Source organism: Kitasatospora sp. NPDC088134 (assembly GCF_044741705.1).
GTDB lineage: Bacteria > Actinomycetota > Actinomycetes > Streptomycetales > Streptomycetaceae > Kitasatospora.
Window position 1 is genome coordinate 1 of sequence record NZ_JBIUTD010000003.1, and the last position, 115,048, is coordinate 115,048.

Here is a 115,048-nt window from a genome sequence, read left to right on the forward strand (position 1 = left end):
GGCCCTGTCTTCATGCACGGCGGGCGACAAGATCGCCCGACCGAGTTTCCTCAGTCGAACCCGTGTCCACCGTGATCGATACAACAACGGCTTCTCACCACAGGCCAGAGATCACTCAACCGGGCCCACGCCCGACTTCGGTACCCCGTCGAGCGAGGCGTGGCGGCCCTCAAGCGGTGGAGGATTTTCCGTCACGCCCGCTGCAGTCCGGACTGGATGACGTCAGCAGCCAAGGCTGTCCTCACCCTGGAACTGCACCGCTGAAAAGGCTCACTGACGGAAATCAAAGCGTACGGGGTGGCTCAGCAGGCTCGCGGCACCGTCGAGATCCGCCAAGCGCTCGGCCACTACGGCTGAGGCCAGATGTAGTGGCAGTGCCGCGGAGAACTTCAATCCCTTAACGGCACGTGGGTCCACGCTGGGGAGCGCAATGCGGTTGGCGGCTCCAGCAGTGGCCTTGCGCCACATGGCTGGAGTGAGGTCCTCACGCAGCCTGAGCCAGGCGTCCGTCGGGCGTTGGGTCTGATCGGCGAGCCCGGACAGGGTCGTGGTGAGAGTGGCGTTCGCGCGATAGCCGCCCCAGGTCCACCACCGGACATCGCCGCCGACACGAGTGATCAAGGTGCCCCCTGGATGGACGCTGCCCGCCGCTGTATCTTCGCGCATCCCAGCAAGTTGTGCGGTGGCACGGCGGGTCAGGCGGACGGGTGGCTCTTCGCCGAGTAGGGCGGACCGCATGGCTCGGGTGAGGGCGAAGGAGAGACCGCCGATGCCAGAACTGTTCCACTTCGCCACCCCACCGCCATCTGCGGGTTCGACGAATGTACGGCGACGGATCCAGTCGATGTGGGTGACCTGCCAGCTGCGACCAGCGAGCAGCAGCCGGCGCGGACCGGCGCGCTCCTCAGTAAGCACGGTCGGATCGATCCGCCCGATTTCGCTACGTCCCAGGAGGACGGTGAACTGCGGCGGCGCGGTGAATGCTGCGGTGAGACCCATGAAGTGGCGTCGGCCGAACTTCTTCTCCGCCTCCGGGCCGATGAACAGCAGGCCGCTGTCCTCGTTGAGGAAGCCACAATCGACGAGGTGGCGCAGGATCGGCTCGGCGGAGCCATCGAAAGGCGTGAGGCCGTTCCACTCCGCCGACCAGAGCCTGTCGCCGATCTTGTGGTTCTGCAGGCACATCGCAAGCAGTTGCTGCGCCACCAAATGCCGGGGATTCGGGGGCGGTTCGACCGGCTCGACCCAGCCGCGGCCCCAGAGCGCGAGAAGCCCGGAGGCCTGCAGGAGCGATGATTCAGACGTCGTGAGGAAGAGACAGTTGCGGCTGCTCCCCGCGCGCCTTCCCGTCCTGCCGATCCGCTGGAGGAAGGAGGCGACCGTGGACGGGGAGTCGATCTGGATTACCCGGTCCAGGTCGCCGACGTCAATGCCGAGTTCCAGTGTGGAGGTGGACACGATGACGCAGTCGCGGGCTTCTGCGAAGGCCAGCTCGGAACGGCGTCGCTCGTCCACCGAGAGCGAAGCGTGTGAGAGGAAGGTGCTGATTCCCCGCTCACGCAGGGCTGCCCCCAGGAGTTCCACCTGCCGTCGGGAGTCGCAGAACACTAGGCGCTTTTCGCCCCGGTGCAGGACGGCGATGACCTTTGCGGCGTTGTCGAGCGAGCCCACGTAGTCGAGTTCGACCTCGCCGGGCGGCCGGCTGGCGGCAATGCTGGATGCTGCGGTCCCGACTACGGGAACGTCCAGTGCGATGACCTGCCCGGGGCGCATGCCGGCACCTGAGCCCTGTAGCCAGGTGAGCAGCGCATCAGGGTTGCCGACTGTCGCCGACAGGCCGATGCGCTGGATCGGGTGGCCGGTGATTCGCGACAGTCGCTCCAGTACTGCGAGCAGATGCCAGCCGCGATCGTCCCCGGCGAAGGCATGTACCTCGTCGACCACTACGGCGCGGACATTCCCAAGCAGGTGTCCATGGTCCGTGGTGAAGCCGATCAGCATGGCCTCGAGGGACTCCGGCGTGGTGAGCAGGATGTCGGGCGGGTCGGTACGGATCCGGCGGCGCCGACTCTCTGCGGTGTCACCGTGCCAGAGCTCTGCCCGACGACCGAGCCACTGCGCGTAGGTGTCGACCCGGGTGACCAGGTTGTTCAGCAATGCCTTGAGCGGGCACAGATATAGCACGGACAGGGCGTTCCAGCGCTGCTGCTCCATGGCCGAGAGCAGCGGAAAACAGGCTGCCTCTGTCTTTCCGCCCGCAGTGGGGGCAAGCAGAACAGCGTCATCGCCGTCCAACAGAGGGACGATTGCCGCACGTTGCAGCGGCCGTAGGTCGGGCCATCCGAGGGTGTTGGCGATGTGGTGCAACAGGACAGGATGCAGGCGGTCCAGGACATCCGGCCAAGGGGGACTGGACTGCCCGCCCTCAAGTCGCCCACTCATGAGAGGTCCAGGTCGATGTCGTCTGCTGTGGTAGCGAGGTTGCGCTCGGTCTCTGACAACTCGTTCGAGGAGATGGTCAGTTTGTAGTGCGTGCGAGGGTCGAAGTCCGAAAACTGGTCCACTCGGTCCAGGACGTCACCGACCAGCTTCTTGAGGAAAAGCCGCGGCGCGACCCCGACCTTCCCACCGAGCGACCCTGCCACGGCTTGGGCGAGGTCGGTCACGTAGACGTCGTCGATCAGTGCCTTGATCCGCTCCGGGGACTGCGCTCCCTCGGCATAGAGATCACGGATGGTGCGGCCCAATTCACCGAGGCTCTCCAGTGTGAAGCCCCGCAAACGCAGCTGTACGGCGCGTGGGTTGTCGAAGCGAGGGTCGGTGGTGAAGTCGGTGGCCAATCGCTGAGCCAGTGGTGCGAGCCGCTGGACGCCCTGCTGGCCATCGAAGAAGGCGGGTGTACCGGTGATCACTAGGTAGAGGCCCGGGAACCGCCCCGAGTGCACCTCATCGATCAGTTGGCGCAGGGCATTCAGGGCCTTGTCACGCGCGTCGGAACGTACTCGCTGCAGGGTCTCCACTTCGTCCAGGACCAGGAACAGCCCCGGCTGGCCGCCATCCCGCAACACGGTGAGTAGGCCCTGCAGAAAGCCCAGAGCGCCGAAATGGTCCAGATCCCCGCGCACGCCGGCAGAACGGCGCGCGGCGGCGGCGACGTGAGGTTGGCCGCCCAACCAGGCGAGGACGGCCGACGCGGTGGCATCGTCCCCTGCACTCTGTGCCGCGCGGTAGCCGCGCAGAGCCGTGGCGAAGGAGGGCGCGTGCCGTGACACCTCGGCGAGCCGTACTGTCAGCAGTTCCTCGACTGCGCTGGACAGTTCCGCCTCGTCGGCCCCAGAGGCGAGCACGTCCTCCTCCAGGGCGAAGAACCAGGCATCGACCACCGGCCGCAGCGCGCTGGGCGGGAAACTGGAAGTGGCCAGGCGTTCGGTGAGCCTGCGGTAGACGGTCTCCAGCCGATGAAGTGGAGTCTCGGTCTCGGATACCTGGATCTCGGCTACCGCGAAGTTGCGTCGCTTCGCACGCTCTCCGAGCCAGCGAGTGAAGAATGTCTTGCCCGAGCCGTATTCACCGCGCACGGCCTTGAACATGGATGCCCCGGCCGCGACGGCGTCCAGTTCCGAGTCCAGCGCGGCCTCGAACCGATCCAGCCCGACGGCAAGCACGTCGAGCCCGCTCTCCGGGACGGCTCCCCGCCGCAGCGCGTCTATCACCGCGCGCCGCCGGGCGGCACTGACGGGTGAGGTGGTGGAGGCGGGGGCGTCAGGTTCGGTCACCTGGACAGTTTCCCATTGGTCTGCGAGCCCCTTTGCCGTCTGTGAGGAGTCGGATCTCCGGGACGCCCCGGGACTTGCGTGAACGACGGCGGACGGAGTGTAGTTGTGCCACAGTTCGATCACCGATGGGTGACTCAGTGGTGGGGACGAGGAGATCGTGGCGCTCGACAATCCGAAGCTGCGCGTGGTGCTGGAGGACATCAGCTCGGGCAAGCTTCAGCTGCCGGAGTTCCAACGGAACTGGAAGTGGGATGACGAGCGGATCCGGGCCTTGCTGGCCACGATCACCCTCGGTTACCCGCTCGGCGTGGTGATGACCTTGGAGACCGGGGGCGTGCCGCAGTTCAAGGCACGGACCTTGTCCGGAGCTGAGCACGGCGGCGGGGTGACCCCGGCGAAGCTGCTCCTCGATGGCCAACAGCGGCTGACCTCCCTGTACCAGGCATTGCGGCAAGGCGCTCCGGTCGACACCGAGGACGCCAGGGGCACGCCGATGAAGCGCTGGTACTACATCAACATCGAAGCAGCCCTGAAGGGAGTCATCGACCGCGAGGAGGCCGTGATCTCCTTGCCCGAGAACCGGGTGCTTCGCCGTGATTTCGGCCGCCAGACCGAACTGGATCTCAGTACCCGTCAACTCGAGTGCTCGGCAGGGATGTTCCCCGTCAACCTTGCCTTCGACGAAACAGAGAAGTTCGCCTGGCAGATGCAGTACATCGAGATGCATGGCCAGGAGGCCTTGACGCTGTGGCCTCAGTTCGCACAACGGGTTCTCAATCACATCACCGGATTCGATATTCCGATGATCGTGCTCCCATCGGAAACGCCACAGGATGCGGTCTGTTCGGTGTTCGAGCGGGTGAACACCGGAGGTGTACCGCTTGATGTCTTCGAGTTGCTCACAGCCACGTACGCCGGCGACCGGAGGTACCGGGAGGAGCACGGCGAAGACTTCCACCTCGGCAACGTGTGGACTGCCACCAAGCAGGAGCTCACCGCGGCACACCCGGTGCTCGGCACCCTGGAGGGCCGCCAGGACAGCGGAATTACCAGCAGTGACTTCCTGCAGGCAATCAGTCTGGTGCGCACCTATGAGCGCAAGCAGGAGGGCAAGGCGGCCGCGGTCTCGTGCAAGCGCCGGGACCTTCTCAGCCTTCCGCTGGCCGACTTCCGCCGATTGGCCCCCGCCGTCGTCGAGGGTTTCGACTGGGTCGGCAGGTTCCTGGCCAAGCAGTTCGTCTTCCACCACGGAGACCTTCCCTACCGCACACAGCTGGTGCCGCTGGCTGCGGTGCATGCACTGCTGAGCCGGACCGGTGGGCTCGATGAGCGCAGCGAGGCGCTGATCACCCGTTGGTACTGGTGCGGGGTGATGGGAGAGATGTACGGCAGCGGGACGGAGAGCCGGATGCCCCGCGATGTCGAGCAGTTGCTGGCCGCGATCGACGATCCGGACGCGCAGGAGCCCGACACCATTGCGGAGGCCAACTTCCAGGCTTCGCGAATCGACCGGCTCGCCAGCCGCAGCAGCGCTGCCTACAAGGGTGTCTACGCGTTGCTCGGCAAGCGTGGTGTGTACGACTGGTACTTCACCGAGGAGCCGATGACCGGCGAGACCATGGTCAGCCAGTACGTGGACATCCGTCAGATCTTCCCCAAGGGATGGTTTGCGAAGAACGGCGGCAATGACGGCCGGTCGACATCGATCGTCAACAAGATGCTCATGTCCTACCGGGCAGGTAGCAGTGCCACCGGAGCTCCGTCCAGCTACCTCCAGGTGCTGGCACGCGAGGCCGGTCTCGACGAGGTCTGGTTCGACGACCGGATCATCAGCCACCTCATCGATCCCAAGCTGCTCCGTGCCGACGACTTCGATGCGTTTTATGAGGACCGTCGAACCCGGCTGTTGGGACTGATCGAGGATGCGATGGGAAAACCTGTCGCCGGTCGGGAGACCAGCGGCACCCGGGCCGAAGGGGCGAGCGTCGATGCCCACTGACCAAGATCTCCAGAACCTTCAGGGCAAGACCTTGACGGTGGAGAAGCTGCTCGGACTGTTCCAGGCCACTGCACGAGACCAGGCCGTGGTGATGCAGGTCCGCGCGGCCCTGGCTGCTGTCAGTCTGACTACCGTCCCCTCATTTGCGACGGCGAACCTGTTCGCGGAGGTGGCAGTCGTACCGCTGACGGCCCCAGCGGCATCCGGAGGCGGCGACGACGAGGACGCCACGACATCGGTCCTGCAGGAACAGCAGCTCCACCCGCCGATGGTGGTCGGCGCGCTGCCCGCCTCGCGTGCCGGTCTCGATTCCGTCGAGCCGGGCACGCCGCTGATACAGGCGACCATGCGGATGATGACCAGGCGGGTGGGTCAGCTCCCCGTCGTGGACGGCTTCGCCAAGTTGTGCGGTGTGGTTACTTGGGAATCGATTGCGGCGATGCGGGCCCGTGGCGTGCAGGGCACCGTGGTGGAGGATGCCTTCGAACGGGGCGAGGTCCCTGAGGTCGGATGGCAGGACAAGCTGCTGCCGGCGATGGATCGTGTCCGCGAGCACGGCTACGTCATGGTGCGTAGCCCGCTCGGGGAGTTCTCCGGCATCATCACGCGTGCGGATCTCGCCGAGCGCTTCGGGATATTCGCGGCCCCCTTCTACGTCATCGGCGAGATCGAGCGTACCCTCCGGGACGGGGTACATCGCCGGTTCACCGATGAGGACGTCAAGCAGTCCACGGCACGTGCAAACGCCATTGACCAGCTCACCATGGGGGCCTACTGGCATTTCTTCAAGTCGCCGGGCATCTGGGAGCAACTGGGCTGGCCGGAAGTGCCGATGGAGCAATTCCTAGCCGACCTGAATGCGGTGGTCGACATCCGGAACGCGGTCATGCACTTCGATCCGACGCCCCTGGCGCCGAGGAAGATGCGCAGGCTTGAGGAGTTCGCCGGGCTGCTGCGTGCCCTCCACTTTTGACCACGGAGGGCACGCGGGGCGCGGGCTGCTACAACCCGAACTGGGTTCGCAGCAGCCCGCGGTCCAGGCGCAGCGTGCGGCCGTCCGGGAGGGTGGCCAGGACCTGGACGCTGTCGAAGTTGAGAATCTGACGCAGCGTCGCAGCAAACCCATCGGCGCGGACCGGGAGGATTCCGACTCGCTGGGCCAGGGCCGTCACAGGGAGAGTCCCGTTGGCGTCCAACAGTGCGGTGAGCGCAGCCTCGATCCGGGCAGGGTCCTGCTTGCGGGCCAGGCCCTTGCACTGAGCATCGAAGATCTCCGATGAGAGCAGGGCCGCCAGCAGCGGATCACTTGCAGGGCCGGAGGGGGACGCGGCTGCCGGTGTGTCGGCCGACGAGTCGGGGTCGGTAGACGTGACGGCATCCAGGTCGAAGAGGGACGGAGTGTCAGAAGTCTCCGCCTTCGGCTTGCGCTTCGGACGCGCAGGGACGGGCGGCTCGTGAGGAGACTGCGCGGCGACAGACAGCTCGGCCGACACTTCGCCCGCCGACCACCAGCGCGGATGCGGATCGTCGAGTTCGCGCCAATCCTTGGGCGGGGTGGCGCCGAACGGGAGCAGAGCCAGCACCGGGATCGCAAACTCGGCCAGAGACGCGCCCCCGTGGTATCCGGCATGGCGCGAGGAGTAGTACTTCTCGGTGTCCCACAGGGCCACGATCCGGTTCCCGGTGTCCGGCGAGACCACCCGCGGGCCGGCCAGCTCCACCTCGCCTGCCTGCAGGGGCTCACCGGCTGCACGATGGCGGTTGGACACGGATCCGGGCGTTCCCAGCCGGGTGCCGCCATGTTCCACGACGTGCCCATGGTCACTGGTGATGAGCACCGCTCGGCCTTGGGACGCTGCCACGTCAAGGAGGGTCCGCAGCATGCCGATCTCCCGTACTCCCCATGAAGGATCGCTGCTGGGCTGCTCCTTGTCGAGGCGGTCGTCGATCGTGTTGATGACGACAGCGATATGCGTTTTTCCGTCGTACAGAGCATCGGTCAGCTCTGGACCGAAGACGGCGCCGCCCCCTTGGCCGTCCAGGTCTCCCTTGTGGAACACGGCGACGGGTTGCTTTCCCCAGAAGCGGTGCTCGGGGAACACCCGCTTCTCGACATTCTGGTCGCCGCGCATCAGCCGACCGGCGAACAACGAGGTACGGGATACGGCGGTGAGTGTCGGGAGGGCGGCCGCCATGGCGCGTCGACGCGGTCGGTCGGTCGAGGCCGGGGTAGCGGCACCTGCAGCGGGCAGTGGGTCGAACTCGGACCAGCGTTCCCGGAGCTCGTCCCCGAGCTCGGCCGCGATGGGTGCGCTCATCCCGTCCAGCACGACCAGCAGGACCAGCTTTTCGGCGGACTTGACGACGGGGGCGACGATGCGACTCAGGAAGCTCTCGACCGTCAGCATGGAGCCCGGATCGGTGCCGGCCGCAGTCCAGTGCTTGAGGAGGTCGGCGAACGAGCCGTCGTGGTCGTGGCGGCGTGTCCGCACGTCATGCGCGATGCGGTCGTAAGCGGCGCTGAGTGCGAGGTCAGAATCCCCCCCGGTTCGGACGTGTTCAAGGGCCAGGTCGACCCACGCTGTCTCGGCCATGTGCTGGTCGAGATACGAAGCGACGGTAGCGGTAGCGTCCGGAGGTGTGCCGCCCGGCCCGGCGTTTTCGGTCCGTGCCGGTGTGCCCAACCACCGCACGAGTCGAAGAGCCATTTGTGCGCGTGTGATCCGGGTCTGCACCTCGGGCTCGTCTGCGAGATGGTGCTGTGCCAGCCGCCTGAGGGCACCTTCCGCCGCATCAGTGCCCTCGGCCAGCGCGGTTCCCACGGCCGCGAAGCGTGCCTCCAGGCCCGCCCGAAGGATCCGGCTGTGAGCAGCCGCGCTCTCGGCGCCGAATTGGCGGACCAGCGCTTCGGCCCGGGACAGGACCGTGTCCAGCACACGACGCGCAGCCACCGCATCGGCACCGGAACGCGCGCGGGTCGCCGCGATCAACTGGCCGACATAGCCCTCCGCCGCCAGCCCGTAAGCGGCAGCGAAGCCGTCGAGAGCCTGAGCGCCTGATGCTTCGTGCTGCTTGACCCAATCCTCGTCGAGGAACCGCTCGGCTCGTCCACGAGCCCGGAACACTTCGTTCTCCGCGACATCTGCGCTGTGCACCCACAGAGCCGCGCAGACCAATCCGTAGGCGGCGGCATCGGTCCCGTGGCCCGCGTCCACCAGGGCAAAGAGCAGTTCGCCGGCCTGTCCGGCCGGGCCGCTGACGAGGAATGCCCGCAGCCCCTGGTGCTCGGCGGGCCGCAGCGTCGAGAACCTGGCCGGTCCACCGGGTGTGGCTGCCCAGTCGAGCAGTGCAGTGACGCCGACGTTGCCGCCCGCCAGTCCGAGGCGGCGACCGGCGAGCTGCGTGAGCGCGTCGTCCCGACTGAGGAGTCGGCTACCGGGCCGGGCCCAGCCGCCCGGCGGGGTGGCGTCGATCAATGCCTCGGCGGCCCACGTCTCGGCTCGCAGCTTGTTTTCGACGTTCTCCAGATCCACGCCGAAGAGCTGTGCCACTACCGTCCAGGGCTCTATCACCTGCACTCGCTGCCGGTACGCGAGCGAGAGCAGATCCTCGCCCAGTTCGCTCTCCTCACGGTCCGTCAGGATCACCAGAAGCTCGGCTTCGGTCGGGTGGGAGGAGTCCTGGTGGTCGAGGGCCAGCTCGTAGACCGCGAGAGGCGAGGGGGCAGCCACGACCCGTACAAGCCGGGTGGCCGCGACCGGCCCGGCGGTCTCCACGGAGAGGGTGGCCGGGCCCTCCCAGTGCGGCTCGGCGCGCACCAGGAGCAGGGAGCGACGGTCCGGCCCCAGAGAGCGGTGCTTGCCGGGGACCAGCAACCCGCTGAGGTGCTGGGCGAGCATGGATGGACTCAGCCGGACCGCACTGCTCAGCTGGGGTCCGGTGTTCTGACCGGAGGCGGGGGTGATCACTCCACCACCTGCCAGCTGAACTCGACCATGGTGTCGGGTTCGCGAGCAGCCAGTTCGCCCAGCTCGGCACGCAGCTCAGCGAGCATGCGGGCAGCGGTGGTCCGCCTTCCGCCGGAGCGGCGTGGTGCGCGCTGTGTCGAGTCCGAGGGCGGGGAGAGCGTTGGAGCTTCGGTGGGCAGCGCAGGGTGGCTGGTGGTGGTCCCCAGGTCCACCGAGGCCGCACTGACCGGCGGTTCGACGGGCTCGGGCGGCAGCGTCGGGGCCGGTGCGGGAGCCGCGGCGCGTGCGGCGGCCTGTGCGCGCCGCATCACGTTCACGACCTCCTTCTGGGCCCTGTCGAGCGCTGCGGCAAGAGGCGCCGTCAGCTCGTCCGCCCGCGCGGCTCCGCGCAGTGACTCGAGTACCGCCTGTCCCTCGGGCCCGTTGGAAGCCCCGAGTTCCAGCATCTCCCAGCCGGTCTGGGCGAGCGCGGCGGTGATCCGGTGCGCCGACTTGACGGAGGTGCCGTATCGGCGGGCCGGTACGCCGCCCAGGTCGAAGGAGGCCAGGGTGGTGACGACCTGCTTGGCACTGTTCGTGCCGTTACCGGCGGTGATCAGCGCGTCCAGCAGTTCCGCCGAACGGCGGGCCAGGAACAGCCGACCGCTGCTGTCGTCCTCGTCGAGCCCGAGCATGCGGGCGTGCTTCAGAAGCTGGGCGACCAGGTTGTCCGCCGCCGCCTGCTGCTGCCGAGCGAAGTCGGTGATCTGCTTGGCGAAGTGGCTGACGATCCTTCCGCGCCGCAGGGTCGGAGCCTTCTCTCCGACGATGTCCATGAACCGGGCGCGGGCCTCGTCCCAGTCCTCCTGCTCGGGCTTGGTCTGCTCGCGCAGCGAATAGTCGGAGCGGATCGCCGAAGGATCGGCGGGGGGCGGATCCACCGGTCCGCCCTGCCGGGTCCAGACGCGGTCGGCCTGCTCGGCGAAGGCGGCGATGACGAGGTTGGCGACGAAGGGGTCGAGGCCGTACGCGTCGGGCTCGTCGATCCAGTCGGTGAGCTTGACCACCGAGAGATCCCCGGTGACGCCCATGGACGCAGCCGTCCTGTTGAAGTGTTCCACCCAGTGGCGACCGAGCTGGAAGTACGCCTCATGCTGCACTCCCAGCTTGAGCGGCCCCGCGATGCGGCGCATCAGGTCCCGGTCCTTGGCAACCACCTCGACCCGGTCTTCACCACTGTCCACGGCCTGCCGGACGTACCCGAAGACGGTCTTCATGTCGGAAGCCCTGACCGGGAGGTGCTCGCCGTCTGGGTCGAAGTCAGGGTGCGCCGGGTACTGCACGTCCAACAGCTGTCGGGCGACGTGCCGGGCCGCGTCGTGCAGCGACTGGCCAATGGAGGTGGTCAGCGTGATGTCCGGGATCGGCATCAGGTGCTCGTCGTAGCCGGGCTGTACGTCGGTCTCGGACTTGGCGTTCAGCCCGTAGGCCTGGCGAAGCGCCTTCTTGACGGTCTGGATCAGCGTTTCGCGCTGGCCTTCGAGAAGCCCCTTGGCACGCTGCCGGTTGTCAGGATTCAGGTGCGCCGCGTACTGGGTATCGAAGCGCTTGGGGTCATCGAGGGCGGAGTCGATGGTGACCAGGCGCTGAAAGTCGCCGTAGCGGCCGGCACTGAAGTGGCTCGGGATCCAGCAGACCGTGTTCGGACGGTTGTTCTGGGTGCGGAACTCGCGGACGCGGTTGGCGTCCTCTGCGGGACCGTAGGCGCCCTCGTCGTACGGCATGTCGAAGACGAGCTTCCACGCCGAATCGGTGGACGGCCTGAACTCGTGGTCCTCGAGGTCGTTGCGGTCGGCGATGTTGCCGAAGGCCACCTCGACCGAGCGGGCCGACCCGCGCCAGGTGAACGGCAGCTCGTCACCGGTGAGTCGGCCCTCGGACGACACGCCGAGCTCCTCCCACAGGAGCTTCCTCATCAGCGCGCGCCGGGTGCCGGGGCGGTTGTTGACGTTGGCATTGGCGATCACGGAATCCACGTCCACGCCGACGAGTTCAAGCCGGACGCCCGGGGTGGAGTCGGTGCCGGTGGGCTTGATCTCCGCGAAGCGGGTAGCCCACTCGGCGACCTTGCTCTTCGCCATGCCGATCTCGCCGCCGGGGATGGGCGAGGTGATCGAGCCATGGTTCAGCGCCGTCAGACGACGCAGCGTCAGGTCGCGCAGCGCGGGGACACTCGGCGCCAGGGCAGACAACAGGAGGGTGCAGATCAGGCGGTTGTCGCCGCGGAAGGCATTGAGGCGCTGGCGCAGCTGCGGGTCGGTGATGGCGGCGGGGTCGGCGTCCGCTGCGACGACGTCGTCCTCGGTGAGGCTGTAGGTCTCGAGGAGGTACGGGCGGAGCTTGTTCTTGTAGAGCTTGTCGGCAGCCTTGAACTCGGCCTTCAACTTGGCGACAAAGGGCTCGTCACCGCCGGCGGCGATCACCTGGTAGAGATCGCCGATGGGGATCAGTTGCTCGAGGCGGGCATCGTTACGGTGATCGGCGAGCAGCTGGCCCATCAGCTTGAGGCCGGTACGGGAACGCTGAAGCGCGCCGGAGATGTGGACCAGGGTGTCCATGAAGGCGGGGGAGAAGGGATACGTCAGACGGAATGACGCCTCGTCTGCGCCTGTCGTCCCCTCTTCGGAGCCGAGCAGGATGTCCCAGACCTGCGGGGAGACCCTCTTGGCCTTGGCGAAGGCCGCGTCGATACGGGCTTCGGCCGCAGCATCGATGGGCTGGAGCAGTCGCTTGTTGGCGATGACAGGGAGGTTGCGGTCCTCGAGCGTGATCAGGTCGAAGCGACCGGACGCCAGATTGAGCGTGTCCTGGATCGCGGCTTCGGCGGATCCGGAGACCTCCTCGCCGACGAGCTCGCGCAGATCGCGCTGACGGGCGATGAACGAGATCACCGGAATCGCGCGGCGGGCGTCACCGCCCTCGATGAAGTTGGTGATCTTGCCGGCCTCGCGGGCGACGAACTTGCTGTCGTGGATCGAGTTGGCCAGCCAGAGGATCAGCTCGTCGAGGAAGAGGATCACGCCGTCATAGCCGAGAGCCTTGGCGTGCTCGGCGATGATGCCGAGACCGCGGTCGAGGGAGATGAAGCCGTACTCGTCCTCGGCCGCATTGCTGAAGAACCCAGGGAACCAGCTGATCAGCGCATCGTGCACCAGCTTGGCACGGAGCTCGGCGGGGGTAGTGGGGGTGACGATGTTGATCGGAGCCGCTTGGTCGGCGTCGTCATCGTCGCGAACGATCTGCTCGGCATGAATGGCTGCGTCGAGCTTCTCGGTCGTCCAGGCGAACGCGTCGCCCCACTCGTCGTCTACTACTGCCTCGTCCCCGGACTCTGCGAGCTTGGAGATGAACAGGTCGTCGCCGACGTTGCGACGGGTGGCCTGAATGTTCTCCATGAGGGAGTCGGTGCGGTAGACCTGCGGGGTCGGCGCTTCGGGGTGCAGAGCCTTGACATGGGCGACGTACCCGCCGAGGACCCGCTGCTCCAGGGACTTCGCACCGAGCATGTGGTACGGCACGAGCAGAAACCGCTTACGGGCGTGCTGTGCCGTACCGCCGCCCAGCCAGTCGGCGTTGCGGGCGAGGAGGTCGGTGAATTCCTCACGGGCGCGGGCCGCCCGGTCACCTCGGAGGAGGGCATGCAGAACGGCCATGAAGTGCGACTTACCGGAACCGAAAGAGCCGTGCAGGTAAGCGGCCTTTGAGGTTTGGCTCTCGAGAGCGGCGCGGATGAGCCCCGTGGCCTCGTCGAAGTTCTCCACCAGACGGTCGGTGATGACGTAGTCCCGCAGGGCGGCAGCTGCGCCCTCCTCGGTGACGGCCTCGGCGAGCTTGAGGACGAAGTCCGAGGTGGAGATGCGGGGCTTGATGTCGATGACCTCCCGCAGCAGCGGGGGCTGCGGCGGGGTGCCGGAGGAGGACTGACGGTTGGTGGCCACGGGGGTCTCGCTTCTGCGTTCCTGGGAGTGAGGGGTGGTCAGTTGTCGGAGTCGGAGGCTGACTCGGGGAGCGTGTCAGGAGCCGGTGTGGCCGCCTTCTTGGACTTCCGGGCAGTAGCTGCACGCCCACGGGCGGGCGGCGCCGGGCACCAGGAGCGGAGGTCGTCGTCGGTGATGCCGAACTCGCCCTGGAGGTTGGTGCGGAACCCCTCGAAGAAGCTGGCCGGACTACCCGAGTACATCGCGTCAAACTCGTTGTGCCACTGCGTCAGCCACGGCTGGAGCTCAAGCAGGCCGGCGAGCAGCGGGAGGAGCTCGTCTCGCTCCGCTCCGTTCTGGTAGCGCTCGGTGATGTGCACAGCGAGGGCCTGCGCCTGCTCACGGTGATCCCAGCCGGCCCAGCCGAGGAGGGTGGGGGAGAGGTAAGAGATGAAGCGTTCCTTGGGCACGTCGAGCTTGCCGCGAGCCTTCCAGTACGACGGCTTGAGGAAGTCGGCGGAGGTGTACTTCGGCGGGACGGGGATCGCGTCGCGGATCTTCCTCTTCGAGGGCTCGTCAGGCGCGGCATCCTCGTGACGCTGCTCTGTCCATACCTCTTCCCACTGCATTCGCTTGGTCCGACCGGTGGGCTTGTAGCGAAGGGCGGGAAGGAAGGGGACATGCTCATCCAAGAGGAGTGTGAAGATGGTATCGGTGAGGTCCTTTTGGGGCGAGTAGAGGGCGGCAACGGAGACGAAGTCCTCGTCCTGAGTCAGCTCGCTAACAAGCGAGGAGACCGATTGGATCTGGGGCTGCTCAATGCCGTTCTCGTCGTATGCGTACCAGAGGTGGCGCGCCTCGGTGCGTTCGAGCAGCCAGGCGCGCAGAGCCTGCTCCTCGAGCTTGTCCCAGCCGTCGGTCTGCCACCGGCGCTTGTACTCCGGGCGCTCGATGAGGCCGATCGCGCGGGAAGTCTCGATGGCGGCAATGCGGGCCTCGACGATTGCTCTGTACTCGTCGGACCAGTGACCGGGAAGGGCGGTGATGGGCGTGGAGTTATGGCGCGAGAACCACTCGCTGGATGTTTCACCAGCTGCGATGCTACGTGCGAGCACAATCTCGAAGGCCCGCTCCCCGACGGCGAGAGGTGGGACATCGGCGGGGTCAGTGAGGCGGAGGTCGCCACTAGGGATGAGGTTATAGAGGGAGTAGACTTGCCAGTCCAACTCTTCCTGTAGGGCGATCATGCGGGCACGGGTCAACTCCCATTCCGCGCGGCCGGCGCGAAGTTCGGGGCGAGTTAGATTGCCTTGGACCTGAATCAACGCTGCCGGAGCGGTGCCTGCGAGGCGCTGGGCAAGGGTGTCGATTCTGAAAGCGATATCGGTGGGATAATCGGGAGGAAGTGGAAAGTCCTCGAGTTTTGTCCCGGTGAATTCGTAACGTTCCTCCCAGGCTTCGTCCTGATGGCCCCGCCCAAGCCCGCTGCCCCCCTTGCCCTGACTTACCTGCTTGAGCCAGAAGCATGCCGTAGAGCTGTTGAGCAGCCCAAGCAATTGAAGATGTTCATCATCGCTCGAATCTGCTCGCAGCTTGATTACCGGCGCGGAGCGATTAAATACCTTGCCGCCCCGATCGAAAGCAAAATGATTATGTGTTGCCACGAATGCAAAGGCGATCGACCGAGGTGTTCGGTATCGATCCGCGAAGAACATGGAGTACTCGAACCACTGTAGGCCCCGAGCTAGCTGAGTTTTGCCGAAAGCCACGCGCTCCCGGAGCAAGGCTCGATTCGGCCATAGGGCGCGTTCGGTAGCCGTTGAAGCCTGCGCTGCAAGGGTAGCCTCAGAATAAGGCCACAATGACATCGTGGGGTCACATACAGTAAAATCGCGCACTGCTGTTCCCTCGACCAGCGCCCGCTGGTGGCCAGCTTCGACGCCGCGTCGGCGTAGAAACCCTGCGCCAGTAGTGTAGGCATCGTCTTCTCGTGTTACTGCTCCGGCGCCGATGTCGGCGACGACATTGACAAGAGTTGACTTCCTGCTCTCCTCGATCGCGCCCATTACCTCGGAAGCGCCACCACCACTCAGTGACCATGGATGTGCGGCAAGGGAGGAGCGCTCAATGTCGGCGACACTAATCCACTCTGACTCCCCGCCGGGTTGCTCGATTTGGTCCAGGATTGCGCGCCAGACAACCCCTTGTGCCGGATCAGTTGGAGTGGATGGCTCGCCCTGAACGCTTTGTACGGCGCGGAGCATTGGGCTCCGTAGGGCGCCAGCCCGACGTCGGCCGATAATAATGACCGTCGGTGTGCCGTGACCGGGAATATAAGCCCCCGAAGTGTCGATAAGCTCTGTCAGTTCGACCTTGTGGGCGAAATATTCCTGAATGAGCTTCTTTCCAAACTCTCGTTTCATAAACGAGTTAGAGGTGATCTGGCCAACGTGGCCGTATCCTCGCGCGCCTGTGCCGCCGGTCATGGCAAGTTGAAAGAATCGCTCAGCAAATGGAACCGACAATGCGTAGGAGCCGGCGCAAGATTTATAGATGCCTCGGTAGGCTTTATTGAGCGTATTGTCTTTAACGGTGATATAAGGCGGGTTCCCTACTACAACATGGTAGCTACCCTCCTCTAGGATCCCCTTGTGCTCCTGTACGTCCTCCGTCGCGTACGCGAACTCCGCCAGTGGGTCACCCGAGTTCTCACCCAGAAGCGGAAGTTCCAGCTGCCGGTGTTTGAGAAGTGAGTCGCCTACTGCCAGATGAATCGGCCAGTCGTACTTGCCGGCTTCCGCCAGGGTCCGAATCTCCGCCGCTGACATGCCCGCGACCAGCAGCCGGAAGCGCGCGATGGCCACCGCGAACGGGTTGATGTCCACTCCGTGCACTGAGTCCATGGCCGCCCGGACCCGCTCGTGCGCATCCTTGCCCGGCCGGCCCTTCGTCCACAGGCCGAACAGTCGCCAGAACGTCCCCAGTACGAAGTGGCCGGATCCACATGTCGGGTCGATCATGCGGATGCCCTCGTACCCGAACTCGAGCACGGCCTTGTCCAGTGTCCGATCGAGGATGAACTCCTCCACGAACTCCGGGGTTTGCAGCAGCGCGTACGTCTTCCTCGCCGACTCCGACAGGTCCTGGTACAGGTCACCGAGGAACCGCGTGTCCCACCCGCTCGGCACGCCGTTCGCGTCCACGACAAGCGGGTCGGCGAAGTCGTGCGCCAGCGAGCCGTCCTCACCGCGCAGTCGCCAGAACGCCACCAGCTCCTTCGCCCCGTCATGCGAGATCGGCACCTGGAACAGCGCGTTGTGTTTCTGGTCGAATAGCAGTCGCCCCGCCTGCCCAGCGCCGATCTCCCCGAACGCAGCCAGGAGCCAGTCACGGTGGGTCCGTGCCGCGTCCGTAGCGAGGAACTCCTCCTGCCGCTCCTCCGCCAGCGCGAAGCGCTCCCGTTCGGGGGCCGCCAGATACGGTTCAGCGATCAGCCCGTTGTCCTCGCAGAACCGCACGAAGACCGTACCCAGCACCCATGCGACAGCAGCCTGCGTGGCTCGCTCGCCGCTCCACTCGGTCCAGGTGCTCGCCGTACGCCCGACCTCCCGCGCTTTGTCGTACTCCGCACGCAGTCGGTCCCGTACCTCCGGCACCGCTGGGATCTGTTTCTTCAGGTCAGCCTCGACAAGCTTCACCTGCTTGATCAGGTCTGCCAACAGCGCCTTGCGGTCGATCACTGCGAGTCTCCAGTCCCGTTCACGTTCGCCGTCACCGGTGTGGCCGGCACCTTCTATTTGTTCACCCAAGCGTCGTTGAGCTTGACCCATTCGTTAAGGCCTGCCTGATATGGCACCACCGTCGCCCCGAAGTGCGGCGGTGCCGTGGCGTCCGACTGCGGACACAGCAGCCAGAGGCCGCGTCGGCCCTGCCGCGCCCGTTCGGCGAGCCGGTGTAGGACGCCCATTGCGTCGTACCGGGCGAAGACCGCCGCGTCGGTCACCAGCAACGGGCCCCTGTCTCCTGTTCGCACCAGCTCCGTGAGGCGTGCCTCGGCCGTGCCCCAAGCGGTGACCGCGTACTCGCCGAACTTCATCCGCGCAGTCGTTCCGGCCGGCGCGATGTCCGCACGCAGGATTGTCTCCCAGGTCGGTCTGGGACGAGGGTCCACCTGCTCATGCAGCGCGACCAGGAAGAAGCTCGCCGCCGACACCGGCTCGACGCCGTACTCCCGCACGAGTGCTTCCCGCGCTGCGCCTGCCACCTCTGTACGGACGGTCAGCACTCTGAACCCATCGCGCTCCCGAGCGTCCGCGAGCTGCTGGTCGGCGCGGGCCTGCAAGCGCTCCTCAGGATTGTCGGAGTAAAGCTGCGTCGTCGCCGGCCTGGACGAGCTGCGACCGGAGCCGCGCCCGGGGACCACGGTCATGAACGTCGCCCCGGTGGTCCTGCCGTCCATGGGGCGAGGGATGTAGCGCTCCTGGCGGCTTCCTTCGCGAACGCCCAGCACGAGGTCGAATCCAGCCTCCGCCAGCGCCCGTGACAGCGCGCCGCCCTCCGGTAGCTCCGCTGTCAACTCCGGGAAGCGTGCCCGTACATGCCTGTGGACGTCCGCCGCGGTGAGCCCCGGCTGTAGTTCGGCCGGCAGATCTGGTACCCATCGCACCACGCCGGCCTGGGTAATCCGCAGAGCACGCACCAGGGACAGGTCGCGCGGATAGATCTCCAGACGAGGTGTCGCCGCCGCCCGCTGAGAAGCAGCAGCTGCCAACATCACCATCCGGCGCTCGTCCCACTCAGGCACATTGCCGCTCGGTTGGGCGACGGCTGACAGTTCTGTCAGTACTGTCCCCGAAGTCGGCAGTGTCTCCGAGCGGGCCAGTCGGTCGGCGACCTTGCCGAGTCGTGCCGCGTAGTCCAAGAGCCCGGGGGCGGACGGGGTATCGGGCGCGTCGACGGCCTCGCGGTATTCCAGCGCCAGCAGCCCCGCGCCAAGGACGTCATCGGCCGCGTCCCGGTTCGCCAGGTGAGCAATCGCCTTGTCGTCCCGCTTCAGCTGGTCGATCTCCACCGCGACCCGGACCGCTGCGAGCGCCAGGGCCCGGCGATGCCGCTTGTCCTGCAGTTGGGTGCCGCGCCGTACGGCGAGAGCATCCGCGATCTCCACCGCAGAAGCGACTCGCCCCAGGCTGGCGAGTAGCTCGATGACCTCGGCCCGGAGCTGCTCGATCGCCGGGTGCTTGGCCCAGCGGCGGCGCTGCTCGGAGACGATCTGCGCGACCCGGCCCTGGGTGATGCCGACCTGCTGGTAGAAGTCGCTCTGCCGAGGCCACGCATGACCACCGGGCAATTCGCCGTTCTCGCCTGGCAGGCGCAGCAGCAGGCGCACCGTGTCTACCGTGTTGCGATTACTGCCTTGCTTGTTCAGCTCGGGGACGAACAGCGTCGCCAGAATGTCCAGGCTGAAGCGACGCAGGGTCGGCGCCGAGAACGCCGAGGGATCGGCTCCGGATGTGACGGCGAGCCGCGCGACCTCCGCCTCCAACTCGCTGAGCTCAGCGCCCGCAGCCTCCCGCCCCTCCGCGCCCAGCGGTGCGGCCGGCTGCTGGGCAAGGGCGAGACGCCACTGCTTCATCCGGTCCTGCAGCTCACGGCGGGTCTTGGCACCCAGGCCCGGCTTGTTCACCAAACCACGTTGGCTGAGGTCGAGCAGATCCTGCACGGTCGTCAGACCGAGGCCGTGAACGAAGGAGACCGCAGCCGGGCTGAGGCCGGAAAGGTCGAGCAGGGTCCCGGAGGTGACCTGCGCTGCGAGCGCGTTGCGATGATCCGAGACGCTCTCCGGCTCGGCCTCCGTGACCGCTCTCTCGGCAGAGGTGTCCCCTTCGGCGACAGTCTGCTGCTCCGGACCGGTCGGGGCAGACGGGTCGGCGTGGCGAGTGCGGCTGGAAGGCCGGACTTCATCCAGTGCCAGAAAGATTCGCTTCCACGCGTCCCGCATCGGCTTCAGGTCGCTGAATCGCTTGGCGACGTCCCGATGGAGCGCCTGCGCGAAGAACGCGATCAGCGCATCCCGGATCTGCGGGTCGAAGGCGTCGGCTGCCACCCGGGCGGTCGGGAAGGCGACCGGATCGGTCTGTCTGGGCAGGGCACGGCCGTCGCCCCAGACGGGCAGCTCGGCAGACGCCATCTCGTGCAGAGTCACAGCGACGGCATAGCGCTCCGCGTGTGCGTCGTAGACACTGCGAGTCAGCGTGCCGATGAAAGGGTCGAGATAGCCCTCTGTCCCGGCCTCGACCTCCTTGACGTCAAGATTGGCCAGCGAGAAGTCGATCAGCACCAGCTCGCGAGTGCGATTGGGACGCACCCGGATTGCGATGTTGTCCGGCTTGATGTCGCGATGCCAGACACCCTCGCCCTCCAGGAAGTCCACCGCGCCGAACAGGTAGTCACCGTAGGCGTCCAGCTGGTCGATCGTCAGCCGGCCCTGCTCACGCAGTTGCCGGGCGACAGTCTCCTGCTTGCTCTTACCTTCCAGAGCGGCACGCTCGTCACCGACGTACTCAAGGACCAGCACCGTCCGACCGCCGATCAGCACCGGCTCGGGCACCTTTAGGCGGATCACCCGGGAGTCCGGGCGCAGCAGGGACATGCTTTCAGCCTCGCGGCGCAGCACCGCAGCTCGGTTGTCCGAGAGCGCGATCTTCAGTACTGCGAGGCTACGGGTCTTGCCTTCCTCTTCCACTGTGAGGTCGCGGACGAGGAAAGCCCGACTGGTGGAGCCGGTGCCTATCCGGCGCAGCACCTCCCAACGTCCCGCCAGGACCTGCCCCGCCACGGCCTGGAGGGGGTCCGGCTCCGGTCCCGGCTCGGGCTTCGTGTGAGTCGGGACCGTGCCGGCGTCTGCCGCCGACTGCTCCTTGGCCTCATGTCCAGCACTACCCGCGTCCGCAGTTGGCTTGGTGATCGCTGACTCGACGTCCTCGAGCAACTCCAGGAACTCATCCACCGTTGCCAGTCGTCGCTGCGGGTCGTAGGCGGTGGCACAGTCGACCAGCAGATCGAGATCCTGTGGCACCCCGTCCTTGACGGCGCCGGGCCGCAGGCCTTCGTCCTGCTCCAGCTTCGCCTCCAGCTCCGCCTGGCTGGACGCAGGAGCCTGACCGGTGACCAGCAAGTAGGTGAGCACGCCCAAGCCATACACGTCGAGCGCGATCGGGTCGGCGTCACGGACCGTCAGCTCTGGTGCCAGGTAGGGGTCTGCCGCTTCGGAGAGGTGCTGGCCGAGGTGTGAGGCGCGGGTCGGCGCCAGACCGGCCCGCTCCAGCGCCGCTGTCCCGCCCTGGCTGGCGGAGCCCGAGCGCAGCGCGACTTGCCAGTCCGAGAGCTGAAGCCGGGGCGTCAGCCAGGCCGCGTCCTCGCTGGCGCCCGGCGTGCGCCGCACGGGGACGACGTGCACTGCCCGCGCGGAGAGCGTTCGGTGGTAGAGACGGTGGCTGTGGGCGGAGCGGACGGTCTCGGCGAGCTGTCGGACCAGTGCCACCCTGGCGGGCAGGCCGAGCTTCTCGCCGTACTGAGCCATGTACTCGTCCAGGCGCAGGGTCCGCTGATCATATTTGAAGATCAGCGCTGGGCCTGCCGAGTGGCCCGAAGCGTCGTACTGCGCCAGCTGGACAACACCGGGATGGCGGAAACCAGTGAGAACCGCGGCCTCGCGCCGGGCAGCTCGTTCCACCGACTCCTGGAGCGACTGGTCCGCGCCGCGCTCGCGCAGATAGATTCGGACCCGGGCGACCTCCTGAAGGTCGGTGTGGTGGCCCAGGTAGTCGGCCCAGGTGGGCCCACTGTCGAACGCCTTGCGGTCGAGCCGGTAGGGGCCAACTCGGTACTCCGCGTTGCTGCGGGCGATGCCGATGCGGGCCAGCAGCCGGGTGAGCTGGGCGGAGTCCACCCCCTTGATCCGGCCGGCCTCGTCGCGCGGCGGACGGGACAGATGCTCGACCAGCCCCTTCACGTCAAAGACCCCGTTGCGATCATGGGACGGGAGGCGCACATCAAGGGCGTTGTCGGTAAAGCAGACGGCCTCGGAGACCCACCAGCGCTTGCGATCCTGCGGACCGGCGCTCTGGGAGAGCAGGCCCGCCAGTTCTTTGGCCTTCTTGCTGGCCAGATGCAGCGGGTTGCTGTGAGCGACCTGGCGGCCGCTCGGCTGAGTCTGCAGCCAGGTGCCGTTGCGAGACTCGACCGAGCCGTGCCAATCCTTGAGCTCGATCAGATGTACGCCGCCGGGCGTGACGACCAGCAGGTCGACCTCACGCACATGCCCACCGTTGGCGGTGAAGGTGAAGTTGGACCAGGCGCGCCACGGGTCTGCGTTCGGCAGCTGCCGGCGGATGGCACTCAGCCCGCGGCGCTCGTGCTCGAACTCGGAGTCGGTGACCGTCGTCCAGCGGCCATCCTCCATCACGCCTGCCTGCTCCTTCCGCCCAGCCGACCGTGGGCCTGCCGTCGGGCTTGTCCATCCTCCATCACGGCCACTGGGCCCAGCTTATCCTCCTCGAAGCTTCCCGAACTGGCGTAATCGAGCAGCTCAGCCATGCCAGCTGCTCGTCGCAGGGTCCCCAGTGCTGTCTGGCTCTCATGAGGGAGAGCACCCCGCAGGTGCGCGACCCGTTTCGGAGCGTCGGTGTCGAGTATCAGGACGTCGGTAACGTGGACGACGTCGTCCTGCTGCGCGGCATTCCGCTGCAGCTCAGGTACGCCGTGGACGGCTCCGCGCCAAGTCAAACGTGTGGCTTACCTCACCGAGCCCAGCCCAGCCCGGCCAGCGGCGATTCGGTCCTCAAGAAGATCGCCCTCGCGTAGCGGCAGCTGACTGCGGACGGTGACAGCGCTGACCTGGTCCTCACCGAGAGCCCCTGTCGACGCTGCGCTTCGACCTGGTGCAAACATGGCCCGCTGTCGGGAGTGCAACGGCCTGCTGATGGCCGTCACCGGCCTTCGCTACAACCGGGGGTGCCGTCGAGGAGGTGCCAGTTGGTCGCCAAGATGGTCCGCGAGGGTCGGCGCGAGCTCACACCGGACATGATCCGGGCGGCTGGTGCCGACTTGGCCTCAAGGCTGCCCTTCCGGCCTCACCATCGTCCATAGCCCTCAGCCGTGGGCCACCACCGACCGTTATGACAGTGCGGCGATCCCTGACGGGCGGGGTACCAGCTCGGTCAAGGCGACGAGTTCGCGGCGGTCACAGCTGTGGCCACCAAATCCCACCAAGGACCTACTCGACTACCCGTGCGACCAGAAACTGCCCGTCTCCAAGCTCCTCCGCTGCGCCCTGCCCTGTTCGGCCCCCCACCCCTCCTCGCGACGTCGCGAGTTCCTCGGCTGTCCCCTGCTGGAGCAGGTTGTCAGTGAGCACGACCACCCGGCGACTTGGCACAGCCACAGCCGACGGCTACTCACCGCTACGGAATGGCGAGGTGAGATGCACCGCTTGAGACCACCGAGGTCTGGGTCGAGATCGAACCCATTTCACTTCCATTTCACACCGCGAGCCGACCAGCACTCGGTGCCTGCACCAGCGTGCGCGTTTCCGCAGGTCAAAAAGGTGCTGACCTGCGGAAACGGTGAGAGATCGAACTGCGTTTCCGCAGGTCGGAAGAGTTCCTACAGGTCGTAGTAGAGCTCGAACTCGTACGGGTGGGGCCGGAGGGCGATGGGGGCGATCTCGGCGGTGCGCTTGTAGTCGATCCAGGTCTCGATCAGGTCGGTGGTGAAGACGCCGCCGGCCAGGAGGTATTCGTGGTCGGCCTCCAGGGCGTCGAGGACGGCGCCGAGGGAGGCGGGGACCTGGGGGACGGCGGCGTGCTCGTCGGGGGCCAACTCGTAGAGGTCCTTGTCGACGGGCTCAAGGGGTTCGATCTTGTTCTTGATGCCGTCGAGGCCGGCCATCAGCATCGCGGAGAAGGCCAGGTAGGGGTTGGAGGCCGGGTCGGGGGCGCGGAACTCGATGCGCTTGGCCTTGGCGTTGGAGCCGGTGATCGGGATGCGGATCGCGGCGGAGCGGTTGCGCTGCGAGTAGACCAGGTTGACGGGCGCCTCGAAGCCGGGCACCAGGCGGTGGTAGGAGTTCACCGACGGGTTGGTGAAGGCGAGCAGCGAGGGGGCGTGCTTGAGGATGCCGCCGATGTAGTAGCGGGCGGTGTCGGAGAGGCCCGCGTAGCCCTGCTCGTCGTAGAAGAGCGGGTTGCCGCCGGTCCACAGCGACTGGTGGACGTGCATGCCGGAGCCGTTGTCGCCGAAGATCGGCTTGGGCATGAAGGTCGCGGTCTTGCCGGCCCGCCAGGCAACGTTCTTGATGATGTACTTGAACAGCATCAGGTCGTCGGCGGCGTGCAGCAGGGTGTTGAACTTGTAGTTGATCTCGGCCTGTCCGGCGGTGCCGACCTCGTGGTGCTGGCGCTCCACCTCCAGCCCGGCCTTGGCCAGTTCGAGTGACATCTCGGCGCGCAGGTCGGCGAAGTGGTCGACCGGCGGGACGGGGAAGTAGCCGCCCTTGTACTTGACCTTGTAGCCGCGGGCGTCGCCCTCCGCGGAGCCGCTGTTCCAGGCGCCCGCCACCGAGTCGATGTGGTAGTAGGACGCGTTGGCGGAGGTGTCGAAGCGCACCGAGTCGAAGACGTAGAACTCGGCCTCGGGCCCGAAGTAGGCGGTGTCGGCGATGCCGGAGGAGGCCAGGTACGCCTCGGCCTTGCGGGCGACGTTGCGCGGGTCGCGGCTGTACGCCTCGCCGGTGATCGGGTCCTGGATGAAGAAGTTGATGTTGAGGTGCTTCTCGGTGCGGAACGGGTCCAGCCGGGCGGTGGCCAGGTCGGGCACCAGGGCCATGTCGGACTCGTGGATCGCCTGGAAGCCGCGGATCGAGGAGCCGTCGAACATCAGCGTCTCGGTCGGGTCGAAGGTCGCGGCCGGGACCGAGAAGTGCTGCAGCACGCCCGGCAGGTCGCAGAACCGGACATCGACGAACTTGACGTCGTTGTCCGCGATGTACTGCTTCACCTCGTCGGCGTTGGTGAACATCCGTACTCCTCCTCGGCGTGCACGATCTGAGTCTCCGTCAGGGGCGACGGAAGCCCCGGTGCAGGGGGCTCACGATAGGAACGGTCCGTTTCCGGTTCGTGACTCGCTTGTTTCCCACATGTTAACCGGCCTGCTCCGGTGGGCGGCATAGCGGTACGGTTCGGGGCAAATCCCCACCTCCGCCACGCCCCTGGCGGTCAAGTGGTCCAGACCACTCGGCACAGTCGGCCGCACCCGGTTCACCCCGAAGGGCTGTTACCCCGGCGCGCCGCGACCAAGCCCGCGACGGCCCCCGCACCCGGCCGGGCCCGTAAGCCCGGTTAGGGTGGATTCGTGGACACCAGAGAAGCACTCGGATCGTGGATCGACGGCCCGAAGGCGGCCGCCGAGAAGATGGGCGCCGACTTCGGCCACCGCGGCGAGCGCCTCGGCCTCCCGCGCACCGGCCCCGGCTCGATGGCCGGGCCCGGCCGCCGCCTCGGCGCGCTGTTCGTCGACGGCTGGCTGGTCAACCTGGTCGCCTACGGCCTGATCGCGGCCGGCGACGTGGGCTCCGCCAACATGTGGAGCCTCCCGCTGTTCTACGCCGTGACGGCGCTCTTCCTGGCCACCACCGGCACCACCGTCGGCAAGCGCCTGTTCGGCATGCGGGTGGTCCGGCTGGACGGCAGCCGCGCCACCATCCCGCAGGTGCTGCTGCGCACCCTGCTGCTCTGCCTGGTCGTCCCGGCCGTCGTCTGGGACCGCGACTCCCGCGGCCTGCACGACAAGGCCGTCGGCACCGTCGAGGTCCGGATCTGACCACCCGTCCCGAGCCGGACGTCGACCCGCACCCGGCCGGACGTCGACCCGTACCGGCCCAGACGTCGAACGGCCCCGTCCGCGGAGAGTGGTCTCCGCCGGCGGGGCCGTGGTGTCGTACGGGGGTGTCGTACGGGAAGGGGCGGGGCTAGCGGGGGCCGCCCTTGGGCATCCGGGCGCCCTTCGGCATCGGGCCCTTGGGGATCGGCGCCTTGGAGAGCAGGTCGCCGAGCGCGCGCAGCCGGTCGTTGGTCTCGGTGACCTGGGCGGCGGTGATCGAACGGGGCAGGCGCATCAGGTGGATCTGCAGCTTCTTCAGCGGGATCTCGCCCTCGCCGGTGCCCACCATGATGTCGTGCACCGGGATGTCGCCGACCACGCGGGACATCTTCTTCTTCTCGGACGCCAGCAGCGGCCGGACCCGGTTCGGGTTGCCCTCGCCGATCAGCGCGATGCCGGCCCGGCCGACCGCCCGGTAGACCGCGTCCTGGTTGCGGGTGACCGCGACCGGGGTCTGGTTCGAGCTCCAGCCGCGGCGGATGTTGCCCAGCACCGCGGCGACCGCGCCCGGCTGGCCCTCCATCTGCCCGAACGCGGCCCGCTCGGCCCGGCGGCCGAACACGATCGCGACCGCCAGCACGGCCACCACGAAACCGAGGATGCCCAGGTAGATCGGGTGGTCCAGCGCGAAGCCGATGGCGAGGAACACGCCGAAGGTCAGCAGGCCGACGCCGGCGATGATCAGGCCGATCTTGGGATCGGCCTTCTTGGTCATGACATATGCCTGGCGGATCTGCGCGAGCCGCCCAGGGGTATCGGATTTTTGCCTCGCCATACCGCTCATGGTACGTGGCGGCCCCCGCGATCATTCACGGCGGTGCCGGTTCGTGACCCTGGTCTTTCCCCGAGACCGACCGGGCGCGCACCCGCCGCCGGAGCACGGTTCAGGCGCTGCGCCCGGACACCCCGCCGGCCACCGGCCCGACCGGCTCGCGCTCGCCCGCCAACCGACGGTTCTCGCAGACCGCGGCCCAGGCGTTCCGCCGCGCCCCCCGGATCAACAACACGTGCTCGGCCCGCCGCAGCGCGCTCCGGATTCCCGTACGCATGACCACCAACTCCTCGACCCGGGTACCGCTCCAGCGTCCCGGACGCCCGTTACCGTACGGTGACCCGCCCGTCAATGCCACGTGAAACGTCCGGGGCGGACGCCCGTTGCCCCGGACGTGCGGCGGGGGCGGGCCCGTTCGGACCCACCCCCGCGGACCGGGCAGCCCTCGGACCCACCCCCGCGGACCGGGCGGCCCTCAGACCGCGGCCTGCTGCTCCCGGCGCTCCAGCGCCTGCCGGTACAGCCGGCCGGCCCGGTACGAGGAGCGCACCAGCGGGCCCGACATGACGCCGGCGAAGCCCAGCTCCTCGGCCTCCTGCTGGAGTTCGACGAACTCCTGCGGCTTCACCCAGCGCTCCACCGGGTGGTGCCGCAGCGAGGGCCGCAGGTACTGGGTGATGGTGATCAGCTCGCAGCCGGCGTCGACCAGGTCGGACAGCGCCTCGCTGACCTCCTCGCGGGTCTCGCCCATGCCGAGGATCAGGTTGGACTTGGTGACCAGCCCGGCCGCCCGGGCCTGGGTGATGACGTCCAGCGAGCGCTCGTAGCGGAACGCCGGGCGGATCCGCTTGAAGATCCGCGGCACCGTCTCGACGTTGTGCGCCAGCACCTCGGGACGGGAGGAGAAGACCTCGGCCAGCTGCTCGGGGACGGCGTTGAAGTCCGGGATCAGCAGCTCGACGCCGGTGCGGCCGGCCTCCCGGGCGGCCGTCATCGCGTGCACCTGGCGGACCGTCTCGGCGTACAGCCAGGCGCCGCCGTCCGCCAGGTCGTCCCGGGCGACGCCGGTGATGGTGGCGTAGTTCAGGTCCATCGTGACGATGGACTCGGCGACCCGGCGCGGCTCGTCCCGGTCGAACTCGGCGGGCTTGCCGGTGTCGATCTGGCAGAAGTCGCAGCGGCGGGTGCACTGGTCGCCGCCGATCAGGAAGGTCGCCTCGCGGTCCTCCCAGCACTCGAAGATGTTGGGGCAGCCGGCCTCCTGGCAGACCGTGTGCAGCCCCTCCTTCTTCACCAGCGCATGCAGGGCGTTGTACTCCGGCCCCATCTTCGCCCTGGTCTTGATCCACTCCGGCTTCCGCTCGATGGGGGTCTCGCTGTTGCGGACCTCCAGGCGGAGGAGCTTCCTGCCGTCGGGTGCGACAGCGGACACGTGCGACTCCTAGAACTAGACGGGGTACCACTCAGGGTACGCCTGTGCTTCAACGGCCCGTTCCCGGCCCCTGGCCTTCGTTCGGAAGGCAACGCCCGGCGCGCCGCGCCGATTCCGCGCCGATTCCGTGACCGGCCCACCGCGACCGGCCGACCGCGGTCAACCCGCCGCGACGGGCTCCGGCAGCTCGGCGAACACCCCGGCCAGCGCCCGCTCCACCGGCCCGACCGCCTCGGCGACCGGGAACGGCCGGCCCAGCTCGCCGGCCAGCGAGGCCACCCCGGCGTCCCGGATGCCGCACGGCACGATCTTGTCGAAGTACGTCATGTCGGGGTCGCAGTTCAGCGCGAAGCCGTGCATGGTGACGCCGCGGGCGACCCGGACGCCGATCGCCGCCAGCTTCCGGTCGTCGCCGCGCTGGCCCGCGTTGGACGGCGCGTACTCGGGCCCGGCCAGCCGCGGGTCGATGCCCAGCGGCAGGCCCATCCGCAGGGTCAGCTTGCCGATCTCCACCACCTGGGACGGGTCGACCACCGCGCCGGGGATCTCCGCGCCCAGCTTCCACACCCCGCTGCGGCCCTCGACCCGGGTGGTGTCCACGCCGAACCCGGCGCAGGCCCGGATCAGCGCCTCCTCCAGGCGGCGCACGTACGCCACCACGTCGATCGGGTCCGGCAGCTTCACGATCGGGTAGCCGACCAGCTGGCCCGGCCCGTGCCAGGTGATCTCGCCGCCCCGGTTGACCTCCACCACCGGGGTGCCGTCCAGCGGCAGGTCCGCCGGGTTGGTGCGCTTGCCCATGGTGTACACCGGGTCGTGCTCCAGCAGCAGCACGGTGTCCGGTATTTCGTCCGCGACCCGCAGCGCGTGCAGCCGCTGCTGCTCCGCCCACGCCTCCTGGTAGGGGACGGTCCGCTCGCCGATCCCCATCCGCACGAACCGCACGTTCTCGCTCACCACACGCTCCCTGCCGCCGCCCACTGGCCCAACCTCGCCACTGTACGCCGACCGGCCGAACGCCCCGGCCGAACGCCCCGGCTGCCCGTCCGGCCCCGGCTAGCCCCCCGCCAGCAGCAGCAGCCGCAGCGCCAGTTGCAGCTCCAGCGCCCGCTCCGGCCAGCCCCAGTCCCGGCCGAGCAGCACCTCCACCCGGTCCAGGCGCTGCACCACCGTGTTCACGTGGACGTGCAGCTGGTCCTTGGCCCGGGTCAGGCTGCCGCCGCAGTCGAAGTAGGCGCGCAGGGTGCGGACCAGCTCGGTGCCGCGCTTGGCGTCGTAGTCCAGCAGCGGGCCGAGCACGGTGCGGACGAAGCCGTCCACGTCGTGGCCGTCGCCGAGCAGGACGCCGAGGAAGCCCAGGTCGGCGGCGCACGCCCCGTCGCCCTCCCGGCCGAGCACCCGCAGCGCCCGCACGCAGCGCACGCCCTCCGCCCAGGCGGCGGCCAGTGCGACCGGCCCGCCCGCGGCCCGCCCGGCGCCGACCGTGACGGGGGCGCCCGCCAGCCGGGCCAGCCGCTCGGCGGCCGCGGCGGCCACCTCGCCGTCGCCCGAGCCCCCGTTCGAGCCCCCGTTCGAGCCTCCGCCCGAGCTGCTGCCCGAGCCGGAACCCGCGCCGGAACCCGAGCCGGAACCCGAGCCGGAACCCGAGGCAGTCCCCGCCCCGTCGTGCGGGACGAGCAGCACCACGCCGTCGCCGAACTCGGCGCTGATGCCGCGCGAACCGAACAGGTAGCGGGCCGCGGCCCCGGCCAGCCGCTCCCGGGCGGCGGGGTCGGCGACCGCGGCGACCAGCACCAGGTGCGGCCGGTTCAGGTCGACGCCCAGCCGCCGCCCGCGCGCGGTCAGGCCCGCCGGGTCGCGGTCCGGCGCGGTCAGCAGGTCGGCGAGCAGCTCGCCGCGGACCCGGTTCTCGGTCTCCGCGACCGAGCGCCGCAGCAGCAGGAGCAGCGCCGTCACCACGCTCGCCCGCTCGAACACCCGCCGGTCGGCGTCGTCCAGTTCGGGCCGCCCGTGCAGCACCAGGGCGCCCAGCAGCTCCTGCCCGGCGAGCACCGCGCACACCCACTCCGCGCCGTGCCGGACCGCGTGGCCCTGGGCGCGGGAGGCGGCGACCGCCTCCGCCAGGCCGTCGGGGACGGCGCCGGGGCCGGTCAGCGGGCCGCCCTCGGCGTCGTGGACGGAGGCGGCGCCGTCCAGCAGCGCGGCCACCTCGGCGGCCACGTCGGCGACCTCCGCGCCGCGCAGCACCAGGTCGGTGAGCCGGTCGTGGGCCTGCTCGGCGCGCTGCACGGCCGCCGAGTGGGCCCGGATGACGCCGTTGGCGGCGGCCAGTTCGGCCAGCGCGTCCCGGGTGTCGGCCAGCGACTTGGCGGTGTCCAGGGCGATCGCGGCGTGCGCGGCCAGCGTGCACAGCAGCGCGACCTCGTCGGGGGAGAAGGCCCGCGGCGAGCGGTCGGCGGCGAACAGCACGCCGATCACGGTGCCGCCGAGCAGCAGCGGCACCCCGATGATCGCGACCAGGCCCTCGTCCAGCACGCCCGCGTCGATCTGGCCGGTGTGCCGGAAGCGCTCGTCGACCCGGTAGTCGTGGGTGGCGTAGGGGCGGGCGGTCTGCGCGACCAGGCCGCCGAGGCCGTCGCCGAGGCTGAGCCGCAGGGTCTGGAAGAGCGGCGACACCGAGCCGTCGGTGACCCGCATGTAGGTGTCGCCGGCCCGCTCGTCGGGGAGCGTCAGGTACGCGGTGTCGGTGCCGAGCAGCATCCGGGCCCGGCGGACGATGGCCTGCAGCACGGCGTCCAGGTCGCGGGAGGCGGCCAGGTCGCCCGCGGTGTCGAACAGCGCGGTCAACTCGGCCTCGCGTCTGCGGTGCTGACGCATCGTCCGGTGCACCCGCAGGGCCTGCCAGGTGGCGTCGTCGATCTCGCCCAGCACCTCGGCCGGCGCGCCCCGGCGGCGGGCGTCGGCGAGCACCTCGCCGAAGTCCTCGGTGGCGGCGCCGGTGGCCAGCAGGTCCAGCAGTCTGCGCAGCGCCGGCGCCGCGGTGGTGTGGCGGTCCATTCGGTCTTCCCTGTCACTCGTGCCCCCCGTTGCCCCCGCGGCTCCCCGGCCCGCCGCACGAACGGGCCGGGGCCGCGCCGCCGGACGGGCGTCCGGTGGCGCGGCCCACGATCCTGCCGGAAGTGCTCAGGCCGCGGTGGCCGCCTTCACGGAGTCCACCCCGGGGCCGGCGTCCGGCCCGGCCAGGTCGGCGCCGCGGGTCTCCCGGCCGCAGAGCACCGCGAACACGGTGATCACGGCGGCGATCGCCACGTACACGGCGATGGGGGTGGCGCTGCCGTAGTCCTTGAGCAGCGCGGTGGCGATCAGCGGGGCGGGCGCGCCGGCCGCGACCGAGGAGAACTGGGCGCCGATCGAGGCCCCGGAGTAGCGGGTCCGGGTGGCGAACAGTTCGGAGAAGAACGCCGCCTGCGGGGCGTACATCATGCTGTGGAAGACCAGGCCGACGGTGATCGCGGTGACCAGTGAGGTGAAGTCCGCGGTGTCGACCATCCGGAAGAAGACGAAGGCCCAGACGCCGACCCCGACCGCGCCGACCAGGTAGACCGGCTTCCGGCCGATCCGGTCGGAGAGCGCCCCGAACAGCGGGATCAGCGCGAACTGGACCGCCGAGCCGATCAGCACCGCGTTCAGCGCGGTCTGCTTGGGCAGGTGGGCATGGCCCACGGCGTACGCCAGCACGAAGGTGGTCATCACGTAGTACGAGATGTTCTCCGCCATCCGGGCGCCCATCGCCACCAGCACGTCCCGCCAGCTGTCCCGCAGCACCGCCAGCAGCGGCGGGGTCTCCTTCACCGTGCGCCGCTCGGCGGCCGCCAGCGCCGCCTTGAACAGCGGCGACTCGTCCACTGCGAGCCGGATCCACAGGCCGACCGCGACCAGCACCGCGGACAGCAGGAACGGCACCCGCCAGCCCCAGTCCAGGAACGCGGCGTCCGACTGGACGGCCGTCATCAGCGACAGCACGCCCGCCGCCAGCAGGTTCCCGGCCGGCGCGCCGCCCTGCGGCCAGGACGCCCAGAAGCCGCGCCGCTTCGGGTCGCCGTGCTCGGAGACCAGCAGCACCGCCCCGCCCCACTCGCCGCCCAGCGCGAAGCCCTGCACCAGCCGCAGGCCCGTCAGCATCACCGGGGCGGCCACCCCGGCCTGGTCGTACGTCGGCAGGCAGCCGATCAGCGTGGTCGCCCCGCCCATCAGCAGCAGGCTCAGCACCAGCAGCTTCTTGCGGCCGATCCGGTCGCCGAAGTGCCCGAACACCAGGGCGCCCAGCGGTCGGGCGGCGAACCCGATGGCGTAGGTCAGGAAGGACAGCAGGGTGCCGGTCAGCGGATCGGCCTTCGGGAAGAACACGTGCCCGAAGACCAGCGCCGCGGCCGAGCCGTAGAGGAAGTAGTCGTACCACTCGACGGTGGTGCCGATCAGCGAGGCGGCGACCACCCTGGGCAGGGAGCCGGTTCTCGCGACGTCGGGAGAGGCAGCCATGGGGGAATCCCTTGCGGACGTAGGGGCGGGACGGGGGCGTACGGGGGTCAGTGGGCGGTCCAGCCGCCGTCCACCGGCAGGCTCGCGCCGGTGATGTACGAGGCGCCGGGGGAGCACAGCCAGAGGGCGAGCTGCGCCACCTCCGCGGGCTCGATCAGCCGCTTCACGGCGGTCCGGTCGAGCATGATCCGCTCCACCACCTCGTCCTCGTGGATGCCGTGCGCCAGCGCCTGCGCGGCGATCTGACGCTCCACCAGGGCGGTGCGCACGTAGGCCGGGTTGATGCAGTTGCTGGTCACCCCGTACGGGGCGCCCTCCAGGGCCACCGTCTTGCTCAGGCCCTCCAGGGCGTGCTTGGCCGTCACGTACGCCGACTTGAAGGCGCTGGCCCGCAGGCCGTGCACCGAGGACACGTTGACCACCCGGCCCCAGTCCTGCGCGTACATGTGCGGCAGGGTGCGGCGCAGGATGCGGAACGGGGCCTCCACCATCACCCGCTGGATCAGCGTGAACCGCTCCACCGGGAACTCGTGCACCGGCGCGACGTGCTGCAGGCCCGCGTTGTTGACCACGATGTCGGCGTCGGTCGGCAGCGCCTCCACCGCGTCCGGGTCGGACAGGTCGGCGACGTGCGCGACCCCGCCGATCCGCTCCGCCAGCTCCTCGGCGGGGCCGGCGGCCAGGTCGACCACGTACACGCGGGCGCCCGCCGCGGCGAACGCCTCCGCGCAGGCCCGGCCGATGCCGGAGGCGGCCCCCGTGACCAGCGCGGTCCGGCCGTGCAGCGAGAGCTGGGGGAGCGGGGCAGAAGAGGTGTCCATGGCCGAGAACGGTAGGAATTCGCGGCCCCGGCAACGATGTGGGCAGACACCACAGCAACCCGCCCGCGAGTGGTGCCGCACACCATGCATCCGGGGCGCGGGCAGCGGCCCCCGAAGCCAAACACGCCAGGCCCGTGCTTCCTCACAACGGGCGGGGCTGGTTCACCCGTTCGGTGGACGGAGGGTCCGAATCCACCCATAGCGTCCCAATGCTCGCTACATTCGCGCCGATTCCCGATCAGGGGGCGCCGCACCGGGCAGGAGGGGCCGGAACGGCGCCTGAGAGGTGTGGACTGCTATGCCCCAACGGCCCGTGATGGACAGCCCGGCGTACCGATCGCTCGACCCGCTCGACCCGCTCGACCCGCACCCGACCGGAGCGGCCGAGACCTCTCCGCACGCCGCCGGGCCGACCGGGCCCGCGGCCCCCGCCGGGCGCGCCCAGAACCCCCAACTCGCCGCGCTCATCGAGGAGTCCGGCTTCTCGCACGCCGGCCTGGCCCGCCGGGTCGACCAGCTCGGCCTGGAGCACGGCCTCGACCTGCGCTACGACAAGACCTCGGTCACCCGCTGGCTGCGCGGCCAACAGCCGCGCGGCGCGACCCCCGCACTGATCGCCGAGGTGTTCACCCGCCGCCTCGGCCGCCGCCTCACCGCCCAGGACGTCGGCCTGGACGCTTGCGCCCCGGTCTACGCCGGCCTCGAATTCGCCGAGACCCCGCAGGAGGCCGTCGACATCGTCGCCTCCATGTGGCGCAAGGACAACGGCCCCTACGCCGAACTCCGCAAGATCGCCTTCACCCCGGCCGGACTCGTCGTCCCCAGCCGCGACTGGCTGATCGGCCGCACCGACGAACGCGTCGCCCGGGACGGCAGCACCCTCACCCCCGAGGAACTGCGCGCCGCCCCGCAGGGCGCCCGGGTCCCCCCGCAGGCCCCGCGCCGGCACGCCGCCCCGACCGGCGCCGAACCCGCCCCCGAGACCCGGGAGGGCCGGCCGCCGGTCCGGGTCGGCCGCGGCGACATCGCCGCGATCCGCGCCGTCGGCGACCTGTTCCGCGCCCTCGACCACGCCTACGGCGGCGGCCACGCCCGGCAGGCCCTGGTCCGCTACCTGGAGAGCGAGGCCGAACCCATGCTCCGCGGCCGGTACGGCGAACAGATCGGCCGCGCGCTGTTCGGCGCCGTCGCCGACCTCACCCGGCTGGCCGGCTGGACGTCCTTCGACATCTCCGCGCACGGCCTCGCCCAGCGCTACTTCGTGCAGGCCCTGCGGCTCTCCCAGGCGGCCGGCGACCGGGTCCTCGGCGGCTTCGTCCTCACCACCATGAGCCAGCAGGCCGTCCACCTCGGCCACGCCCGCGAGGCCATCCAGCTCGCCCGGGTCGCCCAGCAGGGCGTCGGCACCACCGCCGTCCCCGTCGTCCAGGCCCTGATGCACGCCGCCGAGGCCCGCGGCCACGCCCTGGCCGGCGACGTCCGGGCCTGCACGACCGCCCTGGTGCGCTGCGAACGGGCCCTCGCCACCGCCCGCCCCGCCGACGAAGTCCCGTCCTGGGCCCGCTACTTCGACGACGCCCAACTCGCCGACGAGTTCGCCCACTGCTACCGCGACCTCCAGCAGTGGCGGCCCGCCGCCCAGCACGCCGAGAAGTCGCTCCGCCTCCGGGCCCCCGCGTACGCCCGCAGCCGCATCCTCTGCCGCCTGGTCCTCGCCTCCGCCCGCCTCGGCATGGGCGACGTGGACGAAGCCTGCTCGATGGCCACCGACAGCCTCCGGGCGGCCGGCGAGATGCGCTCCGCGCGCACCGTCGAGTACCTCCGCGACTTCCACCGCCGCCTCGCCCCCTACCGCACCACCCCCGCCGCCCGCGCCTTCGAGGAGGCCGCCCGCCAGGCCGGGGTGATCTGACCTCCTGCACCTCGGAGGGCGGCCGGCCCTCCGAGGTGTAGCGTTCTCCCACCGAAGACGGGGGGAGAAGAAGCGTGACGTCGGACAACAGCCCTGCGGTGGACCACTCCTGGCGCATCATGATGTACGTCCGGGTGGTCGCGGCGATCGGCGCCGCCGGCCTCCTCTGGGGAGCGGTGGCCGAGACGGCCCTCACGGGCGCCCATCTGCCGACGATCGGCCCGCTCCTCGGCGCGCTCGCGGCGACCGCCCTGGCCGGCGCGATCACCGTCCCGGTCGTCCTGCTGCCCCGTAAGGCCGCCACCAGCCCCTGGCTCTGCCCCCTCTACACCGCCGTCGCCGGAGTGACCTGCCTGGTCACGACCGTGACGATGGCCTGCGCGGGCGACTGCGCCGACCGGGGCGCGCTCTCCCTCTTCATCGGCCGCGCCGCCGTCCTCCCGCTCTCCGCCGCCCTCCTCCTCGCCCTCGCCGCGCACTGGGGCCTCCGCTCCCACCTCCGCCGCGACGCATAAGGCTCCGCCGGGCCACGGAGAGCGCTTAGGCAGATGCGGGGGAACAACCAGGGGCCCGGGGAACGGCGGTGCCGAGTGGCGGGCGTCCGACGGGCTGCGAGGCGCTACCCCGTTTCGGGCCGAAGGTCCTTTGGCCGACGCCCCGTAGCGCCCCACTGTGCCCCGGCCCATCGCCCCTCGGCCCCGCCGTTCCCCGGGCCCCTGAAAGCCCGACTGCTCACGCTGCCGCTTCTGCCACCCCCGGCACGGTGCGCAGACCGAGGTCCTTGAGGACCGCCCTCGCGGCCCGTCGGCCCGAGACGAGTGCGCCCTGCACCGTCCCGGTGTCCCGGTGGTCGCCGCAGACGTAGAGCCCGGCGAGCAGCCGGACCGAGCGGCGGAAGTGGTGCGGCGGCGGCATCGCGACCACCGCGTCGGGGACGTGACGGACGGTCAGGAACTCCCAGCCGGAGGTGGCGGTCCCGTACAGCTCGGCCAGCCGTCGCCGGACGGCGGGCTCGTCACCGGCCGGGCCGCCGGAGTCGAAGGCGCGGCGGCCGAGGACGGTGGTGGCGATCAGGGCGCGGCCGTCGGGAGCGTAGGAGGGATCGGCGTCGCTGAGCACCAGGGAGTGCGAGACGCCGCCGCGCTCGGCGTCCAGGAGCAGGACGGCCTCGCCCAGCGGGGAGCTCCCGGCGGCGTGGTAGTAGGTGGTGACGGGGTGGAAGGAGGGTTGCCGGAGGCCGGGGACCAGGGTGGAGGCGGTCGCGGCGTCGGTGGCGACCACCACCGCCCGGGCCCGGACCCGGCCGTGCGCGGCGGTCTCCACGCCGTCGGTGCCGACCGAGGTGACCTCGACGCCGAACCGGACGGTGCCCTCGGGGAGCCGGGCGGCCAACTGGGCGGGGACGGCCCCGATGCCGGCCGCCGGGAGACAGAGCCGACCGAGCGCGTAGGCACGCAGCACCAGGTCGGCGACCCGGCTGGAGGTGCCGAGGGCCGGGTCGGCGAGCAGCGCGACGAGCAGCGGACGGAGGAAGCCGTCGACGGTGCGGGCGGGCAGGCCGCGGTCGGCGAGCGCCCGGGCGGCGGTGGTCTCGGGGCGGGCCAGCAGCCGGTGCGCGGGGGTGGCGGCGATCCGGGACAGCGCGGAGGCGAGCCGCGCCTTGTCGAGGGGGGTGCCGAGCGGGCCGCGGGTGGCGGCCTGCCGGGCGGGGGTGAGCTGCGGGTCGCCGGCCCGGTAGGTGCGGCCGCCGCTGTGCACCAGGACGCCGGGGGAGAGCGGGCGCAGCTCCAGCCGGTCGAGGTCGAGGCGGCGGCCGAGCTCGGGATAGGCGGTGTTGAGCAGGTGGCCGCCGTGGTCGAGCCGGAAACCGTCGAGTTCCCGGGTGGCCATCCGGCCGCCGACGCGTTCGGTGGCCTCCAGGACCTGGACGTTCAGGCCCTGGGCGGTGAGCGCGACGGCGGCGGTCAGCCCGGCGACGCCGGCGCCGACGACCACCGCGTCGGGGTCGGCGGCGCGGGCGCGGCCGGTCAGGTCGTGTGCTGGCACGAGTGGGTGCTCCCTCCCTGGTGGAGCCCTCCGCGGCCGCCGCGCGCGGCAGCGTCCGGCCCGGGTGCGGGCGGGGCGGGTGCCGGGGCGGGCAGCGGGGGCCCAGGTCATGGTCCGCACTGGTGATGCCCCGTCACCCGGCGCTCCAGACCGGGAGGTGACGCCCAATCGGCCGATCCGGCGGAAGTGGCAACGCAGTGGTGCGGATCAATCACCCAGCGTTCCGCGCGCGGGCGGAACGGGCGCGCACCGTGACGACCCGCGCCCCGCGCGCCGTCCCGGTGCCCCCGTGCGCCCCCCTGACGTACCGTCAACCGCCGTACGTGGGAACCCCGGTTCCGCTACCGCTACCGCTCGCCGAGCGCCGCCGCGACGATCGCCGACACGTCCGGGTCGCGGAAGGCGAACCCGGCGTCCAGCAGGGCGCGCGGCAGCACCCGGTGGCTTCCCACCACCTCCACGGCCATCTCGCCGAGCGCCGTGCGCAGCGCCCACTCGGGCACCGCGAACACGGCGGGCCGGCCCAGCTGCCGGGCCAGCTCCTCGGTCAACTCCCGGTTGGTGACGGGTTCGGGGCCGGTCAGGTTGACGGGGCCGCTCACCGGGTGGTCGATCAGGAAGCGCAGCGCGGCGACCTCGTCGGCCAGCGAGATCAGGCTCCAGTACTGCCCGCCCCCGCCGAGCCGGCCGCCGAGGCCGAGCCGGAACAGCGGCAGCAGCCGGGCCCCGGCGCCGCCCGCGGCGTCCAGCACCAGGCCGGTGCGCGGGTGCACCACCCGGATGCCGGCCTGCTCGGCGGGCCGGGCCGCGGCCTCCCACTCCACGCAGACCTCGGCCAGGAAGTCGTCGCCCGCCGGGTCGCCCTCGTCGATCGGCCGGTCCCCGGTCTGCCCGTAGTAGCCGATCGCGGACGCGCTCACCAGCACCCGGGGCGGCTCGGCCAGCCGGGCCAGCGCGGCGGCCAGGGTCTCGGTCCCGAGCACCCGGCTGTCCCGGATCTCCCGCCGGTAGGCGTCGCTCCAGCGCCGCTCGGCGACGCCCGCACCCGCCAGGTGGACCACCGCCTCCACGCCCTCCAGTCCGGCGGCGTCGATCTGCATCAGGTACGGGTTCCAGCCGACCCCGACCGTCCCGTCCGGCTGCGGGCCGGTCCGCGACCGCTGCCGCACCAGCCGCACCACCTGGTGCCCGTCCGTCAGCAGGGAGTCCACCAGCGCGGACCCGATCAAACCCGTGGAGCCTGTCACCGCGATTCGCATACCGGCCATCCTCGCAGCCCTCACACCCGCACCGTCCGCGCCCCGCCCGGCAGTTCACCCCGCCCGCACCGTCCGCGCCCCGTTCGGCAGCTCGGCCCGCCCCGCGACATTCCGGCTCCGCCCGGCGGAGGAGCGCCTACCATGACCGCCATGCCGCTCACCGATCTGATCATCCGTCCGGCGTCCGCCTGGGACGAGCGGGCGATCCGGGCGATCGACCACGCCGTCTGGTCGCCGCTCAGCGAGGTCACCCCGCTCGGGCCCGAGGACGCCCCGCTCTTCGACCGGGAGCACACGCCCGAGCAGTACCTGCTGGCGCAGTCCGGCGCCCGGGTGCTGGGGTACGTCCGGCTGGTCCGGGAGATCCCGCTGGAGTCCAACGCGCACGTCCGGCAGATCCAGGGGCTCGGCGTGCTGCCCGAGGCCCGCGGGCTGGGCGTCGGCGACGCGCTGCTCACCGCCGTCTGCGCCGCCGCCCGCGCGGCCGGGGCCCGCCGGCTGACCCTCCGGGTGCTGGGCCACAACGCCCCGGCCCGCCGCCTCTACGAGCGCAACGGCTTCCGGGTGCTCGGGGTGCTGCCCGAGCACTTCCTGCTGGCGGGGAGCTACGTGGACGACGTCTGGATGGGCCGCTCCCTCGACGACCTGCCCGCCCCGGACGCCCAGGACGCTCCGGAGGTCCCGGGCGCCCCGGACGTCCCGTGAAGGTTCGTCAACACACCGCCGGGAGCTGCCGATTCGTGACCGCCGGGCGGCTCCCGGGCCCGCCCCGGGGGGCGGTACGGTAGCGCGGTGAGCACCCCGACGCCGCCCGGCTGGTACCCCGTTCCCGGCACCGGGCAGGAACGCTGGTGGAACGGCACCGCCTGGACGGACTCGTACCGCCCCGCGGGCCGGCTCAACGACGCCGTCACCCAGGCCTGGGACAACACCTCGCTGCGCTCGGCCGAGCCTGCTCCCGGGCCCGGGCCCGGCCCGGCCCCCGCGAACCCCTCCGGCGGCAGCGGCCGCGGCCTGGTGCTCGGCGCCACCGCCGCCGTCGCGGTGGTGGTGATCGGGGCGGTCGTCGCCGCGGTGTGGGCCCTGCAGCCGACCGGGGGCAAGAAGGCCGACCCGGCGCCGACGCTGACCGTCTCGGTCTCCAGCCCGGTCCCGAGCCCGAGCCCCAGCCGCTCGGCCCGCCCGGCCCCCTCGCCGACCCCGACCCGGAGCAGCATCCCGGACAGCAAGGTGACGCTGGCCGACAAGGCGCACGGCTGGGGCGTCCCGCTGGCGGACGGCTGGACCGCCGAGTCCGCCAACGACAAGTCCTCGGTGGTCGAGATCTACGGCCAGTACGCCTGCAGCCAGTCCCAGGACCTGTGCGTGCGCGGCCAGTTCGCGGTGGTCACCGCCCCGGTCCGGGCCGCCGACGCGAAGACCGCCGCCGAGCAGGAGATGGCGACCTTCGCGCCGAGCATCTTCGGCGAGCTGAAGTCGCACCGCGAGGAGTCGGCCGGCACCCTCACCATCGCCGACAGCAAGGGCTGGGCGATCCGCTGGTACGTCGAGCCGAAGAGCGGCTCGGCCGGCTACGTGGTGGTCGCGGCGGCCCCGGTGGACGACGGCTACGTCATCCTGCACGGCGGCGTGGACGACGACCCGAAGGCCCCGGACGCCTCCGTCCTCGACGACATCGTCCAGGGCGTCCGCAAGTCCTCCTGAGCGGGCGCCGCCGGGCACCCGGACGGCCGCCACCCGGACGGCTGCCGGGGTAAGGGGCAGCCGCCGGCAAGGGGCGGCCGACGGGCCGTCAGGCCCCGTACAGCTCCCACAGCCGCGGGTAGCGGAAGGCCATCACCGCGTCGTCCGCGAAGTCGAAGGAGACGCCCTGCGCGACCGGCGGCTGCCGCACCCCGAGGTCCGGCAGCGGTAGCCCGGTGAGCCGCTCGTACGCCTCGTCGGCGGCGTAGCCCAGCTCCTCGGCGTCCCCGTCCTCCTCGTCGTCGAAGTCCGGGACCAGCTCGGCCAGCGCGTCCGGGTCGTGCACGGCGCCCTCGAAGACGTCCCGGCCCTGGCCGATCAGCCAGCAGCGGAAGTAGTCGAAGGAGTCCTCGGAGGCTCCGCCGAGCAGCAGGTGGGCGGCGCCCCACAGCTCCACCGTGTAGGCCCGCTGGAACCGCGCCTCGAACTGCCGGGCGAAGTCCAGCACCTCGTCCGGGGTGAGCCGCAGCAGGCGCTCGACCAGCGCCTCCGCCTGCTCGTCCGGGTCGCCCGCGGCCGCGTCCCGGGCGTCGTCGATCAGCTGCCAGAATGCCGTCTCGTCCATCACCGCTCCAGCATCCACAATCGCCGCCGCCCGCGCACCCGCGCGGCCCCGGTCGGCACACGGTGACACGCGGGAGCCCCGCACCGTCGGGGACGGTGCGGGGCTCCCGGTGACGGACCGTCAGAGGCCGAGCTCGACCTCGAACTCGCCGGCCTCCAGGATCTCCTTGACCGCGACCAGGTAGCGGGCGGCGTCCGCGCCGTCCACCAGGCGGTGGTCGTAGGAGAGCGAGAGGTAGGTCATGTCGCGGATGCCGATGGCGGTGCCGCCGTCGGCCTCGATGACCACCGGGCGCTTCACGGTCGCGCCGATGCCCAGGATGGCGACCTGGTTCGGCGGGACGATGACGGTGTCGAACAGCGCACCGCGCGAACCGGTGTTGGAGATGGTGAAGGTCGCGCCGGACAGCTCGTCCGGGGTGATCTTGTTGGTGCGGACCTTCGAGGCCAGCTCCGCGGTCTTCTTCGAGATGCCGGCGATGTTGAGGTCGCCCGCACCCTTGATGACCGGGGTCATCAGACCCTTCTCGGAGTCCACCGCGATACCGATGTTCTCGGTGTCGAAGTAGGTGATGGTGCCCTCGGCCTCGTTGATCCGGGCGTTGACGACCGCGTGGGCCTTCAGCGCCTGGGCGGCGGCCTTCACGAAGAACGGCATCGGGGACAGCTTCACGCCCTCGCGGGCCAGGAAGGAGTCCTTCGCCCGGCCGCGCAGCGCCATGATCTTGGTGACGTCCACCTCGACCACGCTGGTCAGCTGGGCCTGCTCGTGCAGGGCCTTCAGCATGTTGTCGCCGATGACCTTGCGCATCCGGGTCATCTTGACGGTCTGGCCGCGCAGCTCGGACGGCGCGGCGGCCGCCTTCGCGGGGGCGGCGGCCGGAGCGGCGGCGACCGGGGCCGGCGCGGCCTTGGCGGCCTCGGCGGCGGCGATGACGTCCTGCTTGCGGATGCGGCCGCCGACGCCGGTGCCGGCGACGGAGCCCAGCGCGACGCCGTGCTCGGCGGCGAGCTTGCGCACCAGCGGGGTGACGTAGGCGTCACCCGAGTCCGCGGCCGGAGCGGCGGCGACCGGCGTGGCCGGAGCAGCCACCGGGGCCGGGGCGGCCGGAGCGACGGGGGCCGGGGCGGCGACCGGAGCCGGAGCGGCGGCCGCGGGGGCCTCCGCCACCGGAGCGACCGGAGCAGCCGGGGCCGGAGCGGCCACCGGAGCCGGAGCGGCGGGAGCGGCCGGGGCGGCAGCGGGAGCCGGCGCGGCGGCAGCGGCCGGAGCCGCGCCCGCGGCGCCGATCAGCGCGAGCTGGGCGCCGACCTCGGCGGTCTCGTCCTCGCCGACCAGGATCTTCACCAGGGTGCCCGCCACGGGGGAGGGGATCTCGGTATCGACCTTGTCGGTGGAGACCTCCAGCAGCGGCTCGTCGATCTCGACGGTGTCGCCCTCGGCCTTCAGCCAGCGGGTGACGGTGCCCTCGGTGACCGACTCGCCCAGCGCGGGCAGCAGCACCGGGGTGGCGTCGCCCGCCGGAGCGGCGGCGGCCGGCGCGGCGGCCGGAGCAGCCTCGGCGACCGGCGCGGGGGCCGCGGGGGCCTCCGCCACCGGGGCGGCCGGAGCGGCGGCGGGGGCGGCCTCGGCCGCGGGGGCCGGGGCGGCGGCGGGGGCGCCGGAACCGTCGTCGATGATCGCCAGCTCGGCGCCCACCTCGACGGTCTCGTCCTCGCCGACCTTGATCGAGGCCAGGATGCCGGAGGCCGGCGCCGGGATCTCGGTGTCGACCTTGTCGGTGGAGACCTCGAGCAGCGGCTCGTCGATCTCCACGCGCTCACCCTCGGCCTTCAGCCAGCGGGTGACGGTGCCTTCGGTCACGCTCTCGCCCAGCGCGGGCAGTGTTACTGAGACCGCCATGGTTCCAGCGACTCCTATCAAGTCTTGCGTACAGGAATGAACGGGGACGGGGCGCGATCAGTCGTGCGCGTGCAGCGGCTTGCCGGCCAGCGCGAGGTGGGCCTCGCCGAGGGCCTCGGACTGGCTCGGGTGCGCGTGGATGAGCTGCGCGACCTCGGCGGGCAGGGCCTCCCAGTTGTAGATCAGCTGGGCCTCGCCGACCTGCTCGCCCATCCGGGCGCCGACCATGTGGACACCCACGACGGCGCCGTCCTTGACCTGGACCAGCTTGATCTCGCCGGCGGTCTTGAGGATCTTGCTCTTGCCGTTGCCGGCCAGGTTGTACTTGAGGGTGACGACCTTCTCCTTGCCGTACTGCTCGACGGCCTTGGCCTCGGTCAGGCCGACGGACGCGACCTCCGGGTTGGAGTAGGTCACCCGCGGGATGCCGTCGTAGTCGATCGGGACGACCTTGAGGCCGGCGATCCGCTCGGCCACCAGGATGCCCTCGGCGAAGCCGACGTGGGCCAGCTGCAGGGTCGGGACCAGGTCGCCGACGGCGGAGATGGTCGGCACGTTGGTGCGCAGGTACTCGTCGACCAGGACGTAGCCGCGGTCCATCGCGACGCCCTGCTCCTCGTAGCCCAGGCCGGCCGAGACCGGGCCGCGGCCGATGGCGACGAGCAGCACGTCGGCCTCGATGGACTTGCCGTTCTCGGTGGAGACCCGGACGCCGTTCTCGGTGTACTCCACGCCGGAGAAGCGGGACTTCAGCTCGAACTTGATGCCGCGCTTGCGGAAGGCGCGCTCCAGCAGCTTCGAGGAGTTCTCGTCCTCCAGCGGCACCAGGTGCGGCAGGCCCTCGACGATGGTGACGTCGACGCCGAAGGACTTCCAGACCGAGGCGAACTCGCAGCCGATGACGCCGCCGCCGAGGATGATCGCCGACTTCGGGATGTAGTCGAGCTTCAGCGCGTGGTCGGAGGAGATGATCCGGTTGCCGTCGATGTCCAGGCCCGGGATCGACCGCGGCACGGAACCGGTGGCGAGCACGATGTGGCGGCCCTCGACGCGCTGGCCGTTGACGTCCACCGAGGTCTGCGAGGAGAGCTTGCCCTCGCCCTGGATGAAGGTGACCTTGCGGGAGGCGACCAGGCCCTGCAGACCCTTGTACAGGCCGGCGACCACGTCGTCCTTGTACTTGTGGACGCCGTTGATGTCGATGCCCTGGAAGGTGGCGAGGACGCCGAACTCCCCGGCCTCGCGGGTCTCGTCCGCGACCTCGGCGGCGTGCAGCAGCGCCTTGGTCGGGATGCAGCCGCGGTGCAGGCAGGTGCCGCCCAGCTCGCCCTTCTCGATCAGCGCGACGCTCAGGCCCAGCTGCGCGGCACGGAGCGCCGCGGCGTAACCGCCGCTTCCGCCTCCGAGAATGACTACGTCGAAAACGGTGCTGGCGTCGTTCGCCACGTCACGTCCTCCATGCAAAAGGTGCGGATCGCCGGGCCGGTCGCGGTCCGGTGGGTGAGTGCCCTTGTAAGAGCGCCCAGTCGTGCCGGAAATACATCTTTGCACTTGTTGGCGGCGGGTGGCGTCGGCGGGTGCCCCGAGGTGCGCCCGGGGCGGCCCGCACGGCGGCGACATGACCCGTTCCCGGAGGTATCGTCGCAGCTCACAGCCCGGAAAACGGCAAGCGGAGGTACTCCGTCCGGGGGGCTTCGGCGGCGGGGTTCCGCTCTGCGGAATCAAGTTTCGCCGGAGGCGAACACGGCATCGAACCGGCCCGGCGGGCTACCGGCTGGTAATGCGCGTGGGGCCCGGCACCGTGCGGTGCCGGGCCCCACGCGGGGTCGGATCACTTGCCCGCGGCGGTGTCCTCCGCGAAGCGGACCAGGGTGCGCACCGCGCTCGCGGTGCCGCCCTTCGGGGTGTAGCCGGACGCGCCGCCCTCGTTGAACGCCGGGCCGGCGATGTCCAGGTGCGCCCAGGCGGTGCCCTCGGCCACGAACTCCTGCAGGAACAGGCCGGCCACCAGGCCGCCGCCCATCCGCTCGCCCATGTTCGCCAGGTCCGCGACGGTCGACTCCACCATGCCCTTGCGCAGGTCGGCCGGCAGCGGCATCGGCCAGGACTGCTCGCCCACCGCGCCCGCGGTCTCGTGCAGCTTGGTGCGCAGCGCCTCGTCGTTGGCCATCACGCCGAAGGTGCGGTTGCCCAGCGCCAGCACCATCGCGCCGGTCAGGGTCGCCACGTCGACGATCACGTCCGGCTGCTCCTCGCCGGCCTTCACGATCGCGTCGGCCAGCACCAGGCGGCCCTCGGCGTCGGTGTTCAGCACCTCGACGGTCTTGCCGCCGTACATCCGCAGCACGTCGCCCGGACGGGTCGCCGAGCCGGACGGCATGTTCTCGGCCAGCGCCAGCCACGCCGTCACGTTGACCTGCAGGCCGAGCCGCTTGGCGGCCACCACGGCGGCGAACACGGCGGCGGCGCCGGCCATGTCGCACTTCATGGTCTCGTTGTGGCCGGCCGGCTTCAGCGAGATGCCGCCCGAGTCGTAGGTGATGCCCTTGCCGACGAAGGCCAGCGAGGCCTTCGCCTTCGGGTGGGTGTAGGCCACCTTCACCAGCCGGGGCGGGTTCGCCGAACCGACGCCGACGCCGAGGATGCCGCCGAAGCCGCCCTTGGCCAGCGCCTTCTCGTCCAGCACCTCGACCTTGAGGCCGTGCTCCTTGCCCGCCGCCTGCGCGATCGCGGCGAAGGACTTCGGGTTCAGGTCGTTCGGCGCGGTGTTGACCAGGTCGCGGGCCCGGTTCATCTCCTCGCCGACCACGGTGGCGCGCTCCACGGCGGCCTTGGCGTCCTTCGAGCCCTTGCGCTCGACCACCACGACCAGCTCGGCGACCGGGGCCTTGCCCGCCTCGCCCTTGTAGGCGCCGAACGCGTACGCGCCGAGCAGGCCGCCCAGCGCGACCGCCTCGACCTCGTCGGCGGAGCCGGCCGGCAGCGCCAGCGCGACCTTCTTCGACCCGGCCAGGGTGCGGGCGGCGACACCGGCCGCCCGGCGCAGCTCCTCGGCGCCGAACGGGCCGTCGACGGCCTCGCCCAGGCCGACGGCCAGCAGCAGCGGAGCCTTCGCCCCGGCCGGCGCGGGAAGCTTGACCGCCTCACCCTCGGCACCGGTGGCGCCCAGGGTGGTGAGGACCTCGGCCAGCTTGCCCTCGAACGCCTCGACGACCGCCTCGGCACCGGACGCCACGACCAGGCCCTTCGGGCCCTTCGCCACGCCGATCACCAGGGCATCCGCACGCAGGCTCACGGCGGAGGAGGTGCTCACAGACAGTGCAGTCACGACAAATGCGTCCTGTTCTTTCGCGGTCCACGGCCGGTGACGGCTCCGTTGCCGCCCGGCGAAACCCAGGCAGACTCCGCGGCGAAACGGGGCGCAGGGCCAGGGTGCTCACCGCATGGTAGTCCGCATGGTGGGATCGCGCCGCCCCGCCTGCCCGGGTGCACGAACCGCCGCGACGCGTGACGGTCCGTGAGTTCGTGCACCGGTCGGTGGCCGACGGCCGGTCAGGCCAGCGCCACGGCCACCAGGGTCGCGGTCGCCGCGGTCTCCACCAGCGCGCCCAGCACGTCGCCGGTCACCCCGCCGAACCGCCGCACGCACCGGCGCAGCAGCAGCGCCGCCGCCGCGACCCCGACCAGCAGCGCGGCCCCGCACTGCCAGCGGGCCGCGCCCGCCGCGCCCGCCGCCAGCACCGTCACCGCGACCGCCGCCGCCGGCGGCACCGTGGCCGCCACCATCGCGCCCAGCCCGCCCGGCCGGGCCGCCGGCACCGACCGCAGGCAGCCCCAGGCCAGCGCCGTCCGCCCGGCCACCGCCGCCACGCAGGCGGCCAGTGCCCCGCGCCCCGGCGAGAGCGCGAACTGCCCGGCCAGCGCGGCGACCTGAGCCAGCATCAGCAGCAGCAGGGTCAGCACGCCGAACGGGCCGATGTCCGACTGCTTCATGATCCGCAGCGCGTCCTCGGCGGCCTTCCCGCTGCCCAGCCCGTCCGCGACGTCCGCCACCCCGTCCAGGTGCAGCCCGCGGGTCAGCAGCGCGCCGGCGGCCACCGCCGCGACCGCCCCCAGCAGGGCCCCGCCGCGCCAGGCCGCCAGCGCCCCGGCCGCGCCCGCGACCGCGCCGACGGCCAGCCCCACCACGGGCGCCAGCACCATCGCGGCCCCGCCCGCGGTCCGGTCCCAGCGCTCCACCCGGACCCGGAACACCGTCAACGTGCCGAAGGCGAACCGCAGTCCGTCCGGCACCACCCGCCGGGAGCCCACCTCAGTAACGGCCCAGCAGCTCCGAGGCCGTCGGCAGCTTCGCCGGGGCGCGGGGCGGCAGCGGACGGGCGCTGGGCACGGCGACCGGCTCGGCCAGCGTGTCGGTGGCGGCCTGCAGCAGCGGCAGCGCCAGCACCGCGGCGACGCCCTCGCCCATGGTCACGCCGGTGTCCTGCAGCGGCGTCAGGGTCAGCCGGTCGTACGCCTTGGCCTGGGCCGGCTCGCCGGTCAGCGCGGCGGCCCGCCACCACTCCGGGGCGCGGAAGGCGATCCGCTGCGCGACCAGCGCGCAGGCCGCCGAGACCACGCCGTCCAGCACCACCGGCAGCTTGCGGACCGCGGCCTGCAGCAGGAAGCCGGTGATCGCGGCGAAGTCGGCGCCGCCGGTCGCGGCGAGCAGCGCGAGCTGGTCGCCGAGCACCGGGCGGGCCCGGCGCAGCGCGTCGCGGATCGCCGCGCACTTGACCATCCAGACCCGGTCGTCGACGCCGGAGCCGCGCCCGGTGACGGCGGCGGCGTCGGTGCCGCACAGTGCGCCGACCAGCACCGCGGCCACCGTGGTCGAGCCCACCCCGAGGTCGCCGAGCAGCACCAGGTCCGTCCCGGCGTCGGCCTCCTCGTCGGCGACCGCCATGCCGGCCCGGAAGGCCCGCGCGGCCTCCTCGGCGCTCAGCGCGTCCTCCACGTCGATCCGCCCGGAGCCGCGCCGGACCCGGTGCCGGACGACCTCCTCCGGGAACTCGGCGGGGTCGGCGTCCACGGCCACGTCGACCACCCGGACGTCGGCGCCGTAGCGGCGGGCCAGCACCGCGACCGGGGCGGTGCCGTCCAGCACCGCGCGGACCCGGTCGGCGGTGCCGCCGCGCGGGTCGAGGGTGGAGACGCCCAGCGCGGCGATGCCGTGGTCGGCGGCGAACAGCAGCACCCGGGCGCCGGTCAGCGGGCGCACCGGCGCCTCGCCCTGCACGGACGCCAGCCAGGCCCCCAGCTCCTGGAGCCGGCCCAGGCCGCCGCGCGGCACGGCCAGCTGCTGCCAGCGCTCCTCGGCGCCGCGCCGCGCACCCTCGTCGGGCCGTTCGACGAGCGAGGAGAAAGTGTCGAGATCCACGGTGGTGTCCATCGCTCGGCAATCTACACGGACACCGCTTTGATGGTCAGCACCTGTCCGGCGACCACCAGCAGCACCTGTTCGGAGGCGTCCGCGACAGCCATGTTGAGCCGCCCCAGGGTGTCCCGGAACCGGCGTCCGGCGGCGGTCGCGGGGACCACGCCCAGGCCGACCTCGTTGGAGACCGCGACCGCCGTCCGCCGGGTGCCCGCCCAGGCCGCGGCCAACGCCGCGCACCGGGCCTCCACCGCCTCCCGGCCGCCGTCCTCCCACACCCCGTCCGTCCAGGCCCGGTGCTCGTCCATCACCGCGGTCAGCCACAGCGCCAGGCAGTCGATCAGCACCGGCGCCGGGTCCTCGGCGTCCGCCAGCACCTCCTCCAGCGCGCAGGTCTCGGCGGTCCGCCAGCCCGCCGGGCGGCGCTCCCGGTGCAGGCCGACCCGGTGCGCCCAGTCGGCGTCGCCGTCCCGGGTGCCGGAGGTGGCCACGTACAGCACGTCCCGGTGGTCGGCGAGCAGCCGCTCGGCGTGGGTGGACTTGCCGGAGCGGGCGCCGCCGAGGAGCAGGGTGCGGGGAAGAGGCATGCGATCATCCTGCCGGACGGGCATTGCCCGCCCGCCGGATGGGCACGCTTACCGGCACGACCACCGGCACGACTCACGGAGGAGCCCCGCATGGTGTGGACCTGGCGCTACGAGAAGAACGACGGCACCGTGGTGGCCCCGGCCGGCGGCGCCGAGGAGTTCCCCAGCCAGGGCGACGCCGAGTCCTGGATCGGCGAGGAGTGGAAGACCCTGCTGGAGGACGGCGTCGACCGGGTGGTGCTGGTCGAGGACGGCCGCGACGTCTACCCGATGAGCCTGCACGAGTCCTGACGCCCCGTCACCGGCGCACGGCCCCCGCCCGCGCACTTCGCCCGCCCACTTCCGCGCGAACGCTCACTTCCGCGCGAAGACGTGCAGCAGCGCGGCCACCCGCCGGTACGGGTCCTGCTGGCCGGCCCGCTCCTCGGCGTCCAGCAGCTGGCCGAGCTGTCGGCCGTCCACCGGGGCGGCCTCGTCCGGCATGGTGTCGGTGAACACCCGCACGCCGTACCAGTGCCGGACCGGGACGGAGAACCCGGCCAGGGTGTCGGAGAGCTCGTCGATCCGGTCGGCCCGGGCCGGCAGGCCGAGCCGGTTGGTGTACCGGGTCGAGTCGAAGGCCTCCTGGCAGGCCCGCCAGTCGCCGGTCAGCCCGGCCCGCATGGCCAGCGCGTCGCCGTTGCGGACCAGCAGCGAGAGCTGCCCGTCCGGGGCCAGGATGCGGGCCACCGAGGCCAGCATCGGGTCCGGGTCGGGCAGGTACATCAGGGTGCCGTGGCAGAGCACCAGGTCGAAGCTGCGCGGCCCGAACCAGCGGCCCACCTGGTGGCCGTCGCCGACCAGCAGCTGCAGCCGGTCGCGGACCTCCGGCGGTTCGGCGGCCAGCGCCCGCTGGGCCTCGCCGAGGCGGTGCTGGTCCGGGTCGATCCCGGTGACGAAGTGCCCGGCCCGGGCCAGCCGGAGCGCCTGGACGCCCTCGGCGCAGCCCACGTCCAGCACCCGCAGGGCGGTGCCCCGGGTCAGCTGCTCGGCGAGCTGACGGGTCACCAGCTCCTGGCGGACCAGGTTGTGCAGGCCGCCGTGCCGCTCCAGCCACTCGCCGGCCCCGCTGTGGTACGGCCCGCCGCGGGCCGGCAGCCGTCCCTGCCGGTCCGGCGGCCCGTACTGGGCGGGGATGGGGACGCCGGGCGCGCCGAAGGCCCCGACCGGCTGCTGCGCCGGCGGGGCCCAGTACGGCGGAACGGCCTCCGCGGTCAGGGCCGCTCGCCCCGCTTGACCATCGGCTTCGGCAGCCGCAGCCGGCGCATCTGCAGGGTGCGCATCAGGCCGTACATCACGGCGCCGCGGGTGTCCTGGTCGGGGAAGCGCGCGGCGAGGGCCTTGCGCAGCACGAAGCCGATCCGGACGAAGTCCAGGATCACCACCACGAAGAACACCATGAACAGCAGCGTGGAGAGCAGCCGGAGGGTCTCCACCTGGGTGATGCTGAGCACCAGCACCACGACGGCGTACGGCAGGAAGAACTCGGCCGCGGCCCACCGCGAGTCGATGAAGTCGCGGACGTAGCGCCGCACCGGCCCCTTGTCGCGCGCCGGCAGGGCGCGCTCGTCGCCCTCCAGCAGCGCGGTGCGCTGCTTCTCGCGCTCGGCGCGCATCCGCTCGCGGGCCTGCTTGGCGGCCTCCTTGCGGTCCTTGGGGACGGCGACCCGGGTCTTCCGGTTGGCCTCGGCCTCACTGCGCTTGGGCGTGGGCCGGCCCTTCGGGGCCTGCGGGTCGCGGGACTGCGGCACGTCCTCCTTGGTCATGGTGACGGTGGAGGCGGCGGCGGATTCATCAGAGCGGCGTCGGAACACCCCTCCAGCGTACGGGTTGACCGGCGGCATTCCGCCGTGACCTCGGCCGCGAACCGATATCGATCGTGAGGACGATGCCGGGGCGGGCCTGTTGTAGCAGGCTTGTTGCAGGTCGGTGCACTGCGCCGGAGACCCCGTCGCGCATACACTCGACCTGTCACGAGACGCAAACCCAGGCCCGAAGAAGGGGGCTATCGAGGCCCATGAGCGACGGAATCATGAAGCGTATGGGGCTGATCTTCCGCTCCAAGGCGAACAAGGCCTTGGACCGGGCGGAGGACCCGCGCGAAACGCTCGACTACTCCTACCAGAAGCAGCTGGAACTGCTGCAGAAGGTGCGCAGGGGCGTCGCCGACGTGGCCACCTCCCGCAAGCGCCTGGAGCTCCAGCTCACCCAGCTCCAGCAGCAGTCCTCGAAGTACGAGGACCAGGGCCGCAAGGCGCTGTCGCTCGGCCGCGAGGACCTGGCCCGCGAGGCGCTCAGCCGGAAGGCCAACCTGCAGTCCCAGATCACCGACCTGGAGACGCAGTACCAGGCCCTGCAGGCCGAGGAGGAGAAGCTCACGCTCGCCTCCCAGCGCCTCCAGGCCAAGGTGGACGCCTTCCGCACCAAGAAGGAGACCATCAAGGCCACCTACACCGCCGCCCAGGCGCAGACCCGGATCGCCGAGTCCTTCTCCGGCATCTCCGAGGAGATGGGCGACGTCGGCCTGGCGATCCAGCGCGCGGAGGACAAGACCGCGCAGATGCAGGCCCGCGCGGGCGCGATCGACGAGCTGCTGGCCTCCGGCGCGCTCGACGACGCCAGCGGCCTCGGCCGCAAGGACGACATCGAGGCCGAGCTGGAGCGGGTGGCCGGCGGCAGCGACGTCGAGCTGGAGCTGGCCCGGATGAAGGCCGAGCTGACGGGCGGCACCCCCGCCTCCCAGCCGCAGGCCATCGAGCAGGGGAAGAACGACACCCCGCCGCCCACCATCAACTACCAGAAGTAGTCCCGGGAGCAGGGGAGAAGCACCAGCATGATCATGCGGGTCTTGGGTGAGGGGCAGTTCGAGGTCGCCGAGGGCGACCTGAACCGGCTGAACCAGCTGGACGACGAGCTGCTCCAGGCTGTCGAGGCGGGCGACGAGACGGCCTTCCGGGCCGCGCTCGGCAGCCTGCTCGCGGCGGTCCGTGAGGTCGGCACGCCGCTGCCGCCGGAGTCGCTGGAGCCCTCGGACCTGATCCTGCCGGACGCCGAGGCGTCCCTGGACCAGGTGCGCGAGCTGCTGCGGGACGAGGGCGACGGCCTGATCCCGGGCATCCCGGAGTAGTTCGGGCGCGGTACGTGACGAAGGGCGGGCACCCCACGGGGTGCCCGCCCTTCAGCGTCGCCGGCGCCGTCCGGCCCGGCGAATCGTTCCGTTACGGCAGGGCCAGCATCCGGTCCAGCGCCGCCTTGGCGTACTTCTCGGTCTCCGCGTCCACCGTGATCACGTTCGGGACCCGGCCCTCGACCAGCGACTCCAGCGCCCAGACCAGGTGCGGCAGGTCGATCCGGTTCATGGTCGAGCAGAAGCACACGGTGCGGTCGAGGAAGACGACCTCCTTGTCCGGGTGCGCCTTGGCCAGGCGGCGGACCAGGTTCAGCTCGGTGCCGATCGCCCACTTCGAGCCGGGCTCGGCGGCGTCCAGCGCCTTGATGATGTACTCGGTCGAGCCCACCAGGTCGGCGGCGGTGACCACCTCGTGCTTGCACTCCGGGTGCACCAGCACCGTCACGCCCGGGACGCGCTCGCGCACCTCGTTCACCGAGTCCAGGCTGAACCGGCCGTGCACCGAGCAGTGCCCGCGCCACAGGATCATCTTCGCGTCCCGCAGCTGCTCGGCGGTCAGGCCGCCGTTCGGCTTGTGCGGGTTGTAGAGCACGCACTCGTCGAGGGAGATGCCCATCTCCAGCACCGCGGTGTTGCGCCCCAGGTGCTGGTCCGGCAGGAACAGCACCTTCTCTCCCTGCTCGAAGGCCCACTCCAGGGCCCGCTTCGCGTTGGAGGAGGTGCAGATGGTGCCGCCGTGCTTGCCGGTGAACGCCTTGATGTCGGCCGAGGAGTTCATGTACGACACCGGCACGGTGACGTCCGCGATCCCGGCCTCGGCCAGCACCTCCCAGCACTCGGCGACCTGCTCGGCGGTGGCCATGTCGGCCATCGAGCAGCCCGCGGCCAGGTCCGGCAGCACGACCCGCTGGCGCTCGGAGGTGAGGATGTCGGCGGACTCCGCCATGAAGTGCACGCCGCAGAAGACGATGAACTCGGCCTCCGGGCGGGCCGCGGCGTCCCGGGCCAGCTTGAAGGAGTCGCCGGTGACGTCGGCGAACTCGATGACCTCGTCGCGCTGGTAGTGGTGGCCCAGGACGAAGACCCGGTCGCCGAGCTTCTCCTTCGCGGCGCGGGCGCGCGCCACCAGGTCGGGGTCGGAGGCGGCGGGCAGATCGCCGGGGCACTCCACGCCGCGCTCGCTGTTGGGGTCGGCCTCGCGGCCGAGCAGCAGCAGGGCGAGCGGCGAGGGAGTGGGGTCGACGCCGTACGTCTCGGTGGTGGTCACGGGCGGGTGCCCTCCTGGTGCGGCCGGATCGTTCCCTACCAGCCTTCTCGTCTATCTGACACTATCTATGATAACCGGTTCTCGTCAGCCTGACGATGGACGTTCTGTCGATGTGACGAGAACCGCTCACCGGGATGGACGCTTCCGGCGCGAGGACCCGCCGTGCCGTCCGGTTGGCTGGAGGCCATGAAGGCAATCGTGATCAACCGCTACGGCGGCCCCGACGTGGTCGAGTACACCGAGGTCCCCGACCCCAAGGTCGGCCCCGACACGGTACTCGTCCGCACCCGGGCCGTCGGCGTCAACCCCGTCGACTGGAAGATCCGCGAGGGCTTCCTGGACGGCGCCATGGACACCCACTTCCCGCTGATCATGGGCTTCGACCTGGCCGGGGTGGTCCAGGCCGTCGGCGGCGCCGTCACCGAGTACGCCCCCGGCGACGAGGTGATCGGCTACGTCCGCGAGGACGTCCTCGAACACGGCACCTACGCCGAACTCGTCTCCGCCCCCGTCCGCACCCTGGCCCGCAAGCCCGCCGCCCTCGACTGGGCCGAGGCCGGCGGCCTCCCGCTCGCCGGACTCACCTCCCGGCAGGCCCTGGTCGGGGCGCTCGGGCTGCGCCGCGGCGAGACCGTGCTGATCCACGCCGCGGCCGGCGGCGTCGGCTCGATCGCCGTCCAGGTCGCCACCGCCCTCGGCGCCCGCGTCATCGGCACCGCCGGCGAGCACAACCACACCTTCCTGCGCGGCCTCGGCGTCGAACCCGTCCAGTACGGCCCCGGCCTCGCCGACCGGGTCCGCGCGCTGGCCCCCGACGGCGTCGACGCCGCCCTCGACCTGATCGGCGGCGACGCCGTCGAGGTCTCCGCCGGCCTGCTCAAGGACCCGACCCGGATCGCCTCCGTGGTCGACTGGACCGTCACCGCCCGCGGCGGCCGCTACGTCTTCACCCGCCCCGACCCCGAGGACCTCGCCGCCGTCGCCCGACTCGCCGAGGACGGCCTGCTCACCGTCCCCGTCGCCTCGACCTTCCCGCTCGGCCAGGCCGCCTCCGCCCAGGCCCTGAACGCCGAGGGCCGCACCCGGGGCAAGATCGTCCTGCTGGTGGACTGACCCGCCCGCGGCCGTCCGCGAGAATGGGCTCCGCGGAGCCGACCCTCCCCCGGCCCGCCACCCTCACCCGCACCACCCCGTGGAGCCCTGCCATGAGTACTCGTCGGCCGGTCGAGTCGGACCTCGACGACACCGACCGCCTGCTGATCGAACACCTCGGCCGGGACGGTCGCGCCTCCTACGCCGAGATCGGACTGCTCGCCAACCTCTCCGCCACCGCCGTCCGCCGCCGGATCGACCGGCTGCGGGCGCGCGGCGTGGTCCGCGGCTTCACCGTCGTCCTCGACCCCGGCCTGCTCGGCTGGCGCACCGAGGCCTTCGTCGAGGTCTACTGCCGCCCCCGCACCTCGCCCGAGGAACTGCTCGCCTCGCTCCGCCAGTTCCCCGAGGTCGCCGCCGCCTGGACGGTCACCGGCGACCCCGACGCCCTCGTCCACCTGCGCGCCACCGACACCCGCCACCTGGAAGCCGTCATCGAACGCATCCGCAAGGAACCCGGCGTCCAGCGCAGCCGCTCCTCCGTCGTCCTCTCCCAACTCATCTGAGGCAGGAAAGCTGCGCGGCCCCACTCGAACACGCAGGAAACCGGCCCCCGACGGCCCCGTTCCGACGCGCGCCCGCCCACCCCCGCTGCCTACGCTGATCACGACCCCCGCCCCGCCGCCCGCAGCGAAGAGGACCACCGTGTACGCAGCCCCCGACCGCATGCACACGCCGGACAACGAGCTGGTCGACCTGGTCTTCGAGTACATGCGCGAACGGCTGCAGTACGACCCCGTCCCGCTCGACCACCCCGGCGACGGCGCCCACCTCCGCGAGGTCCTGGCCGGCCTGCTGAACGAGCACGGCAACGACCCCGCCGACGTCCTCAAGCTCTACGACCACGAGCTCTCCCGCGCCGTCATCTCCGCCGACAGCCCGCGCTACCTCTCCTTCATCCCCTGCGCCCCCACCAAGGCCGCCCTGCTCTTCGACATGGTGGTCTCCTGCGCCTCCCTGCAGGGCATCTCCTGGCTGGAGGCGGCCGGCGCGATCGCCGCCGAGAACCAGGTCCTGCGCCTGATAGCCGACCGGGCCGGCCTCCCCGAGAGCGCCGGCGGCACCTTCGTCTCCGGCGGCTCGGCCGGCAACCTCTCCGCCCTCGTCGTCGCCCGCGACACCGCCCGGCGCCGCCTGAACGTCGGCCCCGAGGCCCGGCTGCGGATCGCCGTCGCCGACCAGGTGCACTCCTCGGTCAAGAACACCTTCAACATCATCGGCGTCGAGCCCTTCCCGGTCCCCGCCGTCGACCGCCGCCTCACCGGCCCCGCGCTGCGCGCCGCGCTCGCCGCCGACCCGCACCCCGAGACGGTGATCGCCGTCGTCGGCACCGCCGGTACCACCAACGAGGGAATCGTCGACGACCTGGCCGGCATCGCCGAGGTCGCCCGCGAGCACGACCTCTGGTTCCACGTCGACGGCGCGTACGGCGGCGCCGGGCTGTTCGCCCCCTCGGTCCGCGAGCGCTACAACGGCATCGAGCACGCCGACAGCTTCGTCGTCGACCCGCACAAGTGGCTCTTCGCGCCCTTCGACTGCGCCGCGCTCCTCTACCGCGAGCCGCGCCTCGCCCGGGCCGTGCACACCCAGGACGCCTCCTACCTCGACGTCCTGCACACCGAGGGCGACGAGTGGAACCCCACCGACTACGCCTACCACCTCACCCGCCGCGCCCGCGGCCTCCCGCTCTGGTTCTCGCTCGCCGTCCACGGCGTCCAGGCCTACACCGACGCCATCGAGGCCGGCCTCCGCCTCGCCCGCGACACCGCGCAGCTGATCCGCGACACCGAGCACCTCGAACTCCTCCACGACCCGCAGCTCTCCGCCGTCTGCTTCCGCCGCAAGGGCTGGACCCACGACGACTACTACCGCTGGTCCCGCCGCCTCCTCGCCGACCAGATCGGCTTCGTCACCCCCACCGGCTGGGACGGCGAGACCGTCGCCCGCTTCGCCTTCCTGCACCCGGGGACCACGATGGAGATGGTCGAGGAGATCCTCGCCACGATGGAGTGAGGCACACGCCTGGGCCGTCAGGGGCCCGGGGAACGGCGGGGCCGAGGGGCGTGGGGCCGGGGCACAGTGGGGCGCGACGGGGCTTTCGCCGAGGACCTTCGGCCCGAAACGGGGTGGCGCCCCGCAGCCTGTCGGACACCCGCCACTCGGCGCCGCCGCTCCCCGGGCCCCTGGAGCTTCGCTCCCCGGGCCCGGAAAACCGTTACAGGTAGCCGCCGTTGGGGATGTACGGCGTCGGCGGCCGCATGCCGCGGAGGGCCAGGTAGCCGCGGGTGGTGACGGAGAGGCCCAGGTCGAGGCCGACGTCGAGGGCCCACTCCTGTTCGGCGGTCAGGAAGGAGACGGTGGCCTCCTGCCCGGCGGGGACCCGGGCCAGGGCCTCGCGCAGCAGGCGGGCCGCGATCCGCTTGGAGGTCGCGGCCAGCAGCTGCACCGTCCCGCCGTCCCGGTAGCAGTAGCCGGTGCCGGCCAGGGTGTCGGCGATCAGCAGCTCCTCGAAGTGGGCCAGCATGAACGCGTGGTCGGGGCCGTGCGCCGCGCCGCGCAGGCGGCGGTCGACCGAGTCGAGCAGGTGCAGGTGGGTCGCGTTGCCGGGGTGCACCGGTATGTCGCCCGGGTCGAGCAGCCGCTCCCGGTCGACCGTCCCGGCCAGCCGCATCGCGGGGTGCAGCGTGAACCCGGCCGCCCGGTAGCGGCGGGCCGCGGCCGGCGAGGGCGAGGCGCAGAGCATCCCGCGCAGGCAGCCCCGCCCGTACGCGGTGGCCCGCTCCAGCAGCAGCCGGCCCACCCCCTGCCCCTGCGCGGCGGGCAGCACGACGAACAGCGGCAGCACCCAGACGCCCTCGCGGCGCAGCGACAGCGCCACCCCGACCGCCTCGCCGTCCCGCTCGGCGATCCAGCACCCGTCCGGGTCCGTCACCGCGAGGTGCCGGGCCCGGGCCAGCGCCCGGACCCGGTGGGCCTCGTCGCCGGGCCGGTCGGGGTCGTCCTGCGGCCGGCCGTCCAGGTCGCGGAACGCGGCCCGGGAGACCCGTTGGACGGCCTCGGCGTCGGCGGCGGTGTTCCTGAGCCGGCGAATGATCACCGTCACATCCTGCTGCGCCCCGGCGGCGGGCGGTAGCGGTTTGCCGAAGTGGGCGGTGACCACCGCGGCCCGGTGTGCGAGCATGGGGTGCGTGGGGGAGTGGGCGACGAAAAATGTCCCCCGAACGCACCACCTCCCGGAAATGAATCCGGGGGGCCGCCGGTTGGCACTGGCGGATCACAGTCGTCACCGACCGGGAGTAAGCATGACCGTCCAGGACGAGAAGACCACCGTCGAGAGTGGCATCCTCCTCACCGACGCCGCCGCGGGGAAGGTCAAGGGCCTGCTGGAGCAGGAGGGCCGCGACGACCTCGCGCTGCGCGTCGCCGTGCAGCCGGGCGGCTGCTCGGGCCTGCGCTACCAGCTGTTCTTCGACGAGCGTTCGCTGGACGGCGACGTCGTCAAGGACTTCAACGGTGTCAAGGTCGTCACCGACCGGATGAGCGCCCCGTACCTGGGCGGCGCCACCGTCGACTTCGTGGACACCATCGAGAAGCAGGGCTTCACCATCGACAACCCGAACGCCACGGGCTCCTGCGCCTGCGGCGACTCGTTCAGCTAATCCCTGAACACGCATGGCGAGGGCGGTTCCCCGGAGACGGGGGCCGCCCTCGCGGCGTTCGGCGGCGGGTCAGCGCGGGTCAGCGCGGGTCAGCGCGGGTCGCCGCCCGTGACGCCGTTCTGCGGGGGGAGCTGCTGCTCGGTCGCGGTGTCGACCACGGCGCCGCCGGTCGTCATCGGCTTGGATAGCTTGACCACGGCCTCCTGCCCCTTGATCACCATCGGGCAGGCCTTGCCGGGCTCGGCGGTCTGGGTGACCACCACCCGGAGCCGGACCACCGGCGGGTTGTCCTCCTCGACCTTCACGCCGTACTTGTCGCACACCCCGGCGGTGAAGAACACCGTCAGCTGGGTGGGGCTGTCCTGCCGGTAGCCGGTCGCCGGGATCTTCACCGCGGTCGGCGGGCGCTCGCCGACGGCGATCCCGGGCGTGGTCGGCCCGGGCGTGGTCGGTGCGTCCGTGGGCTGCGTGCCGGTGCCCGCCGTCGGGCTCGACGCGGCGGGGGCCGAGGCCGACGCGGAGGCGGACGGAGAGGCGTCGGCGGACGGGCTGCCGCTCGCGCCGGCGGAGACGGTGGCTGCGGCGCCGGACGGGCCGGAGCTGCTGCAGGCGGTCAGCAGGCCGGCCGCGAGGGCCGCGGCGGCGAGTCCGGTGGCGGCCCGGCGCACGGTGGTGGCCTTGGCGGAGACTGCTGCGGTGCTGACGTCCATGATTCGCGTTCCTCCCGAGGGTCCCGCGGTGCCGCCGGTAGCGGCACCGCGCGGATTTGACGTGCCCGGGAGGAAACCGGTTCCCGTGCCCCGGGGCTACTCGCCGAACTCCGGCATCCCGGCGACCACCCGGCGGGCCGCCGGCGTCACCCGCACGCCCAGCACGGCCGGGGCGGCGGCCGCCGGGTGCGGGCCGACAGCCGGCCAGAACCGGCCCAACCGGCGCGAGGAGTCCAGGAGTTCGGCCAGCGACTCGACCTCCGCGAACCTGCTCGATGGTCGCCCGGGGGAGTGCTCGATCACCATGCGGTACCAGCTCCGATCGCCGTGCCGCGGCCGCTCTGCCGCGGACTGACAAAGGGGCCGTGCACCGGCCCCCATGTCTGCGACCCTAGGCCGACCGCAGCCGCCGCGACACCCCTACCAATCGGTAGTACCGGTTCGGGCGGGTACCGTAGGCGGATTGTTGCCCCTGCTCCGGCCCCTGCCGGGCCGCCCGAGGAGACCCCCGTGCGCATCGCCGTCGCCGGCTCGATCGCCACCGACCACCTGATGACCTTCCCCGGACGCTTCTCCGACCAGCTGGTGCCCGAGCAGCTGCACACGGTCTCGCTGTCCTTCCTGGTCGACACCCTGGACATCCGCCGCGGCGGCGTCGGCCCGAACATCGCCTTCGGCATGGGCGTCCTCGGCCTGCGGCCGGTCCTGGTCGGCGCGGCCGGCGCGGACTTCGCCGAGTACCGCAGCTGGCTGGAGCGCCACGGCGTCGACACCCGGTCGGTGCACATCTCCGAGACCCGGCACACCGCCCGGTTCATGTGCACCACCGACCAGGACCACAACCAGATCGCCTCCTTCTACACCGGCGCGATGGCCGAGGCCCGCAGCATCGAGCTCCAGCCGATCGCCGACCGGGTCGGCGGCCTCGACCTGGTGCTGATCGGCGCGGACGACCCGGCGGCGATGGTCCGGCACACCCAGGAGTGCCGGACCCGCGGCTACGCCTTCGCCGCCGACCCCTCCCAGCAGCTGGCCCGCCTCGACGGCGAGGACATCCGGGAGATCGTGGACGGCGCGGCGTACCTCTTCACCAACGAGTACGAGGCCGCGCTGATCGAGTCGAAGACCGGCTGGTCCGCGGAGGAGATCCTCGGCCGGGTCGGCACCCGGATCACCACCCTCGGCCCCAAGGGCGTCCGCATCCAGCGCGCGGGCGAGCCCGACATCCTGGTCGGCTGCCCCGCCGAGGAGCGCAAGGCCGACCCCACCGGCGTCGGCGACGGCTTCCGCGCGGGCTTCCTGGCCGGCCTCTCCTGGAACCTCGGCCTGGAGCGCGCCGCCCAGATCGGCTGCATGCTCGCCACCCTGGTCATCGAGACCGTCGGAACCCAGGAGTACGAGCTCCGCAGCGGGCACTTCGTCCAGCGCTTCGAAACCGCGTACGGCGTCGAGGCGGCGAACGAACTCCGCGCCAACCTGTAGCGAAGCCTGCTTTCAGGGGCCCGGGGAACGGCGGCGCCGAGGGGCGGGTGACCAGCAGGCTGCGGGGCGCCACCCCGTTTCGGGCCGAAGGTCTTCTGGCCGACGCCCCGTGGCGCCCCACTGTGTTCCGGCGATCAGCCTCTCGGCCCCGCCGTTCCCCGGGCCCCTGATTTCGCGCCCTCGTCTGCCTAAGAGTTCCGCTGCACCAGGTAGGCCGTGCCCCGGTCGGCGCCGTAGTCCGCGGCCGGGGCCTCACCCGTGTAGGTGTGGCCGCACATCTCGCACCAGGCGGGGATGTCGTGGCGGGCCGCCTCGTCGTCGGAGAGGACGGCGACGCGGCCACCGGGGGCGACCTCGTCGATGTGCTTGGCGAGTTCGATGACGGGGATCGGGCAGTGCTTGCCGAGGGTGTCCAGGACCAGGGTCTCGGCGGGGGCGGCGGCGCCGAGTGGCGGGAGGTCGAGGCCGAGCGGGGCGCGGATCCCGGCGACGGCGCGGGGGAGGACGTCGAGGAAGGCGTCGACCTCGGCGGGGGTGGTGCCGGCGGGGAGGGAGATCCGGACGTTGCCCTCGGTGAGGACGCCCATCGCGGCCAGCACGTGACTGGGCGTCAGGGTGCTGGAGGTGCAGGAGGAGCCGGAGCCGACCGCGAAGCCGGCCCGGTCGAGGGCGCCGAGCAGGACCTCGCCGTCGACGTACAGGCAGGAGAAGGTCACCAGGTGGGGGAGCCGGTCCTCGGGGTGGCCGACCACCTCGACGGCGGGGACGAGCTGCGGGACCCGACGGCGGATCAGGTCGACCAGGGCGCGCAGCCGCGCGTTCTCGGCCTCGGCGCCGTCCCGGACGGCGCGCAGCGCGGCCGCCGCGGCGACGATCGCGGGCAGGTTGGCGAAGCCGGGCACCCGGCCGCCCTCGCGCTCGTCGGCGGGCAGCGGCGAGGACCAGCGGACGCCCTTGCGGACGGCGAGCACGCCGACGCCGGCCGGGCCGCCCCACTTGTGGGCGCTCGCGGTGAGGAGGGACCAGCCGGCCGGGACGGGCAGCCGGCCGGCGCTCTGCGCGGCGTCGACCAGCAGCGGGACGTCGCCGAGCAGGGCGGCGGTCTCGGTGACCGGCTGCAGGGTGCCGACCTCGTGGTTGGCGGACTGCAGGGCGGCGAGCACGGTGTCGGGGCGGACCGCGGCGGCGAACTCCTCGGCGGAGACCCGGCCGTGACGGTCGACCGGGACGGCGGTGGCGGTGCCGCCGTCGGCCTCCCAGCGCTCGGCGGTGTGCAGGACGGCGGAGTGCTCGACGGCGGAGTGCAGCAGGTGGGCGCCGTGCCGGCGGCGGCCGCGCAGGGCGCCGAGCAGGCCCAACTGGACGGCCTGGGTGCCGGACGAGGTGAAGGAGACCTCGTCGGGGCGGGCTCCGAGCACCTCGGCGACGGTCTCCCGGGCGGCGTCGAGCAGCATCCGGGCCTGCCGGCCGGAGCGGTACGGGCGGGCCGGGTCGGCCCAGCCCTCGTCGAGGGCGGCGAGCAGCGCCTGCCGGGCGACGGGGTGCAGCGGGGCGGTGGAGGCGGCGTCGAAATAGGGCACGGGGCCACCGTAGACGACGCCCCTTACGGGGTGATTCCTCCCGGCCAGCGGGGCGCCCGACGGTCCGTCACCCGCGTGTCGCAGTACGGTCGCCCGTTCGGTCGTGGGAGGCTCGAATGTCCGCCATGACCTGCGACTCCGTCCGTCCCGTCCGGGGGCTTCACTCCCCGGGGGCTGATCGGGTAGCCGGGCGGCGCGTTAGCGGGGGCTGCCCGTGAGTGCCGCATAAGGATGGAGTAGCGTTTGGCCCGCATAAGCATTCAAACCGTGCCCGTGACCGGGCCGCCGAAGGGACCTGGTGACAGGCTCCTCCCGGTGGTGCGTTCGCGGGCGAGACTTCGGGAAGGCGCTACGTGAGTCCCAACGGCTCCGACCGCTCGCCGCGGCGCACGATGCGGCGGAAGCTGCCTCAGGCGCTGGCACTGGGCCTCGTCATCGCGACCGCCACCGGCTGCTCGGCCAACGACCTGCCCAGGCTTGGCCTCCCCAGTCCCGTCACCAAGGAAGGCCCGCTGGTCCTTCACATGTGGCAGGGCTCGTGGATCGCGGCTCTGATTGTTGGCGCACTGATGTGGGGTCTGATCCTCTGGAGCGTGTTCTTCCACCGGCGCAGCCGCACCAAGGTGGAGGTCCCCGCTCAGACCCGGTACAACGTGCCCATCGAGGCGCTGTACACCGCGGTCCCCCTCGTCATCGTCTCGGTGCTCTTCTACTTCGTCGCCCGCGACGAGGCCACCCTGACGAAGGTCGACGCCAAGCCCCAGCACACCATCAACGTGGTGGGCTTCCAGTGGAGTTGGGCGTTCAACTACGAGAACTCCGAGATCCCGGACCCGGCGAGCACCACCGCCGCGTACGAGGTCGGCAGCACCAAGGAGCCTCCGACGCTCTACCTGCCGATCAACGAGACCGTGAAGTTCCGGCTGACCTCCAACGACGTCATCCACGACTTCTGGCCCGTCAACTTCATGATGAAGATGGACGTCGTGCCCGGTGTGGTCAACGAGTTCCAGGTCACCCCGACCGCGCTCGGCACCTACCGCGGCAAGTGCGCCGAGCTCTGCGGCGTCGACCACTCGCGGATGCTGTTCAACGTCAAGGTCGTCTCGGCCGACGAGTACGCGCAGCACCTGAAGGACCTCCGCGCCAAGGGCCAGGCCGGCGCGGTTCCCGCAGGCATCCTCCCCACGGGAAGTGAAGAGAAGTGACCATCCTCAACGAGCCCGCCGCGGCCGGTGGGGGAGCCGGGGCCGTCACCTCGGGGACTCCGCGGGTGCGCAAGCCGGGCAACGCGATCATCAAGTGGCTCACCACGACCGACCACAAGACGATCGGCACGATGTACCTGGCGACCTCGTTCGCCTTCTTCCTGATCGGTGGCGTGCTCGCCCTGGTCATGCGTGCCGAGCTGGCCCGCCCGGGCACCCAGATCCTGTCGAACGAGCAGTTCAACCAGGCGTTCACCATGCATGGCACGATCATGCTGCTGATGTTCGCCACCCCGCTGTTCGCCGGCTTCGCCAACTGGATCATGCCGCTCCAGATCGGCGCGCCCGACGTCGCCTTCCCCCGCCTGAACATGTTCGCCTACTGGCTGTACCTGTTCGGCTCGATCATCGCGGTGGCGGGCTTCCTGACCCCGCAGGGCGCCGCCGACTTCGGCTGGTTCGCCTACTCGCCGCTGTCGGACGCGGTCCGCTCGCCGGGCGTCGGCGCCGACATGTGGATCATGGGTCTGGCCTTTTCCGGCTTCGGCACGATCCTCGGTGCGGTCAACTTCATCACCACGATCATCTGCATGCGCGCCCCCGGCATGACGATGTTCCGGATGTCGATCTTCGTCTGGAACGTCCTGCTGACCGCCGTGCTGGTCCTGCTGGCCTTCCCGGTCCTCGCGGCCGCGCTGTTCGCCCTGGAGGCGGACCGCAAGTTCGGGGCGCACGTCTTCGACCCGACGAACGGCGGTGCGCTGCTCTGGCAGCACCTGTTCTGGTTCTTCGGCCACCCCGAGGTCTACATCATCGCGCTGCCGTTCTTCGGCATCGTCTCCGAGATCATCCCGGTGTTCAGCCGCAAGCCGATGTTCGGCTACTCCGGCCTGATCGCCGCGACCATCGCCATCGCCGGCCTCTCGGTGACGGTGTGGGCGCACCACATGTACGTGACCGGCCAGGTGCTGCTGCCGTTCTTCTCGTTCATGACCTTCCTGATCGCGGTCCCGACCGGTGTGAAGTTCTTCAACTGGGTCGGCACCATGTGGAAGGGCTCGCTGAGCTTCGAGACCCCGATGCTCTGGACGATCGGCTTCCTGGTCACCTTCCTGTTCGGCGGTCTGACCGGCGTGCTGCTGGCCTCCCCGCCGATCGACTTCCACGTCTCGGACTCGTACTTCGTCGTCGCGCACTTCCACTACGTGGTCTTCGGCACCGTCGTCTTCGCGATGTTCGCCGGCTTCCACTTCTGGTGGCCGAAGATGACCGGCAAGATGCTGGACGAGCGCCTCGGCAAGATCACCTTCTGGACGCTGTTCATCGGCTTCCACGGCACCTTCCTGGTGCAGCACTGGCTGGGCGCCGAGGGCATGCCGCGCCGCTACGCGGACTACCTGGCCTCGGACGGCTTCACCACGCTGAACACGATCTCGACGATCAGCTCCTTCCTGCTCGGCCTGTCGATCCTGCCGTTCCTCTACAACGTCTGGAAGACGGCCAAGTACGGCGAGAAGGTCGAGGTCGACGACCCGTGGGGTTACGGCCGTTCGCTGGAGTGGGCGACCTCCTGCCCGCCGCCGCGGCACAACTTCACCACCCTGCCCCGGATCCGCTCCGAATCCCCGGCGTTCGACCTGCACCACCCGGAGATCGCGGCCCTCGACTACCTCGAGAACCACGGTGAGCCGGCCAAGCACTTCGACGGTGTGACCCCGGCGCAGTACGACCGTCCTTCGCTGGGCAAGGGCAAGAATGAGGGTGACGCCCGATGAAGGAACAGGGAAAGATCTTCGCGGGCTTCGCCGTCTTCATCCTGGCGATGGCCATCACCTACATGGTCTGGACCATGAAGTCGGACCACGGCCTGGAGGCCGCCGGCACCACCGCGCTGTTCCTGGCCTTCGGCCTGTGCGCCTTCATCGGCTTCTACCTGGCGTTCACCGCCAAGCGGGTGGACACCGGCGCGGGTGACAACCCCGAGGCCGAGGTCGCGGACGACGCCGGCGAGGTGGGCTTCTTCGCCCCGCACAGCTGGCAGCCGCTCTCGCTGGCGATCGGTGGCGCGCTCGCCTTCATGGGCGTCATCTTCGGCTGGTGGCTGCTGTTCTGGTCGATCCCGATCCTGCTGATCGGCCTGTACGGCTGGGTCTTCGAGTTCTACCGCGGCGAGAACCAGAACCAGTAGGTTCCGGAACCCCCTCGGTCGCACGACGGGCCGGGCACCCCCTCCTGGGGGCGCCCGGCCCGTCCGCGTTCCCGGGGTTTTCCCCCGACCGGGTTACCCGGCATGCCGGGCGGGTGACGCCTTCCTACGCTCTGAGGCAGGTTCATACCCCTGGGAGGTTCCGTTGAAGGGCTCTCGGATAGTCGGCAGCACCCGCACCGCACTGGCCGCCGTGCTGGTCCTGGCACCGGCGGCGGCCTGCTCCGCCGGCCACTCGTCGCCACAGCAGCAGGAGACGAACCGTCAGGTCGACGTGGCCCCGCTGGTCCACACCTCGGCCACCGGGGCGGACACCGACCCCGGGAAGGCGTTCAGCGTCACCACGGACGGCGCCGCGAAGCTCGGCACCGTCACCGTCACGGGCCCCGACGGGAAGCAGGTCGCCGGACAGCTCGCCGCCGACCGGCAGCACTGGCAGAGCACCGACCCGCTCCGGGCCGGCACCGCCTACACCGTCAAGGTCGCGGCGGAGGACGGCAAGGGCGGCCACGGCGAGAGCGACTCCGGCTTCAGCACCGCCGCCGCGCAGCACGTGCTGACCGCCCAGCTGGGCCCCGACAGCTCCGGCAGCGGCGTCTACGGGGTCGGCCAGCCGCTCACCGTCGAGCTCTCCGACCCGGTCACCGACCCGGCCGCCCGGCAGCAGGTCGAACGCGGACTGACCGTCACCTCGCAGCCCGCCGTCACCGGCGCCTGGTACTGGGTGGACGACCGGAACCTGCACTTCCGGCCGCAGGAGTACTGGCCCGCCAACACCACCGTCAAGCTCGCCTACGACCTGCCCGGCGTCCGGATAGCCGACGGCGTCTACGGCGGCGAGCAGCGGACGCTGGCGCTGCGCATCGGCGACCGGGTCGAGGCGCTGATCGACGCGGGCACCCACCAGCTGACGTACCAGCGCAACGGGCAGGTGGTGCGGACCATCCCGGTCACCACCGGCAAGCCCGGCTTCTCCACCCGCAACGGCACCAAGGTGGTGCTGGGCCAGGAGTCCGACGTCCGGATGAGCGGGGAGACCATCGGCATCCCGCAGGGCAGCAGCGAGTCCTACGACCTGGACGTCAAGTGGGCCACCCGGGTCACCTGGAGCGGCGAGTACGTGCACGCGGCGCCGTGGTCGACCTGGGCGCAGGGCAAGGAGAACGTGAGCCACGGCTGCACCGGCATGAGCACCGACGACGCGAAGTGGTTCTTCGACAACACCCGGGTCGGGGACGTGGTGCGGGTGGTGAACAGCCAGGGCCACGAGATGGAGCCGTTCGGCAACGGCTACGGCGACTGGAACCTGAACTTCGACGAGTACGTGAAGCACAGCGCGCTGGGGAAGCCGGTCACGACGGCGGCTGCGCCGGAGGCCGCCAGTGTGAATCGGTGACGTACCGCCAGGTCCGCCCGGGGAGCAGGGTGCTCCCGCCGGGCGGACCCGGCCGTTCGTGCGGGGTGCTCGCGCAGTTCCCCGCGCCCCTGACGGGACGCGGAGTCGTGGTCGGTCGGATCTAGGCGTCGCGCTCACGGGTGGGCGGGTGGGAACGGTGCCTGAGCAGCCAGTACGTCGCGGCGGCGGTGAGCATGCCGGCCGGGAGGGAGAGGTCGACGCCGTCGAGGGCGGCGGCGAGGGGGCCGGTGAAGGGTTCGGTGGCGAGGCAGAGGGTGCCGGCGGTGGTGCCGAGGAGGAGGGCGAGGGCGCCGGCGCGGTTGACGCCGTGCCAGTACCAGTGCGGTGAGGCGGGGGTCTCGTCGGTGAGGGCGGGGCCGTCGTAGCGGTTGCGGCGGAGCAGGATGTCGGTGGCGTAGACGGCCATCACGGGGCCGGTGAGGGCGACCATCAGTTCCAGCACGCTGTTGACGGTGTCGAGGAAGTTGGAGACCAGCAGCGCGTAGAGGGTGAGCGCGATGCCGAGGGCGCCGTCCAGGGCGACGCTGCGGGAGCGGCGGATGCGCAGGCCGACGGCCTGCAGGGCGAGGCCGGAGGAGTAGGCGGTCATCGCGTTGTTGGCGACCGCGCTGAGCACCACGGAGAGCAGGAAGAGCGGGCGGACCCAGCCGGGCAGGACGGCGCTCAGGGCGGACTGCGGGTCGGTCATGTCGAGCGTGGTGGCGGCGAGGGTGCCCAGGGCGGTGAACAGCACGCTGGGGACGAAGGCGCCGAGGGCCGTCCAGCCGGCCACCGCGCGGGGGGAGGTGGTGCGGGGCAGGTAGCGGGAGAAGTCGGCGCTGGTGGAGTAGGAGAGCGGGGCGGAGGCGATCAGCGCGGTGCCGCCGGCCAGCGCAGCCAGCAGGGCGGTGCCGTGCAGGGGTTCGGCGGGGCGGTAGTGCCAGTCGGTGTGCCCGGCCAGCAGGTAGCCGGTGAGCAGCAGGAAGACCGCAGTGAGGGCCAGCGTGAAGGGCCCGTAGAGGCGGACGATGGTGGCGTGGCCGTAGACCGAGATGGCCAGGGTGGCGGCGGCGATCAGGACGATGATCAGCACCTTGAGCGGGGTGCCGGGGGTGAGCCCGGCCCGTTCGGCCAGGGCGAAGGCGGCGAGCGAGGCGGCGGCCCAGTTCAGGGCGAGGTAGCAGACCGACACCAGCCAGCCGGTGACGGCGATGTTCACCCGGTTGCCGCGGACGCCGAACATGGCGCGCATGACGACCTCGCTGGGGGCGCCGGCGGCGGGGCCGCTGACGGCGAGCAGGCCGACCAGGGCCCAGAGCAGGTTGCCCGCCACGATGACGGCGAGCGACTGCCACAGGTCGAGGCCGAGCAGGATCAGCGTGCCGCCGACCACCAGGTTGAGGTAGCTGACGTTGGGGGCGGCCCAGACGGCGAACAGGTCGCGGGCCCGGCCGTGCCGCTCCGCGTCGGGGATGTGGTCGATGCCGTGGGCCTCGATCCGGCCGGCCCGGTCGGCGGGGGGCGGGGGCGCGGGGAGCTCCGTGCGGGGGTCTGGAATCGTGGATTCCATGGAGTCCTCCGAGGTTTCGAGTACGGGTGCCGGCGCGGTCGGCGGTGCGGGAGCGGCCGATCCGGAAGGCGGCTTGTCTATTGGTCGCACATCCAATAGCGTGCGGGGCATGTCGTCAAGCGTCCAGCCGAAACGGGTCCGCAAGAACCCCGAGGCCCGGCGGGCGGAGATCGTGGCCACCGCGGCCGCGGTGGCGCTCGCCGAGGGCCTGGAGTGCATCACGATGCGCCGGGTCGCCGAGGCGCTGGACGTCCGTCCCGGCCTGATCAGCCACTACTTCCCGGTCGCCGAGGAACTGGTGGCCGAGGCCTTCGGCACCGCGGCCGGCGGCGAGCTGGCCGAGCTGCTGCCGGAGTCCGAGGCCGGACTGCCCGCCGTGCAGCGGCTGGCCCGCTTCCTCGGCCGCACCGAGGGCCCGCGCTACGACGAGCTCAGCCGGCTCTGGCTGAACGCCCGTCACCTCAGCCGGTTCCGGCCCGCCCTGCGGGAACGGGTCGGCCAGCAGGAGGCGCGCTGGCGGGACGGGCTGACGGCGCTGCTGAGCGACGGCGTCGCGACGGGGGAGTTCCGCACCCCGGACCCGCAGATCGCCGCGATCCGGCTGCTGGTCGTCCTGGACGGCCTCGGCGTGCACGCCAACACCGACCGCACCGGCCACCCGCCCGCGGTCACCGCCATGGTGCACGCCCTCGCCGAGAGCGACCTCGGCCTGCCGCCCGGGACGCTCGGCACCCCGCACTGACCGCACCACCGCAGAGGAGCCCCCGTGCACCCCGACCTCGTCCTGACCAACGCCCGGCTGCTCGACCCCGGCACCGGGGCCTTCCTGCCGTTCGACGCGCTCGCCGTGACCGGCGGCCGGATCGCCCGGCTGGGCACCGGCCGTGAACTGGACCCGGGCGCCGCCGAACTGATCGACCTGGACGGGGCGGTGGTCGTCCCCGGGCTGACGGACGGCCACCTGCACCCCGTCTCGGGCGCCGAGCGCACCGCCGGGGTCGACCTGTCCGGCTGCGCCGACCTGGCGGAGGTCCGGACCGCACTGGCCGGCGCGGCCCGGGAGCTGGCGCCCGGGCAGTGGCTGCGCGGCTGGGGCCTGGACCCGAACGCCTTCGGCGGCCTGCCGGTCTCGGCGGACAGCGTCGGGGCGGTGCTGGACGGGCTGCCCGCCGCGATCGACCTGTTCGACGCGCACTCGATGCTGGCCAGCCGGCGGGCCCTGGAACTCGCCGGGATCGACGGGCCGCGCCGCTTCGACCAGGGCTCGGCCGAGGTGGTCTGCGACGCCGACGGGCGGCCCACCGGCCTGCTGCTGGAGGACGCCGCCTGCGAACTCGTCGAGGCGGTCGCGCCCCGGCCGAGCTTCGAGGAGCTGTGCCGGGCCACTGTCGAGGTGCTCGGCCGGATGGCCGCCGCCGGGCTCACCGGCGGCCACGCGATGGACGCCAACGGGGAGAGCCTGGCGGTGTACGCCGCGCTGGAGGAGCGCGGGCACCTGCCGCTGCGGCTGCGGGTCGCGCCCTGGGTGCAGCCCGGCGTCACCCCCGAGGAGCTGGCCGGGCTGATCCGCCGGCAGGGCGAGGGCGGCCGGAACTGGCGGGTCGCCGGGGCGAAGCTGTTCATGGACGGCACCATCGACAACGGCACCGCCTGGCTGGAGCGCCCCGACTGCCACGGCGAGTCGACCGGCGCGTTCTGGCCCGACCCGGCCGAGTACACCCGGGTGATCGGCGAACTGCACCGGGCCGGGGTGCCGACCGCCACGCACGCGATCGGGGACGCCGCGGTGCGCCACGTGCTGGACGCCGTGCAGCGGGCCGTCGCCGCGCACGGGGCGGGCGGGGTGCGGCACCGGGTCGAGCACGTCGAGACCGTCCCGGACGACACCGTGGCCCGGTTCGCCGCGCTCGGGGTGACCGCCTCGATGCAGCCCACGCACTGCACCGAGTACACCCGGGCCGACCACACCGACAACTGGTCCCGGCGGCTCGGCGAGGAGCGGGCCAACCGGGCGTTCCGCTGCCGCGACCTGGCCGAGGCCGGGGCCCGGGTGGTGCTCGGCTCGGACTGGCCGATCGCGCCCTTCGCACCGCTCGGCGTGATGGCCGGGGCCCGGCACCGGCGCCCGGCCCGCCACCCCGAGCAGCCGCCGCACCTGCCCGGGCAGGCGCTCACCCCGCTGCAGGCGCTGGCCGGGTACACCCTGGCTCCGGCCTGGGCGGCGGGGGAGGAGGACCGGGCCGGGCGGCTGGCGGTCGGCCACCGCGGCGACCTGACGGTGCTGGCCGGGGACCCGCTGCGCACCCCCGACGCCGAACTCGCCGCGCTGCCGGTGCTGTTGACCGTCCTCGGCGGCACGGTCACGCACCGCGCGGGCTGACCCCGCGGCACCCGGAGCGGCCGGCCCCCTCGCGGGGGCCGGCCGCTCCGTCGTCGTTCAGCGCCGGACGGCGTCCAGCGCGGTCAGCACGGCGGCCAGCGCCTCGTCCCGGGTCAGGCCCAGCCGCACCGTCAGCGCCGCGTACTCGGTGGCGGCGGTGGCGGCCAGGCGCTGCGAGGTGTCGCCGGTGGCGGCGATCGTGGTGCCGGCCCGGCCGCGGGTCTCGACCACGCCGTCGGCCTCCAGCTCGCGGTAGGCGCGGGCCACCGTGTTCGCGGCCAGGCCCAGCTGCTCGGCCAGCGCGCGGACGGTGGGCAGCTTCAGGCCGACCGGCAGTTCGCCCGCCCGGGCCCGGGCCGCGATCTGGGAACGCACCTGCTCGTAGGGCGGGACGGAGGACTGATGATCGATCACCACGTGCACCCGGTCAACATAACAGGGCGTCAGGGCCCCGCGCCGCAGATGACGGAACCCCCACCGGCCGGAGCCGGTGGGGGTTCTGACGTGGCGTGACAGCTACCCGGGATCAGTGGTGGCCGTGGCCGCTGGTGATCTCGTGGTACTCCTCGGTGGTGGGCTTGGCGATCTGGTTGCCCTCGCCGTAGAAGCCCTCGGAGAGCTTCACCCGCGCCTTGGTCACCACGCCGGCCTTGGCGGCCACACCGTTCTCGTCCGTCTCGGCGGGCAGCTCCAGCGGCTGGGGCTGCTCGTGGGCGGTGAGGGTGTGCAGGTCCTTCTGGGACAGCGGGGTGTGCACCTCGATGAACTCGCCGTGCGGCAGGCGCTTGATGATGCCCGACTCGCGGCCGTGCAGCACCTTCTCCTTGTCACGGCGCTGCAGGCCGAGGCACCAGCGCTTGGTGACCAGGAAGGTGAGCACCGGCACCACGAAGAAGCCGACCCGGACGGCGTACGTGATCGTGTTGATCGACAGGTGCAGGTGGGTGGCGAACAGGTCGTTGCCACCACCGACCAGCAGGATCAGGTACAGCGAGATCCAGGCCGCGCCGAGCGCGGTGCGGACCGGGGCGTTGCGCGGGCGGTCCAGGATGTGGTGCTCGCGCTTGTCGCCGGTGACCCAGGACTCGATGAACGGGTAGACCGCGATCGCGGCCAGCACCGCCGGGAAGATCGCCAGCGGGACCATCACGCCGAGGTTCAGCGTGTGGCCGCCCCAGACCGAGATCTCCCAGCCCGGCATGATCCGGATCAGGCCCTCGGAGAAGCCCATGTACCAGTCGGGCTGGGCGTCGGTCGACACCTGGTCCGGACGGTACGGGCCGTACGCCCAGATCGGGTTGATCGTGGCGATCGCGGAGATCGCGGCGATGATGCCGAAGACCAGGAAGAAGAAGCCGCCGGCCTTCGCCATGTAGACCGGCATCAGCGGCATGCCGACGACGTTCTTCTCGGTCTTGCCCGGGCCCGCCCACTGGGTGTGCTTGTGGTAGAAGACCAGGATCAGGTGCGCGACCAGCAGGCCCAGCATGATGCCCGGGATGAGCAGCACGTGGATGGTGAAGAAGCGCGGGACGATGTCGTGCCCGGGGAACTCGCCGCCGAACAGGAACATCTGGATGTAGGTGCCGACCAGCGGCACCGCGAGGATCGCGCCCTCCATGAAGCGGATGCCGGTGCCCGACAGCAGGTCGTCCGGCAGCGAGTAGCCGAAGAAGCCGTCGAACATGCCCAGGACCAGCAGCAGGAAGCCGAAGACCCAGTTGATCTCACGGGGCTTGCGGAACGCGCCGGTGAAGAACACGCGCATCATGTGCACGAGCATCGCGGCGACGAAGACCAGCGCGGCCCAGTGGTGGATCTGACGGATCAGCAGACCGCCGCGGATCTCGAAGCTGATGTTCAGCGTCGAGGCGTAGGCCTCCGACATCCGGATGCCGTTCAGCGGCAGGTACGAACCGTGGTACACGGTCTCGGCCATGCTCGGCGTGAAGAACAGCGTCAGGTACACACCCGTGAGGATGATGATGATGAAGCTGTAGAGGCAGATCTCACCGAGCATGAAGGACCAGTGGTCCGGGAAGATCTTGCGCAGGTTGGCCTTGGCCAGGGTGTAGATGCCCAGCCGGCCGTCCAGCCAGTCCGCGGTCGCCTCCGCCTTGTTGGCGGGCTTTGCGCGGGTGCTGGCCGGCTTGGAGGCACTGTTGTTCGTGCCGCTTGCGCTGCTCATCGCGGACGCTCCCAGTAGCTCGGGCCGACGGGCTCGTCGAAGTCGCCGGTGGCGACCAGGAAGCCCTGCTCATCGGTGGTGATCTTCAGCTGCGGCAGCGGGTGGCCGGCCGGGCCGAAGATGACGCGAGCGCCGTCCGCCAGGTCGAAGGTCGACTGGTGGCAGGGGCAGAGCGCGTGGTGGGTCTGCTGCTCGTACAGCGAGATCGGGCAGCCGACGTGGGTGCAGATCTTCGAGTAGGCGAGGATGCCCTCGAAGCCCTTGTCCCGGGACTTGGCGTCCTTGATGTCGTCCGGGGCGATCCGGATCAGCATCAGGGCGTCCTTGGCGATCCGCTGCTGGAAGTCCTCGTCCGACTCCTCCAGGCCCTTCGGCTTGGCGAAGGTCAGCGAGCCCTGGACGATGTCCTCGGGCTTCATCGGCTGGTCGGTGTTCATGTTGACCAGCTGGATCGGCTCGGCCGGGGTGGCCTCCACCCAGCCGGTGTGCAGCAGCTTCTTCTCCGGCAGCGGGCCGAGGTCGCGCAGCAGCACCACACCGGAGAGCGGCACCAGGGCCATCGAACCGATCAGGGTGTTGCGGATCATCTTGCGACGGCCGAAGCCGGACTCCGCGGCACCGGTCCTGAACTGCTCGATGACGTCGTTGCGGACCTCGTCGTCGGCCTCGATCGCGTGCCGCTCGGCCGGCAGCTCGTGGTCCGACATCAGGGCGCGGGCCCAGTGGACCGCGCCCGCGCCGATGCAGAACAGCGCCACGCCCAGGGTCAGGCCCAGGGCGAAGTTGAGGGCGCTGACCTTGCCCAGCGGGAAGATGTAGACCAGCTTGTCGGCGTCGATCGACGCGTACGAGGCGATGAAGCCGACGGTCGCCAGCATCGACACCACGAACATGAGCGACACCTGGCGCTCGGCCCGCTTGGCGGCCCGCTCGTCGATGTCGGTCCGACGCGGCTCGTGGGCCGGCAGGCCCGGGTCGGCGAACGGGTCGCCGTGGGTGGCGACGTCCGTGCCGTGGGAGGCGGCGTGCGCCTCCGGCAGGTTCTCTGACATGTCGTGGCTCATGACTTCTTGGCCTTGGTGGTGTGGGCGGCGACCCAGATCGCGATCACGATCAGCGTGCCGAGACCGAAGATCCAACCGAACAGGCCCTCGGTCACCGGACCGAGGCTGCCCAGGGCGAGACCGCCCGGGTTCGGCTCGTTGTCGGCGTTGCGGACGAACGCCACGATCTCGCGCTTCTGCTCCTCCGGCATGGTGCTGTCGGGGAAGGACGGCATGTTCTGCGGGCCGGTCTGCATGGCCTCGTAGATGTGCTTGGCGTCCACGCCCTCCAGCGACGGGGCGTACTTGCCGTTGGTCAGCGCACCGCCCTTGCCGGCGAAGTTGTGGCACTGGGCGCAGTTGGTGCGGAACAGCTCGCCACCCTTGGCGACCTGCTCGGCGTTGGTCTTCGGGTCCTCGGCGGGCTGGTACTGGTCCTTGCCCGGGGCGACCGGGCCGGGGCCCAGCGAGGCCACGAAGGCGGCCAGCTGGTCGATCTCGGCCTGCGAGTAGATGTTCTTCTTGCGCGGGACCTGGGCACCCGGCTGCTGCGCGGGCATCCGGCCGGTGGCGACCTGGAAGTCGACAGCAGCGGAGCCGACGCCGACCAGTGACGGGCCGTCAGACGTGCCCTGGCCGTTCAGGCCGTGGCAGGAGGAGCAGCCCACGGCGAAGAGCTTCTTGCCCTCGTCGATGGCGAGCGACTGCGCGGAGCTGTCGGCCTGCGCCTTCCCGGCGGGCGCGAAAGCGGCGTACAGCCCCCCGGTGGCCGCCAGGGCGAGAAGTAGAACGACGACCGCCGCCAGTGGGTGGCGCCGTCGTGCGGAGAGCTTTTTCACGGAATAACCCCGGTGTCAGGATCTGGTCGGCAGCAGCCTGCCCCCGACTCCCAGGCGTCCAGGTGACGCCGGGTCAGGGGCGGGGCGGCTGTTACTTGATCAGGTAGATGGTCGCGAACAGGCCGATCCACACGACGTCGACGAAGTGCCAGTAGTAGGACACCACGATCGCCGCCGTGGCCTGCTCGTGGGTGAAGCGCCGCGCCGCGTAGGTCCGCCCGAGGACCAGCAGGAAGGCGATCAGACCACCCGTCACGTGGAGGCCGTGGAAGCCGGTGGTCAGGTAGAACACCGTGCCGTACGGGTCCGAGGACAGCGACAGGCCGTCCTTCTTGACCAGCTCGGTGTACTCGAAGATCTGGCCGCCGATGAAGACGGCGCCCATCACGAAGGTGATCGCGAACCACGAGCGCAGCTTCTTCACGTCACCGCGCTCGGCGGCGAACACGCCGAGCTGGCAGGTGAGCGAGGAGAGCACCAGGATCGTGGTGTTGACCGAGGAGAACGGCACGTTGAGGGCGTGGGCCTTCTCGTGCCAGAACTCGGCGCCCTTGACCGAGCGGAGGGTGAAGTACATCGCGAACAGGGCCGCGAAGAACATCAGCTCCGAGCTCAGCCAGACAATGGTTCCGACGCTGACCAGGTTCGGCCTGTTGACCGCTCCGTGCGCGTGTCCGGTTTCTGTTGCTGTTGCTGTCGCCACGACGGACATTATGTCGGTCCCTTATTCCGTCTTCACGCCGGGGGGTCTCCCTCGGAGTGTCCGGTGCGTGCGGTATGCCCCGCTCCCGCGCCGCCCGTTTTCTGACGGTTGTTCGGACCGGGTGAGCGAACTGCGCCGACGGGGTGACTCCCGGGCGCGGCGGCTTGAGCGAGATCGCGTCGGGGACTCTCCAGGAGGCCCGCGCCGGAGTAGCATGCGCCCGAGGACGTGGCCCGGGTCACACTGGGCCGTTCGGTCCGGCCGTCAGGCGTTCGGCCGAGGCCGTCAGGGCGCGCCCCGCGGAACGGGCGTGCATATAAGAGGACGAGCACCAGGAAGCAGGGGACATGGCGCAGCACTCCGACGAGACGCTCACCGTTCTCGTCTACAGCGACGACCGCAACACCCGCGAGCAGGTCGCCCTCGCCCTCGGCCGGCGCCCCGCCGCGGACCTCCCGGCGGTCGAGTACCTGGAGTGCGCCACCGCCCCCGCGGTGCTGCGCGCCCTGGAGAAGGGCGGCGTCGACCTGTGCGTCCTGGACGGCGAGGCCGTCCCGGCCGGCGGGCTCGGCCTCACCCGGCAGTTGAAGGACGAGATCTACGGCTGCCCGCCCGTGCTGGTCCTGATCGGCCGCCCGCAGGACTCCTGGCTCGCCGCCTGGAGCCGCGCCGACGCCGCGCTCTCCCACCCGGTCGACCCGGTCCCGCTCGCCGAGGCCGCGACCACGCTGCTGCGCGCCCGGCTGGCCCGCCGCGCCCCCGCCGGGCGCTGACCGTCCCGGCCGACCGTCTCACCGGCGCGTCTCACCTGGAGAGAAGGGGACGGCAACTCGCGGCGGCCGTCCCCGCTCGCTCGATAGGCTGACGTCACTCCCCGGGGACGCCCCGGGACGACTGACGAGAGCTGGAGACCGGGCCATGGTGAACGCGCACTCTGCGAACGGCGGTAGCGACCCCGCGCAGGTGGTCCGCACCTGGCCCGACCTGCTGAGCTCGCTGCTGGGCGGCCAGGACCTCGCCCAGGCCGACACCGCCTGGGCGATGGACCGGATCATGACCGGCGAGGCCAGCCCCGTGCAGGTGGCCGGCTTCCTGGTCGCCATGCGCGGCAAGGGCGAGACCGTCGAGGAGATCTCCGGCCTGGTCGAGGCGATGTACGCGCACGCCCTCCCGCTGGACATCCCCGGCCCCGCCGTCGACATCGTCGGCACCGGCGGCGACCGGGCCAGGACCGTCAACATCTCCACCATGTCGGCGGTGGTCGCGGCCGCCGCCGGGGCGAAGGTGGTCAAGCACGGCAACCGGGCCTCCTCCTCCGCGTCCGGCTCCTCCGACGTGCTCGGGCGGCTCGGGATCAACCTGGACCTCTCCGCCGAGCGGGTCGCGCAGGTCGCCGAGGAGGTCGGGCTGACCTTCTGCTTCGCGGCCAAGTTCCACCCGTCGATGCGGCACACCGCCCAGGCGCGGGCCGAGTTGGCCGTCCCGACGGTCTTCAACATCCTCGGCCCGCTCACCAACCCGGCCCGGGTCACCTCGCACGCCGTCGGCTGCTTCGACACCCGGCTGGCCGGGCTGATCGCCGGGGTGCTCGCCCGGCGCGGCGCGCAGGGACTGGTCTTCCGGGGGGACGACGGGCTCGACGAGTTGACGGTCACCACCACCTCCCGGGTCTGGGTGATCAGGGACGGCGCCGTCACCGAGACCTCCTTCGACCCGCGGGACGTCGGGATCGAACCGGTCGGGATCGAGGCGCTGCGCGGCGCCGACGCGGAGTACAACGCGGAGGTGGCGCGGCGCGTCCTCAACGGCGGGGCCGGACCGGTGCGCGACGCCGTCCTGCTCAACAGCGCCGCCGCGCTGGTGGCCCTGGAACTCACGGACGCGCCGCTGACGGAACAGCTCGCCGCCGCGATGGAGCGCACCGCGCGGGCGATCGACTCGGGCGCGGCGGGGGCGCTGCTGAAGCGCTGGGCCGAGGCGACACAAGCGAGTTGAGGCGGGAGGCAAAAGCAGGGGCCCGGGGAACGGCGGGGCCGAGAGGCTGATCGCCGGAACACAGTGGGGCGCTACGGGGCTGTCGCCGAAGACCTTCGGCTCGAAACGGCGCAGCGCCTCGCGGCCTGTCGGACGCCAGCCCCTCGGCACCGCCGTTCCCCGGGCCCCTGGAGCTTCGCTCCCTCGGGTCCGGAAGCGCGAAGCCCGGCGGGCTCGCTGTCTCGGGTGGTGGACGGGGGTTGAGACCGGTGGGGGCTCGTGTATGGTTCTGGGTCAGGTCATGAGTGACAGCGCGAAGCCCCAGCTTGCTGTCCGGCAACCCTCCGTCCGTGGCGGGGTGCCCTGGGTGAGGACCGGGCCGTGCGGCGAACCGTCCGCGTGGCAAGCGCGGACTTCCGGCTGACGCACGCCCGGGGTCCTTGTCCCGTGGAGGAGTGCACCCATGTCCGTGACCACCGAGATCTGTGAGCCGCTGGCCGTGCTGGGCCAGGACGTCGAGGTTCCGCTGGCGTCGGGGGAGAAGGTCGGGTACGCGGCGCTGGACTACGCGGCGAGCGCCCCGGCGCTGAAGCGGGTGTGGGACGACGTGGCGGCGTACGCGCCGTACTACGGGTCGGTGCACCGGGGGGCCGGGTACCTGTCGCAGCTGTCGACCGACCTGTTCGAGCAGAGCCGGCGCACCGTCGCGGAGTTCCTGGACCTGCGGGACGGCGACCAGGTGGTGTTCACCCGGGCGACCACCGATTCGCTGAACCTGCTGGCGGGGGCGGTCCCGGCCGGGACCGAGGTGTTCGCGTTCGAGACCGAGCACCACGCCTCGCTGCTGCCGTGGCGGCGCGAGGGCCTGACGGTGCGTTACCTGCGGGCGCCGCGCTCGCACGCCGAGGCGGTGGCCGCGCTGGAGGAGGCGCTGTTGGGCGCGGCGGACGGGCCGAAGCTGTTCTGCGTGACCGGGGCGTCGAACGTCACCGGCGAGCTGTGGCCGGTGCGCCAGCTGACCGCCGTCGCGCACCGGTACGGCGCCCGGGTGGTGCTGGACGCGGCCCAGCTGGCGCCCCACCACCGGCTCTCCGTCAAGGAGTTGGACGTCGACTGGGTGGCGTTCTCCGGGCACAAGCTGTACGCGCCGTTCGGCGCCGGGGTGCTGGCGGGCCGCTCCGACTGGCTGGACGCGGCGGAGCCGTACCTCGCGGGCGGCGGCGCGAGCCGGACGGTGGCCCGGGAGCTGGACGGCTCGGTCGCGGTGGAGTGGCACACCGGCCCGGCCCGGCACGAGGCCGGCTCGCCGAACGTGATCGGCGCGTACGCGATCGCCTCGGCCTGCCGGGCACTGAGCGAGGCGGGCTTCGACGCGCTGGAGGAGCGGGAGCGGGCGCTGGTCGCGAAGCTGACGGCGGGTCTGGCCGAGGTGCCCGAGGTGCGGGTGCTGAACCTGTTCGGCGAGGGCTCGGCCCGGGTCGGCGTGGTGTCCTTCGTGGTGCGCGGCTGGAACAGCTCGCACTTCTCGGCGGCGCTCTCCGCCGAGTACGGGATCGGCGTCCGGGACGGCCTGTTCTGCGCGCACCCGCTGGTGCGCACGCTGCTCGGGGGCGAGGAGGCCGGGCCCAGCGAGTGCGGGGCGCCGGAGCCCTCGCTGCCGGGGGAGCGCAGCCTGAACGCGATCCGGGTCAGCTTCGGCGCCGGCACCCCCGTCGAGCACGTGGACCGGTTCCTGACCGCCGTCCGCGAGCTGGTCAACGACGGCGCGAAGTGGAACTACCGCAGCGAGGGCGGCCGTTGCGTGGTCGACACCGGGCGCTGAGTCAGCCGTCCAGGCCGAGCGAGAACGCGGCCTCCAGGTCGACCTGCGAGTAGGTGCGGAAGGCGATGTGGGTCTCGGTGCCGGAGACGCCCGGGACCTTGTTGAGGCGGCCGGGGATCACGTCGGCCAGGTCCTCGTGGTTGCGCACCCGGACCATGGCGACCAGGTCGTAGGTGCCGGTGACGGAGTAGACCTCGCTGACGCCCTCGATGGCGGCGATCGCCTCGGCGATCTCGGGGATCCGGTCGACGTCGGTGTTGATGAGGACGATCGCGGTGATCACTGAGCAACTCCTGTTCGAGAAGGTGCGCCCAGGGTATCGCCCGCCGGACGGGCGGCCCAGGCGAACAGCCAGCCCGTCAGGAAGCCGATCACGTGCACCAGGTACGCCACCCCGGAGCCGCCGGCGCCGACCGACCAGAACTGCAGGGCGAACCACAGGCCGAGCACCAGCCAGGCCGGGAAGCGCAGCGGGAGGAAGAGCAGCAGCGGCACCAGGGCGGTCACCCGGGCCTTCGGGTACAGCCGCAGGTAGGCCCCGAGCACCCCGGCGATCGCGCCGGACGCGCCGACCAGCGCGCGGGTGCCGTCCGCGGTGTGCGCCTCGGCCAGTGCGTAGCCGTAGGTGGCCAGGTAACCGATCGCCAGGTAGCCGACCAGGAACCGGACCCGCCCCAGCCGGGCCTCCACGGCCGGGCCGAAGACGAACAGGAAGAGCAGGTTGCCGATCAGGTGCATCCAGCCCGCGTGCACGAACAGCGAGGTCAGCACCGACAGTTCGGGGCTCTTGCCCGGGGTCGGCGGCAGCGCGCAGCCCGGGGCCGCCGGGGGCAGCGCGGACAGCTGGGCCGCCGACAGCGGGTGCCCGCCCAGCAGTTCGGCGGGGACCGCGCCCCAGCGCTGCTGGTAGCGCTGCTCGGCGCAGGCCCGGGCGTCGCCGCTGCCGTACAGCGGGTTCGGACCGGCCGGGCCGACCAGCAGCACCAGCGCGGACACCGCGATCAGCAGGTACGTGACGGCCGGGGTGCGGACGGCCCGCTCGGCCGCCGGCGAACCGGCCCGGGCGGGGGCGGAGAGCACCATACCGGTCAGCATTCCTCGGGGGCGTGCCCCCGACACCGGGCGCTGCTCCGGACGGGTGGGCGTCCGGGCTGTGGACCGGAACCCGGCCGTCTCGGCGCAGGCAATAGGCTGGAGGCCCGGAACCGGGACCAGCCGAGAGGGACCACACTGATGACCATTGCCGCGCCGACCGCCGAGACCCGCTGGCGCTGCACCCTGTGCGGCAACCTGACCCGCTTCGACGTCACCCGTTCGTCCCGGGTGACCGACTTCGTGCACTTCGACCTCGCCGGGGAGTCCAAGGTCGAGGAGACCCAGGTGCTCGCCGAGACCATCGAGTCGGTCCGCTGCCGCTGGTGCAACGCCGTCGACCAGGTCGAGCTGGTGGCCCGCCCCGGCGCCGACGAGCCCGGGGACGGCGCCGCCGAGCAGGGCTGACCCGCCCCCCACCGCCCCGCGCCCCCGTCCGCCCGGACCGGGGGCGCGGGGCGGACGCGTCGGTGGGGGTGGTGTCGGTGCGGCACGGTAGACGGGACAATCGACAGCAGCGGCGGAACGACCCCCCGCCCGGCGCCCGCCGGGAGGGACCCGCCCGGACCAGGATCGGAGCCGAGGACAGTGGCGGAGGCAGCGAACGCGCCCGCGGGTCCGGACGGGACCGCGCCCGCCCCGGGCCCGGACAACACCCCCGGTACGGACACCCCCGGTACGGACGAGGGCTCCTCGCGCCCCCTCCCCGAGGGGGTGCGCCGCCGGGTGGTCGGCCTCGCCTCCGACGCGCTGGGCGCCGTCGCCGTCGGCGAACTCCCGCCCGCGCTGCGCCCGTACGCCAAGTTCACCCCCGCCCGCCGGGCCAAGTACGCGGCGACCGCGCTGGCGGCCGCGCTGGAGTCCGACCCGGCGTTCCGGGTCCGGATAGCCGACCGCCTGCGGCTGGGCCAGCCGGACCTGGTGCGCGCCCTGGAGGCCGGCACCGCGCCCGCCGCCGCCGACCCGATGGACGTCGCGGCCGCCGCCTACCTGGTGCGGCCGGCCGGCTGGGCCCGGCTGGTCGAGGAGGCCGGCGAGGAGGCCGGGCGGGTCGACGCCGAGGGCGCCGCCGCCGAGGCCGTCCGGCTGGCCGAGAAGCTCCAGGAGGAGCTGGCGGAGGCCCGGGCCGCCGCCCGGGCCGAGGCGGAGCGGCAGCGCGCCGAGTCCGAGGGGGTCCGCAAGGAGGCCGAGTCGCTGCGCCGCAAGGTCCGCTCGCTGGAGGCCGACACCCGCCGGGCGCAGGCCGAGAGCCGGAGGCTGGCGGGGGAGTTGGAGGCCGCGAAGGCGGCCGCGGCGGCCGAGCGCAGCGCCGCCGAGAGCGAGTCGCGCCGGCTGCGGCACCGGGTCGCCGAGTTGGAGGCGGCGGTGGAGAACGGCCGCCGCACCGCCCGCGAGGGCCGCAGCGTCGAGGACATGCGGCTGCGCCTGCTGCTGGACACCCTGCTGCAGTCCGCGCAGGGCCTGCAGCGGGAGCTGGCGCTGCCGGTGACGGCGCTGCGCCCGGCGGACCTGGTGGAGGCGGTCGAGCCCGGCTCGGCCTCGCCGCACGACGTGGCCCGGCGCGGCCTGGCCGAGGACGACCCGGCGCTGCTGGACCAGCTGCTGGCGATCCCGCAGGTCCACCTGGTGGTGGACGGCTACAACGTCACCAAGACCGGCTATCCCCAACTGCCGCTGGAGCAGCAGCGGATGAGGCTGCTGGGCGGCCTGGCGATGCTGGCCCAGCGCACTCAGGCCGAGGTGACCTGCGTGTTCGACGGCCAGGACCTGGACGTGCCGGTGATCATGGCGCCGCCGCGCGGGGTGCGGGTCCGGTTCAGCCGGACCGGGGAGACCGCGGACGAGCTGATCCGCCGGCTGGTCCGGGCCGAGCCGCAGGGGCGGCCGGTGGTGGTGGTCTCCGCCGACAAGGAGGTCGCGGACGGGGTGCGCAAGGCGGGGGCCCGGCCGGTCGCCTCGGTGCTGCTGCTGAACCGGCTGTCCCGGGGCTGAGCTGGGCCGACGCCCCGTCAGGACACCGCCCGGTGACCGGAGTGTGTCGGTGTGGTGAAGGCGGGCCGGGAAGCGGTCCGGGGCCGCCCCGGGAGTGGACGCGGGACAGCGACTTCACTAGGGTCTGGCGTCAAACCTATATTCCGGATTTCACTCCCCCGGGTGAGTCCAGCAGGAAGAAGGAGCTCCCCCTTGGCCTCCCACCGCCGTCCCAAGCAGCCGAGCCGTGCGCGGGTGTCCGTGCTCACCGCTGCCGCCGCGACCGCGGTCGCCCTGTCGGCCCAGGTGAGCGCGCACGCCGCGCCCGCCCAGCCGAGCAAGGACGAGGTCAAGGCGCAGGTCGACAAGCTGCTGGACGAGCAGGAGCAGGCCGCCGAGAAGTACAACGGCGCCAAGGACCGGGCCGACCAGCTGCGCAAGCAGGCCGACCAGCTGCAGGACCAGGTCGCCCGCAGCCAGCAGCAGTTGACCGAGCTGGCCTCCGGGCTGGCGGCGGTGGCCGGCGACCAGTACCGGCAGGGCGGCGTCGATCCGTCGATGCAGCTGATGCTCTCCTCCGACCCGGACAAGTACCTCACCCAGGCCGCCTCCTTCGACCAGGCCGCCAGCACCCAGGCCGAGACGCTGAAGTCGCTCAAGGACCAGCAGCGCCGCCTGGACCAGCAGAAGGAGGAGGCCGCCCAGGTCCTGCACGAGCTGGACGGCCAGACCCAGGCGCTGAACGACGCCAAGAAGGACGTGCAGACCAAGCTGCAGGAGGCGCAGAAGCTGCTCAACCAGCTCTCTGCGGCCGACCGCGCGGCCATCCTGCGCGGCACCGACGGCGCGGCCTCGCGCGGCGCCTCCCGGATCGACCCGTCCACCCTGCCGCCGGCCTCCGGCTACGCCGCGACCGCGGTGTCGGCCGCGCTCAGCAAGCAGGGCGCGGCGTACGTGTGGGGCGCCACCGGCCCGAGCACCTTCGACTGCTCCGGCCTGATGGTGTGGGCGTACAAGCAGGCCGGCGTCGGCCTGCCGCGCACCTCGCAGGCGCAGGGCAGCTACGGCACCAACGTCGGCAAGGACTGGTCCAACGCGCTCCCCGGCGACCTGGTGATCTACTACGGCGACCAGCACCACGTCGGCATGTACATCGGCAACGGCATGGTGGTGCACGCGCCGCACACCGGCGACGTGGTGAAGGTGATGAAGGTCGACGCGATGCCGATCTCCACCATCCGCCGGGTCTGACCCCGCGCGGGTTCCGTTCTGACGGTCCGAAGAATCGGACATATGCCCCCAGTGGGCGACAATTGACGCGATGTGACACGCCCGGGCGGTCGAGATCCTGCTGTGATCTGCGACACGCCCGGCGTCGCGTTTCCGGGCCGAATCGCGGGGTGAATCCCGCATTGGGTAACTCCGTGATCACGTTCGGTCATATTTTCAAAAGAATTTGATCCAGAATCAGATTTTCTTCCGACAAGGATTTGAACGGATCACGGATCGGTTACTAGGGTCTTACCTCGACCACCGCAGAGTCGATCGCCCAAGGGGGGCGGCGGCGGAGGTCGCCGCCGAGTCCGTGACGCAGCGGGCAGACCGTCAACACCGGGTCTGCCGACGGGGATACCCCAGCCGGGGTGCTGTCGAACGGAGCCGGGGAACCACGTTCCCCCGGGGTGAATCGGTGCCAGGTCCGGCCGCCTCGGCGGTCGGTGAGGCACCGTAGGGCTTCTTCCGGCCCGAACCCGTCAGCTCACCCGGTAGGCGGTGTGAGGAAGAAGGAGTCCGCCTTCGTGGCGTCCCATCGTCGTCCCAAGCCCGCCAGTCGTACCCGGGTCTCGATTCTCACCGCCGCCGCGGCCACCGCCGTCGCGCTCTCCGCCCAGGGCGGGGCGCACGCCGACCCGGCGCCGACCAAGGACCAGGTCAAGGCGCAGGTCGACCAGCTCAACGAGCAGGCCGAGGTCAAGACCGAGAGCTACAACGGCGCGGTCGAGAAGCAGCAGGAACTGCAGAAGCAGGTCGGGCAGTTGCAGGACCAGCTGGCCCGCCAGCAGGAGCAGGTCACCACCGTTCAGCAGAGCCTGGCCGGGATCGCGGGCGAGCAGTACCGGACCGGCAACGTCTCGCAGACCATGCAGCTGATGCTCTCCAGCAGCCCCGACGCCTTCCTCGGACAGGCCGGGACGCTGAACGCCGTCGGCTCCACCCAGGCGGACCTGCTGAAGAGCTTCAAGGCCGAGCAGGCCAAGCTCGACGGCCGGCGCAAGGAGGCGGAGGCCAAGCTCGCCGAGCTGGACACCACCACCAAGGCGCTGAAGGCCGACAAGGACGACATCCAGGCCAAGCTCGCCCAGGCCCGCGACCTGCTCAACACGCTCACCCAGAAGGAGCGCGACGAGCTCGCCGCCGCCGAGGCGAAGGCTGCCTCCGACTCCCGGGCGCAGGCCGAGCGGGCCTCCCGGGACACCGCCCGCCCCGACCTGAACGCCCCCGCGCCCAGCGGCTTCTCCGGCAACGCGCTCGGTGCGGCGACCTCCAAGATCGGCAGCTGGTACTCGTACGGCGCGACCGGCCCGACCACCTTCGACTGCTCCGGCCTGATGCAGTGGGCCTACGCGCAGGCCGGCGTGTCGATCCCGCGCACCTCGCAGGCCCAGGCGAGCGCGGGCACCAACATCGGCAGCAACATCGCCGACGCCCGCCCGGGCGACCTGATCATCTACTACGGCGACATGCACCACGTCGGCATGTACGCCGGCAACAACCAGATCGTGCACGCGCCGCACACCGGCGCGCAGGTCCGCTACGAGTCGGCCACCTCGATGCCGATCAACCGGATCGTCCGGATCTGACGGCCCGTCCGAGGCGCTCGGCCCGGTACCCCGCACGGGGTGCCGGGCCGCTTCCGTTCGGATGTCCGATTCGCGGTCGAATATTCGGGACTGTCGGGGTTTGGACTGGATCGGCCGGACTCGCTAACCTCTGCCCCCGGGCCCCCGCGAGGACGGCCGCCCGATCCACGGGCGGCGGCGGAGGCCGGCCGCAGGAACGGAGTCGTCGCGCGTGTCCGTGCATCGTCGCCCCCCACTGCCCGGTGTCCAGCGCCTCGCCCGCGCCCTGGCGCTGACCGCCGCCGCGACCGGCGCGCTCGGCCTCACCGTCGGCGCGGCCGGTGCCGCCCCGGCCGACCCGCCGAGCCGCAGCGAGGTCAAGGCCCAGGTCGACCAGCTCTACGAGGAGGCCGAACGGGCCTCCGAGACGTACAACGCCGCGCAGGAGCAGCTCAAGCGCCTGCAGACGGAGGCCGGTTCGCTGCAGAACCAGGTCGCCGCCGGGCAGGACGAGCTGAACCGGACGCGCGGTGCCCTGGCCGCCGTCGCCGCCGCCCAGTACCGGTCCCAGGGCCTGGACCCCGCGGTGCGGCTGATGCTCGACAACGATCCCGCCGCCTACCTGGCCGGGGCCCGCTCGCTCGACCAGGCCACCGCCCGGCAGGACGACGCCCTGCACGAACTCGCCGACCGGCAGCGCCGGTTGGACCAGCGCCGGCAGGAGACCACCGCCAAGCTGGCCGAACTGGAGGGCGTCCGGCAGCACCTGGCCGCCGCCAAGGACGAGGTCCGGGAGCGGCTCGGCAAGGCGCAGCGGCTGCTCAACAGCCTGGCCCCCGCCGAGCGGGTCCGGCTGGCCGCCGACGACGCCCGGGAGGCCGAGCAGCGCGCCACCCGGGGCACCGACCGGCTCGACCTCGGCGACCAGCCGCCGTCCTCCGACCGGGCCGCCGCCGCGCTGCGGGCCGCCATCTCCAAGATCGGCTCGCCGTACGTCTACGGATCGACCGGGCCCAGTACCTTCGACTGCTCCGGTCTGATGTACTGGGCGTGGCGGCAGGCCGGAGTGACCCTGCCGCGGACCTCGCAGGAACAGGCCTCGGCCGGCCGGCGGGTGAGCCTCGCCGACGCCCGGCCCGGAGACCTGGTGATCTTCTACAGCGACAGGCACCACGTCGGCATGTACGCCGGCGGGGGCGTCGTCGTGCACGCGCCCTACCCCGGCGCCCGGGTCCGCTACGAGAGCGTGAGCGCGATGCCGGTCAACACGGTGGTGCGGGTCTGAGCCTCACCGACGATCCCCTGGTCACCGACCTGCCGCCGCGGGCGCCGCAGGTCGGTGCTCCGCTGTCCCGGCGCGCCGCGCTGCTGCTGGCCGCGGCCGGCGCGGCCCAGCTCTCGCTGCCCGGGGGCGGCCCGCCCCGGGCCCCCGCCATGGCCCTCCCGTCCGCCGCGCCGACCCCGACCGGCGTCCGCGAGGAGGTGGCCCGGGTGCTGGCCGCCCGGGCCGCCGCCGTCCTCGGTCGGGATGCGGCCGGGCTGGCGGCGGTCGCCGCGGCCGGCGCCGAGGAGGCCGACCGGGACCTGCTGGCCCGCACCGCCGGGCTGCGCCTCGCCGCGTACACCCTGAAGCCGGCCGCCTTCGCCGAGCCGGCCGCCGGCGCCGCCGAGCTGAGCGTGGCCGCCGAGCTGGGCTACCGGATCGAGGGCGTCGACGACTACCCGGCGCTGCTGGAGCGGCGGGTCCGGCTGGTCCGCGAGCCGGCCGGCTGGCGGGTGGCCGGCGAGACGCCGTCCGGTGCCGCCGCCCCCTGGGACCTCGGCACGGTGCGGGCCGTGGACGGGCGGTACAGCCTGGTGCTCGGCCTCGGCGAGGAGGCCGAGCTGACCGCGCTGGCCGAGCTCGCGGACCGCGCCGCCCCCGTGGTCCGGGCCGTCTGGGGCGACTGGAGCCCGCCCCGGCTGCTGCTCGAACTCCCGCTCACCGAGCAGCAGTTCGCCACCCGGATGGACGTCTCCGCGGACGCCTACCAGGGCATAGCCGCGGTCACCCTGGCGGTCGGCGGCGCCCCCGTGCACACCCCCGCCGACCGGATCGTGGTCAACCCCGACGCCTACCGGCAGCTCAGCGAGCTCGGCCGCCGGGTGGTGGTCACCCACGAGGCCACCCATGTCGTCACCCGGGCCGACACCCGGCCCTGGACGCCGCTCTGGCTCTCCGAGGGCGTCGCCGACTACACCGGCTACCAGGGCACCGGCCGGACCCTGCGGCAGATCGCCCCCGAGCTGGCCAAGGACGTGCAGGCCGGCCGGATGCCCGCCGAACTGCCCGCCGACCCGGCCTTCGCGGCCGGCTCGGCCGGCATCGCCCAGGCCTACGAACTCGCCTGGCTGGCCTGCGACCTGATCGCCCGCCGCTGGGGCCAGGACCGGCTGGTCGCCTTCTATCGGACGGTCGGGCAGTTCGGCGCCGGCGGCCTGGACCGTGCGATGCGGTCCCAACTCGGGCTCGGCATCGCCGAGTTCACCAAGGACTGGATCACCGAGGTGGCCAGACTGAAGAGCTGACGGACCGTCAGCGCTCCAGTGCCGCGTCCAGGCCGGCCGCGTCCAGGAACGCCGTGTGGGTGCCCGCCGTGGTGCAGGCGAAGGCCCCGGCGACCGCGCCCGCCCGCATGCACTCCTCGACCGGGCGGCCCGCCAGCCGCTGCCGCAGGAAGCCCGCCACGAAGGCGTCGCCCGCGCCGTTGCTGTCCACGACCGGCGCGCCCGGGTCGGCCGCCGGGAAGTGCCGGGGCGCGGCGTCCGCGCGGGTCAGCAGGAAGGAGCCGTGCGCGCCCGCGGTGGCCACCACCAACTCGGCCCGGCCCTGCTCCAGCACCGCGCGCATCACCGCCTCCGGGCGGTTGTCCAGGCCCGCCGCGGAGAGGAACACCAGGTCGGAGCGGAGCGCGTAGTACCGGTGGTGCTCGTCGGTGCCGTTCCAGGCGTGCAGGTCGGTGGAACTGCTGCGGCCCAGGCGCTCGACGTCCGGGTACATCTCCCGGTTGACGCCGGTGATCGACAGGTGGACGTGCGCCGAGCGCTCCAGCAGCGGCAGCCAGAACGCGCGCGGCAGCCGGGCGTCCGCCGGGTGCCGGCCGTCGTAGAAGGAGAACCGCAGGCCGTCCCGGTCGACCAGGTTGACGCTGCGCGGGGTGCCCGCCGGGGCGGGCAGGTGGCTGAAGTCCAGGCCGCGCCGGGCGTACTCGGCGAGCACCAGGGCGCCCTGCGGGTCCTCGCCCAGGAAGTCGGCGAACTTGGTGCGCAGGCCCAGCGCGTGGCAGCCGAGGGCGACGCCGTTGCCGGTGTGCGCCGGGTAGTCCAACACCGGGGGGACGCCCACCGAGTCGCGGCCGGTGGGGACCTCCAGCCGGTCCACCCGCACGATGGTGTCCACGCCGACGCCGCCGACGATCAGGATGTCGTAGTCGATCATCCGGCGATGGTGGCAGCGCGGAACCCCCCGCTGCAAGAGCTTCCAGCAACTTGCGACGGGGGGTTCCGGACGGGTGCGGGGTCAGGCCCGGTCGGCCGGGGCCAGGTCGTCCAGCAGGTCCTGCTCGTAGGCGATCCCCGGCCGGACCGGGTACTGCGGCGCCACCTGGTCGGTCGGCAGCACCACCGTGGTCAGCGCCTCCCGGCGGCGGGTCGAGCGCCACAGCCGGTACCCCGACAGCACCGTGGTCACCAGCAGCAGCACGTTGCGGGCCGTCAGCACCAGCACGCCGCCCAGCTCGCTCCGGTTCACCGCCCCGAACATGACCGGGAACTCCAGCGTGGTCAGCACCGCCGTCACCAGCACCAGTACCGCCACCGGGCGCTGGCTGGTGCCGCGCACCGTCAGGCAGACCGCCGCCAGGCCGACCACCCAGATCATGTACTGCGGGCTGATCACCCGGCTGGTCGCCGTGAAGACCAGCAGCGCGCACAGCGCCGCGTCGAAGGTGGTCGCCGTCGTCCAGCGGGCCGCCCGCAGACGCCACACCAGCAGCCAGCCGAAGCCGGCCACCGACAGGCCCACCATCACCTTCGAGATCACCTGCACCCACGGGCCGAGGAACTCCACCGAGCCGTAGTTCATCGTCACGGTGCCGTGCCACGACCCCGCCAGCTTGGCGAAGTGCAGTGGCAGCGCGCCCACCGACTCGATCTCGATCCCGCGCTCCGACTGGAACTTCAGGAACTCGAACGCCCCGTTCATCCCCGCCGTCAGCAGGAACCCCAGCGCGGCCGCGAACGCCACCGCCGAGGTCCACGCCCGCCTGGTCCGGCGGCCGCGCGGCGTGCCGATCAGCGCCAGCAGCGGCCACACCTTCAGCAGCCCGCCCAGGCCCAGCAGCACCCCGCCGAGCGCCGGGCGGCGCAGCATCACCAGCAGGCCCGCGATCGCCAGCGCCGTCACGATGATGTCGTAGCGGCAGTACACCGTCGGCCCGAGCAGCGGCACGCCCACCACCCAGTACCAGCCGCCCAGGTAGCTGCGGCCCTTGCGGACCCCGGCGCGCATCAGCAGCGCCATCGCGGCCGCGTCCACCACGCCGCACACCACCCAGAACGACACCAGGTACGACCAGGGCAGCAGCCCCGGCGCCAGCATCACCAGCGCCGCGCCCGGCGGGTACTGCCAGGTCACGTCGTCCAGCGGGAAGGTGCCGGTGCGCAGCACCTCGTACCAGCTGTGGTAGATCACCGAGACGTCCGCGGTCACGTCCGTGCTGGCGATCCGCAGCACCCCGGCGACCACCAGCACGATCAGGGTCCGGGACACCGCCCAACCGGCTCCCAGCGCCCACAGCGGACGGCGGCTCGGCGCGGGCACGGCGGGCAGGACCGGGGACTCCGGACTGCCGGGCCGCTCGGCCTGGGCTGACTCCACTGCGCTCCTTCGGGTCGTCGGGTGCGTACCGGGGCCCGGGGCGCGGGCACGGCGGTGCCGGTGCCGGCGGGTACACCGGTAAGGACCGTACCCGCCCGCGAGCGGTTGCGCGGGCCGTCCGGCAATTCACCGAGCCGTGCCCGAACCGCCCGCGCCGCCGCCGTTCCCACCACCACCGCCGGCGGTGGCGGGCCGGGCCCCGGCGCACGGGCACGGTGACCTATCGTACGGACCACGCACAGGTACTCCGAGCACCCCCGACCGAGCGAGCCGCGGCCATGTACAAGACACTCATCGTCACCAACGACTTCCCGCCCAGGCCCGGAGGCATCCAGGCGTTCGTCCACAACATGGCCGTACGCCAGCCCGGCGGCTCGATCGTGGTGTACGCCTCCACCTGGCGGGACGGCACCGAGGTGGCGAAGTTCGACGCGGAACAGCCCTTCCCGGTGATCCGCGACCGGACGAACATGATGATTCCCACACCGCGGGTCACCCGGCGGGCCGCCGATATCCTCCGGGCGGAGGGCTGCACCTCGGTCTGGTTCGGTGCCGCCGCCCCGCTCGGCCTGACGGCCCCCGCGCTCCGCCGGGCCGGCGCCGAGCGGCTGCTCGGCATGACGCACGGGCACGAGGCCGCCTGGGCCCAGCTGCCCGGCTCCGCGCAGCTGCTGCGCCGGATCGGGGCCGGCACCGACGTGCTCACCTACCTCGGCGAGTACACCCGCTCCCGGATCGCCCGGGCGGTCGGCCCCGCCGCGGCCGCCCGGATGGTCCAACTGCCGCCCGGCGTCGACGAGTCCACCTTCCGCCCGGACTCCGGCGGGGCCGCCGTCCGGGCCCGGCTCGGGCTCACCGACCGGCCGGTGGCGGTCTGCGTCTCGCGGCTGGTGCCGCGCAAGGGCCAGGACACCCTGATCCGGACCTGGCCGCGGGTGCTGGCCGCGCACCCCGACGCGGTGCTGCTGATCGTCGGCGGCGGGCCCTACCGGGCCGAGCTGGAGAAGCTGGTCGACACCGTCGGGGTCCGGCCGTCCGTGGTGTTCACCGGCGCGGTCCCCTGGGCGGAGCTGCCCGCCCACTACGGCGCGGGCGACGTCTTCGCCATGCCCTGCCGCACCCGGCGCGGCGGCCTGGACGTCGAGGGCCTCGGCATCGTCTACCTGGAGGCCTCCGCGACCGGCCTCCCGGTCGTCGCCGGGGACTCCGGCGGGGCGCCGGACGCCGTCCGCGAGGGCGTCACCGGCTACGTGGTGCCCGGGAAGGACGGGGAGGTGCTGCTCGCGGAGCGGCTGGTGCGGCTGCTCGGCGACGAGGCGCTGCGCCGCGAGCTGGGCGGGGCCGGGCGCGACTGGGTGCACGCGGCCTGGCGCTGGGACATGCTCGCGGAGCGCCTCACGGGGCTGCTGCAGGCGCGCTAGGACGGGGACGGACGCGAAAACCGGGGGCGCGGAAATCCTCAGCGCCCCCGGTGTTCTGCCCTATCGCGTGTAGAGCGCCTCGATCTCGGGGGCGAAGTCCTTGAGGACGACGTTGCGCTTGAGCTTGAGCGAGGGGGTGAGGTGGCCGCTGGCCTCGGTGAAGGTGGTGGTGAGGAGGCGGAACTTCTTCACCGCCTCGGCGTGCGAGACGGCCTGGTTGCCGTCGTCGATCGCGGACTGGACGGCGGCGAGCAGGTCGGGGTCCTCGCGGAGGTCGGCGACCGTCGCGTCGGCGGGCTTGCCGTGCAGGGCCTTCCAGCGCGGGAAGAACTCGTCGTCGACGGTGACCAGGCAGGCGATGAAGGGCTTCCGGTCGCCGACCACCATGACCTCGCCGACGATCGCGTGGGCGCGGATCCGGTCCTCGATCACGGCGGGGGCGACGTTCTTGCCGCCGGCCGTGACGATGATCTCCTTCTTCCGGCCGGTGATCCTCAGGTAGCCCTCGTCGTCGAGGGTGCCGAGGTCGCCGGTGGCGAACCAGCCGTCCCGGAGGGCGTCGGCGGTCGCGGTGGGGTTGTTCCAGTAGCCGGTGAAGATCTGCGGGCCCTTGAGCAGCACCTCGCCGTCCTCGGCGATCCGGATCGAGGAGCCGGGCAGCGGCTGGCCGACGGTGCCGATCTTCGGCTTGTCGTCCGGGTTGAAGGAGGTGGCGGCGCAGGACTCGGTGAGGCCGTAGCCCTCCAGGACGGCGAAGCCGATGCCGCGGTAGAAGTGGCCGAGCCGTTCGCCGAGCGGGGCGCCGCCGGAGATCGCGGTCTTGCAGCGGCCGCCGAGGGCGTTGCGCAGCTTGCCGTAGACCAGCTTGTCGAAGACCGCGTGCCGGAGGCGCAGCCCGAGCGAGGGGCCGCCGTTGTCGAGGGCGCGGCTGTAGGCGACGGCGGTGTCGGCGGCGCGGTCGAAGATCTTGCCCTTGCCGTCGGCCTGGGCCTTGGCGCGGGCGGTGTTGTAGACCTTCTCGAACACCCGGGGGACGCCGAGGATCAGGGTCGGCCGGAAGGAGCCGAGCTCGTCGGTGACGTTCTTGATGTCGGAGACGTGGCCGAGCTTGACCGGGGCGATGGCGGCGGCGATCTCGGCGATCCGGCCGAGCACGTGGGCCAGCGGCAGGAACAGCAGGACGGAGGACTCGCCGGTGCGGAACAGCTCGGGCATCCGGGCGGTGACGTTGCCCAGCTCGGACAGGAAGTTGCCGTGGGTGAGCTGACAGCCCTTGGGGCGGCCGGTGGTGCCGGAGGTGTAGACGATGGTGGCGATCGAGTCCGGCCCGGCGAGCACCCGGCGCTCGGCGACCTCCGCGTCCGGGACGTCCTGCCCGGCCCGGGTGAGGGCGGCGATGCCCTCGCGCTCGATCTGCCAGGTGTGCCGCAGCCCGGGGAGCCGGTCGCGGACCTCGGCGACCACCGCGGCGTGCTGGTCGGTCTCGGTGACCACGACGAGCGCGCCGGAGTCGCCGAGGATCCACTGCACCTGCTCGGCGGAGGAGGTCTCGTAGACCGGGACGGTGATCGCGCCGGCCGTCCAGATCGCGAAGTCCAGCAGCGTCCACTCGTAGCGGGTGCGGGACATCACGGCGACCCGGTCGCCCGGGGTGACGCCGGAGGCGATCAGGCCCTTGGCGACGGCGTGCACCTCGGCGAGGAACTGGACGGCGGTGAGGTCCTGCCACCGGCCGTCCGCCTTGCGGCTGAGGACAGCGGTACCCGGGTGCCGCTCGGCGTTCTGGTGGACCAGGTCGGCGAGGTTGCCGTCACTCGGGACCTGGTAGCGGGCCGGAAGGCTGAACTCCTCGAGCAAGACTGCTCCTCGTCTGCGACGCTGCGGGACGACTGGACGTTACTGCTCGGTAGGTGAGTTCGACCAGGGGGGTCGGTCTCGGTGTTCCAATCGTCACACCGCAGGTCGGAAGTGCGGATGGACCACTGGAACCCTACGGCAGTGCGCAGGTGACCCGCCGGTAGGTGCCCGCGCGGGAATCGGGCGGCCCCGCCCGCGATAGCCTCTGCTGGGCGCACAGCAGCACAGGGAGATCGCGGAGGCCGCAATGGCGGAGCACACCAGGTCGAGCATTGTCATCGACGCCACCCCGGCCGAGGTCATGGCGGTGATCGCCGACTTCGCCGCCTACCCGGAGTGGACCGGCGAGGTGAAGGAGATCCAGGTCCTGGAGGACGGCCCGGACGGCCGCGCCGCCCAGGTCCGGCTGCTGCTGGACGCCGGGGCGATCCGCGACGAGCACGTCCTCGCCTACACCTGGGACGGCGACCGCGAGGTCAGCTGGACCCTGGTGCAGAGCCAGATGCTGCGGGCGCTGGACGGCTCCTACGCGCTCGCCCCGCGCGGCGCGGGCGCCACCGAGGTCACCTACCAGCTGGCCGTGGACGTCAAGATCCCGATGCTCGGCATGATCAAGCGGAAGGCCGAGAAGGTCATCATCGACCGCGCGCTGGCCGGCCTGAAGAAGCGCGTCGAGGGCTGACCGGGTCCGTGGCCACCCGCACCGTACTGGTCAGCGGCCCGGAGTCCGCGAGGATCGCCGCCGCCACCGCCCTGCACCACGCCCGGCGCGGCCGCGCCACCCTGCTGCTGGCCGCCGACGACCCGCACCGCGCGGTCGACGACCTGCTCGGCGTCCGGCTCGGCCCCGACCCGGTCGAGCCGGAGCCGCACCTGGCGGCCGCCCGGCTGGACGAGCAGGCCGCGTTCCGCTCCGCGCTGGACGGCTACCGGGACCGGATCGCCCCCGCCCTCGACCTGATCGGCGCCCAGCCGCTCGACCCCGAGGAACTCGCCCCGCTGCCCGGCACCCGCGCCCTCGCCCTGCTGCGCGCGCTGCCCCGGGCCGAGGCCGAGGTGCTGGTGGTCGCCGCCCCGCCGCCCGCCGAGCTGATCGCCACCCTGGCGCTGCCCGCCCAGCTGGAGCGCTACCTGGCCCGGCTGCTGCCCGAGCAGCGGCAGGCCGCCCGGGCGCTGCGCCCGCTGCTGGCCGGGCTGGCCGGCGTCCCGCTGCCCACCGACAAGCTGTTCGAGGCCCGGGCCGCCGCCTCCGCCGCGCTGGCCGGGGCCGCCGCCGCGATCACCGCGCCCGGCACCACCGTCCGGCTGGTGCTGGACGCCGCCCGCCCCGCGCCGCGCACGCTGGCCCGGGTCCGGGCCGGGCTCGCGCTGCACGGCCTGCCGCTGGACGCGGTGGTCGCGCACGGCGCCCTGCCGCTCGCCGCGGCCGGCTCGCCGGACCCCTGGCTGGCCGCCACCGCCGCCCGGCAGCAGGAGCAACTCGACTCCATCGCCGAGCAGTTGGGCGACATCCCGGTGCTGACCGGCCGACAGGGCGACCGCACCCTGGCCGCCCTCGCCGACCGGCTCTATCCGGCCGGGGACCCGCCCCCGCCGGCCCCCGCCGAGCCCCGGGTCGAGGACCGGCTGGCCGCCGAGAACCTGCTGGTCTGGCACCTGCCGCTGCCCGGCGCCGACCGTTCCGAACTCGAACTGCTGCGCCGCGGCGACGAGTTGATCCTGGGCGTGGGCAACTACCGGCGGGTACTGGCACTCCCGTCGGCGCTCCGCCGTTGCACGGTCAGCGGGGCCGGTCTGGCGGACGGGACGCTGTCGGTGCGGTTCACGCCCGATCCCGCGCTGTGGCCGCGCGGCCAGTGAGAGCGACGAGCGGCCGGTGCGGGTGACGGCCGACCGGTGAGAGCGACGAACGGGAGCACGACATGAGCACGGAACAGCCCGGCGGGGGCAGCGACTTCGCGCCGCTGGTGGACGAGGTGCGGAAGTTCGCCGCCGCGCTCGGGGTGAAGGCGGTCGAGGTCGGCGGCCGGCTGCGCGAGTCCAACCCCGAGGTGTACGGCCACCTCGCGGCGGCCGGCGGGGAACTGCTGGCCGCCTACCGGGCCGCGGTGGCCGGGCACGAACGGCGCTGGTCCGGACCCGAACCGGCGGAGGCCGAACGGGTGGATCTGGACGGGGCCGAGGGGACCGCCGACGGCGGGTCCGACAAGTAGTGAAATCGGTGGACCGGTGCCGTCACGCTGCGGCTTCACTGCATTACCGAATGGTACTGTCGATATGACTTATGAAGGCACCATGACCAGTCCACCGGGAAATGCCTTCGGATAATGTACGCCGGACTGTATACGCGGGCGCCCCTCAGCGGGTACCGTCTCCGCTGAGCGGGAACGAGTGAATAGCTGAGGGACACATGGCTCTGACCATCGGCGTGGACGTCGGCGGGACCAAGATCGCAGCAGGCGTCGTCGACGAGTCCGGCGAGATTCTGGCCAAGACCCGGGTGCCCACCCCGGCCGACCCGCAGTGGGCGGTCGACGCGATCGCCCAGGGCGTACGGGAGTTGAAGGAGCAGTTCCCCGGCGCCGCGGCCGTCGGCGTTGGCGCCCCCGGCTTCGTCGACAGCGACCGCTCCACCGTCCTGATGGCCCCCAACATCGCCTGGGAGAACGAGCCCCTCAAGCAGCGCGTCGAGGAGCTCACCGGCCTGCCCACCGTCGTCGAGAACGACGCCAACTGCGCCGCCTGGGCCGAGTTCCGGTTCGGCGCCGCCGCCGACTACCAGGACATGGTCCTGATCACCGTCGGCACCGGCATCGGCGGCGGCATCGTCCTCGACGGCCGGCTGCACCGCGGCCGCTTCGGCGTGGCCGGTGAGATCGGCCACCTCAACATGGTCCCCGACGGCCTCGACTGCGGCTGCGGCGGCCACGGCTGCTGGGAGCAGTACGGCTCCGGGCGGGCGCTGCGCCGCTACGGGCGCGAGCGCGCCGCCGCCGACCCGATCGCCGGCAAGCGGATGCTCGAACTCAACGACGGCGTGGCCGAGACCATCCGCGGCATCCACATCACCGAGGCCGCCGAGGAGGGCGACCCGCTGGCGCTCTCCTGCTACGCGGAACTCGCCGACTGGCTCGGCCGCGGCATGGCCGACCTGGCCGCGCTCTTCGACCCGGCCGTCTTCGTCCTCGGCGGCGGCGTCTCCGACTCCGGGAGCCTGCTGCTCGACCCGGTCGCCGCGAGCTTCGAGCGCTACCTGACCGGCGGCCCGGCCCGGCCCCGCGCCAACGTCGTGCTGGCGTCCATGGGTTCGGCCTCCGGCATCGCGGGCGCGGCGGACCTCGCCCGGATCTGAGCCCCGTCCGGGAGATCGCGTCGTGGCGGCAACTCGCCGTCCGCGGCGCGATCCTGCCGTTCCCCGCGCTCCGGTGCCCGCCCGCCCGACCGCCCTGTTACTGTCGGTCAGGTGACGGACACTGAGGTTGCGTTGGCGTCCTCCGGGGTGGAGCCGGACGGGGCGCGGCGGGTACGGGTGCTGAGTTACAACGTGCGGTCGCTGCGGGACGACCGGGTCGCGCTGGCCCGGGTGATCCGGGCCTGCGATCCGGACGTGGTGTGCGTGCAGGAGTCGCCCCGGTACTGGAAGACCGAGAAGGCGGCGGCCTGGCTGGCGCACAAGACCGGTCTGGTGATCCTGGCCGGCGGCGGCCGGGTCTCGGCCGGGCCGCTGCTGCTGGGCCGGATGCGGGTGGACGTCCTGGAACTGCGCGACACCCTGCTGCCGAAGACCCGCGGACTGCACGCCCGCGGCTTCGCCGGTGCCCTGCTGCGGATCGGCGGATCGCGCCCGTTCTCGGTGACCAGCTGCCACCTGAGCCTCGAACCCGCCGAGCGGCTGCGGCAGTTCGGCCTGTTGCGCCGTCAACTCCGCGACGGCGAGCCGGGGGTGATCGCCGGCGACTTCAACGAGCACCCGGACGGCCCCGGTTGGCGCGCGCTGGCCGAGGAACTGACCGACGCGCACGCGAAGGCCCCGTGGGGCGGGACGTTCACCTCGGTGCCGAAGGAGCCCTACCAGCGGATCGACGGCGTGTTCGCCACCCCGGACATCGAGGTGCTGGGCTGCGGGGTGCCGTACCCGCTGCCGGGCGTCACCGAGGCGGACCTGCGGGCGGCCACCGACCACCTGCCGGTGCTGGCCGCGCTGCGCATCCCCGCCCCGTAACGACCCGGGCGCGGCAGGGGAGTTCAGACGACCGCGCCGCCGCCCGGGTCCTCCGGCTCGTCCTCGTCGCGGTCCTTCATCCGGGACACCAGGGTGCCGAAGCCGCCGAGGAAGGCCAGGAAGCCCACCCAGGCGGGCCAGCCGGAGACCTCGCGCCAGACCACGGCGTCGAACAGCAGCAGCGCGGGCCCGCCGAGCACCGCCAGCCAGGCGAACTTGGCGGTGGTGTCGGCGGCCGGCAGCGGCGGGGGCTCCGGCGGGACGAAGTGGCCCTCGTCCTCGTCCTCGGCCAGCGAGTAGTTCCGGCCGTCCTCGGGACGGGGCACCGGCCGGGGGGTGAAGTCGCCGAGCGCGCCCAGGCTGTTGAGGCCGGGGCCGGCGGCCGGCCGGGCGGGGCGCTCGTGCTGCGCGCGCAGGTTCTCGATCTCCGGCCAGGCCGGGTCGGTCAGGTCCACCGGGTCGTCGAACTGGGCGACCAGCGCCGCGAAGATCGCGTCCTGCTCGGCCTGGCTGCCCGCGGCGGGGCGGCGCGGGGCCGGTTCGGGCGCGGCCTCCGGGGCCTCGGCGGGGGAGTCGGTGGGCGCCGCGCCGTCGCGGGGCAGGTCCTCGTCGTCGTTCGCCTTGCTGGTCTCGTTCACATTCGGCCTTTCAGCCCGAGTGGTTCCCGGCATCGACCGCCGCTGCCGGGGCCAGCCGCCGGACGAAGTCGAGGCTCGCCCCGAGGATCAGACCGGCGTCGTGGTCCAGCGTGGCCACGTGGTAGCTGCGCTCCAGCAGCAGCTCCGTCACATCGGTCGAGGATATCCGGGCGAGCACCGTCGCCGAGTTGCGCGGCGAGACGACGTGGTCCTGCGGACTGTGCAACAGCAGAACCGGCTGGGTGACCGCCGGCATTCCCTGCTGGACGGTCTTCCACAGCCGGGCCAGCGACCAGGCGGCGTGCAGCGGCACCCGGTCGTAGCCGACCTCGACCGCGCCCGGCAGGGCGATGTCGCCGGCCACCCCGGGCAGCGTCGGCAGCAGGTGCCGGAGCACCGGAAGAAGCACCGTCCCGGGGTTGTCGGAACGCACCGAGGGGTTGACGAGCACCAGTCCGGAGATCCGGTCGCCGTGCCGCCGGGCCAGCTCCAGGGTCAGCGCGCAGCCCATCGACAGCGCGCCGACGAAGACCTGCTCGCACCCGGCGGCGAGTTCCTCGAAGGCGGTCTCGACGGTGGCGTACCAGTCCTCCCAGCGGGTCGGCTGGAGGTCCTGCCAGCGGGTGCCGTGGCCGGGCAGCAGCGGCACCGAGACCGCCAGCCCGGCCTCCGCCAGGTGCTCGGCCCAGGGCCGCATGGACTGCGGGGAACCGGTGAAACCGTGGACCAGCAGCACGCCGACCGGCCCGCCCGGACGGCGGAACGGCTCGGCTCCCGGCAACAGCGGCATGCAGGACTCCTGGAGGTGCGGGCAGGTGAGGGTGGCTCGATGGTCCCACGGGCAGGATGCCCCGTACAGAGGCCCGGTACGGGCGCGCACGGTTCGCCGGTGCACGGGGCGGCGGGCGCAGGCATTACGATCGTCCGGTCCGCACAACAGGAGGCCCCGGTTGTTCTACCGACTGATGAAGATGATCGTCGCACCGCTGCTGCGGATCTTCTTCCGGCCGTGGATGGAGGGCGAGGAGAACATCCCGGACGAGGGTCCGGCCATCCTCGCCAGCAACCACCTGTCCTTCTCGGACTCGTTCTTCCTGCCCGCGCTGCTCAAGCGCCGGGTGACCTTCATCGCCAAGGCCGAGTACTTCACCACCCCGGGCCTCAAGGGCCGGCTGACCGCCGCGTTCTTCAAGGGCGTCGGCCAGCTGCCGGTGGACCGCTCGGGCGCCCGCGGCGCCGGCGAGGCGGCGATCCGCAGCGGCATCGCGGTGATCGAGCGCGGCGAGATCTTCGGCGTCTACCCGGAGGGCACCCGCTCGCCCGACGGCAAGCTGTACCGCGGCAAGGTCGGCGGCCTGGCCCGGGTCGCGCTGGCCACCGGCGCCCCGGTGATCCCGGTCGCGATGATCGACACCGAGAAGGTCCAGCCGCCCGGCCAGGTGATGCCCAACTTCGGCGTCCGGCCCGGCATCCGGATCGGCCGCCCGCTGGACTTCTCCCGCTACCAGGGCATGGAGAACGACCGGTTCATCCTGCGCTCGGTCACCGACGAGGTGATGTACGAGATCATGCGGCTGTCCGGCCAGGAGTACGTCGACATCTACGCGACCGCCGCCAAGCGGCAGCTCGCGGACGAGAAGAAGGCCGCGGACGCCGACCGCAAGGCCCAGCAGAAGGCCGACCGGGCCGCCGAGAAGGAGGCCGCCGAGAAGGAGGCGGCCGCCGGGCGGGCGGCGGACCAGGAGAAGGACACCGGGGCCTGAGCGGCCGTCAGGGGGGCGTGCGGGTGGAGCAGCGCGGAGCCGTCGCCGTGCCGGGCAGCGGAGCGGTCGGCACCAGGACGCCGGCGGCGCCCGCCGCGGTCGCGGCCGGCGGCATGTCGGTCGAGCTGCCGCTGTGGCGCGCCATGGGCTACTTCCGGGTGCTCGCGCTGTCCTACGCGGTGCTGCGCTACCTGGCTTCCTTCCACGAGTTCCGGCACCCGGTCTCCGGCTGGATCTTCCTCGGCGCGCTGACGCTGTGGACGCTGGCCTCCACCCGGGCCTTCGCCGGGCCGGACCGCTGCACCTGGCCGGTGCTCGGCACCGACCTGGCGTTCGCCCTGACCGGCATCGGGCTGAGCGGCTTCGCCGACACCGCCGCCCGGATACACGCCGGCGCGCCCACCCTGCCGACCATCTGGGCGGCCGGCACCGTGCTGGGCTTCGCCGGCAAGGGCGGCTGGCGGGCCGCCGCGTTCGCCGGCGGCCTGATCGGCGCCGCCAACATCCTCGGCCACGGCGGGATCAGCGCCGACAACGTGCACAACATCGTGCTGCTGCTGGTCGCGGGCTGCGCGATCGGCTACGTCATCGAACTGGCCCGGGCCAGCGAGGCGGTGCTCACCCGGGCGCTCCAGGTGGAGGCCGCCACCCGGGAGCGCGAGCGGCTGTCCCGGGACATCCACGACGGCGTCCTGCAGGTGCTCGCGCTCGTTCACCGCCAGCAGGGCGACGCCGCCGAGCTGGGCCGGCTGGCCGGCGAGCAGGAGCGGGCGCTGCGGGCCCTGATGACCGGCGCCCGGCTGCCCGAGCAGGACGCCGCCGAGGCGGACCTGCGGGCGCTGCTGGCCCGGCACGCCGACGAGCGGATCACCGTCTCCGCGCCCGCCACGCCGGTGCTGCTGCCCGGCCCGGTGGCGGCCGAGCTGGCCGCGGCGGCCGCCGCCGCGCTGGACAACGTCCGCCGGCACGCGGGGGAGGGCGCCCGGGCCTGGGTCCTGGTCGAGGACGAACCGGAGGCGGTCACCGTCTCGGTCCGCGACGACGGCCCCGGCTTCCCGGCCGGGCGGCTCGCCCAGGCGCAGGCCGACGGACGGCTCGGGGTGGCCCAGTCGATCCGCGGCCGGATGCTCGACCTCGGCGGCACCGCCGAGCTGTACTCGGTGCCCGGGGAGGGCGTCGAGGTGGAACTGCGATGGCCGAGGAGGGGCGCGTGACGGAGGACCGGACCGTCCGGGTGATGGTGGTCGACGACCACCCGATGTGGCGCGAGGGCGTGGCCCGGGACCTGGCCGAGGCCGGGTTCGCGGTGGTCGCCACCGCCGGGGACGGCGAGGAGGCGGTCCGCCGGGCCCGGGCCAGCGGCCCGGAGGTGGTGCTGCTCGACCTCAACCTGCCCGCGCTGCCCGGTGCGGAGGTGTGCCGCCGGGTGGTGGCCGCCGACCCGGCGGTGCGGGTGCTGGTGCTGTCCGCGAGCGGCGAGCACGCCGACGTGCTGGAGGCGGTGAAGGCCGGTGCGACCGGCTACCTGCTGAAGTCGGCCGGTCGGGAGGAACTGCTCGACGCCGTCCGCCGCACCGCGGCCGGCGACCCGGTGTTCACCCCCGGCCTGGCGGGCCTGGTGCTCGGTGAGTTCCGCCGGCTGGCCACCGAGCCCGGCACCCCCGCCCGGCCCGCCGCCCCGCAGCTCACCCCCCGGGAGACCGAGGTGCTGCGGCTGGTCGCCAAGGGCCTGTCGTACCGGCAGATCGCCGACCGCCTGGTGCTCTCGCACCGCACCGTGCAGAACCACGTCCAGAACACCCTGGGCAAGCTCCAGCTCCACAACCGGGTGGAGCTGGTGCGCTACGCCATCGAGCAGGGCCTGGACGAGGAACTGGGCTGACGGCCCGTCAGGGCCGGGCCGCCGCGACGGTGCGCAGCAGGTCGGCGACGATCTCCACCCCCTCGCGGGTGAGCACCGACTCGGGGTGGAACTGGAGGCCGGCGAAGCCCGGGCCGCGCAGGGCGTGCACGTCGCCGGTGGCGGCGTCCCGGGCCAGCTCGACGCCCTCGGCGGCCAGCCGGGCGGCCGTCGCGTCGTCGCAGCGGGCGGTGAAGGTGTTGTAGAAGCCGACGGTCCGCCGGGTGCCGAACAGGTCGACCGTCTCCTGGGCGCCCTGGTACGGCACGGCCTTGCGGGCCAGCGGCAGGCCGAGTTGCGCCGACAGCAGCTGGTGGCCGAGGCAGACCGCGAGCAGCGGCGCGGTGCGGGCGCCGGAGCGGACCGCGGCCAGCGCGTCGGCGGCGATCGGGCGCAGCCGCGCCATCTTGGCGTCGGCCGGGTCGGCGGGGTCGCCGGGGCCGGGGCCGAGCACCAGCGGGCCGGGGTGCGCGGCGACCCGCGCGCGCAGGCCGGGCAGGTCGTGGCGGAGCACCTCGACGGTGTGGCCGAGCGAGCGCAGCAGGTGGCCCAGCATCGCGGTGAAGGTGTCCTCGCCGTCGACCACCAGCACGTGCGCCTCGGCGCCGAGCGGCGCGGCGGGCTGCTGCATCCGCAGCCAGAACGGGGCCAGGCCGGCCCGGCGGGCGTCCAGCGCGGCCTGCACCCGGTGGTCCTCGCCGAGCCGGGGCCGGGGCGCGTTCGCCCCACCGGGCCGGGCCGGGCGGGCGCCGATCGCGGCCAGCACCCCGGCCGCCTTGGCGTGCGTCTCGGCGACCTCGGAGTGCGGGTCGGAGTGCCGGACCAGGGTGGCGCCGACCCGGACCACCAGCGAGCCGTCCGCGGGGTCGATGTCGGCGGCCCGGATGCAGATCGGCGAGTCCAGCTGCTGGCCGCCGCCGGCCGAGCGGCCGATCAGCGCGAGCGCGCCCGAGTAGTAGCCGCGCCCGCCGCGCTCGTACCGGTCGATCACCCGGGTGGCGTTCTGCACCGGGCTGCCGGTGACGGTGGCGGCGAACATCGTCTCCCGGAGCACCTCGCGGACGTCCAGCGAGGTGCGGCCGCGCAGTTCGTACTCGGTGTGCGCGAGGTGCGACATCTCCTTCAGCCGGGGGCCGAGCACCTGCCCGCCGAGGTCGCCGACCGCGCACATCATCTTCAGCTCCTCGTCGACCACCATGGTCAGCTCCTCCAACTCCTTCGGGTCGCGCAGGAAGGCGAGCAGCGACTCGGCGGTGGGGCCGGTGGCCGGGTAGCGGTAGGTGCCGGAGATCGGGTTCATCACCACGGTGCCGCCGGACTGCCGGACGTGGACCTCCGGGGAGGCGCCGACCAGCACCCGGTCGCCGGTGTGCACCAGGAAGGTCCAGTAGGCGCCCCGCTCGTGCGCCAGCAGGCGGTGGAACAGGGTCAGCGCGGTGGCGGTGGAGTACCCGGCCAGCTCGGCCCGGAAGTCGCGCCGGATCACGAAGTTGGCGCCCTCGCCGCGCCCGATCTCGTCCTCGATCACCCGCCGGACGATGCCCGCGTACTCCTCGTCGCCGAGGTCGAACTCCCCGCCGCGCAGCTCCACCGGCGCGTCGGGGAGCGCCGCCAGCACCTCGGCCAGCGGCAGCGCGTACTGCTCCTCGACGGCCAGCGCCCGCAGCGGGGTGCCGTCCTGGCGGGCCGCGAAGCCGCGCTCGCGGAGCTGCGCGTACGGGACGAGCGCCAGCAGGTCGTGCCGCGGGCCGCCGGCCGGGACGCCGGTGCGGACCGGCAGGTCGGCCAGGGTCTCGTGGTCGGAGACGGTGCCGAGCAGCAGCTCGACGGTGTCCGGAGCCAGCCGCGGCGCGCGGCGGTGCAGCAGGGCGAAGGCCGGGGCGCCGGGCGCGGTGAGCCGGGCGAGCAGGTCGGCGGTGCGGGTGGTGGTCACGACTGCGGTGTTCCTTCCGGGAGTTGCTGCGGGGGTTCCGCCGGCTCCGGGAGGGCCGTGACGCTGCACACACGCGCCGACGGCCGCCCCGAGGGGCGGCCGTCGTTCGTCAGCTAGGGACGCGCGATCCGTGGGCCGCCCAACGGGCTGGCCCACCACCAGGAGAAGGTGTGCGGCGCGGTCACGGGGGAGACCCTAGCCCACCCGCGGGCGGCCCGGGGAGTTGTCCACGACTCGTCTCACCCAGCGGGCGGAAGCCGCAATCCGCTCGACGCACCCCGTAGCCTTGCCCCTGTGACCGTGACTAACCACTCCTGGCAGTCCCTGCCCGCGGCGCAGCAGCCCGAATGGCCGGATCAAGAGGCTCTGCGCAAGACCCTTGCGGAGCTGGCCTCCTATCCGCCGCTCGTCTTCGCCGGCGAGTGCGACCAGCTGCGCGCCCGGCTCGCTGCCGTGGCGCGCGGTGAGGCCTTCCTGCTCCAGGGCGGTGACTGCGCCGAGGCGTTCGACGCCGTGTCGGCCGACCAGATCCGCAACAAGCTGAAGACCCTGCTCCAGATGGCCGCGGTGCTCACCTACGCGGCCTCGGTGCCGGTGGTGAAGGTCGGCCGGATCGCCGGCCAGTACTCCAAGCCGCGCTCGAAGAACACCGAGACCCGGGACGGCGTCACCCTGCCGGTGTACCGCGGCGACTCGGTCAACGGCTTCGAGTTCACCCCCGAGTCCCGGATCCCGGACCCGGAGCGCCTGAAGCGGATGTACAACGCCTCCGCGGCGACGCTCAACCTGGTGCGCGCCTTCACCACCGGCGGCTACGCCGACCTGCGCCAGGTGCACGCCTGGAACCAGGACTTCGTGCGCAACTCCCCGGCGGGGCAGCGCTACGAGCAGCTGGCCCGGGAGATCGACCAGGCGCTGGCCTTCATGAACGCCTGCGGGGTGGCCCCGGAGGAGTTCCGGACGGTCGAGTTCTTCTCCTCGCACGAGGCGCTGATCCTGGACTACGAGACGGCGCTGACCCGCACCGACTCGCGCACCGGCGAGCTGTACGACGTCTCCGGCCACATGGTGTGGATCGGCGAGCGCACCCGGCAGCTCGACCACGCGCACATCGAGTTCGCGTCCAAGATCCGCAACCCGATCGGCGTCAAGCTCGGCCCGACCACCACGGTCGACGACGCGCTGACCCTGATCGACCGCCTCGACCCGGAGCGCGAGCCGGGCCGGCTCACCTTCATCACCCGGATGGGCGCGGGCAAGATCCGCGAACACCTGCCCACCCTGGTGGAGAAGGTCACCGCCTCCGGCGCCCAGGTGGTGTGGATCACCGACCCGATGCACGGCAACACCTTCGAGGCGTCCAGCGGCCACAAGACCCGCCGCTTCGACGACGTGCTGGACGAGGTCCGGGGCTTCTTCGAGGTGCACCGCGCGCTCGGCACCCACCCGGGCGGCATCCACGTCGAGCTGACCGGCGACGACGTCACCGAGTGCGTCGGCGGCGGCGACGAGGTGCTGGTCGACGACCTGCACCAGCGCTACGAGACGGCCTGCGACCCGCGGCTCAACCGCAGCCAGTCGCTGGACCTGGCCTTCCTGGTCGCCGAGATGTACCGCGGCCAGTGAGGTAGCCGGGCCCGATGTGACGAAGGCCCCTCCGCTTCCCGGCGATCCGGGACGGAGGGGCCTTTTTCGTACCCGGAGCAGCGGGTAAGGTAAGGCTCAGTAAACCGCACCAACCGTGGAAGGGGCCGCACATGTACGTGTGCATGTGCCACGCGGTCACCGAGGCCCAGGTCAAGCAGGAGATCGACGCGGGCGCGAGCACGCCGCGGCAGATAGCCCAGGGCTGCAAGGCCGGCACCGACTGCGGCTCCTGTGTGCGGCGGATCCAGGCCCTGCTCGGCGAGCACGGCGCCCGCCCCTGCCCGACGGCCCGGCTGGCCGCGCGGCTCGGCCTGGCCGAGCCCGACCCGGGCGCCCCGCGGGCCGCCTGACCGGGCGCTGCCCGGCCGTTCCCGGGTTCAGCTGTTCCCGGGTTCAGCTGCTCTCGGGCTGCTCGATCAGCTGCGCGATGTACAGCGCCTCGCCGAGCTTCTCCACCAGCTCCAGCTGGGTGTCGAGGTAGTCGATGTGGTGCTCCTCGTCGGCGAGGATGCTCTCGAAGATGTTCGCCGAGGTGACGTCGTTCTTGGCGCGCATCACCACGATGCCCCGCTTCAGGCGGTCGATCGCCTCGACCTCGACCTGCCGGTCGGCCTCGAACATCTCCTTCACGGTCTGCCCGATCCGGACGTGGAACAGCCGCTGGTAGTTCGGCAGGCCCTCCAGGAACAGGATCCGGTCGGTCAGCACCTCGGCGTGCTTCATCTCGTCGAAGGACTCGTGCCGGGTGTACTTGGCGAGCTTGGTCCAGCCGAAGTTCTCCTGCATCTTCGCGTGCAGGAAGTACTGGTTGATCGCGGTCAGCTCGGCGGTCAGCTGCTCGTTGAGGAACTCGATGACCTCGGGATCGCCCTGCATGGCCTGCCTTCCGTACGGGTAATTTCCGGTGGGTGCCCGGTTGCCCGCATCGTGGCAGTTGAACCGGTGCGCTTCCAGTAAGTTCACGCTTACAGACGGCACCGGAACGGGTGTTTTTCGGTCGCCCGCACCGCGCTGACCTGCGAGTATGTTGGGCGAATTGGGCCATTCGGAGGTATCTCACCCGAACGCCTGCGCGGATTCGCGCCGTGTTGCCCCCCTCCGGCGGGCGGGATTTCCGGTGGGGGCGCGCGGTGGGGGCGCGCGCAGTTCCGCGTCCGCCGTCTGTCACCATGGGGGCATGGGTCAGCACGCATCGGAACCGCCGCCGTCCGATCCGAGGCTCCCCCCGGGCCAGCGCCGACAGCTCGGCTGGCCCGTCCTGCACTACGGCCCGGTGCCCCGGTTCAAGCCGCAGAGCTGGGACTTCCAGGTGTTCGGCGCCACCGCCGACGCGGAGAAGACCAGCTGGGACTTCGCCGCCTTCCACGCGCTGCCCCGGACCACCGTGCGCGGCGACTTCCACTGCGTCACCAGGTTCTCCATGCTCGACAACGAGTGGAGCGGCGTCGCCGGGCAGACCGTCCTCGACCTGGTGCCGCCCGACCCGGCCGTCACCCACGTGATGGTCTGGGCCGAGTACGGCTACAGCGCCAACCTGCGGCTCGCCGACCTCGCCGACCCGGACACCGTGTTCGCCACCCACCACGACGGCGAACCGCTCACCCTCGAACACGGCTTCCCGGTCCGGCTGGTGGTGCCCCGGCTGTACGCCTGGAAGGGCCCCAAGTGGGTGCGCGCCGTCGAGTACATGCGCGCCGACCGCCGCGGCTTCTGGGAGGAGCGCGGCTACCACAACCTCGCCGACCCCTGGCGCGAGCAGCGCTACTCCTACCAGGAGCAGCCCGGCGAGGGCCCGCTGCGCTGAGGCCCCCGGGGGGACGGTCGGAACGGGGGCGGTCAGAACAGGCTGACGGTGATGGTCACCGCGGACTTCTGCGGGCGCGGCGTCCCCGCCGCCGGGGACTGGCCGGTCACCTTGCCGAGCGGGATCAGGCCGGCGATCTGCGCGGTGAAGCCCTCGGCCTGGAGCGCCTGGACGGCGTCCTCCTTGCTCATCCCGCCGACGTCCGGCACCAGGTGCATGCCCTTGGAGACGGTCAGCGCCACCGGCGAGTTCGGCGACAGCCGCCCGCCGGCCGGCGGGTCGGCGGCGATCACGGCGCCCTTCGGCACCGCGTCGCTGAACTGCTCGGTGACGGCGCCCGCCGTCAGCCGGGCGTCCGCCAGCGCCTTCGCGGCCTCCGCCTGCGGGCGGCCCGCCAGCTCCGGGACGGCGACCCGCTCCGGGCCCCGGGAGAGCACCACCCGGACGTCGTCGCTCTTGCGGACCTTCGCGCCCACCCCCGGGTCGGTCGAGATCACCTGGCCGGCCTGCACCGACTCGCTGAACTGCTCGCTGAACGCCCCGTGCAGGCCCTGCTTGTCCAGCGTCGCCGAGGCCTGGTCCCGGCTCTGCCCCAGCACGCTCGGCACCGTCGCGTACACCGCGCTCGACAGCGTGTACGTCACCCCGCCGACCACCAGCACCAGCGCCACCAGCACCGCCGACCAGATCAGCGGCTTGCGGCCGCGCGGTGGCCGGGCGGCCCGGCGCGCGGCCCGGCGGCCCGGGGCGGCGTCCGCCACCGGCGGGCGGGGCGGCAGCAGCAGCTCCGGCGGGACCTCCAGCACGCTGGTGCGCTCCAGGCCGCCCGGGGTCGGGATCACCGCCGTCGCCTCGCCCGGGTTGAACTGCGGGGTCGGCCGGTTCGAGGCCGGCGGCTCCGCGTCCAGCCGCGCGGCGGGCAGTGCCCGGCGGGCCCGCTGCAGCGCGGCCAGCAGCTCCACCGCGTCCCACGGCCGGGCCTGCGGGTCGCGGGCGGTCGCCGCCGCCACTATCGCGTCCAGCTCCGGGCCCACCGCGGGCGCGGTCAGCGACGGCGCCGGGACGTCCTCGTGCAGGTGGCGGTACATCACCTGGGCGGCGTTCTCGCCGGTGTGCGGCTTCGCGCCGGTCAGCGTCTCGTACAGCAGGATGCCCGCCGCGTAGACGTCCACCCGCTGGTCGGTGTCGACGTCCCGGCGGATCTGCTCCGGCGCCAAGTAGGAGACGGTGCCCAGCAGTTGGCCCGCCTGGGTGGTGCTGGAGCCGTTGTCCTGGCCGGTCAGCAGCCGGACCAGGCCGAAGTCGGCGACCTTCACCAGGCCGTTGTCGGTGATCAGCACGTTCTCCGGCTTGACGTCCCGGTGCACCAGCCCGGCCCGGTGCGCCGCGCCCAGCGCCGCCAGCACCGGTTCCAGCACGTCCAGCGCGGCCCGCACCGACAGCGCCCCGCGGTCGCGCAGCACGTCGCGCAGGTTCCGGCCGGGGACGTACTCCATCGCCATGAACACCGCGTGCGGGTCGGCGCCCTGGTCCAGCACGTTCACCACGTTCGGGTGCGCCAGCCGGGCCACCGCCTTCGCCTCCCGGATGAAACGGGCCGTGAAGTCGGCGTCCCCCACCAGCGAGGGGTGCATCACCTTCAGCGCGACCGTCCGGTCCAGCCGGGTGTCGGTGCCCCGGTAGACCGTCGACATGCCACCGACGGCGATCCGCTGCTCGACCCGGTAGCGGCCGTCCAGCAGCACGCCGTACAGGGGATCGTCGATGGTCATGTCCACCAGAGGAGTGTAGGGGCCGGGCGGTTCCCGGGCCGGGAGGGGGCGGGTGTCGGGCGGCTCACCACAGGACGCGCGGCGGGTGCAGGGTCAGGGCGGTGAGCAGCGCGGCCAGCAGCAGGCCGTGCGCGAGCAGCGCGCCGAGACCGGACCGGCGGAGCCGGACGGCCGGGGGCGTGCCGGCGCGGGCGGCCGCTGCCCCGATCGCGGCGCCGAGCAGCACCGGGACCAGCAGCACGCCGACCCGGCCGCCGGTCCGCACCAGCAGCCACCCGTCCAGCAGCAGCACCGGGCCCCACCACAGCGCCGCCGCCGCGAGGTCCCCGCCGGCGCGTCCGTCCGTCCCCATCCGCATCCCCTCCGGGGGCGAGGACGCGCCGGAGGGGCCGGGCGGTTCGGCGGGGGTCAGAACGCGGGGCGCTCGCGGGTGTCGGCGAGGCCGGCGACGGGGGAGGACGCCTCGGCGTAGTAGCGGCGCGGGATGCGGCCGGCCCGGTGGGCGAGGCGGCCCGCCTCGACGGCCAGCCGCATCGAGGCGGCCATCAGCACCGGCTCCTGGGCCCGGGTGACGGCGGAGGCCAGCATCACCGCCGAGCAGCCCAGCTCCATCGCCAGCGCGACGTCGCTGGCGGTGCCCGCGCCCGCGTCCAGCACCACCGGGACGTTGGCGGCCTCCACGATCAGCTGGAAGTTGTGCGGGTTGCGGATGCCCAGGCCGGAGCCGATCGGCGAGCCCAGCGGCATGATCGCCGCGCAGCCGACGTCCTCCAGCTTGCGGGCCAGCACCGGGTCGTCGTTGGTGTACGGCAGCACGGTGAAGCCGTCGTCCACCAGGGTCTCGGCGGCGTCCAGCAGCTCGATCGGGTCGGGCAGCAGGGTCCGCTCGTCGGCGATCACCTCCAGCTTGACCCAGTCCGTGCCGAGCGCCTCGCGGGCCAGTCGGGCGGTCAGCACGGCCTCGCCCGCGGTGTAGCAGCCGGCCGTGTTCGGCAGTACCCGGATGCCGTTGCGGGTCAGCACGTCCAGCACCGACCCCTGGGTGGCGGTGTCCACCCGGCGCATCGCCACCGTGGTCAGCTCGGTGCCGGAGGCCAGCAGGGCCTGCTCCAGCACCTCCAGGCTGGGGGCGCCGCCGGTGCCCATGATCAGCCGGGAGCCGAACGCGGTGCCGGCGATGGTGAGCACGTCCTCGGCCATCGGTCAGCCCCCCTGGACGGCGGTGAGGATCTCGACCCGGTCGCCCGCGCCGAGCACCGTGCCGGACCACGAACTGCGCGGCACCACCGCCTCGTTGACAGCGGCGGCGATCCCGGTGGGGGCGGCCGACACCTCGGCGACCACGGTGTCGAGGGTGGTGGCGGCGGGCAGCGTGCGCGGCTCGCCGTTGACGGTCAGCGTGATGGGGTTCATGCGGGGACCTCGGTGCGGAAGCGGTGGGGGGTGAAGTCGGCGGCCAGGGCGGGCAGTTCGCCGGTGGCCAGGTAGTCGGCGAGCAGGTCGGCGGTGACCGGGGTGAGCAGCACGCCGTTGCGGTGGTGCCCGGTGGCGGCGGCCAGCCCGGGCAGCGCGGTCGGGCCGAGCAGCGGTGCGTTGTCGGGGGAGCCCGGGCGCAGCCCCGCGCCCGTCTCCGCCAGCTCCAACTCGGTGATCCCGGGCACCAGTTCGTGGGCGTCCCGGAGCAGCTCGTAGACCCCGCCGGCCGTCACGGTGGTGTCGTGGCCCTGCTCCTCGGTGGTCGCGCCGACCACCAGCTCGCCGTCGGCGCGCGGCACCAGGTAGATGTGCTGCCCGCGCACCACCGCGCGGACGTTGCGGGACAGGAAGGGCGCGTACCGGGGCGGCACCCGCAGCCGCAGCACCTGGCCCTTGACCGGGCGGATCGCCGGCAGTACCCCGGCCGGCAGGCCCGGCAGCAGGTGGCTGCGGGCGCCCGCGGCCAGCACCGTGCACCCGGCGGACAGCTCGACGCCGGTCGACAGCCGGACGCCGGTGGCCCGGACCTCCCCGGCCCGCCCGGCGGTGGTCAGCAGCTCGGCGGCCGCGGCCCGGTGGAAGGCCACCCCGAGCCGCTCGCAGGCCGCCACCAGCGCGGCGGCCAGCCGGCGGCCGTCCACCTGGTGGTCGTCGGCGACGTGCAGGCCGCCGCGCACGCCCGGGGCCAGCATCGGCTCCAGCCGGCGGCACTCGCGGCCGGTCAGCCACTCCGAGGACAGGCCCAACCGGGCCTGGAAGGCGTGCAGTTCACGCAGCTCGGCCCGGTCGTCGGCATCCAGCGCCACCGCCAGGGTGCCGGTCGCCCGGTAGCCGGTGTCCAGCCCCGTCAGCTCGGTCAGCTCGGCCGCGAAGGCCGCGTACCGCCGGTTGGACACCATGCCCAGCCGCAGCAACGGCTCCTCGCCGTACTGCAGTTCGGTCACCGGGGCGAGCATCCCCGCGGCGACCTGCGCCGCCCCGCCGCCCGGCGACGGGTCCGCCACCGCGACCGACAGGCCGCGCTGCGCGGCGCGCCAGGCCACGCCCAGCCCGATGATCCCCCCGCCGACCACGAGCACGTCGGAATGTGCCACAGCGGCTTCTTCTCCCTTCGCCGGCATGACCCGGATCAGGTTCGGACGGTCGCGGGCCGCCGCAGCCCGCCTCTCAGCCCGGTGCGCCGGGCTCCCGTGATCAAGTGACTCCCCTCCACCTTAACGCCGCGCCGATTCCGGCCCGATTCCGGCCTGAGGACGCCTGCCTGCGGCGGGCCCCGCTCGGTAGGGTGGGCGCCGTGGCTGAGCTGAGGACAACGGACCGGGCCGTCGTGGTCGGAGCGGGCATGGCGGGCGCGCAGGCCGCGCTGAACCTGCGGCAGGGCGGCTGGCGGGGCCCGATCGCCCTGCTCGGCGACGAACCCCACCCGCCCTACGACCGCCCCCCGCTCTCCAAGGACGTCCTGCTCGGCAAGGCCGACAGCACCGCCTTCGAGATCGACTGGGCCGGCCTGGACGTCGACCTCCTGCCCGGCCGCCGCGCCACCGGCCTGGACCCCGGCCTGCTGCACACCGACGGCGGCGAACTCCCGTACCAGGCCCTGGTGATCGCCACCGGCGCCGAGCCGCGCACCCTCCCCGGCCTGCCCGGCGCCCGCACCCTGCGCACCGTCGACGACGCCCTGGCCCTGCGCGCCGCGCTCGCCCCCGGGCGGAGGGTCGTGCTGGTCGGCGCGGGCTGGATCGGCGCCGAGACCGCCACCGTCGCCCGCGCCCTCGGCTGCGAGGTCACCGTGGTCGAGGCCGCCGCGACCCCGCTGGCCGGCGCGCTGCCCGCCGAACTCGGCGCCCTGATGGCCGACTGGTACGCCGCCGCCGGGGTCGACCTGCGCTGCGGTGCCACCGTCGCCGGGGCCGCCGACGGCGGGGTGCTGCTCGCCGACGGCACCCACCTGCCCGCCGACGAGGTGGTGGTCGGCATCGGCGCCCGCCCCGCCACCGACTGGCTCACCGGCGGCCCGCTCGCCCTCGACCCCGAGGGCACCGTCCCCGTCGACGACCGGCTGCGCACCGCGCTGCCCGGCGTCTGGGCGGCCGGCGACTGCGTCTCCTACCCCTCCGCCCGGCTCGGCGGCGCCCGGATCGCCGTCCAGCACTGGGACCACGCCCTGCACTCCGGCGGCGCCGTCGCCGCCTCCGTGCTCGGCACCCTGGACGCCCCCTACGACCCCGTCCCGTACTTCTGGTCCGAGCAGTTCGGCCGCACCGTCCAGTACGCCGGCCGGCACGCCGGGGCCGACCACCTGCTCTGGCGCGGCTCCCCGTCCGACCCCGCCTGGACGGTGCTCTGGCTGCGCGCGGGCGCGCCGGTCGCGGTGCTCGCCGTCGACCGGCCGCGCGACCTGGCCCAGGGGCGGCGGCTGATCGAGCGCGCTACGGTGCTCGACCCGGCCCGCGCCGCCGACCCGGCCGTCCCGCTGAAGGCGGCCGTGGGCTAGCACCTGGGTAGGCTGGGGCCGTGAGCACGATTGATCCCAAGACTGACGCCCTGGTCCCCGCGTGGGTGTACCTCCCCGACATCGCCGAGCGCTGGGGGGTGGTGATCACCGAGATCCGCGACATGGTGCGCGCCCGCACCCTGCTGGCGGTCCGGCGCGGCGAGAACAACTCCCTGCAGGTGCCCGCCGACTTCATCGAGGACGACGGCCTGGTCAAGCACCTGGCCAGCACCCTCACGGTGCTCCGCGACTGCGGCTTCTCCGACGAGGAGATCCTGGAGTGGATGTTCACCGAGGACGCGTCCCTCCCCGGCACCCCGATCCAGGCCCTGCGCGAGAACCGCGGCACCGAGGTCAAGCGCCGCGCCCAGGCCCTGGCCCTGTGACTGCCCGGCCGACGGCCCGTCAGCGGCTCGCCGACGCGCGGCTCTACCTCTGCACCGACGCCCGCCGCGCGCAGGGCGACCTGCCGGAGTTCCTGGACGCGGTGCTGGCGGGCGGTGTCGACATCGTCCAGCTCCGCGACAAGGGCCTGGAGGCCAAGCAGGAGCTGGCGTACCTGGAGGTCTTCGCGGACGCCGCGCGCCGGCACGGCAAGCTGCTCGCCGTCAACGACCGGGCCGACGTCGCGTACGGTGCCCGGCCCGACGTGCTGCACCTCGGCCAGGACGACCTGCCGGTGCCCGTCGCCCGCCGGATCCTCGGCGAGGACGTGCTGATCGGGCGCTCCTGCCACGCCGAGGACGAGGTCGACACCGCGATCGCCGAACCCGGCGTCGACTACTTCTGCACCGGCCCGGTCTGGCCCACCCCCACCAAGCCCGGCCGCCACGCGCCCGGGCTCGACCTGGTCCGGTACGCCGCCGCGGCCCGGCCGGAACGCCCCTGGTTCGCCATCGGCGGCGTCGACCTCGGCAACCTCCAGCAGGTCCTGGACGCGGGCGCGACCCGGGTCGTGGTGGTCCGCGCGATCACCGCCGCCGAGGACCCGGGCGCGGCGGCGGCCGAACTGGCCCGCCGGCTGCGGTAGGCCGCCCGGTCGGGAACCGCACGGTTCCCGACCGCACTCCGTGCAGGCATGGAGTCCATCGCCACGCCCGCCCGCCGGGCCCGCCGGATCGTGCTGCTCGCCCCCGTACTGCTCGGGGCGGCGGCCGTCGCCTTCCTCGCCCAGCGGCCGCTGCACCACGCCGGGTGGCACGGCTGGACGGGGACGGCCAACGGCATCGTGTTCCTGACCGTGGCCGCCCTGCCGTTGGCCGCGCTGACGGCGCGGGCGCTGGCCGCGCGGCGGCGGGCGGCCGGGGTCCAGCCCGGGTGGGCGCGGCGTTCGGCGCTGGCCGAGGTCGGCACGGTCTACGGGACGGTGCCGTGGGTGTGGATGATCCTGCTGCCGGGCGCCGACCCGGGCGGTCCGCGCCGCCGGGTCAACCTGGTGCCGCTGCACGACCTCGCGGAGATCGTCGCCGCCGGGCCGCCCGCCACCGCGGTGGCGCAGATCGTCGGCAACCTGCTGGTGTTCGCCGCGCTCGGCGCCCTCGTCCCGGTCCGGTTCGCCGCGCTCGCCTCGGTGTGGCGGGTGCTGGCGCTCGGCGCGGCCTGCTCGGTGCTGGTGGAGACCGCCCAGTACGTGCTGCGGCTGGACCGGGTCTCCTCGGTCGACGACGTGCTGCTGAACGCGGCCGGGGCGGCGCTGGCGGCCCTGGCCACGCGCCGCTGGTGGCGCCGTCCGGCGGCCTGAGGCCGCGGTCAGTACGTGCGGACGGTCGCCGCGTCGGCCAGCGCCCCGAGCGCCGCGCGGGCGGCGGCGTCCGCGAGCGGGGCGGCGGCCAGCGCGGCCATCGACTCGGCCAGCAGCGCGTCGATCCGGGCCTCGACGGCGGCCGGGGCGCCGCTGCGGGTGATCAGCGCGCCCAGGTCGGCGATCTCGTCCGGGGTGAGGTCCGGGGCGCCGAGCCGGGTGTCCAGGCGGCGGGCGTCGGCGGGGGAGAGGCCGCGCATCGCGTGGGCGACCAGCAGGGTGCGCTTGCCCTCGCGCAGGTCGTCCCCGGCGGGCTTGCCGGTGACGGCCGGGTCGCCGAAGACGCCGAGCAGGTCGTCGCGGAGCTGGAACGCCTCGCCGAGCGGCAGGCCGAACGCGCCCAGGGCGTCCACCAGGTCGGGGCCGGCACCGGCCAGCAGCGCGCCGACCTGGAGCGGCCGCTCGATGGTGTACTTCGCCGACTTGTAGTGCAGCACCGTCCGGGCCCGGTCGAGCGCCCCGGCGTCGGCGGAGTCCCCGGCGACCGGCTCCAGCACGTCCAGGTACTGACCGAGCAT

96 protein-coding genes, 2 pseudogenes and 3 riboswitches (1 of these 101 cut by a window edge) are annotated in these 115,048 nt (G+C 72.3%); of the genes and pseudogenes, 47 read left to right on the forward strand and 51 right to left on the reverse strand.

What is annotated here, in order from left to right; all coding sequences use genetic code 11:
* Positions 1 to 93 precede the first annotated feature (93 nt).
* A pseudogene (locus ACIOHG_RS05870) lies at positions 94 to 264 on the forward strand (transposase family protein); the annotation flags it as partial.
* 6 nt (positions 265 to 270) lie between these two features.
* Here ACIOHG_RS05870 and ACIOHG_RS05875 read toward each other — a convergent pair.
* Positions 271 to 2,442, reverse strand: a complete 2,172-nt coding sequence (locus ACIOHG_RS05875; RefSeq protein ID WP_400945795.1) for a DEAD/DEAH box helicase — start codon at positions 2,440 to 2,442, stop codon at positions 271 to 273.
* On the reverse strand, positions 2,439 to 3,776 hold the full coding sequence (gene brxD, locus ACIOHG_RS05880; RefSeq protein ID WP_400945797.1) for a BREX system ATP-binding protein BrxD: 1,338 nt from the start codon (positions 3,774 to 3,776) through the stop codon (positions 2,439 to 2,441). The genes ACIOHG_RS05875 and brxD overlap by 4 nt, the downstream gene beginning before the upstream one ends.
* Before the next feature lie 157 nt (positions 3,777 to 3,933).
* Here brxD and ACIOHG_RS05885 point away from each other — a divergent pair, with 157 nt between their 5' ends.
* Both ACIOHG_RS05885 and ACIOHG_RS05890 read left to right on the forward strand, forming a co-directional pair.
* A complete protein-coding gene (locus ACIOHG_RS05885; protein WP_400945800.1) occupies positions 3,934 to 5,775 on the forward strand; it encodes a DUF262 domain-containing protein in 1,842 nt (613 codons plus the stop codon).
* The gene (locus ACIOHG_RS05890; protein WP_400945802.1) at positions 5,765 to 6,748 is read left to right on the forward strand and encodes a CBS domain-containing protein; all 984 of its coding nucleotides are present in this window, start codon (positions 5,765 to 5,767) and stop codon (positions 6,746 to 6,748) included. The genes ACIOHG_RS05885 and ACIOHG_RS05890 overlap by 11 nt, the downstream gene beginning before the upstream one ends.
* Before the next feature lie 28 nt (positions 6,749 to 6,776).
* Here the strand turns inward: ACIOHG_RS05890 and pglZ are convergent, their stop codons facing one another.
* The 5 genes from pglZ to glnA all read right to left on the reverse strand — a co-directional run bounded on the left by pglZ (position 6,777) and on the right by glnA (position 24,778).
* Positions 6,777 to 9,743: a BREX-2 system phosphatase PglZ gene (gene pglZ, locus ACIOHG_RS05895; protein ID WP_400945805.1), complete on the reverse strand. Its 2,967-nt coding sequence runs from the start codon at positions 9,741 to 9,743 to the stop codon at positions 6,777 to 6,779.
* On the reverse strand, positions 9,740 to 13,720 hold the full coding sequence (locus tag ACIOHG_RS05900; protein ID WP_400945807.1) for a DUF6079 family protein: 3,981 nt from the start codon (positions 13,718 to 13,720) through the stop codon (positions 9,740 to 9,742). Before ACIOHG_RS05900 ends, pglZ begins: the two co-directional genes overlap by 4 nt.
* Positions 13,721 to 13,758: 38 nt before the next feature.
* Positions 13,759 to 17,439 (reverse strand): BREX-2 system adenine-specific DNA-methyltransferase PglX, encoded by a 3,681-nt coding sequence (pglX, locus tag ACIOHG_RS05905; protein ID WP_400945809.1) that lies wholly within the window; start codon positions 17,437 to 17,439, stop codon positions 13,759 to 13,761.
* A 53-nt stretch (positions 17,440 to 17,492) separates the two neighbouring features.
* On the reverse strand, positions 17,493 to 22,163 hold the full coding sequence (gene pglW, locus ACIOHG_RS05910; RefSeq protein WP_400946668.1) for a BREX system serine/threonine kinase PglW: 4,671 nt from the start codon (positions 22,161 to 22,163) through the stop codon (positions 17,493 to 17,495).
* Between the two features lie 1,202 nt (positions 22,164 to 23,365).
* Positions 23,366 to 24,778 (reverse strand): type I glutamate--ammonia ligase, encoded by a 1,413-nt coding sequence (gene glnA, locus ACIOHG_RS05915; protein WP_400945812.1) that lies wholly within the window; start codon positions 24,776 to 24,778, stop codon positions 23,366 to 23,368.
* A gap of 333 nt (positions 24,779 to 25,111) precedes the next feature.
* Between glnA and ACIOHG_RS05920 the strand changes: the two genes are divergently transcribed.
* Positions 25,112 to 25,579 carry an RDD family protein gene (locus tag ACIOHG_RS05920; protein ID WP_400945814.1) on the forward strand — a complete coding sequence of 156 codons (468 nt, stop codon included), beginning with the start codon at positions 25,112 to 25,114 and terminating at the stop codon, positions 25,577 to 25,579.
* Between the two features lie 148 nt (positions 25,580 to 25,727).
* Here the strand turns inward: ACIOHG_RS05920 and ACIOHG_RS05925 are convergent, their stop codons facing one another.
* The 7 genes from ACIOHG_RS05925 to ACIOHG_RS05955 all read right to left on the reverse strand — a co-directional run bounded on the left by ACIOHG_RS05925 (position 25,728) and on the right by ACIOHG_RS05955 (position 33,203).
* The gene (locus tag ACIOHG_RS05925; RefSeq protein WP_400945816.1) at positions 25,728 to 26,414 is read right to left on the reverse strand and encodes a DUF4191 domain-containing protein; all 687 of its coding nucleotides are present in this window, start codon (positions 26,412 to 26,414) and stop codon (positions 25,728 to 25,730) included.
* Positions 26,415 to 26,523: 109 nt separating this feature from the next.
* Positions 26,524 to 26,688 (reverse strand): hypothetical protein, encoded by a 165-nt coding sequence (locus ACIOHG_RS05930; protein WP_400945819.1) that lies wholly within the window; start codon positions 26,686 to 26,688, stop codon positions 26,524 to 26,526.
* Positions 26,689 to 26,886: 198 nt separating this feature from the next.
* Positions 26,887 to 27,843: a lipoyl synthase gene (gene lipA, locus ACIOHG_RS05935; RefSeq protein ID WP_400945821.1), complete on the reverse strand. Its 957-nt coding sequence runs from the start codon at positions 27,841 to 27,843 to the stop codon at positions 26,887 to 26,889.
* Between the two features lie 159 nt (positions 27,844 to 28,002).
* Positions 28,003 to 28,803 (reverse strand): lipoyl(octanoyl) transferase LipB, encoded by an 801-nt coding sequence (lipB, locus tag ACIOHG_RS05940; protein ID WP_400945823.1) that lies wholly within the window; start codon positions 28,801 to 28,803, stop codon positions 28,003 to 28,005.
* A gap of 96 nt (positions 28,804 to 28,899) precedes the next feature.
* Entirely contained in the window at positions 28,900 to 30,900 is a 2,001-nt protein-coding gene (locus tag ACIOHG_RS05945) for a helix-turn-helix domain-containing protein (RefSeq protein WP_400945825.1), read from the reverse strand.
* 126 nt (positions 30,901 to 31,026) lie between these two features.
* Positions 31,027 to 32,382 (reverse strand): MFS transporter, encoded by a 1,356-nt coding sequence (locus tag ACIOHG_RS05950; protein ID WP_400945828.1) that lies wholly within the window; start codon positions 32,380 to 32,382, stop codon positions 31,027 to 31,029.
* 47 nt (positions 32,383 to 32,429) lie between these two features.
* Positions 32,430 to 33,203, reverse strand: a complete 774-nt coding sequence (locus ACIOHG_RS05955; RefSeq protein ID WP_400945830.1) for a 3-hydroxybutyrate dehydrogenase — start codon at positions 33,201 to 33,203, stop codon at positions 32,430 to 32,432.
* 298 nt (positions 33,204 to 33,501) lie between these two features.
* Here ACIOHG_RS05955 and ACIOHG_RS05960 point away from each other — a divergent pair, with 298 nt between their 5' ends.
* Positions 33,502 to 35,115 (forward strand): regulator, encoded by a 1,614-nt coding sequence (locus ACIOHG_RS05960; RefSeq protein WP_400945832.1) that lies wholly within the window; start codon positions 33,502 to 33,504, stop codon positions 35,113 to 35,115.
* Positions 35,116 to 35,189: 74 nt separating this feature from the next.
* The gene (locus ACIOHG_RS05965; RefSeq protein WP_400945834.1) at positions 35,190 to 35,630 is read left to right on the forward strand and encodes a hypothetical protein; all 441 of its coding nucleotides are present in this window, start codon (positions 35,190 to 35,192) and stop codon (positions 35,628 to 35,630) included.
* A gap of 217 nt (positions 35,631 to 35,847) precedes the next feature.
* On the opposite strand, the gene ACIOHG_RS05970 is transcribed toward ACIOHG_RS05965, so the two are convergent.
* Positions 35,848 to 37,161, reverse strand: coding sequence for an NAD(P)/FAD-dependent oxidoreductase (locus tag ACIOHG_RS05970; protein ID WP_400945837.1), 1,314 nt, complete (start codon positions 37,159 to 37,161; stop codon positions 35,848 to 35,850).
* 347 nt (positions 37,162 to 37,508) lie between these two features.
* Positions 37,509 to 38,429, reverse strand: a complete 921-nt coding sequence (locus ACIOHG_RS05975; RefSeq protein ID WP_400945840.1) for a TIGR01777 family oxidoreductase — start codon at positions 38,427 to 38,429, stop codon at positions 37,509 to 37,511.
* Between the two features lie 132 nt (positions 38,430 to 38,561).
* On the opposite strand from ACIOHG_RS05975, the gene ACIOHG_RS05980 reads away from it, so the two are divergent.
* Positions 38,562 to 39,125, forward strand: coding sequence for a GNAT family N-acetyltransferase (locus tag ACIOHG_RS05980; RefSeq protein ID WP_400945843.1), 564 nt, complete (start codon positions 38,562 to 38,564; stop codon positions 39,123 to 39,125).
* An 87-nt stretch (positions 39,126 to 39,212) separates the two neighbouring features.
* Entirely contained in the window at positions 39,213 to 40,124 is a 912-nt protein-coding gene (locus ACIOHG_RS05985) for a DUF2510 domain-containing protein (RefSeq protein WP_400945845.1), read from the forward strand.
* 88 nt (positions 40,125 to 40,212) lie between these two features.
* On the opposite strand, the gene ACIOHG_RS05990 is transcribed toward ACIOHG_RS05985, so the two are convergent.
* From ACIOHG_RS05990 to cobU, 7 genes and pseudogenes are all read right to left on the reverse strand, one after another.
* On the reverse strand, positions 40,213 to 40,728 hold the full coding sequence (locus tag ACIOHG_RS05990) for a DUF4240 domain-containing protein (RefSeq protein ID WP_400945847.1): 516 nt from the start codon (positions 40,726 to 40,728) through the stop codon (positions 40,213 to 40,215).
* 120 nt (positions 40,729 to 40,848) lie between these two features.
* Complete coding sequence (sucB, locus tag ACIOHG_RS05995) at positions 40,849 to 42,630, reverse strand: 2-oxoglutarate dehydrogenase, E2 component, dihydrolipoamide succinyltransferase (RefSeq protein ID WP_400945848.1); 1,782 nt, start codon at positions 42,628 to 42,630, stop codon at positions 40,849 to 40,851.
* A gap of 57 nt (positions 42,631 to 42,687) precedes the next feature.
* The gene (lpdA, locus tag ACIOHG_RS06000) at positions 42,688 to 44,094 is read right to left on the reverse strand and encodes a dihydrolipoyl dehydrogenase (protein WP_400945849.1); all 1,407 of its coding nucleotides are present in this window, start codon (positions 44,092 to 44,094) and stop codon (positions 42,688 to 42,690) included.
* Between the two features lie 367 nt (positions 44,095 to 44,461).
* A complete protein-coding gene (locus ACIOHG_RS06005) occupies positions 44,462 to 45,958 on the reverse strand; it encodes a leucyl aminopeptidase (protein WP_400945852.1) in 1,497 nt (498 codons plus the stop codon).
* Positions 45,959 to 46,182: 224 nt separating this feature from the next.
* Positions 46,183 to 46,926: an adenosylcobinamide-GDP ribazoletransferase gene (locus ACIOHG_RS06010; protein ID WP_400945855.1), complete on the reverse strand. Its 744-nt coding sequence runs from the start codon at positions 46,924 to 46,926 to the stop codon at positions 46,183 to 46,185.
* Between the two features lie 16 nt (positions 46,927 to 46,942).
* Positions 46,943 to 48,061 (reverse strand): nicotinate-nucleotide--dimethylbenzimidazole phosphoribosyltransferase, encoded by a 1,119-nt coding sequence (locus ACIOHG_RS06015; protein WP_400945857.1) that lies wholly within the window; start codon positions 48,059 to 48,061, stop codon positions 46,943 to 46,945.
* Positions 48,062 to 48,072: 11 nt separating this feature from the next.
* Positions 48,073 to 48,636, reverse strand: a pseudogene (gene cobU, locus ACIOHG_RS06020) (bifunctional adenosylcobinamide kinase/adenosylcobinamide-phosphate guanylyltransferase); the annotation flags it as partial.
* An 87-nt stretch (positions 48,637 to 48,723) separates the two neighbouring features.
* Between cobU and ACIOHG_RS06025 the strand changes: the two are divergent.
* Positions 48,724 to 48,924, forward strand: a complete 201-nt coding sequence (locus ACIOHG_RS06025; protein ID WP_400945860.1) for a hypothetical protein — start codon at positions 48,724 to 48,726, stop codon at positions 48,922 to 48,924.
* A 63-nt stretch (positions 48,925 to 48,987) separates the two neighbouring features.
* Here the strand turns inward: ACIOHG_RS06025 and ACIOHG_RS06030 are convergent, their stop codons facing one another.
* Together ACIOHG_RS06030 and ACIOHG_RS06035 are read right to left on the reverse strand one after the other, a co-directional pair.
* Positions 48,988 to 49,680: a class I SAM-dependent methyltransferase gene (locus tag ACIOHG_RS06030; RefSeq protein ID WP_400945862.1), complete on the reverse strand. Its 693-nt coding sequence runs from the start codon at positions 49,678 to 49,680 to the stop codon at positions 48,988 to 48,990.
* A 206-nt stretch (positions 49,681 to 49,886) separates the two neighbouring features.
* Entirely contained in the window at positions 49,887 to 50,486 is a 600-nt protein-coding gene (locus ACIOHG_RS06035) for a DUF3043 domain-containing protein (protein WP_400945864.1), read from the reverse strand.
* 218 nt (positions 50,487 to 50,704) lie between these two features.
* Here ACIOHG_RS06035 and ACIOHG_RS06040 point away from each other — a divergent pair, with 218 nt between their 5' ends.
* Both ACIOHG_RS06040 and ACIOHG_RS06045 read left to right on the forward strand, forming a co-directional pair.
* The gene (locus ACIOHG_RS06040) at positions 50,705 to 51,478 is read left to right on the forward strand and encodes a PspA/IM30 family protein (RefSeq protein WP_035861856.1); all 774 of its coding nucleotides are present in this window, start codon (positions 50,705 to 50,707) and stop codon (positions 51,476 to 51,478) included.
* Between the two features lie 27 nt (positions 51,479 to 51,505).
* Positions 51,506 to 51,799, forward strand: coding sequence for a hypothetical protein (locus tag ACIOHG_RS06045; RefSeq protein WP_400945866.1), 294 nt, complete (start codon positions 51,506 to 51,508; stop codon positions 51,797 to 51,799).
* Between the two features lie 91 nt (positions 51,800 to 51,890).
* Here ACIOHG_RS06045 and nadA read toward each other — a convergent pair whose 3' ends face one another.
* Positions 51,891 to 53,069, reverse strand: a complete 1,179-nt coding sequence (nadA, locus tag ACIOHG_RS06050; RefSeq protein WP_400945868.1) for a quinolinate synthase NadA — start codon at positions 53,067 to 53,069, stop codon at positions 51,891 to 51,893.
* Between the two features lie 186 nt (positions 53,070 to 53,255).
* On the opposite strand from nadA, the gene ACIOHG_RS06055 reads away from it, so the two are divergent.
* The 3 genes from ACIOHG_RS06055 (at position 53,256) to ACIOHG_RS06065 (ending at position 56,234) form a co-directional block, all read left to right on the forward strand.
* Entirely contained in the window at positions 53,256 to 54,182 is a 927-nt protein-coding gene (locus ACIOHG_RS06055; protein ID WP_400945870.1) for an NADP-dependent oxidoreductase, read from the forward strand.
* 92 nt (positions 54,183 to 54,274) lie between these two features.
* Positions 54,275 to 54,727 (forward strand): Lrp/AsnC family transcriptional regulator, encoded by a 453-nt coding sequence (locus ACIOHG_RS06060; RefSeq protein ID WP_400945873.1) that lies wholly within the window; start codon positions 54,275 to 54,277, stop codon positions 54,725 to 54,727.
* Between the two features lie 139 nt (positions 54,728 to 54,866).
* Positions 54,867 to 56,234, forward strand: coding sequence for a pyridoxal phosphate-dependent decarboxylase family protein (locus ACIOHG_RS06065; protein ID WP_400945876.1), 1,368 nt, complete (start codon positions 54,867 to 54,869; stop codon positions 56,232 to 56,234).
* A gap of 202 nt (positions 56,235 to 56,436) precedes the next feature.
* On the opposite strand, the gene ACIOHG_RS06070 is transcribed toward ACIOHG_RS06065, so the two are convergent.
* Positions 56,437 to 57,318 carry a GNAT family N-acetyltransferase gene (locus tag ACIOHG_RS06070; protein WP_400946670.1) on the reverse strand — a complete coding sequence of 294 codons (882 nt, stop codon included), beginning with the start codon at positions 57,316 to 57,318 and terminating at the stop codon, positions 56,437 to 56,439.
* Between the two features lie 205 nt (positions 57,319 to 57,523).
* Here ACIOHG_RS06070 and erpA point away from each other — a divergent pair, with 205 nt between their 5' ends.
* Complete coding sequence (erpA, locus tag ACIOHG_RS06075) at positions 57,524 to 57,880, forward strand: iron-sulfur cluster insertion protein ErpA (protein WP_400712499.1); 357 nt, start codon at positions 57,524 to 57,526, stop codon at positions 57,878 to 57,880.
* Between the two features lie 89 nt (positions 57,881 to 57,969).
* On the opposite strand, the gene ACIOHG_RS06080 is transcribed toward erpA, so the two are convergent.
* Together ACIOHG_RS06080 and ACIOHG_RS06085 are read right to left on the reverse strand one after the other, a co-directional pair.
* A complete protein-coding gene (locus ACIOHG_RS06080; protein WP_400945878.1) occupies positions 57,970 to 58,590 on the reverse strand; it encodes a hypothetical protein in 621 nt (206 codons plus the stop codon).
* Positions 58,591 to 58,686: 96 nt separating this feature from the next.
* Entirely contained in the window at positions 58,687 to 58,896 is a 210-nt protein-coding gene (locus ACIOHG_RS06085) for a hypothetical protein (protein ID WP_400945880.1), read from the reverse strand.
* A gap of 204 nt (positions 58,897 to 59,100) precedes the next feature.
* Between ACIOHG_RS06085 and ACIOHG_RS06090 the strand changes: the two genes are divergently transcribed.
* A complete protein-coding gene (locus ACIOHG_RS06090; RefSeq protein WP_400945883.1) occupies positions 59,101 to 60,072 on the forward strand; it encodes a carbohydrate kinase family protein in 972 nt (323 codons plus the stop codon).
* Between the two features lie 188 nt (positions 60,073 to 60,260).
* Here the strand turns inward: ACIOHG_RS06090 and ACIOHG_RS06095 are convergent, their stop codons facing one another.
* Positions 60,261 to 61,652: a cysteine desulfurase/sulfurtransferase TusA family protein gene (locus ACIOHG_RS06095; RefSeq protein ID WP_400945885.1), complete on the reverse strand. Its 1,392-nt coding sequence runs from the start codon at positions 61,650 to 61,652 to the stop codon at positions 60,261 to 60,263.
* A gap of 353 nt (positions 61,653 to 62,005) precedes the next feature.
* On the opposite strand from ACIOHG_RS06095, the gene coxB reads away from it, so the two are divergent.
* The 4 genes from coxB (at position 62,006) to ACIOHG_RS06115 (ending at position 66,462) form a co-directional block, all read left to right on the forward strand.
* Positions 62,006 to 62,860 carry a cytochrome c oxidase subunit II gene (coxB, locus tag ACIOHG_RS06100; protein WP_400945887.1) on the forward strand — a complete coding sequence of 285 codons (855 nt, stop codon included), beginning with the start codon at positions 62,006 to 62,008 and terminating at the stop codon, positions 62,858 to 62,860.
* A complete protein-coding gene (gene ctaD, locus ACIOHG_RS06105; protein WP_400945889.1) occupies positions 62,857 to 64,635 on the forward strand; it encodes a cytochrome c oxidase subunit I in 1,779 nt (592 codons plus the stop codon). Before coxB ends, ctaD begins: the two co-directional genes overlap by 4 nt.
* A complete protein-coding gene (locus tag ACIOHG_RS06110) occupies positions 64,632 to 65,048 on the forward strand; it encodes a cytochrome c oxidase subunit 4 (RefSeq protein ID WP_400945891.1) in 417 nt (138 codons plus the stop codon). The genes ctaD and ACIOHG_RS06110 overlap by 4 nt, the downstream gene beginning before the upstream one ends.
* A 163-nt stretch (positions 65,049 to 65,211) precedes the next feature.
* Complete coding sequence (locus tag ACIOHG_RS06115) at positions 65,212 to 66,462, forward strand: Ig-like domain-containing protein (protein WP_400945893.1); 1,251 nt, start codon at positions 65,212 to 65,214, stop codon at positions 66,460 to 66,462.
* A gap of 121 nt (positions 66,463 to 66,583) precedes the next feature.
* Here the strand turns inward: ACIOHG_RS06115 and ACIOHG_RS06120 are convergent, their stop codons facing one another.
* Positions 66,584 to 68,032 (reverse strand): purine-cytosine permease family protein, encoded by a 1,449-nt coding sequence (locus ACIOHG_RS06120; RefSeq protein WP_400945896.1) that lies wholly within the window; start codon positions 68,030 to 68,032, stop codon positions 66,584 to 66,586.
* Positions 68,033 to 68,141: 109 nt separating this feature from the next.
* Here ACIOHG_RS06120 and ACIOHG_RS06125 point away from each other — a divergent pair, with 109 nt between their 5' ends.
* Positions 68,142 to 68,774: a TetR/AcrR family transcriptional regulator gene (locus tag ACIOHG_RS06125; protein ID WP_400945898.1), complete on the forward strand. Its 633-nt coding sequence runs from the start codon at positions 68,142 to 68,144 to the stop codon at positions 68,772 to 68,774.
* Between the two features lie 24 nt (positions 68,775 to 68,798).
* Positions 68,799 to 70,412 carry an amidohydrolase gene (locus ACIOHG_RS06130; protein WP_400945901.1) on the forward strand — a complete coding sequence of 538 codons (1,614 nt, stop codon included), beginning with the start codon at positions 68,799 to 68,801 and terminating at the stop codon, positions 70,410 to 70,412.
* A 57-nt stretch (positions 70,413 to 70,469) separates the two neighbouring features.
* Here ACIOHG_RS06130 and ACIOHG_RS06135 read toward each other — a convergent pair whose 3' ends face one another.
* From ACIOHG_RS06135 to ACIOHG_RS06155, 5 genes are all read right to left on the reverse strand, one after another.
* The gene (locus tag ACIOHG_RS06135; RefSeq protein ID WP_400945904.1) at positions 70,470 to 70,835 is read right to left on the reverse strand and encodes a GntR family transcriptional regulator; all 366 of its coding nucleotides are present in this window, start codon (positions 70,833 to 70,835) and stop codon (positions 70,470 to 70,472) included.
* Positions 70,836 to 70,938: 103 nt separating this feature from the next.
* The gene (locus ACIOHG_RS06140) at positions 70,939 to 72,600 is read right to left on the reverse strand and encodes a cytochrome bc complex cytochrome b subunit (RefSeq protein ID WP_400945906.1); all 1,662 of its coding nucleotides are present in this window, start codon (positions 72,598 to 72,600) and stop codon (positions 70,939 to 70,941) included.
* Positions 72,597 to 73,652 (reverse strand): Rieske 2Fe-2S domain-containing protein, encoded by a 1,056-nt coding sequence (locus ACIOHG_RS06145; RefSeq protein WP_400945909.1) that lies wholly within the window; start codon positions 73,650 to 73,652, stop codon positions 72,597 to 72,599. Before ACIOHG_RS06145 ends, ACIOHG_RS06140 begins: the two co-directional genes overlap by 4 nt.
* Positions 73,653 to 73,660: 8 nt before the next feature.
* Entirely contained in the window at positions 73,661 to 74,482 is an 822-nt protein-coding gene (locus ACIOHG_RS06150) for a c-type cytochrome (protein ID WP_400945911.1), read from the reverse strand.
* A gap of 91 nt (positions 74,483 to 74,573) precedes the next feature.
* On the reverse strand, positions 74,574 to 75,194 hold the full coding sequence (locus ACIOHG_RS06155; protein WP_400710148.1) for a heme-copper oxidase subunit III: 621 nt from the start codon (positions 75,192 to 75,194) through the stop codon (positions 74,574 to 74,576).
* A 338-nt stretch (positions 75,195 to 75,532) separates the two neighbouring features.
* On the opposite strand from ACIOHG_RS06155, the gene ACIOHG_RS06160 reads away from it, so the two are divergent.
* The 3 genes from ACIOHG_RS06160 (at position 75,533) to ACIOHG_RS06170 (ending at position 78,981) form a co-directional block, all read left to right on the forward strand.
* A complete protein-coding gene (locus ACIOHG_RS06160; RefSeq protein ID WP_400945913.1) occupies positions 75,533 to 75,958 on the forward strand; it encodes a hypothetical protein in 426 nt (141 codons plus the stop codon).
* Between the two features lie 145 nt (positions 75,959 to 76,103).
* Positions 76,104 to 77,180 carry an anthranilate phosphoribosyltransferase gene (gene trpD, locus ACIOHG_RS06165; RefSeq protein WP_400945915.1) on the forward strand — a complete coding sequence of 359 codons (1,077 nt, stop codon included), beginning with the start codon at positions 76,104 to 76,106 and terminating at the stop codon, positions 77,178 to 77,180.
* Positions 77,181 to 77,456: 276 nt separating this feature from the next.
* Positions 77,457 to 77,574, forward strand: a riboswitch (SAM riboswitch).
* 48 nt (positions 77,575 to 77,622) lie between these two features.
* Positions 77,623 to 78,981 carry an aminotransferase class V-fold PLP-dependent enzyme gene (locus ACIOHG_RS06170; protein ID WP_400945918.1) on the forward strand — a complete coding sequence of 453 codons (1,359 nt, stop codon included), beginning with the start codon at positions 77,623 to 77,625 and terminating at the stop codon, positions 78,979 to 78,981.
* Between the two features lies 1 nt (position 78,982).
* On the opposite strand, the gene ACIOHG_RS06175 is transcribed toward ACIOHG_RS06170, so the two are convergent.
* Complete coding sequence (locus ACIOHG_RS06175; protein WP_400945921.1) at positions 78,983 to 79,264, reverse strand: Lrp/AsnC ligand binding domain-containing protein; 282 nt, start codon at positions 79,262 to 79,264, stop codon at positions 78,983 to 78,985.
* Positions 79,261 to 80,064, reverse strand: coding sequence for a rhomboid family intramembrane serine protease (locus ACIOHG_RS06180; protein ID WP_400945923.1), 804 nt, complete (start codon positions 80,062 to 80,064; stop codon positions 79,261 to 79,263). Before ACIOHG_RS06180 ends, ACIOHG_RS06175 begins: the two co-directional genes overlap by 4 nt.
* Before the next feature lie 150 nt (positions 80,065 to 80,214).
* Here ACIOHG_RS06180 and ACIOHG_RS06185 point away from each other — a divergent pair, with 150 nt between their 5' ends.
* The 6 genes from ACIOHG_RS06185 to ACIOHG_RS06210 all read left to right on the forward strand — a co-directional run bounded on the left by ACIOHG_RS06185 (position 80,215) and on the right by ACIOHG_RS06210 (position 87,452).
* The gene (locus tag ACIOHG_RS06185) at positions 80,215 to 80,481 is read left to right on the forward strand and encodes a hypothetical protein (protein ID WP_400945925.1); all 267 of its coding nucleotides are present in this window, start codon (positions 80,215 to 80,217) and stop codon (positions 80,479 to 80,481) included.
* 180 nt (positions 80,482 to 80,661) lie between these two features.
* Positions 80,662 to 82,065, forward strand: a complete 1,404-nt coding sequence (locus tag ACIOHG_RS06190) for an NYN domain-containing protein (RefSeq protein ID WP_400945927.1) — start codon at positions 80,662 to 80,664, stop codon at positions 82,063 to 82,065.
* Between the two features lie 192 nt (positions 82,066 to 82,257).
* A complete protein-coding gene (locus tag ACIOHG_RS06195) occupies positions 82,258 to 83,295 on the forward strand; it encodes an NlpC/P60 family protein (protein WP_400945930.1) in 1,038 nt (345 codons plus the stop codon).
* A 375-nt stretch (positions 83,296 to 83,670) separates the two neighbouring features.
* Positions 83,671 to 83,833: riboswitch (cyclic di-AMP (ydaO/yuaA leader) on the forward strand.
* Positions 83,834 to 83,843: 10 nt separating this feature from the next.
* Positions 83,844 to 84,905: an NlpC/P60 family protein gene (locus ACIOHG_RS06200; protein WP_400945932.1), complete on the forward strand. Its 1,062-nt coding sequence runs from the start codon at positions 83,844 to 83,846 to the stop codon at positions 84,903 to 84,905.
* A gap of 211 nt (positions 84,906 to 85,116) precedes the next feature.
* Positions 85,117 to 86,169: an NlpC/P60 family protein gene (locus ACIOHG_RS06205; RefSeq protein ID WP_400945934.1), complete on the forward strand. Its 1,053-nt coding sequence runs from the start codon at positions 85,117 to 85,119 to the stop codon at positions 86,167 to 86,169.
* A 149-nt stretch (positions 86,170 to 86,318) separates the two neighbouring features.
* Entirely contained in the window at positions 86,319 to 87,452 is a 1,134-nt protein-coding gene (locus ACIOHG_RS06210; RefSeq protein WP_400945937.1) for a hypothetical protein, read from the forward strand.
* 7 nt (positions 87,453 to 87,459) lie between these two features.
* Here the strand turns inward: ACIOHG_RS06210 and ACIOHG_RS06215 are convergent, their stop codons facing one another.
* On the reverse strand, positions 87,460 to 88,362 hold the full coding sequence (locus tag ACIOHG_RS06215; protein ID WP_400945940.1) for a carbohydrate kinase family protein: 903 nt from the start codon (positions 88,360 to 88,362) through the stop codon (positions 87,460 to 87,462).
* A gap of 81 nt (positions 88,363 to 88,443) precedes the next feature.
* Positions 88,444 to 89,802 (reverse strand): glycosyltransferase 87 family protein, encoded by a 1,359-nt coding sequence (locus ACIOHG_RS06220; protein WP_400945943.1) that lies wholly within the window; start codon positions 89,800 to 89,802, stop codon positions 88,444 to 88,446.
* A gap of 278 nt (positions 89,803 to 90,080) precedes the next feature.
* Here ACIOHG_RS06220 and ACIOHG_RS06225 point away from each other — a divergent pair, with 278 nt between their 5' ends.
* On the forward strand, positions 90,081 to 91,223 hold the full coding sequence (locus ACIOHG_RS06225) for a glycosyltransferase family 4 protein (RefSeq protein WP_400945945.1): 1,143 nt from the start codon (positions 90,081 to 90,083) through the stop codon (positions 91,221 to 91,223).
* 60 nt (positions 91,224 to 91,283) lie between these two features.
* Here the strand turns inward: ACIOHG_RS06225 and ACIOHG_RS06230 are convergent, their stop codons facing one another.
* Positions 91,284 to 93,080 carry an AMP-dependent synthetase/ligase gene (locus tag ACIOHG_RS06230; RefSeq protein WP_400945947.1) on the reverse strand — a complete coding sequence of 599 codons (1,797 nt, stop codon included), beginning with the start codon at positions 93,078 to 93,080 and terminating at the stop codon, positions 91,284 to 91,286.
* Positions 93,081 to 93,327: 247 nt separating this feature from the next.
* Between ACIOHG_RS06230 and ACIOHG_RS06235 the strand changes: the two genes are divergently transcribed.
* The 5 genes from ACIOHG_RS06235 to ACIOHG_RS06255 all read left to right on the forward strand — a co-directional run bounded on the left by ACIOHG_RS06235 (position 93,328) and on the right by ACIOHG_RS06255 (position 97,302).
* The gene (locus ACIOHG_RS06235) at positions 93,328 to 93,762 is read left to right on the forward strand and encodes an SRPBCC family protein (protein ID WP_400945949.1); all 435 of its coding nucleotides are present in this window, start codon (positions 93,328 to 93,330) and stop codon (positions 93,760 to 93,762) included.
* 8 nt (positions 93,763 to 93,770) lie between these two features.
* On the forward strand, positions 93,771 to 94,940 hold the full coding sequence (locus ACIOHG_RS06240; protein WP_400945952.1) for an ArsA family ATPase: 1,170 nt from the start codon (positions 93,771 to 93,773) through the stop codon (positions 94,938 to 94,940).
* Positions 94,941 to 95,002: 62 nt separating this feature from the next.
* Complete coding sequence (locus ACIOHG_RS06245) at positions 95,003 to 95,293, forward strand: DUF5304 family protein (protein ID WP_400945955.1); 291 nt, start codon at positions 95,003 to 95,005, stop codon at positions 95,291 to 95,293.
* A 197-nt stretch (positions 95,294 to 95,490) separates the two neighbouring features.
* On the forward strand, positions 95,491 to 96,432 hold the full coding sequence (locus ACIOHG_RS06250; protein WP_400945958.1) for an ROK family glucokinase: 942 nt from the start codon (positions 95,491 to 95,493) through the stop codon (positions 96,430 to 96,432).
* 111 nt (positions 96,433 to 96,543) lie between these two features.
* Positions 96,544 to 97,302: an endonuclease/exonuclease/phosphatase family protein gene (locus ACIOHG_RS06255; protein WP_400945961.1), complete on the forward strand. Its 759-nt coding sequence runs from the start codon at positions 96,544 to 96,546 to the stop codon at positions 97,300 to 97,302.
* 23 nt (positions 97,303 to 97,325) lie between these two features.
* Here ACIOHG_RS06255 and ACIOHG_RS06260 read toward each other — a convergent pair whose 3' ends face one another.
* Positions 97,326 to 97,940 (reverse strand): hypothetical protein, encoded by a 615-nt coding sequence (locus ACIOHG_RS06260; protein WP_400945963.1) that lies wholly within the window; start codon positions 97,938 to 97,940, stop codon positions 97,326 to 97,328.
* 10 nt (positions 97,941 to 97,950) lie between these two features.
* Complete coding sequence (locus ACIOHG_RS06265) at positions 97,951 to 98,730, reverse strand: alpha/beta hydrolase (protein ID WP_400945965.1); 780 nt, start codon at positions 98,728 to 98,730, stop codon at positions 97,951 to 97,953.
* A 175-nt stretch (positions 98,731 to 98,905) separates the two neighbouring features.
* Between ACIOHG_RS06265 and ACIOHG_RS06270 the strand changes: the two genes are divergently transcribed.
* From ACIOHG_RS06270 to ACIOHG_RS06280, 3 genes are all read left to right on the forward strand, one after another.
* On the forward strand, positions 98,906 to 99,703 hold the full coding sequence (locus tag ACIOHG_RS06270; RefSeq protein ID WP_400946673.1) for a lysophospholipid acyltransferase family protein: 798 nt from the start codon (positions 98,906 to 98,908) through the stop codon (positions 99,701 to 99,703).
* A gap of 113 nt (positions 99,704 to 99,816) precedes the next feature.
* Positions 99,817 to 100,917, forward strand: a complete 1,101-nt coding sequence (gene macS, locus ACIOHG_RS06275; protein WP_400946675.1) for a MacS family sensor histidine kinase — start codon at positions 99,817 to 99,819, stop codon at positions 100,915 to 100,917.
* On the forward strand, positions 100,896 to 101,585 hold the full coding sequence (locus tag ACIOHG_RS06280; protein ID WP_400945967.1) for a response regulator: 690 nt from the start codon (positions 100,896 to 100,898) through the stop codon (positions 101,583 to 101,585). The genes macS and ACIOHG_RS06280 overlap by 22 nt, the downstream gene beginning before the upstream one ends.
* A gap of 7 nt (positions 101,586 to 101,592) precedes the next feature.
* On the opposite strand, the gene ACIOHG_RS06285 is transcribed toward ACIOHG_RS06280, so the two are convergent.
* Positions 101,593 to 103,536, reverse strand: a complete 1,944-nt coding sequence (locus ACIOHG_RS06285) for an anthranilate synthase family protein (protein WP_400945970.1) — start codon at positions 103,534 to 103,536, stop codon at positions 101,593 to 101,595.
* A gap of 294 nt (positions 103,537 to 103,830) precedes the next feature.
* Between ACIOHG_RS06285 and ACIOHG_RS06290 the strand changes: the two genes are divergently transcribed.
* Both ACIOHG_RS06290 and ACIOHG_RS06295 read left to right on the forward strand, forming a co-directional pair.
* A complete protein-coding gene (locus ACIOHG_RS06290; RefSeq protein WP_400710221.1) occupies positions 103,831 to 105,162 on the forward strand; it encodes a class II 3-deoxy-7-phosphoheptulonate synthase in 1,332 nt (443 codons plus the stop codon).
* A gap of 131 nt (positions 105,163 to 105,293) precedes the next feature.
* Entirely contained in the window at positions 105,294 to 105,533 is a 240-nt protein-coding gene (locus tag ACIOHG_RS06295) for a bacterioferritin-associated ferredoxin (RefSeq protein WP_400945972.1), read from the forward strand.
* A gap of 43 nt (positions 105,534 to 105,576) precedes the next feature.
* Here ACIOHG_RS06295 and bfr read toward each other — a convergent pair whose 3' ends face one another.
* Positions 105,577 to 106,059, reverse strand: coding sequence for a bacterioferritin (gene bfr / locus ACIOHG_RS06300; protein ID WP_400946678.1), 483 nt, complete (start codon positions 106,057 to 106,059; stop codon positions 105,577 to 105,579).
* 301 nt (positions 106,060 to 106,360) lie between these two features.
* On the opposite strand from bfr, the gene ACIOHG_RS06305 reads away from it, so the two are divergent.
* Positions 106,361 to 106,987 (forward strand): sulfite oxidase-like oxidoreductase, encoded by a 627-nt coding sequence (locus ACIOHG_RS06305; RefSeq protein WP_400945975.1) that lies wholly within the window; start codon positions 106,361 to 106,363, stop codon positions 106,985 to 106,987.
* 32 nt (positions 106,988 to 107,019) lie between these two features.
* Here ACIOHG_RS06305 and pknB read toward each other — a convergent pair whose 3' ends face one another.
* The 5 genes from pknB to thiO form a co-directional block, all read right to left on the reverse strand.
* A complete protein-coding gene (pknB, locus tag ACIOHG_RS06310; RefSeq protein ID WP_400946680.1) occupies positions 107,020 to 108,759 on the reverse strand; it encodes a Stk1 family PASTA domain-containing Ser/Thr kinase in 1,740 nt (579 codons plus the stop codon).
* A gap of 64 nt (positions 108,760 to 108,823) precedes the next feature.
* Positions 108,824 to 109,111: a hypothetical protein gene (locus tag ACIOHG_RS06315; RefSeq protein WP_400945977.1), complete on the reverse strand. Its 288-nt coding sequence runs from the start codon at positions 109,109 to 109,111 to the stop codon at positions 108,824 to 108,826.
* Positions 109,112 to 109,167: 56 nt separating this feature from the next.
* Entirely contained in the window at positions 109,168 to 109,959 is a 792-nt protein-coding gene (locus ACIOHG_RS06320; protein WP_400945979.1) for a thiazole synthase, read from the reverse strand.
* A 3-nt stretch (positions 109,960 to 109,962) separates the two neighbouring features.
* Positions 109,963 to 110,172 (reverse strand): sulfur carrier protein ThiS, encoded by a 210-nt coding sequence (thiS, locus tag ACIOHG_RS06325; protein WP_400945981.1) that lies wholly within the window; start codon positions 110,170 to 110,172, stop codon positions 109,963 to 109,965.
* Positions 110,169 to 111,356, reverse strand: a complete 1,188-nt coding sequence (gene thiO / locus ACIOHG_RS06330) for a glycine oxidase ThiO (protein ID WP_400945984.1) — start codon at positions 111,354 to 111,356, stop codon at positions 110,169 to 110,171. Before thiO ends, thiS begins: the two co-directional genes overlap by 4 nt.
* Positions 111,325 to 111,437: riboswitch (TPP riboswitch) on the reverse strand. Its footprint overlaps the gene before it by 32 nt.
* An 83-nt stretch (positions 111,438 to 111,520) precedes the next feature.
* Here thiO and ACIOHG_RS06335 point away from each other — a divergent pair.
* Genes ACIOHG_RS06335 through ACIOHG_RS06350 form a run of 4 tightly spaced genes read left to right on the forward strand, consistent with a single transcriptional unit; the run spans position 111,521 to position 114,470 of the window.
* Positions 111,521 to 112,729: an NAD(P)/FAD-dependent oxidoreductase gene (locus ACIOHG_RS06335; protein WP_400945986.1), complete on the forward strand. Its 1,209-nt coding sequence runs from the start codon at positions 111,521 to 111,523 to the stop codon at positions 112,727 to 112,729.
* A 20-nt stretch (positions 112,730 to 112,749) separates the two neighbouring features.
* Positions 112,750 to 113,115 (forward strand): Rv2175c family DNA-binding protein, encoded by a 366-nt coding sequence (locus tag ACIOHG_RS06340; RefSeq protein WP_400945988.1) that lies wholly within the window; start codon positions 112,750 to 112,752, stop codon positions 113,113 to 113,115.
* Positions 113,112 to 113,759, forward strand: coding sequence for a thiamine phosphate synthase (gene thiE / locus ACIOHG_RS06345; protein ID WP_400945990.1), 648 nt, complete (start codon positions 113,112 to 113,114; stop codon positions 113,757 to 113,759). The genes ACIOHG_RS06340 and thiE overlap by 4 nt, the downstream gene beginning before the upstream one ends.
* A gap of 48 nt (positions 113,760 to 113,807) precedes the next feature.
* Positions 113,808 to 114,470, forward strand: coding sequence for a VanZ family protein (locus tag ACIOHG_RS06350; RefSeq protein ID WP_400945992.1), 663 nt, complete (start codon positions 113,808 to 113,810; stop codon positions 114,468 to 114,470).
* A gap of 8 nt (positions 114,471 to 114,478) precedes the next feature.
* Here ACIOHG_RS06350 and ACIOHG_RS06355 read toward each other — a convergent pair whose 3' ends face one another.
* On the reverse strand, positions 114,479 to 115,048 hold the 3' portion of the coding sequence (locus ACIOHG_RS06355; RefSeq protein ID WP_400945995.1) for a polyprenyl synthetase family protein. The gene runs 537 nt beyond the window's last position; only the last 570 of its 1,107 coding nucleotides appear in the window; its start codon lies beyond the right edge, outside the window; it ends in the stop codon at positions 114,479 to 114,481.

Coding starts and splice junctions, on each gene's coding strand:
- ACIOHG_RS05875 (WP_400945795.1), bottom strand. CDS start 2,442: ATGAGTGGGCGACTTGAGGGCGGGCAGTCCAGTCCCCCTTGGCCGGAT.
- ACIOHG_RS05890 (WP_400945802.1), top strand. CDS start 5,765: ATGCCCACTGACCAAGATCTCCAGAACCTTCAGGGCAAGACCTTGACG.
- pglW (WP_400946668.1), bottom strand. CDS start 22,163: ATGGAGGATGGCCGCTGGACGACGGTCACCGACTCCGAGTTCGAGCAC.
- glnA (WP_400945812.1), bottom strand. CDS start 24,778: ATGTTCACCAACGCCGACGAGGTGAAGCAGTACATCGCGGACAACGAC.
- ACIOHG_RS05925 (WP_400945816.1), bottom strand. CDS start 26,414: ATGGCGAGGCAAAAATCCGATACCCCTGGGCGGCTCGCGCAGATCCGC.
- ACIOHG_RS05930 (WP_400945819.1), bottom strand. CDS start 26,688: ATGCGTACGGGAATCCGGAGCGCGCTGCGGCGGGCCGAGCACGTGTTG.
- ACIOHG_RS05945 (WP_400945825.1), bottom strand. CDS start 30,900: ATGGACCGCCACACCACCGCGGCGCCGGCGCTGCGCAGACTGCTGGAC.
- ACIOHG_RS05950 (WP_400945828.1), bottom strand. CDS start 32,382: ATGGCTGCCTCTCCCGACGTCGCGAGAACCGGCTCCCTGCCCAGGGTG.
- ACIOHG_RS05955 (WP_400945830.1), bottom strand. CDS start 33,203: ATGGACACCTCTTCTGCCCCGCTCCCCCAGCTCTCGCTGCACGGCCGG.
- ACIOHG_RS05960 (WP_400945832.1), top strand. CDS start 33,502: ATGCCCCAACGGCCCGTGATGGACAGCCCGGCGTACCGATCGCTCGAC.
- ACIOHG_RS05975 (WP_400945840.1), bottom strand. CDS start 38,429: ATGGCCGGTATGCGAATCGCGGTGACAGGCTCCACGGGTTTGATCGGG.
- ACIOHG_RS05980 (WP_400945843.1), top strand. CDS start 38,562: ATGACCGCCATGCCGCTCACCGATCTGATCATCCGTCCGGCGTCCGCC.
- ACIOHG_RS05990 (WP_400945847.1), bottom strand. CDS start 40,728: ATGGACGAGACGGCATTCTGGCAGCTGATCGACGACGCCCGGGACGCG.
- sucB (WP_400945848.1), bottom strand. CDS start 42,630: ATGGCGGTCTCAGTAACACTGCCCGCGCTGGGCGAGAGCGTGACCGAA.
- ACIOHG_RS06015 (WP_400945857.1), bottom strand. CDS start 48,061: ATGGACACCACCGTGGATCTCGACACTTTCTCCTCGCTCGTCGAACGG.
- ACIOHG_RS06025 (WP_400945860.1), top strand. CDS start 48,724: ATGGTGTGGACCTGGCGCTACGAGAAGAACGACGGCACCGTGGTGGCC.
- ACIOHG_RS06040 (WP_035861856.1), top strand. CDS start 50,705: ATGAAGCGTATGGGGCTGATCTTCCGCTCCAAGGCGAACAAGGCCTTG.
- ACIOHG_RS06045 (WP_400945866.1), top strand. CDS start 51,506: ATGATCATGCGGGTCTTGGGTGAGGGGCAGTTCGAGGTCGCCGAGGGC.
- ACIOHG_RS06055 (WP_400945870.1), top strand. CDS start 53,256: ATGAAGGCAATCGTGATCAACCGCTACGGCGGCCCCGACGTGGTCGAG.
- ACIOHG_RS06060 (WP_400945873.1), top strand. CDS start 54,275: ATGAGTACTCGTCGGCCGGTCGAGTCGGACCTCGACGACACCGACCGC.
- erpA (WP_400712499.1), top strand. CDS start 57,524: ATGACCGTCCAGGACGAGAAGACCACCGTCGAGAGTGGCATCCTCCTC.
- ACIOHG_RS06080 (WP_400945878.1), bottom strand. CDS start 58,590: ATGGACGTCAGCACCGCAGCAGTCTCCGCCAAGGCCACCACCGTGCGC.
- ACIOHG_RS06085 (WP_400945880.1), bottom strand. CDS start 58,896: ATGGTGATCGAGCACTCCCCCGGGCGACCATCGAGCAGGTTCGCGGAG.
- ACIOHG_RS06110 (WP_400945891.1), top strand. CDS start 64,632: ATGAAGGAACAGGGAAAGATCTTCGCGGGCTTCGCCGTCTTCATCCTG.
- ACIOHG_RS06120 (WP_400945896.1), bottom strand. CDS start 68,032: ATGGAATCCACGATTCCAGACCCCCGCACGGAGCTCCCCGCGCCCCCG.
- ACIOHG_RS06125 (WP_400945898.1), top strand. CDS start 68,142: ATGTCGTCAAGCGTCCAGCCGAAACGGGTCCGCAAGAACCCCGAGGCC.
- ACIOHG_RS06140 (WP_400945906.1), bottom strand. CDS start 72,600: ATGAGCAGCGCAAGCGGCACGAACAACAGTGCCTCCAAGCCGGCCAGC.
- ACIOHG_RS06145 (WP_400945909.1), bottom strand. CDS start 73,652: ATGTCAGAGAACCTGCCGGAGGCGCACGCCGCCTCCCACGGCACGGAC.
- ACIOHG_RS06155 (WP_400710148.1), bottom strand. CDS start 75,194: ATGTCCGTCGTGGCGACAGCAACAGCAACAGAAACCGGACACGCGCAC.
- ACIOHG_RS06160 (WP_400945913.1), top strand. CDS start 75,533: ATGGCGCAGCACTCCGACGAGACGCTCACCGTTCTCGTCTACAGCGAC.
- trpD (WP_400945915.1), top strand. CDS start 76,104: ATGGTGAACGCGCACTCTGCGAACGGCGGTAGCGACCCCGCGCAGGTG.
- ACIOHG_RS06170 (WP_400945918.1), top strand. CDS start 77,623: ATGTCCGTGACCACCGAGATCTGTGAGCCGCTGGCCGTGCTGGGCCAG.
- ACIOHG_RS06180 (WP_400945923.1), bottom strand. CDS start 80,064: ATGGTGCTCTCCGCCCCCGCCCGGGCCGGTTCGCCGGCGGCCGAGCGG.
- ACIOHG_RS06185 (WP_400945925.1), top strand. CDS start 80,215: ATGACCATTGCCGCGCCGACCGCCGAGACCCGCTGGCGCTGCACCCTG.
- ACIOHG_RS06210 (WP_400945937.1), top strand. CDS start 86,319: ATGGCCCTCCCGTCCGCCGCGCCGACCCCGACCGGCGTCCGCGAGGAG.
- ACIOHG_RS06215 (WP_400945940.1), bottom strand. CDS start 88,362: ATGATCGACTACGACATCCTGATCGTCGGCGGCGTCGGCGTGGACACC.
- ACIOHG_RS06225 (WP_400945945.1), top strand. CDS start 90,081: ATGTACAAGACACTCATCGTCACCAACGACTTCCCGCCCAGGCCCGGA.
- ACIOHG_RS06235 (WP_400945949.1), top strand. CDS start 93,328: ATGGCGGAGCACACCAGGTCGAGCATTGTCATCGACGCCACCCCGGCC.
- ACIOHG_RS06245 (WP_400945955.1), top strand. CDS start 95,003: ATGAGCACGGAACAGCCCGGCGGGGGCAGCGACTTCGCGCCGCTGGTG.
- ACIOHG_RS06250 (WP_400945958.1), top strand. CDS start 95,491: ATGGCTCTGACCATCGGCGTGGACGTCGGCGGGACCAAGATCGCAGCA.
- ACIOHG_RS06265 (WP_400945965.1), bottom strand. CDS start 98,730: ATGCCGCTGTTGCCGGGAGCCGAGCCGTTCCGCCGTCCGGGCGGGCCG.
- ACIOHG_RS06270 (WP_400946673.1), top strand. CDS start 98,906: ATGAAGATGATCGTCGCACCGCTGCTGCGGATCTTCTTCCGGCCGTGG.
- macS (WP_400946675.1), top strand. CDS start 99,817: ATGTCGGTCGAGCTGCCGCTGTGGCGCGCCATGGGCTACTTCCGGGTG.
- ACIOHG_RS06280 (WP_400945967.1), top strand. CDS start 100,896: ATGGCCGAGGAGGGGCGCGTGACGGAGGACCGGACCGTCCGGGTGATG.
- ACIOHG_RS06295 (WP_400945972.1), top strand. CDS start 105,294: ATGTACGTGTGCATGTGCCACGCGGTCACCGAGGCCCAGGTCAAGCAG.
- bfr (WP_400946678.1), bottom strand. CDS start 106,059: ATGCAGGGCGATCCCGAGGTCATCGAGTTCCTCAACGAGCAGCTGACC.
- ACIOHG_RS06305 (WP_400945975.1), top strand. CDS start 106,361: ATGGGTCAGCACGCATCGGAACCGCCGCCGTCCGATCCGAGGCTCCCC.
- pknB (WP_400946680.1), bottom strand. CDS start 108,759: ATGACCATCGACGATCCCCTGTACGGCGTGCTGCTGGACGGCCGCTAC.
- ACIOHG_RS06315 (WP_400945977.1), bottom strand. CDS start 109,111: ATGGGGACGGACGGACGCGCCGGCGGGGACCTCGCGGCGGCGGCGCTG.
- ACIOHG_RS06320 (WP_400945979.1), bottom strand. CDS start 109,959: ATGGCCGAGGACGTGCTCACCATCGCCGGCACCGCGTTCGGCTCCCGG.
- thiS (WP_400945981.1), bottom strand. CDS start 110,172: ATGAACCCCATCACGCTGACCGTCAACGGCGAGCCGCGCACGCTGCCC.
- thiO (WP_400945984.1), bottom strand. CDS start 111,356: ATGCCGGCGAAGGGAGAAGAAGCCGCTGTGGCACATTCCGACGTGCTC.
- ACIOHG_RS06350 (WP_400945992.1), top strand. CDS start 113,808: ATGGAGTCCATCGCCACGCCCGCCCGCCGGGCCCGCCGGATCGTGCTG.